This is a genomic window from Streptomyces sp. Ac-502, from assembly GCF_045222935.1.
Lineage (GTDB): Bacteria > Actinomycetota > Actinomycetes > Streptomycetales > Streptomycetaceae > Streptomyces > Streptomyces monomycini.
In genome coordinates this window covers 7,627,672-7,743,014 of record NZ_JBHFFO010000001.1, presented here as the reverse complement: position 1 = coordinate 7,743,014, position 115,343 = coordinate 7,627,672, and the positions used below count along the sequence as shown (strand labels likewise).

Sequence of the window (115,343 nt, the reverse complement as noted above, 5' to 3'; positions counted from 1 at the left end):
GGCCGAGCCGCTGTGGCGCGACCCGAGCGGCGGCGTCCAGCTCGCCGAGGTGCACACCTCGGCGGCCTGGGTGGGCCGCAAGATCAGTCAGCTCCAGGAGGAGACCGGCGTCCGCGTCGCCTTCCTCACCCGGCTGGGTGAGGCCATGCTGCCGACGTCGCAGACCGTGCTGCAGGAAGGCGACCTGGTGCACGTGATGATGCGCACCGACGAGGTCGAGAAGGTGGAAGCGGTGTTCGCCGAAGGACCCGAGGAGGCGCACGCATGAGGGTCGCTATCGCGGGCGCGGGCGCGGTGGGCCGGTCCATCGCGGGCGAGCTGCTGGAGAACGGGCACGAGATCCTGCTCATCGACAAGGCGCCGACGGCGATCTCGGTCGAGCGGGTGCCGCTGGCGGAGTGGCTGCTGGCCGACGCCTGCGAGATCACCTCGCTGGACGAGGCCGCGCTCCAGCGCTGCAACGTCGTCATCGCGGCGACCGGCGACGACAAGGTCAACCTCGTCGTCTCGCTGCTCGCCAAGACCGAGTACGGCGTGCCGCGGGTGGTGGCCCGCGTCAACAACCCCAAGAACGAGTGGCTGTTCAACGAGGCGTGGGGCGTGGACGTCGCCGTCTCCACCCCGCGTCTGATGTCGGCGCTGGTCGAGGAGGCGGTGAGCGTCGGCGATCTCGTACGGCTGCTGCGCTTCAGCCACGGCGACGCCAACCTCGTCGAGCTGACGCTGCCCCCGGAGGCGGCGCTGGCCGGCACCCGGGTCGGGGACGTCGAGTGGCCGGAGGACACCTCGCTGGTCACGATCATCCGTGGCAACCGGGTGCTCACCCCCAACAAGGAGGACGCGCTGGAGGCGGGTGACGAGCTGCTGTTCGTCGCGGCCCAGTCGCGCGAGGAACAGCTGGAGGACCTGCTGTCGGTACGCCGCGAGGCGTGACGGCGGGCGGTCCGCGGGACGCGACGGCGAAGGGCCGGGAACCTCAAGGTCCCCGGCCCTTCGCCGTGCGTACGGGCTGTCGCGCTCGGCCTGTCGCGCTCGGCCTGTCGCGTACGGCCTGTGCCGCCCACGGCCCCGCGTCAGCGGCGGCGCCTCGGGCGTCAGCCGCGGTGCTGCGGCGCCCGGCCCTGCTGCTCGGCGGCCAGCGCCTGCGGCGTGATGTCCGCGGCGAGGTCCGTGGCCACCCCGTCCAGGATGCCGCTCTCCCGCACCTCGCGCTCGCGCCGCGCCTTCGCCTCCTCCTCGGCCTTCTCCTTGGCCTCCGTCTCCGCGAAGACGTCGATGGGCGCCGGTGCCTTCGCCAGGAACAGCCAGGTCAGCCAGACCGCCAGCAGGAACGGCGGGATCTTCAGCCCGATCAGCACCCAGCCCAGGTGCGTGGTGTCCGCCCACCAGTACAGCGGGAAGAGGACCGCGCACTTGGCCAGCAGGATCGCGCCCCAGGCGTAGCTGGCCTTGGCGTACGCCTTCTTGCGGCCCGGGTTGCGGGTGCGCCAGGAGAGGTTCTCCTTGAAGACCGGCCCCAGGATCAGGCCGATCAGCGGCGCTCCGGCCAGCGTGGTGACGATGTAGGCGACGCCCAGGCCCAGCGTGTAGAGCATGCCGGGCAGGTAGAAGTCCTTGGCGTTGCCGGTCATCATCGCGAAGACCACGCCGAAGGCCACCCCGAAGACGCCGCTGAAGGCGTGCTTGACGGTGTCCTTGCGCACCAGGCGGGCGACGGCCAGCACCAGCGAGACCGCCAGTGCGGCGATCGCCGAGACGTGCAGGTCCTTGTTGACCGTGTAGATCGTGACGAACAGCAGGCCGGGCAGCACGGTCTCGACCATGCCGCGCACGCCGCCGAAAGCCTCGAACAGGGCGGCCTCGGTGACGGCTCTCCCGTCCGCGGCGGCGTCCTGCTCCTGGGCGGCTCGCCGGCCGGTCCGGTGGTTCGGTTCGGTCGGTCGTCAGACGTCACCGGCTACTCCTGTCCGAGTGGTCGGAGTTCGTATTTCGGATTGAACAGCACCCGGCGGCCGTGGCTCATGGAGATCCGGCCGGAGGCGATGAGCTTGCGGCCCGGCTCTATGCCGGTGATGGCACGCCGGCCGAGCCACACCACGTCCAGTGCGGCGGAGCCGTCGAACAGCTCCGCCTCCAGGGCGGGCACACCGGCGCGCGGCCGCAGCGTCACATGCCGCAGGGTGCCGGTGACCTTGACTATCTGCCGGTCGTCGCAGTCGCAGATGCGGGTACAGCCGGTGTTCTGCGCGTCCTGCTGCAGCTCGGCGGACTCCAGCTCCTCCTCGGAGGAGGACAGCCTGTCGAGCATCCGGCGGAAACGACCTGCCGGCTTCTCGGATCGGGTCCCAGCGCTCATGAGGCCAGCGTACCGGTGCGCGGGGCCCTGGATCACGGCCCCGGACGACGCCGCACCGCCCGGCCTCCCGGGCTCGCGGTCACTGCTCGAAGCGGTAGCCCATGCCGGGCTCGGTGACGAAGTGCCGGGGGTGCGAGGGATCGCTCTCCAGTTTGCGGCGCAGCTGTGCCATGTAGACCCGCAGGTAGTTGGTCTCGGTGCCGTACGAGGGCCCCCAGACCTCCTGGAGGAGCTGCTTCTGGCTGACGAGACGGCCCGTATTGCGGACCAGGACTTCCAGCAGATGCCACTCGGTCGGCGTAAGGCGCACGTCCCGGCCGTCCCGGTTGACCTTCTTCGCGGCCAGGTCGACGGTGAAGCCCTCGGTCTCCACGACCACCTCGTCCTCGGCGGGTCCGGTCGGCTCGGCCCGGCGCACCGCGGCCCGCAGTCTGGCCAGCAGCTCGTCCATCCCGAACGGCTTGGTGACGTAGTCGTCCGCCCCGGCGTCCAGCGCCTCGACCTTCTCGTCGGAGGTCTGCCGGGCGGAGAGCACCAGGATCGGCACCCGGGTCCAGCCGCGCAGCCCCTTGATCACCTCCACGCCGTCCATGTCGGGCAGCCCGAGGTCCAGGACGATCACGTCGGGGTGGCGGGCGGCGGCCAGCTTGAGGGCGGTGGCCCCGTCGGGGGCGGCGTCGACCTCGTACTTGCGCGCCTTCAGGTTGATCACGAGGGCCCGTACGATCTGCGGCTCGTCATCGACCACAAGCACCCGGTTCACTGTCGTTCTCCTCGTGGTGGGGAAACCCGCCGGGCCGTGCCCGCGGGGTGTCGGCTGGATGGCGGCTCCAGTGGGCCGGGGGACGGCACGCGCGGTGCCGCCCCGGTGGCGGCGGGACGCCCGTTCACGTCGTCGCCTGGGCCGGGAGGTCGGGCTGTACCGGCGGTCCGCCGGGGGCGGCACACAGCGTGAGGACCATGGTCATGCCGCCGCCGGGGGTGTCCTCGGCGGCGAGGGTGCCGCCCATCGCCTCGGCGAAGCCCCGGGCGACGGCGAGGCCCAGCCCCACGCCCGCGCCGCGCGGGGCGTCGCCGTACCGCTGGAAGGGCTCGAAGATACGGTTCTTGGCGCTGTCCGGCACGCCCGGGCCGCGGTCGGCGATCCGCAGCTCCACGCGGTCACCGAGGGCGCTCGCGGAGACCAGGACGCGCTCACCCTCCGGGCTGTACTTGACGCCGTTCTCGACCAGGTTGGCGACGGAACGCTCCAGCAGCCCCGGGTCCACGGCGACGATCGGCAGCTCCTCGGGAATGTCCAGGGTGACGCTGCCTTCGGGGACGCCCCCGAGCGCCATCGGCACCACCTCGTCCAGGTCGATCTCGCGGATCAGCGGGGTGACCGTACCGGTCTGCAGGCGGGACATGTCCAGCAGGTTGCCGACCAGGTGGTCCAGCCGGTCGGCGCCCGCCTCGATGCCCTCCAGCAGCTCCGCCTCGTCCTCCTCGGACCAGGCGACGTCGTCGGAGCGCAGCGAGGTGACCGACGCCTTGATGCTCGCCAGCGGCGTCCGCAGGTCGTGGCTGACTGCGGCCAGCAGCGCCGTACGGATGCGGTTGCCCTCGGCCAGCTCACGGGCCCGCTCCGCCTCGCCGACCAGGCGCTGGCGGTCCAGTACGACGGCGGCCTGCGCGGCGAAGGCGGCGAGCACCCGGCGGTCCTCGGCGGGCAGCACCCGGCCGGTCAGGGCCAGCGCCATGTGGTCGCCGACCGGCATGTCCACGTCCGCGTCCTCGGGCCGCATCAACGGCCTGGCCTGCGGGTCGCCCTCCGCGGCGCCGCCGACGCGGCCCGCGCAGGTCCACGGCTCGACGTCGCCGGCCCGTTCCAGCAGCGCGACCGATTCCATGCCGAACGTCTCCCGTACCCGTTCCAGCAGCGCGTCCAGCGTCGTCTCGCCGCGCAGCACGCTGCCCGCCAGGAAGGAGAGGATCTCCGACTCGGCACGCAGCCGCGCCGCCTGGTGGGTGCGGCGGGCGGCCAGGTCGACGACGGAGGCCACCGAGACACCGACCGCGAAGAAGATCAGGATGGCGACGATGTTCTTGGGGTCGGCGATGGTGATCGAGTGGGTGGGCGGCGTGAAGTAGAAGTTCAGCAGCACGGACCCGACCGCGGCCGCGGCGAGCGCCGGCATCAGCCCGCCGAGCAGCGCGGCGGCGACGGTCAGGAAGAGGAAGAGCAGGACGTCGTTGGCCAGGCCGGGGCCGTTGTCGATGGCGGTGAGCAGCAGCGACAGCAGTACGGGCGCGACGGCGCCGACCAGCCACCCGGCGATGATCCGGGTCCGCCCGAGCCGGGCGCCGCGCGCCACCGGCAGGCCGCGCCCCTTGGCGACCTCGTCGTGCGTGACGATATGGACGTCGAGGTCGGACCCGGAGTCCCGGGCGACCGTGGCGCCCACGCCCGGCCCGAAGATGTACTGCCAGGTCTTGCGGCGGCTGGAGCCCAGCACGATCTGGGTGGCGTTGACCCCGCGGGCGAACTCCAGCAGCGCGTTCGGTATGTCGTCGCCGATGACGTGGTGGAACGTGCCGCCGAGATCCTCGACCAGGGTCCGCTGCACGGCGAGTTCCTTGGGCGAGGCGGAGGTCAGCCCGTCGCTGCGCGCGATGTAGACGGCGAGGACCTCGCTGCCCGAGCCCTTGGCCGCCATCCGGGAGGCGCGACGGATGAGCGTACGCCCCTCGGGGCCGCCGGTGAGCCCGACGACGATGCGCTCACGCCCCGCCCAGATCTTCGAAACACTGTGCTCGGAGCGGTACTGCTGGAGGTATTCGTCCACCCGGTCGGCGACCCACAACAACGCGAGCTCCCGGAGAGCGGTCAGATTGCCCGGCCGGAAGTAGTTCGAGAGGGCGGCGTCCACCTTGTCCGGCTTGTAGATGTTGCCGTGCGCCATCCGGCGCCGGATCGCCTCGGGCGACATGTCGACCAGCTCGATCTGGTCGGCCCGGCGGACGATCTCGTCCGGCACGGTCTCGCGCTGCCGCACCCCCGTTATCGACTCGACGACGTCACCGAGCGATTCGAGGTGCTGGATGTTGACCGTCGAGATCACGTCGATCCCGGCCTCCAGCAGCTCCTCGACGTCCTGCCAGCGCTTGGTGTTGCGGGAGCCCGGCACGTTCGTGTGCGCCAGCTCGTCGACGAGGGCCACCGCGGGCGCGCGGCGCAGCACCGCGTCCACGTCCATCTCGGTGAAGGCCGAGCCCCGGTACTCCAGCTCCGCACGCCCGGTCTGCTCCAGACCGTGCAGCATGACCTCCGTGCGGGGCCGGCCGTGGTGCTCGACGAACGCCACCACGACGTCCGTACCGCGCTCCACCCTCCGGTGCGCCTCGGACAGCATCGAGTACGTCTTGCCGACGCCCGGTGCAGCGCCGAGATAGATCCGTAGCTTGCCGCGTGCCATGGCCCCATTGTCTTACGTGAAGGCCGCCCCCACCGGGCTGAACCTGAGCCGACCCTACCGACCCCACACCCACACAAAAGCCGCAGGTGACGGGTGGGGGGCAGGTCTTGACGCGACTCTGATACGAGGGCGGGGACATCCGCCGGGCCAACAGCGGACGACGACAGACCGGCAACGAACCCGCCCCCGACCTCATTGACTAACCCGCCCTCGGGAAACAAGTTCTGCTGGAGCACCTAGCGCACTCCACAGGAGGTACCCATACCCTCAGCGCCACCGCCTCCCGACCCCGAGAGCCCCCGTCCCTCGGCGGACGAAGCGGCCCGCGCCCTGAACGACATGGGCCGGCGCCGGGACCAGTCCCGCAGCTCGGCCGACCACGCCCGATGGGTGTACGTACTGTCCGGCATCGTCTTCGCCGCGCTCTTCGCGGCACCCGACTTCTTCGGCGAGGCAGCGGGCGGCCGGCCCTCGGTCGCCTTCGGCGCACTCGCCGTCGGCTACGTCGCGCTGCTCAACACCCGCCGCGGCTCGGCCCTGCTGGGCCGGCCCGTCCGCGCCCGCCGACAGGAAATCTCCGGCCCCTTCCGCCGCTACGCGCTGCTCACCCTGCTCGCCGTACTCCTGGTCGGCGTCGCTTTCCAGCTGCCGCAACCGGACTGGCACCTCGGCGTGCCGTACTGGCGGACCGCGGCGGGCGTGGCAGGCGGCGCCGCACTGGCCGTGTTCGGACCGCGCTGCCGCCAGGCACTGCTCTCGGCCGCCACCCGCGACGGCCGCCACCCGGGAAGAAGCACCGTCCATGGCACACGCTGACTTCGACCCCGTACTCCTCGACCCCACCCGGCTGACGATCGTCTCCCTGCTGGCGGGCGCACAGTGGGCCGAGTTCGGGTGGGTCAGGGAGTCGGCGGGACTCTCCCCTCCGCCCTGTCCAAGCAGATCTGCACGCTGGAGTCGCACGGGTACGTCGAAGTGCGCAAGGGGTACGTCGGCAAGCGCCCCCGCACGTGGGTGCAGCTCAGCGACGGCGGGCGGGCTGCGCTGGAGACGCACGCAGCGGCGTTGCAGCGGATCGTGGAGGCGTCACGGCGTACGAGCGGGGGCGGCGATTAGGCACTGCGGCGTGGGGCGCTTGGCCTCAGACGGCGAGGCGCTCAGCATCTCCGCCGTTCCGCGCGCCTGTCAGGCGCCGGGGCCGGCGGCCTTGGCGGCCGACGGGACGCCCTGCGACGGGATCCGGCACAGATTCAGTTCGACCTTCGGGCGGGCCGGAACCTTGCCGTCCAGTTGCCAGCCGAGCGACGCGGCGATCTCCAGAGCGGCACACGGTCCGATGCCCCGGTAGAGATGAGCCCGGAGCAGGGCAGCGGTGACCTTGGGCTTCCGCCCGTTCAGCACCTCCTCGATGCGGGTCCGGGCGAAGCCGGGCTCGCCCTCATGGCGTACTTCCCTCCACGTCGCCCACCACGTCGGCCGGACGGGGATGTAACTCAACGCGCGGTCCGCCAGCTTGAGCGCCGGCTTCTCCAGGAAGAAGAGCACCGCGAAGACGAACTCCCCCACCAGGCCGAGCGCGAGCAACAAGGCGAACACGGCGAGGAGCATCGCCACATGCACCGGAAAGTGGATCAGCATCCCGATGTGACACACCATCAGCGTGCGCCGCGAGCGCGTGCGCTTCGGTTCCCAGTCCGTACCCAGGTACGGCGGCGGGCCACTGGGCTGGACGTGCGGCCGACCGGGAGGGTACGGCGGGGCTGCGGGCGCGCTCACGGTGCCATCCCATCACGGTGACTCAGTACATGACAACGCACCCCGGCCCGCGCGGCCGTCGCCCTTCCGACCCTGGCTGGCTCTCCCCCGCCAGCTCCACGATCATGGCAGCCATGACCGACGCACGCACCCACCTCGCCCACACCGCGGAACTCGACGCCCGTACCCGCGCCGCGGCCAGGGCACTCCTCGACGACGCCTTCGAGGGCGACATGACCGAGGAGGACTGGGACCACGCGTTGGGCGGCGTACACGCCCTGGTGTGGGAGGGGACCGAGCTGATCGGCCACGCCTCCGTCGTACAACGCCAGATGCTGCACGCCGGCCGTCCCCTGCGCTGCGGCTACGTCGAGGGCGTAGGCGTCCGCGCGGACCGGCGCGGCCGGGGCCATGGCGCCGCCATGATGACAGCCCTGGAACGGGTCGTACGCACCGCCTACGATCTCGGCGCCCTCAGCGCCTCCGAGGGCGCCGCCGACTTCTACGCGGCCCGCGGCTGGCGCCTCTGGCAGGGCCCGTCCGCCGTCCTCTCCCCCTCCGGCCTGCGCCCCACGAAGGAGGAGGACGGCGCCATCCACGTCCTCCAGACCGGTGTCCCGCTGGATCTCACAGGGCAGCTGGCTTGCGACTGGCGGAGCGGGGATGTCTGGTAGGCGGTTCTCGGAAACGGGGGACGACTGGTAACGGGTCCGGCCGGTCCACCGTCCGTGTGCTGATCCGGGGTCTTGCCGACAGCCGACAAGAGAATCGCTCATCAAGCGCGGGCCACGTTCCTGGTGATGCCCGCGATCACTGTCGTGGCCAGGATCCACCCTGCCAGCACAGCCGCCCAGGCCACCCACTGTCCCGCCCCCTGAGGGGTGAACGCTCGTTGCTGCCCCAGGTCGAGCACCGGCAGGAACACATCCGCCGCGTAGGCCGGTGCCGAGAAGTGCGGAGCACCCTCTTGGGTGGTGCGCTTCGGTGGATTGAGCGTGAAGAAGACGGCCGTAGCCGCGATTCCGCTCCCGAGCCACCCGAGGGCGCGTAGCGGTCGGTATCCGTAACCGACAGTGGCGTCCTGCAGTCGCCCCCACAGTTTCGCCGGCAGGCGCAGCGTGTCCCGCCGGTGCCGCTGTTTCGCCAGCAGTACGGTGCGGGCGTCCTCGTCGTGCCCGATGCGCCGGTAGTAGGCCGCCAGTTGCTCGTAACACCATGGCTGGTAACCGGTTCGGCCGTGCCGGATCCACGCGATGCGTTCCCGGGCAGGCCGGTAGGGGGTGAGCGCGACGTACCGGGCACGGTCCAGGTCGAGTTGTTCCGGCCGGAAGCCGGCATCGTCGTGGATCACCTCGACCGTGGCCCCGGACAGGGAGACAGCTTCGGGTGCGGACCTGAGCCGGTCGAGGAAGGACTCGCGCACATCGGCGTTCGCGCAGCGGAGCGCCACGGGTTCGGCGCCGCCCAGGTCGGCTCCCCGGAAGGAGAGCCGGCCCTCGACACGACATCCCGACAGCTCCACGCCGCCGACCGCGCTGAATCCGTCGCCGCAGGTGACGTCTCCTGCCACCCTCAGGGGTGGCGCCCTGAGCGCGGCGCCACGTCGGTTGACGAGCCTCCCGCCCATCAGCTCGACACCCGCTCCGATCGTCGCGCCGTACAGGTTCACGCCGCCGTGCGCCGTGAATCCACCACCGCAGTACAGACCCCCCGACACCGCCATGTCCGGGGCGTCGAGGGCGTACCCGTCTGCGCAAGTGAGCCGGGCGCCGACCAACCACAGCCGCCCCTCCACACGTGCGCCGAAGAGGTCGAGTCTGCCCGCGGTGACGTGGCTGAGCACCAGGTCGCCCCCGGTCGTCAGACCGTAGGCGTCCACTCCGGGGACCCGTGAGCCTCGGAACGACAGGTGGGCCACCTCGGCATGGGCCACGTCCACGGGCTCGTCGAAGGAGCAGTTCTCAAGGAGTAGCGCGCATTCGGCCCGAAGGTGCCGTAAGCAGAGGGCTCCCGTGATCCGTGCCCCGTTCAGGCGCAAGGCGGTCGCTCCTCCGGGCGTCTCGCGCACGCCGCGAAGCAGTGCGGTGAGTGCCGCGGCCCGGATACGGCGTTCAGGCCCCCACCCGGTCGCCTGCTGAACGTCGGTGCGTACGTCTCGGCCTTCCGACAGGGTCGAGTCGGCTCCCCTCGTTGAAGGCTGCCCACAGCCGACGCTCGGACGGGCTCAGGTCTTCCGGTACGCGCATCCAGGCTCCTTCACCAACCGTTCCCGAACCCGTACAGCCGTACAGCCGTACAGGAAAAACCGGAGACCGGCCCCTGAGTGAGGGATTCAGGGGCCGGCCGGAGAGATCGGAGGCACTGGCGAGGTCAGGACGTGCCGAGAAGCTCCTTCACCCCCATGTTCAACCGCAGCACATTCACCCGAGGCTCCCCCATGAACCCCAGCACCCGCCCCTCCGTCGCGTCCTTCACCAGGCGTTCGACCTTCGCGCGGTCCAAGTGGTTCTCCTTCGCCACCCGGGTGACCTGGAGTTCCGCGTACGCCGGGGAGATGTCCGGGTCGAGGCCGGAGCCGGAGGAGGTGACGGCGTCGGCCGGGACCTCGGACTCGGGGACGCCGTACGTCTCGGCGACCCACTTCTTGCGTTCCTTGACCGCGGCGATCAGGTCGGTGTTGGTGGCGCCCTGGTTGGTGGCGCCGGAGACCTGGAGGTCGTACTGGGGGTTGACGCCGTTGGTCTTGTTGCTGCCCAGGCCGGCGGACGGGCGGGGCTGGAAGTAGCGCAGGTCGGGGATCGGGTTGCCCTTGGCGTCCGTGCCCTTGTCGTAGCGCTGGCCGAGGAGTTCGGAGCCGACGACCTTGCCGTCCTGCCGTACCTCGGAGCCGTTGGCCTTGTCGTGGAAGGCGGCCTGGGCGACGCCGGTGACCACCAGGGGGTAGAGCACGCCGCAGACCACGGTCAGGACGAGCAGGGCGCGCAGGCCGGCGCCGAGGAGGCGGGCGGTGTTGCGTACCGAGTTGTTCATGAGGAAGTCACCCGATCCCGGGGATCGCAGAGATGAGCAGGTCGATGAGTTTGATGCCGATGAAGGGGGCGATCAGGCCGCCGAGTCCGTAGATGCCGAGGTTGCGGCGGAGCATCCGGTCGGCGCTCACCGGGCGGTAGCGCACGCCCTTGAGGGCGAGCGGTACGAGCGCGACGATGATCAGCGCGTTGAAGATGATCGCGGACAGGATCGCGGTCTGCGAGCTGTGCAGCCGCATGATGTTGAGGGTGTCCAGGCCCGGGTAGGCCACCGCGAACATCGCCGGGATGATCGCGAAGTACTTCGCGACGTCGTTGGCGATCGAGAAGGTGGTCAGCGCGCCCCGGGTGATCAGCAGCTGCTTGCCGATCTCGACGATCTCGATGAGCTTGGTCGGGTTGGAGTCCAGGTCCACCATGTTCCCGGCCTCTTTGGCGGCCGAGGTGCCGGTGTTCATGGCCACGCCGACGTCCGCCTGGGCGAGGGCCGGCGCGTCGTTGGTGCCGTCACCGGTCATGGCGACGAGTTTGCCGCCCGCCTGTTCGCGCTTGATCAGCGCCATCTTGTCCTCGGGGGTGGCTTCCGCGAGGAAGTCGTCCACGCCCGCCTCGTCGGCGATGGCCTTGGCCGTCAGCGGGTTGTCGCCCGTGATCATGACGGTCTTGATGCCCATCTTGCGCAGCTCGACGAAGCGTTCGCGCATGCCGTCCTTGACGACGTCCTTGAGGTGGATGACGCCGAGCACCCGGGCGCCCCGCTCGTCCTCCAGGGCGACGAGCAGCGGCGTGCCGCCCGCCTCGGAGATGCCGTTGGCCAGCCGGTCGGCGTCGTCGGGGACGGTGCCGCCCTGCTCCCGTACCCACGCGATGACCGAACCGGTCGCGCCCTTGCGGACCTTGCGTACGGCGCCGTGCTCGGTCACGTCCACGCCCGACATGCGGGTCTGGGCGGTGAAGGGCACCCACTCGGCGTCGGCCAGTTCGCCCTGGTGGCGTTCGCGCAGGCCGTACTTCTCCTTGGCCAGGACGACGATGGAGCGGCCTTCGGGGGTCTCGTCGGCGAGCGAGGACAGCTGGGCGGCGTCCGCCACCTCGGCCTCGGTCACGCCCTTGACGGGGACGAACTCGGCGGCCTGGCGGTTGCCGAGGGTGATGGTGCCGGTCTTGTCGAGCAGCAGCGTGGAGACGTCGCCGGCGGCCTCGACGGCGCGCCCGGACATCGCCAGCACGTTGCGCTGGACCAGCCGGTCCATGCCCGCGATGCCGATGGCCGACAGCAGCGCGCCGATCGTCGTCGGGATCAGGCAGACCAGCAGCGCCAGCAGGACGATCATGGGCTGCTCGGCGCCCGCGTAGATCGCGAACGGCTGGAGGGTGACCACGGCCAGCAGGAAGACGACGGTGAGCGAGGCGAGCAGGATGTTCAGCGCGATCTCGTTCGGCGTCTTCTGTCGGGCGGCGCCCTCGACCAGGTTGATCATCCGGTCGATGAAGGTCTCACCGGGCTTCGTCGTGATCTTGATGACGATGCGGTCGGAGAGCACCTTCGTACCGCCGGTCACCGCGGACCGGTCGCCGCCGGACTCGCGGATGACCGGGGCCGACTCGCCCGTGATGGCGGACTCGTCGACCGACGCGACGCCCTCGACGACATCGCCGTCACCGGGGATGATGTCGCCGGCCTCGCAGACGACGAGGTCGCCGATGCGCAGCTCCGTGCCGGGCACCCGCTCCTCGTCCGAGCCGTTCAGCCGCCGGGCCACGGTGTCGGTCTTGGCCTTGCGCAGCGTGTCCGCCTGGGCCTTGCCGCGGCCTTCGGCGACCGCCTCCGCCAGGTTGGCGAAGATCACGGTGAGCCAGAGCCAGACGGCGATGGCCCAGCCGAACCAGTCCGAAGGGGACGCGAGGGCGAAGCAGGTGGTCAGGACCGATCCGACCTCGACCACGAACATCACGGGTGACTTGACCATCACCCGGGGGTCCAGCTTGCGCAGCGCGTCCGGCAGCGACTTGACCAGCTGCTTGGGGTCGAACAGGCCGCCGCCGACGCGGCCGCCGTCCGGCGGGTGCCCGCCGGGTACGTCCTGGTGGGGCGCGCGGGTCGGGGTCGTGGTGGACACGGAGCGGCGCTCCTCCTGCTGCACGTCGTTTACGTCGGTGGTCATGACAACCCCTCCGCGATCGGGCCGAGGGCCAGCGCCGGGAAGTACGTCAGGCCGGTGATGATGAGGATCGTGCCGACCAGCAGCCCCGCGAAGAGCGGCTTCTCGGTACGGAGCGTGCCCGCCGTCTCCGGGACCGGCTGCTGCTCGGCGAGCGAGCCGGCCAGGGCGAGGACGAACACCATCGGCAGGAAGCGGCCCAGCAGCATCGCCAGTCCGATCGTGGTGTTGTACCAGGGGGTGTTGGCGTTCAGGCCGCCGAAGGCCGAGCCGTTGTTGTTGGCGCCGGAGGTGAACGCGTACAGCACCTCGGAGAAGCCGTGCGGACCGGCGCCCAGCGCCTTGGTGTTGAGCATCGAGCCCAGCGCGTCGGGCAGCACCATCGAGGCGGCGGTGAAGCCGAGCACCAGGGTCGGGGTGACGAGGATGTAGCAGGCCGCGAGCTTGATCTCGCGGGTGCCGAGCTTCTTGCCGAGGTACTCGGGCGTCCGGCCCACCATCAGCCCCGCGAGGAACACCGCGATCACGGCCATCACGAGCATGCCGTACAGACCGGAGCCGACGCCGCCGGGCGCGATCTCGCCGAGCATCATGCCCAGCAGCTGGATGCCGCCGCCGAAGGCCGTGAAGGAGTCGTGGAAGCCGTCCACGGCGCCGGTCGAGGTGAGGGTGGTGGCGACCGAGAAGATCGACGAGCCGCCGATGCCGAAGCGGTTCTCCTTGCCCTCCATCGCCGCGCCGGCCGCCTGGAGCGCCGGGCCGCCGTGCGCGAACTCGGTCCACATCATCAGGGCGGTGAAGCCGAGCCAGATGACGCCCATCGTGGCCAGGATCGCGTAACCCTGCCGTACGTTGCCGACGAGCCGGCCGAAGGTACGGGTCAGCGCGAGCGGGATGACCAGGATGAGGAAGACCTCGAAGAGGTTGGTGAAGCCGTTCGGGTTCTCGAAGGGGTGGGCCGAGTTGGCGTTGAAGTAGCCGCCGCCGTTGGTGCCCAGCTCCTTGATGACCTCCTGGGAGGCGACCGCGCCGCCGTTGGTCTGCTGGGTGCCGCCCAGGAACTGCCCGACCCCGTGGATACCGGAGAAGTTCTGGATCGCGCCGCACGCGACGAGGACGAGCGCGCCGAGGACGGCGATCGGTATCAGGACGCGCACGGTGCCGCGCACCAGGTCGGCCCAGAAGTTGCCCAGGTCGCCGGTACGGGTGCGGGCGAAACCGCGGACGAGGGCGATCGCGACGGCCATGCCGGTCGCGGCCGAGACGAAGTTCTGCACCGCCAGGCCGGCCGTCTGCACGACGTGGCCCATCGCCTGCTCACCGCTGTACGACTGCCAGTTGGTGTTCGCGACGAACGACGCCGCCGTGTTGAACGCCTGGTCCGGGCTGATCGACGCGAAGCCGAGCGACAGCGGCAGACCGCCCTGCAGACGCTGCAGCAGGTAGAGGAAGAGCACACCGGCGAGCGAGAAGGCGAGGACCCCGCGCAGGTAAGCGGGCCAGCGCATCTGCGCGTCCGGGTCGGCACCGATGCAGCGGTAGATCACCTTCTCGACGCGCAGGTGCTTGCGCGAGCTGTACATGGCGGCCATGTGGTCGCCGAGGGGACGGTACGCCAGGGCGAGCGCCGCGACGAGCGCGGTGAGCTGGAGCACGCCGGCCAGGATGGGGCTCATCGGGACGCTCAGAACCTCTCCGGGAAGACGAGGGCGAGGACCAGGTAGCCGAGCAGGGCGATCGCGACGATCAGCCCGACGACGTTCTCGACGGTCACAGCCTCGTCACCCCTTGGCGACGAGGGCCACCAGCGCGAAGACCGCGAGCATGGTGACGACGAAGGCCACGTCGGCCATCGGGTGCTCCTAGTGGGTTCGGTTGAACGGACACCTAGAGCAAACCTCCAACATGACCTTTTCCGACCGCCGTTGACGCCTCCCTTACGGCCATTAGCGCACCGTTGACGATTCTCATACGCTTACCGACCTGACCTGCGAAAACGGTGATGGGCCGCACCCCCTCGCACGGGGATGCGGCCCATCGGGCGCGGTGTTCCGGCCGCTACGGCGCCCTCGGGGAGCGCCGCGCTTCAGCGGATCTCGGTGATTTCCGGGCCGCGTTCCAGGCGTTCGACGCCGCCGCCGAAGCGGGAGGTTTCCGCGGGCTCCTGCTGGACGCCGTCGGGGACCATCTGGGCATCGTCGGGGAGCTTGAGGACGATCGGGTCGCGGGGGGCCATGGGGGCCTCGCCGCGGACGACCACGGTGTCCTTGAAGATGTGCTCCAGGATGCCGGCCGCCTCGGGCTGGACCGCGCCCTGGCCGGAGATGACGCCGCGCAGGAACCAGCGCGGGCCGTCGACGCCGACGAAGCGCACGACCTGGACGCCGTTGGTGCCGTCCGGGAGCTGTACGGGGACCTGCGCGCGCAGTTCCCAGCCCAGCGGGCCCTCGACCTCGTCGATGACGCCGCCCTGCTGGGTGATCCCGACGCCGATCTCCTCGCGGACCTCGCCCCAGATGCCCTCCTTCTTGGGCGCGGCGAACGCCTGGAGCTGCACGGCGCTGTCCTGGAGGACCACGGTCGCCGCGACGATCGCGTCGCCCGCGACCTCCACCCGCAGCTCCATGCCCTCGACGCCGGGCACGAACATGCCGCCCAGGTCCACCCGGCCCTCGGCGGCGTCCGTGACCTCGGAGAGGTCCCAGGGGCCGTCGGGACGGGGGCCGGGGGCAGGTTCACCCGCCGCTCCTCGCCGGACCCGGCACCCTCGTCCGCAAAGGTCTCGTCCGAGGCCGTCTCGTCGGCGGCTTCCGCTGCTGGGGCCGACTCTGCGGGAGCCTCGTTCTTCTTGCGACGACCGAACACGTCACTGTCCTTCCCGGTCGGCACCGACCGATGCGTATCCATTCCCACCCGTGGAGCCGTCCACCGCCGCATGACCGCCGGTGGAACCGAATCCCCCTCGGCCCGCGCCGAGCCGGGAAGTTCCGCCACCTCGTGGAAGCGCACCTTCTCGACCTGCTGGACGACCAGTTGGGCGATCCGGTCGAACCTCTCGAACCGCACACTCTCGCGCGGGTCCAGATTGACCACGATCACCTTGATTTCCCCACGGTACCCGGCATCCACCGTCCCGGGGGCATTCACCAGCGCCACTCCGCACCGGGCGGCCAGGCCCGAGCGGGGGTGCACGAACGCCGCGTACCCGTCGGGCAGGGCGAGGGACACTCCGGTGGGGAGCACCGTCCGCTCCCCCGGCGCGAGTTCCGCCGCCTCGGTGGTCACCAGGTCGGCGCCCGCGTCACCGGGATGACCGTAGGCGGGAATCGGCACCTCCGGGTCCAGACGCCGGATCAGCACATCCACCGGATTGCGTACCTGACTCACGGGTTCACCTCAAAAGCACGAGCTCGTCTGACCTGATCCGGATCGGCCATCGCGGCCTGGATCTCGGCCGGCCTTCCGTTGTCGATGAAGTGGTCGACCTTGACCTCGACGAAGACGGCGTCGGCGCGCACCGCGACCGGGCCTGCGGGTCCGCCGATCCGGCCCACCGCCGTCGAGTAGATCTTCCGGCCGTGGACGGCGGTTATCTCCGCGTCCAGGTGCAGCACCGTGCCGACCGGTACGGGCCGCAGGAAGTCGGTCTCCAGCCGGCCGGTCACCGCGATCACCCGGAGCAGCCAGTTCAGCGAACCCAGCGTCTCGTCCAGGGCGGTGGCCAGCACCCCGCCGTGCGCGAGGCCGGGAGCGCCCTGGTGGGCCTCCTTGACCGTGAACTCGGCGGTCACCCGCACGCCGTCCTCGGCGCGGGCCTGCAGTTGCAGGCCGTGGGCCTGCGCCGCGCCGCAGCCGAAGCAGTGGTCGTAGTGCGCGCCGAGGAGTTCTCCGGGCGCGGGGGCGTCGGGGTGCCGTACCGGGGCGACGGCGTCGGCCGGTGGCGTCAGCCGCGTCGGGGCCTTGTCGGTTCCACTCACGAGTGCAGACCCTACCCGCGCGCGTAACCGGCCCGTGCCGCCGTGCCAAGCTGGAGCCATGCAGTCGTACGAAGAACGCCTCACCGCGCCCCGCTCCTGGTGGGTGATCGCCGGCCTGATCGGCGTGGCCTGCGCCCTGATGCTGCTCCCGCTGGGCACGCTGCCGATGCTCGGCGGGCTGATCGGCGGCGCGGCGCTGTCCGCGGTGGCGGTCAGCTCGTACGGCTCGGTACGGATCCGCGTCGTGGGTGACTCGCTGATCGCGGGCGACGCCCGGATCCCGGTGGCGGCGCTGGGCGAGGCCCGGGCGCTGGACCCCGAGGAGGCGGTGGCGTGGCGTACGCACAAGGCCGACACCCGCGCCTTCATGCTGCTGCGCAGCTATGTCCGCACCGCTGTGCGGGTGGAGATCACGGACCCGGCGGACCCGACTCCGTACGCGTACCTCTCGACCCGTGAGCCGGAGCGCCTGGTGGCCGCGCTGGCGGCCGTACGGACCTGAACCGACCCCGAAGGGCTCGCCGGGCCGGGCAGGGCGCCGTCGGGCGGCACAGGGGCCTTCCTGGGGGCGCGGGACGGCGTCCCGCGGTTTCCGGAGCGGCCCGTCCGGCCTCCGGCCGGGTTCTCAGCGGCCGTTTTCCGGCGGCATCGCCTCGGCGTGCGGCAGGGCGTCCCACGGCACCTGTCTGGCGCGCAGGTCCTTGCGGATCTTGTCCGCGAGCTTTGCGGTGTCCCGGCGGTTCATCACCGCGCCGACCGCGGCGCCGACCATGAACGGCGTCAGGTTCGGCAGGTTGCGCAGGGTGCGCTTCATGATCTGCTGGCGCAGCTCGCGCTTCATCTGGCCGCCCAGCGCCGCGTTGACGGTCGTGGGCTTGGTGACGTCGATGCCGCGTTCCCCGGTCCAGGACGTCAGGTAGGCGGTGGCGCGCTGCCGGAGCGTGCCCGGCGGGCGCAGGCCGTAGACCTCGTGGAGCTCGGCGATGAGTTTGATCTCCACGGAGGCCACCCCGACGATCTCGGCGGCCAGCTCGGCCGGCATGGCGGGCGGTACCGGCAGCATCGCCGCCGCGCCCACCCCCGCACCGACGGTGGCGGTGCCCCGCGTGGCACCGGCGACCAGCTTGTCGGCCAGTTCCTCGGGGTCAGACCGGGGAACTGCCGGCGCAGCGTCGCCAGGTCGCGGACCGGGATCCGCGGGACGTTGTCGATGATGCGCTCGGCGACCGTCGTCAGGCCCTTGCGGGCGCCCGCGCCGCCTTTCCTGGTGCCGCGGCCCACGGCCGCCACGAGCGAGGCCGCACGGCCTCGCTCCTCCGGTGCGTCGGTCGTCCGCTCCGCGGGCAGGGCGGTCGGGTCGGCGGGCACGGGCGCGTTTTCGTCGCGTGATCGTGCGCCGGCCGCCGGGCCTTTCTCGCCCTTGCGTCCCTTACGGAACGGGTTCACGCCTGCCACGGCGTCGACCGGTCCTCAGGCCGCGCAGTCGCGGCAGATCGGCTGGCCGTTCTTGTCCTCGGCGGCCAGCTGGCTGCGGTGGTGGACCAGGAAGCAGCTCATGCACGTGAACTCGTCCTGCTGCTTGGGCAGCACCCGGACGGCGAGTTCTTCGTTGGAAAGGTCGGCGCCGGGCAGTTCCAGGCCCTCGGCCTGCTCGAACTCGTCGACGTCGACGGCCGAGGCGGACTTGTCGTTCCGCCGCGACTTCAGTTCTTCGATGCTGTCCTCGTTGAGGTCGTCATCTGTCTTGCGTGGGGTGTCGTAATCCGTAGCCATGTCGCTCTCCCCTCTGGGTGTCTGCGGTGTCTCCAGCGCACGTAACGCGTGAGAGGCCGGACTTGTGCCCGACCTGAGGCGGAGATTTTGCCTCACATCAAGGTCTGTTACTCAATCGACACCCAACCGCACCCCTGAAGAGGTGATCGGTTTGGATGGCGATCAGGACCGTACACGGTCCGAATGTCGCACCTCGCGCACGCCATCACGTGTACTTCCCGTGATCAAGGCCCCTGGAAACCCGGATTTTCCCGGCCTTCCGCCAACCGTTCCGATCACGGAGAGTGGGTGGCGCGAATCTCGCGCCTGTGAGGGATCACACACGGACGAGCCGTCGGGCGGACCGTAGGAATTCAGCGCAAAGCGAACTCGGCGAAGGATCCATGGCCGCCCGCCGTCACGTCAAGCCGGGGCGACCGGCGTGCGGAGGGCGACCAAGAGTGCCAAGAGGTGGGGTCCCGGGTCAAAAGGACAGCAGGACGCGCCGGGAGCCGCGGGCGGGGACCGCACCCCTCACCCGCGGCTCGCCGCCCGTCTGCGGCTCTCACAGCGGCAGGACGACGCGCATCTCCAGTCCGCCGCCCTCGCGCGGCGTGGCCGTGATGCTGCCGTCGTGCGCGCGCACCACGGACCGCACGATGGACAGGCCGAGGCCGACGCCCTTGTCGCTGCCGGTGCGTTCCGTGCGCAGGCGGCGGAACGGCTCGAAGAGGTTCTCCACCTCGTAGGCCGGGACGGCGGGGCCGGTGTTGGAGACGACCAGCACCGCGCAGCCCTGCTGCGGCTCGGTCGTCACTTCCACCCAGCCCGCCCGTCGCCCGCCGCCACCCTCCACCGGAAGCGCTTCGCGCTGCCCCTCTTGGGGGACGTTGTAGCGCACCGCGTTCTGTACGAGGTTGAGCGCGATGCGCTCCAGCAGGACGCCGTTGCCCTGGACGAACGCCTGCTGGCGCACGCCGCGGATCTCCACGCCCTTGGCCTGTGCCTCGGCGCGGGTCTGGTCGAGGGCCTGCGAGGCCACCTCGGCCAGGTCCACCGGCTTCTTGTCCACGATCTTGTTCTCGCTGCGCGCCAGCAGCAGCAGGCCCTCGACCAGCTGCTCACTGCGCTCGTTGGTCGCCAGCAGCGTCTTGCCCAGCTGCGCCAGCTCCGGCGAGGCGTCGGGGTCGGCGAGCTGGACCTCCAGCAGCGTCCGGTTGATCGCCAGCGGCGTGCGCAGCTCGTGCGAGGCGTTGGCCACGAAACGGCGCTGCGACTCGAAGGCCCGGTCCAGCCGGTCCAGCATCTCGTCGAAGGTGTCGGCCAGCTCCTTGAGCTCGTCGTCCGGACCGCCCAGCTCGATGCGGCGGTGCAGGTCCGAGCCCGCCACCCGCTGCGCGGTCCGGGTGATCCGCCCCAGCGGCGACAGCACCCGCCCCGCCATCGCGTACCCGAAGGCGAACGCGACGACGGTCAGACCCAGCAACGCCAGCAGGGAACGGTTGAGCAGGGTGTTCAGGGCCTGCGCGCGCTGATGCTGGAGGCAGTTCTGGATCGCCTGGGTGAAGATCTCCCCGGAGGTCTGGCTGGGCAGGTCGCAGACGTTGCTGGTGGCGGCGAAGTTGCCCCGGAGGATCTTGACGGGCAGCTCGCTGCCTTCCTGGAGCGCGTTGGCGGCCAGCATGTAGATGATCGTGAGCAGCACGATGCCCGCCATCAGGAACATGCCGCCGTACAGCAGGGTGAGCCGTATCCGGATGGTCGGGCGCAGCCAGGGGAAGGGCCGGACGTTGACCGGCTTCGGGTCCCAGGTGGGCATGGGCGGTGTGGCGGGGGGCGGGGCGGACGCCTTGGAGGAAGCGGGCATCGTCGATCAGATCCGGTAGCCCGACCCGGGCACCGTGACGATCACCGCGGGCTCGCCCAGTTTGCGGCGCAGGGTCATGACCGTCACCCGTACGACGTTGGTGAAGGGGTCGGTGTTCTCGTCCCACGCCTTCTCCAGCAGCTGCTCGGCCGAGACGACCGTGCCCTCGCTGCGCATCAGGACCTCCAGCACCGCGAACTCCTTCGGCGCGAGCTGGACCTCCTTGCCGTCGCGGAAGACTTCGCGGCGGTTCGGGTCCAGCTTGATGCCGGCCCGCTCCAGGACGGGCGGCAGGGCGACCGTCGTACGGCGTCCCAGGGCCCGCACCCGGGCGGTCAGCTCGGTGAAGGCGAAGGGCTTGGGGAGGTAGTCGTCGGCGCCGATCTCCAGGCCCTCGACACGGTCGCTGACGTCGCCGGAGGCGGTGAGCATCAGGACACGGGTGGGCATCCCCAGCTCGACGATCTTGCGGCAGACGTCGTCGCCGTGCACCAGCGGGAGGTCCCGGTCCAGGACCACCACGTCGTAATCGTTGATCTCGATGCGTTCCAGGGCGGCCGCGCCGTCGTACACCACGTCGACGGCCATGGCCTCCCGGCGCAGTCCGGTGGCCACCGCATCGGCGAGCAGCTGCTCGTCCTCGACGACGAGAACACGCACGTCGCAAATCCTTCCTCACGGCCCTGGATGTTCCGGGGCACGGCAAACTCGGAGCCCCTCCATCCTGCCCCGAACAGCTGTAAACCGGCAGTAAGAGGGGTGGGTGAGGGCTCGCGGCCCGTTCTGCGCGGTGCCGGGCGGGCGGGCCGGGGCCACGGGCGAGCGGGCCGCAAGGGCTGGTCGGGCGGGCCGCAAGGGCCGGGCGGGCAGGCCGCAAGGGCCCGGGCCGAGGTGCCGCGAGTCCCGGACCCGCGCCTTCCGGGTCGTTTTCGAATTCCCGTGCCGCTTGAGGTTTCCGTGAGGTTGCCCATGGGGAGGACGTCTGCACACCCGCGATCACGCCCTGTACGGCGCCATGCCGCGCTCTGATCCATTCGCAGGGACCACGCCGTGATCGCCCCGCCCGTCGGCACACCCCCGTGCCACCGACCCACGACGAGGGGGCGCACCATGGACGCGTTCACCGCAGGCATTCTGCAGCGCATACGGACCACCGAGGCCGACCTGGACCGGGCCCGCGAGTCGGGCGACGACTTCCTCGTCGAGGTGGAGCAGGCCGAGCTGGAGGATCTGCAGCGCCTTGCCGCCGAGCACGGCGTGCAGGTCACGGCAGCCAGCGCCTGACCACCTCCCGGCCGCCAACGACGACAGCGCCCCGGGCCCGCGAAGGGTCCGGGGCGCTGTCACGTTCCCGGCGGGCGCCCGGCCCGGTCCGGTTCCGGCGCTCAGTCGTGCCAGGCGCCCAGCTCGTCCAGCAGGGGCTGGAGGATCCTGAACATCTCCGGCGAGGCGGCCACGGTCAGGTCGTTCGAGGCGGGCTCGCCGGGGCGGCCGCCGGTCAGCGCGCCGGACTCGCGGGCGATCAGGGCGCCGGCGGCCATGTCCCACGGGTTCAGCCCGCGCTCGTAGTAGCCGTCGAGCCGGCCGCAGGCCACGTCGCACAGGTCGATCGCGGCCGAACCGCCGCGCCGGATGTCGCGGACCTGCGGCAGCAGCGTGCGCAGCACCTCGGCCTGGGCGGCCCGGCGCTCGCCGATGTAGGCGAAGCCCGTACCGATCAGGGCCTGGGACAACGGCGGCGCGGGGCGGCAGTGCACCGGCTCCCCGTCGCGGAACGCGCCGCCGCCCAGGACGGCGTGGTACGTCTCGCCGCGCATCGGCGCCGCGACGACACCGACGACGGCCTCGCCGTCCCGCTCAGCGGCGATCGACACGGACCAGGAGGGCAGTCCGTACAGGTAGTTGACCGTGCCGTCGACCGGGTCGATGACCCAGCGCACCCCGCTGCTGCCCGCGACGCTGGCGTCCTCCTCCCCCAGGAAGCCGTCGTCGGGACGCCGCTCGGCGAGGAAGCCGGTGATCAGCTTTTCGCTGGCGATGTCCATCTCGGTGACGACGTCGATGGGGCTGGTCTTCGTGGCGGCCACGCCGAGGTCGGCGGGGCGGCCGTCGCGCAGCAGCTCACCGGCGCGGCGGGCGGCCTCCAGGGCGAGGTCGAGAAGTTCGTCCTGCAGCGGATCGGACACGGTGCTCCTTGCTCGTCCGGGCGGCCGCTCGTGACCGCCCCGCGGGGCGGCGCGGCGCCGCCGTCTGTCGTCTCGGTACGGCTCCGGGGCCGCCCCTTGGGCCTACCCCTGGACCTACCCCTGGGCCTCCACCACCGGGCCCGTCCAGTCCGCGCCCGCGGCGGCGAGGCGCGGGGTGCGGGCCGGGCAGCAGCCGACCGGGCACAGGTCGTGGCTCGGCCCCAGCTCGCCGAGGGCGCAGCGGGCCGGCGCGCGGCCCTGCTCGGCTGCGGCGCGCTCCAGGACGAGGTCGCGGACGGCCGCGGCGAAGCGCGGGTCCGCGCCGACGGTGGCGGAACGGGCGACGGGCAGGCCCAGCTCGGCGGCCTTGGCGGTGGCTTCGGTGTCGAGGTCGTACTTGACCTCCATGTGGTCCGAGACGAAGCCGATGGGCGCCATGACGACCGCGGGGACGCCCGCGCCGTGCACCTCTTCGAGGTGGTCGCAGATGTCCGGCTCCAGCCAGGGAATGTGCGGGGCGCCGCTGCGGGACTGGTAGACCAGCCGCCACGGGTGGTCGACGCCGGTCTCCTCGCGGACCGCGTCGGCGATCACCCGGGCCACGTCCAGGTGCTGGGCGACGTACGCGCCGCCCTCGCCGTTGCCGGTGTGGTCCTCCGGGCGGCCGGAGGTGTCGGCCGCCGCGGTCGGGATGGAGTGGGTGGTGAACGCGATGTGGGCGCCGTCGCGGACATCGGCGGGCAGCTCGGCGAGGGAGGCGAGCACGCCGTCGACCATCGGGCGGACGAAGCCGGGATGGTTGAAGTAGTGCCGGAGCTTGTCCACCCGCGGCACCTCCAGGCCGTCGGCCCGGAGGGTGGCCAGCGCGTCGGCCAGGTTCTCGCGGTACTGCCGGCAGCCGGAGTACGAGGCGTAGGCGCTGGTGGCCAGGACGGCGATACGGCGGTGGCCGTCGCGGACCATCTGGCGCAGGGTGTCGGTCAGGTACGGCGCCCAGTTGCGGTTGCCCCAGTAGACCGGCAGGTCCAGGCCGTGTCCGGCGAAGTCCTCGCGCAGGGCGTCCAGCAGCTCACGGTTCTGCGCGTTGATCAGGCTGACGCCGCCGAACAGGAAGTAGTGCTGCCCGACCTCCTTCAGGCGCTCGCGGGGGATGCCGCGGCCACGGGTGACGTTCTCCAGGAAGGGGACGACGTCGTCCGGGCCTTCGGGGCCACCGAAGGACAGCAGCAACAGGGCGTCGTAGGGAGCGGGGCTCCCCGCGGCGGAAGGAAGGGGCGGATCGCACTGTTCGGGCATGTCTTCGATCCTGCCACCAGCCACTGACAGGCGGAAAACCGGAGGCGGCCACCAGGACCGCGCGCGTAAGCTGTCTCGGCCTCAGTCATGCCTTACCGATTTCCGGCCCCCGGGCGTCGGCTCTTCACCGGCGGAGCTCCCCATGCCTAGCCCGTACCGCGCGCTCTTCGACACGCCCGGCACCAGATCGTTCACGGCCGCCGGCTTCCTGGGCCGGATGACGCTGTCGATGACCAGCATCGGCATCGTCACCATGGTCTCCCTGATCACCGGCAGGTACGGCCTCGCCGGCGCCCTGGCGGCGACCGTCGCGCTGGCCTCGGCGGTGCTCAGCCCGCAGATCTCCCGGCTGGTGGACCGGCACGGCCAGCGCCGGGTGCTGCGCCCGGTGACCCTGGTCTCGGCGGCGGCGATCGCGGGCCTGCTGCTGAGCGCGCAGCAGGGCTGGCCGGACTGGACGCTGTTCGTCTTCACGGCCTGCGCGGGCTGCGTGCCGAGCGTCGGCTCGATGGTCCGGGCCCGCTGGGCGGCCGTCCACCACAGCTCCCCGCGCCTGCTGCACGCCGCCTACTCCTGGGAGTCGATCGTCGACGAGGCGTGCTTCATCGTCGGACCGATCCTCTCCATCGGTCTGTGCACCTCCTGGTTCCCCGAGGCGGGCCCGCTGCTGGCGACGGTCTTCCTGGTGGCGGGGGTCTTCTGGCTGACGGCGCAGCGGGCGACCGAGCCCGCGCCGCATCCGCGTGCACACCACGCCCAGGGTTCGGCGTTGCGCTCGCGCGGCCTCCAGGTGCTGGTGGTCACGTTCGTGGCGACCGGCGCGATCTTCGGGGCGACCGACGTGGTGACGCTGGCGTTCGCCGAGGAGCAGGGCCACCAGGGCGCCGCCAGCCTGGTGCTGGCGTCCTACGCGCTCGGGTCGTGCGCCGCCGGCGTGGTCTTCGGGATGATCCATTTCAAGGGTCCGGCCGCCCGCCGGTGGCTGGTGGGCGTGTGTGCGATGGCCGTGAGTATGATCCCGCTCCAACTGGTCGGGAACCTTCCGTTGCTGGCCGTGGCGCTCTTCTTCGCGGGCCTGTCCATCGCGCCGACGATGGTGACCACCATGGCCCTCGTCGAGCAGCACGTACCGCGCGCGAACCTGACCGAGGGCATGACCTGGACCAGCACCGGGCTCGCGGTCGGAGTGGCGCTCGGCTCGTCGGCCGCCGGATGGGTGGTGGACGCGGCCGGAGCCGGCCGCGGCTACCTGGTGCCGGCCGTGGCGGGGGCGCTCGCGGCGGCGGTGGCGTTCCTCGGATACCGCCGGCTGCGGCCGGCGCCGCAGCGGGAGGGGACGGGCACAGATGGCCGAGGCACGGAGGACGACCGGCAGGAACAGGACAGCCGTACGGACGGGAGCGGCCCGCACGGTCCGGGCGATACGGGGGGCCAGGCCCCGGCCCGCCTGGCGTAACTGGGCGGGGACCGTCGCCGTGCGGCCGGCCCGGAGCGTCTCGCCGGCCTCCACCGGCGAACTGGCCGCGGCGGTCCGCGCGGCGGCCGCCGACGGGCTCACGGTCAAGGCGGCCGGCACCGGCCACTCCTTCACCGCGGTCGCCGCCACCGACGGGCTGCTCATACGTCCCGAGCGGCTGACCGGCATACGGGAGGTGGACCGCGCCGCCGGCACCGTGACCGTGGCGGCCGGCACCACCCTTCAGCAGCTCAACCGCGCCCTCGCCGCGCACGGCCTGTCGCTGGCCAACATGGGCGACATCATGGAGCAGACGGTCTCCGGCGCGGCGAGCACCGGCACCCACGGCACCGGCCGCGACTCGGCGTCCCTGGCCGCCCAGATCACCGCGCTCGAACTGGTCACCGCCGACGGCTCGGTGCTCACGTGCTCCGCCGCCGAGAATCCGGAGGTCTTCGCGGCGGCCCGGGTGGGCCTGGGCGCACTGGGCGTGATCAGCTCCGTCACCTTCGCCGTGGAACCGCAGTTCTGGCTGTCGGCCCGGGAGGAGCCGATGCCCTTCGACCGGGTGACGGCCGAGTTCGACCAGCTCGTGGCCGAGAACGAGCACTTCGAGTTCTACTGGTTCCCGCACACCGGCAACTGCAGCACCAAACGCAACAACCGCAGCCAGGGCCCCGCCGCACCGCTCGGCCGGGTCAGCGGCTGGATCGACGACGAACTGCTCTCCAACGGGGTCTTCCGCGCCGCGTGCGCCGTCGGCCGGGCGGTGCCCGCCACCGTCCCGGGGATCGCCCGGCTCTCCAGCCGCGCGCTGTCGGCCCGTACGTACACCGACATCCCGTACAAGGTCTTCACCAGCCCGCGCCGGGTGCGCTTCGTGGAGATGGAGTACGCGCTGCCGCGGGCGGCCGCCGTGGAGGCGCTGCGCGAGCTGCGGTCGCTGGTGGAGCGCTCGGACTTCCGGGTGAGCTTCCCGGTGGAGGTGCGGACCGCGCCGGCCGACGACATCCCGCTGTCCACCGCCTCCGGGCGGGACACCGCCTACCTCGCCGTGCACATGTACCGGGGGACGCCCTACCGGGAGTACTTCACCGAGGCCGAACGGATCATGACGGCGCACGGCGGCCGGCCGCACTGGGGAAGCTGCACAGCCGCGACGCCGCGTACCTCTCCGGTGTCTACCCGCAATTCGGCGAGTTCACCGCGCTGCGCGACCGGCTGGACCCGCGGCGCCTGTTCACCAACGCCTACCTGCGGCGCGTGCTGGGCGAGTGAGGCCAAGCCCGGGCCGGCCGGACCGCCCGGACGGCTGAAACGCTCATTCGGCCCAACGTCCCGCAAGGATGAACGCTTCGGCAGGCCCGGGAGCCCGGCAGCACACCGGCCCGGACCCGGCGTGCTGCCGGGTCCGGGCCGGTTCGGCCGCCAGCCGCGCGGGGCGGCCCCGTCCGTTCTCCCGCCGAAAGGCATTCGGTCCCCGTCGAGGACGGAAATTCCGCGCCGGTTAAGGGGATTCGGTCCCCGGGCGGGACGGCATTACGTCCCGCCCGGGTGCGGATTTCCGTCCCGCGTTCACGAGGATTTCGGGTCGGGTGCCTGCTGTCCGCCGGGCTCCTGCTTGTTCCGGTCGCCGGAATCGCCCTTGGAGTCGTCACCGCCCTTGCCGGTGTCGTTCCCGGTACCGCCGCCGGACTTCGACGGTTGCGGGCTCGGCGGCGCCGTCGGCTTGCCGCTCCGGCTCGCGTCCGGGCTCGGCGTCGGCGTGGACGGCTTGCCCGTACTGCCGGTGCCGTCACCGTTACCGGTGCCGGTGGAGCCGCTGCGGTCGGGCGACGGCGTGCCGCCGGTGCCGCCCGTCGTGCCGTCACCGCGCGAGGTCCCGGGGGACGGCGCGTCCGTGGCGGGCGGGGCCTTCGGCTCGGACTTGCGCGCGTTGCCGCCGAAGAAGTTGCTCACCGAGGTCCCCGGGTCGCCCGACGCGTCCTTGCCGGCGACCAGCTCGACGCAGGTGACGGCGCCCATCGACAGCACGAAGACCGCCAGCGCGGCCAGCGCCGGCCGCTTCCAGCCGCGCAGCCGGGTGCCGTACGTGGCGGTGCTGACCTCGTCGGCCCGCTGCGGCACCGCGGTGGCGCCGGCCGGCGGGTGACCGGGCCGCGCCTGCCCCAGCGCCATGGTCCGGTCGTCGAGGCGCGGCACCAGCTGCGTCTTGTCCGCGGCTCCGGTGTCCGCCCCGGAGGTCCGCGCCGGACCGGCCTGCGGCAGCAGCCGCGTAGGGTCGGCGTCCGGGTCCCCGGCCTGCGGCAACAGTTGCGTACGGTCGGTGTCAGCGGCCCGGCCCTCGTCCTTGGCCGCGACGGACGTGATCTCGTCCTCCGCGCCCTGCCGGTCGAAGGTGGGCAGCACCATGCCCGTGCCGGACCCGGCTCCCGGCGTTCTGCGCGAGACCGAGGACCGGCGCGGCTTCGGCCGGGTGCCGACGGTGGCGGCTTCCTTGAGCTGCTCGCCGGTCCGTCGGAAGAGGTGCTGGAAGACCGAGCTGCCGGTCGTGGCCACGACGCTCACCACGCCCGCGCCGATGATGGTCCCGTACACGCCGAGCTTCCCGGCGAGAAAGGCGGCGACGGCGGCCGCCAGGGCACTGCCGGCGACCTGAGGAACGCTCAGGTCGAGCCGTTTCTCCTTGTTTTTCGTGTCGGTATCGCTTTTGTTGTCCATCTCCAGCCTTTGATCGCCCCTTCGATCCATCTTGCACGGACAAGTGACCTATGGGCGAAGCCGGTAGTTCCGATTCTGCGGATTCTGTGAACCTCGCCACCCGTCACACCGTGTAGAGAGATCGACAAGGCGACCAACTCCCTTGGCGCAGGTGAACTTCGGCGGCGCGGCGGTCCACCTCAGTGGCCCGAATGGAGTACTGTGGCGAGCCCTGGCCCCGGAATCCCGTCCGGCTGCCCGGATACACGGGAGGGGGCCGGAAGGTGGCACTCACCCCCGGGTGCCGCCACCGGGCACGGGTGACTGGGAGCAGGAACTAGACATGGTCACTGAGCGTTGCGAACAGGTAACCGTGTCATAACGGCGTTTCTGGGCCAAGCCTCGACACGCCGGGTAACTCGGCAATGTTGTGGCAGGCTGCACCCGGGCAGGCCACACTCGACTAGCGGAAGCAGCGACGCACGTGACGTCGGCAGGCACCACCCGGGAGGTCCCCATGCCCGAACTGCGTGTCGTGGCCGTCTCCAACGACGGCACACGGCTGGTGCTCAAAGCTGCGGACAGCACCGAGTACACGCTTCCGATCGACGAGCGGCTGCGCGCCGCGGTCCGCAACGACCGCGCGCGGCTCGGCCAGATCGAGATCGAGGTCGAGAGCCACCTGCGCCCGCGGGACATCCAGGCGCGTATAAGAGCAGGTGCCTCCGCCGAAGAGGTCGCCCAGCTCGCCGGCATCCCGGTCGACCGGGTGCGCCGCTTCGAGGGCCCGGTGCTCGCCGAGCGCGCGTTCATGGCCGAGCGGGCCCGTAAGACACCCGTACGCCGCCCCGGGGAGAACACCGGCCCGCAGCTCGGCGAGGCCGTCGCGGAGCGGCTGCTGCTGCGCGGCGCCGACAAGGACTCCGTCCAGTGGGACTCCTGGCGGCGCGACGACGGCACCTGGGAAGTCCTGCTGGTCTACCGCGTCGCGGCCGAGCCGCACTCGGCGAGCTGGACCTACGACCCGCCGCGGCGGCTGGTCCAGGCCGTCGACGACGAGGCGCGGGCGCTGATCGGCGAGACCGACGACACCCCGGAGCCCAGCTTCCCCTTCGTGCCGCGGATCGCGCGGCTGCCGCGCGACCGGCCGCTGGACCGCGCCCTGGACCGCCAGACGTCCCAGGACCGGGATCGGGACCGCGACCGGGACCGGGACCGTGCGGGCGAGGACGACGAGCCGGCGCGGGCCGAGGACGGTTCCGGCGAGCGGGAGCGCGACTCCCTCACCAGCCTTCTGGAGGCGGTGCCGAGCTTCCGTGGCGACATGGTCGTCCCCGAGCCGGTGAAGGCACCGGCTCAGGAGGACTCCGTCGAGGACGAGGAGCTGGAGGAGCCGGCCGCTCCGGCGGCGAGCGCGGGCGCGGGCTCGGCCTACGCCGACGTGCTCATGCCACGGGCGGTGGCCGGTCACCGGGACCGCCTCACGGGCACGACCGACCGCCAGGCCGAGGCCGACGGGGTACGGCCCGGGCGGCGTGCCGCCGTACCGAGCTGGGACGAGATCGTCTTCGGGACGCGGCGCAAGAAACCGGAGTAGCGGAGTAGCGGGGAGGTACGGACGGCGGCCTGCCGATCAGGGCGCCGTCGTGCACCCCTCCGTACGCCCGCCCGTCGTCACGAACGGACGTACGAACAATCCCGGCCGGGTGTCAGCCCGCCTCCGTTGTCACAGCCTGCTTCCGAGGTCAGCCCGCCTCGGCGCCGATGGCCACCGGCCGCGTCGGGTCACCCGACCACTCGCTCCAGGAGCCCACGTACAGCGCCGCCGGGACGCCGGCGACCGCGAGGGCCAGCACCTCCTGAGCGGCGGAGACGCCCGAACCGCAGTAGACACCGACCTCGGCGTCCGCGGTGGCCCCGAGGGCCGTGAAGCGCGCGGCCAGCTCGGCGGGCGGCAGGAACGTGCCGTCGGCGGCGAGGTTTTCCGTCGTCGGCGCGGACAGCGCGCCCGGGATGTGCCCGGCGATGCGGTCGATGGGCTCCACCTCGCCGCGGTAGCGCTCCCCGGCCCGCGCGTCCAGCAGGACGCCCCGCCGGGCCAGTGCCGCCGCCTCGTCCGCCGTCAGCAGGGGCAGCGCGCCGGGCGCCGCGGTGAAGTCGCCGGGCTCCGGGGCCGGCACCTCGGTGCTCAGGGCTCCCCGGACGCGGTCCAGGCGGCCAGGCCGCCGTCCAGAACCCGCACCGAGGAGTGGCCGGTGTAGCGCAGCATCCACCACGTACGGGCCGCGGACCAGCCCTGCCCGCCGTCGTAGACCACGACCGGGCGGCCCGCCGAGACCCCGGCCCTGCGCATCGTTTCGGCGAAGGCGTCGAGGTCCGGGAGGGGATGGCGGCCGGCCGGTCCCGCGGGGCCCGCGAGTTCGCCGTCCATGTCCACGTAGACGGCACCGGGCACGTGCCCCGCCTCGTACTCGGGGCGGCCGGGCGGGCCGCCGAGCCGGTAGCGGACGTCGAGGAGGACCGGCGGGGCCCCGGAGGCCAGTGCGTCCGCCAGTTCGGCGGCGGTGATGAGGGCATTCATGGGGCTCATCCTCGCGCAGGAGAGGCCCGGCACTGAAGATGCCCCTGCTGCTGCGGATCTGCTCCGGGGCTTACGGAACTTCTCCGGGGGCTTACGGGGGTTTACAGGCTTCCCCCGGGGTTTACAGGGCTTCGCCGACGGCTCACCTCGCACGTCCCCGAACGGCAACGCCGCCGAAACGGGTGCGAAACATCAAATCGGGCATTCTCCCATGGGAACGCGCCGAAGACGGCGCGGCCGGGGCGCACAGCGGATGAGGGGTGCGAGCATCTGCACGGGACGGCGCACTCGCGCCCGGTCCCCGCACGGCCACCACCCCGATGGTCCGAGGAGAGAGTGACGATGACGACCGAGGCAACGACTCGGCGGACGCCCGGCGCGCCTTGCTGGGTGAGTCTCATGGTGCACGACCTGGCCACGACGGAGCAGTTCTACAGCGCGCTGTTCGGCTGGGAGTTCAAACCGGGACCGCAGCACTTCGGTCCGTACGTCCGGGCGTATCTCCACGGGCGGGAGGTGGCCGGTATCGGGGAACTGGCGCCCGACCGCCAGCTGCGGGTCGCCTGGACGACCTACCTGGCGAGTGACGACGCGGACGCGGCGGCCGAGCAGATCCGCGGCTGCGGCGGCACGGTCGCCGTCGGGCCGCTGGACGCGGACGACGAGGCGGGGCGGATGGCGATCGCCTCGGACCCGCAGGGTTCGGTCTTCGGGCTGTGGCAGGGCAAGGAGATGGTGGGCGCGGCGCTGGTCGGCGTGCCCGGGGCACCGGTGTGGAACGAGCTGGTGACCCGGGAGACGGGGGTGACCGCCTTCTACGAAGCGGTGTTCGGGCACGAGACCCGGCCCGAGGGCACGATCCCCGGCTACCTGACGCTGCATCTGAAGGGGCGGCCGGTGGCAGGCGTCCACGGCGTCGGTGACGCGCTGCCGAGGGAGCTGGGGCCGCACTGGGTGACGTACTTCGCCGTCTCGGACACCGACGCCGCGGTCCGGCGGGTGGCGGAACTGGGCGGCCAGGAGGTCCGGGCGGCCCGCGACACCGCGTACGGGCGCGTGGCGACGGTCGCCGACCCCGAGGGGGCCGTGTTCGCGGTGCTCCAGCAGCCGGGCTGAGCGGACGGCCGGAGGGGGCTCGTCCGGGGGCGCGGCCTAGGAGGCGGCGCGGACGAGGAGGGCGTGGCCGGGCCGGGGGTGCGCGGCCGGGGCGCGCGGGGCTGAGCGCGGCGCCGTACCGACGCCGCGCGCCCTCCGGTTCCGCCGGCCAGGACTACTCGACGCTGTACACCGGCAGGACGTCCGGGGACAGCGCCGCCGCGTGGGCGGCGGCCGAGGTCTGGCGGCGCCGGTGATGGCGGCGGCAGAGCACCTCGTAGCCGACCTCGGCCGGAGCGCTGTGGACGTCGCCGATGACGACCTGCGCGCCCTCGACGACCATCTGGCCGTCGAGGGTGCGGGCGTTGTGCGTGGCGCGGGCGCCGCACCAGCACAGCGCCTCGACCTGGAGGACCTCTATCCGGTCGGCCAGTTCGACCAGGCGCTGCGAGCCGGGGAAGAGCTTGCTGCGGAAGTCGGTGCTGATGCCGAAGGCGAAGACGTCCAGCTCCAGGTCGTCGACGACGCGCGCGAGCTGGTCGATCTGGTCCGGGGCGAGGAACTGCGCCTCGTCGGCGATGACGTAGTCCACCCGGCCGCCGGAGCTCAGGGCGGCGACGATGTGGGCGTAGAAGTCCATCTCGTCCGTCGCCTCGACGGCCTCGGTGACCAGCCCGAGGCGGGAGGAGAGCTTGCCGCGGCCCGCCCGGTCGTCGCGTGTGTAGATCATTCCTTGCAGGCCGCGGGCCGAGCGGTTGTGCTCGATCTGCAGAGCGAGGGTGCTCTTTCCGCAGTCCATCGTTCCGGAGAAGAACACCAGCTCGGGCATGGGAGAACGCGGGCCTTTCGGGCTCGTATCGAGTGGGGGACGGTCGGGAGCGCACGTGGGGGTGGGCTCACCGGGCGGCGGGCGGGCAGGGCAGGGCGTGCGGGGCGGCCGGGCTCAGGCGCTCGGCCCGGCTACGGGGCTCGGGTGCGGGGCTCAGGTGCGGACTTCGAGGAGCGGTACGAGCTGTTCGGCCGGCGTCATCGAACCGTGCATCCCGACCATCGCGGACTCGCGCGGCTCCGTCTCGCTCGCCACGATCACCATGTCGGCGTGCGCGGCGACGACGACGTCACCGATGCGGGCCCGGACCCGGTCGTCGACCCGGGGGCCGAACCACCCGGCGGCGACGGCCTCGTCACGGCTCGCCACCCACATATGTTCCCCGACCACCTCGCGCCATACCGCGAGCACGTCACCGGCCGCGCCGGGGTGCGCGTACAGATGCCGCGCGCGCCCCTCGCCGCCCAGCAGCCGCACTCCGGCGCGCAGCTCCCAGTCCTCGTCGAAGTCGATGCGGTGGTCCGGGCCGAACGGGATGTCGATCATGCCGTGGTCGGCGGTGACGTACAGGGCGCTGCGCGGCGGCAGTTGCTCGGCGAGGCGCTGGGCGAGGCGGTCGACGTACATCAGCTGGCCGCGCCAGGCGTCGGAGTCGACGCCGTAGCGGTGCCCGGCGCCGTCCACCTCGGCGTAGTAGGTGTAGACCAGCGAGCGGTCGCCGCCGGCGAGCTGCTCGGCCGCCAGGTCCATGCGCTCCTCGCCGGAGAGCCGGCCGTGGAACGTGCCGCCGCTGAGCGCGATCTCGGTGAGCGGGGTGCGTTCGAAGGTCGGCGCGGAGACCTGGCAGGTGTGGATGCCGGCGGCGTGCGCCTGCCGGAAGACGGTCGGGTACGGCTGCCAGGCGTACGGGTCGGTCCACGGGTACCAGCGCAGCTGGTTCATCAGTTCGCCGGTGTCCGGGTTCAGGCAGGTGTAGCCGGCCAGGCCGTGCTCGCCCGGCGGCAGCCCGGTGCCGACGGAGGCCAGCGAGGCGGCGGTGGTGGCCGGGAAGCCCGCGGTGATCGGACGGCCGGTGCGGTTGAACGAGCTGTCCAGGAGGGACGTCAGGAACGGCGCCTCGTCCGGGTGGGCGCGCAGCAGCTCCCAGCCGAGACCGTCGATGAGGAAGACACAGACACGGTCGGCGGGGTCCAGCGGCATGCCCGGAGCGCCCGCCTGCCCGGCGCCGGGCAGGGTCAGGCCCTGGCCCGCGGTGACGGTGGGCAGCAGGTCGGCGAGCGAGCCGGTGCCGTAAAGGGGCACCGGGGCACCGGCCAGGTCGAGGGGTTCCGGTTCCGGCCAGGCGGGGGCGGCGTACGCCATCAGCGGGTGGTCGCCGCGGTGGCTTCGGACAGCGCCTGGGCGAAGGCGAGGGTCTGCCGCACCGTGTCCGGGCCGTCGCCGGCCTCGCTGACCCGCAGCGACAGGTCGTCGGCCGTCGAGGAGCCGGTGTAGCCGTGATCGGCCTCGCAGTTCGGGTCGCCGCAGGTGGCGGGCTCCAGGTCCAGACGGGCGACGGCGCCCCAGCCGATGGTCAGGACGACCTCGCGGGGCAGTTGGCCCGGGGTGTAGGACTCGGGGTTGGCGACCACCCGGCTGAGGACGACGGACGAGATCCGGCCGAGCTTCACGGACTCGGTGGAGGTCGTCGCGTACGGCGACGGGGAGGTGTCGTCGGCGGACTGCTCGTCGGTGTGGCTGACGATGAAGCGGGTGCCCGTCAGGACCAGGACCGTGACATGGCGGCGGACCTCGTTGGCGTCGAAGGTCGTCTCCTGGTGGACCAAGTACGACACCACCGGCTCGCCGCCGACCGCGGCCTGCACCGCCTCGGCCACCAGGGCCGGGTAATAGCCGCTGCGCTCGATCGCCGCGCGCAGCCCTTGGGTCGTCGTACCGGTCTTAGCCATGCGGCCATCTTACGGGGCGTACCGGCCGGGGCGGGTCCGAGAGGCCACGTCCGGGCCCGGGTCCCCCGGCAGGGGTCCCGGTACCGGCTCTCAGTAGGCGGGCATCCGGCGGGGGCCCAGGTCGGTGGTGGCCGGCGGACGGGCCAGGCGGACCGTGGCGTCCAGCACGGCCACGCCGTGCGGCGCGACGACGACCGGCTCCAGGTCGACGCCGACGACCTCGGGGTGGTCGTCGACCAGCCGGGAGACCCGCAGCAGCAGGTCCTCCAGGGCGGCGGTGTCCACCGGCTGGCTGCCGCGCCACCCGAACAGCAGCGGAGCCGTGCGGATGGACCGTATCTGTTCGGCGACGTCGCGGTCGGTCGCGGGGACGAGGCGGTGCGCCGTGTCGCCCAGCAGCTGCGAGGGGGCGCCGGCCAGGCCGAAGGAGAGGACGGCGCCGGCGGCCGGGTCGATGGCGGCGCGGACGACCGTGTCGACGCCGCGCGGCACCATCGGCTGGACGACCGGCCGCAGCTCCTCCGGCTTGCCGAGGAAGTCGGTCAGCTCGGCGTAGGCGCGGCGCAGCTCCGCCTCGCCGGTCAGGTCGAGGCGGACGCCGCCGAGGTCGGGGCGGTGCCGCAGGTGCGGTGCGGTGGTCTTCAGGGCGACCGGGTAGCCCAGGCGGGCGGCGGCCCGTACGGCGGTGTCCGGGTCGGGGGCCGGGTGGGCGGGGCGTACGGGGATGCCGTACCGGGCCAGCAGGGCGTGGGCGTCCTCGGCCGGCAGCGGGACGGAGCGGGTGATGTCGGCGTGCCGGGCCAGCTCGTCGAGCAGCCGGTCGATGTCGGCGCCGGCGGCGGCCTCCTCGATGTCCTCGAACTCGGGCACCCGGCCCGGGTCGGCGGCGTCCCGGCGCCATTTCGCGTACCGCACCGCCTGGGCGAGCGACCGGACGGCGCGCTCGGCGGCGGGGAAGGCCGGTATGAGGGGGGCGGGCGGGGTGGCGGGGGCTGGGGAGGCGGTGGACGGGGAGGCGGTGGGCGCGCTGTCGGTGGCTGGGGCGGGTGGGGGTGTGGCGGGGCGCTGCGGGGCCGCGGTGGCGTCGCCGAAGGTTCCAGGGGCTCCTGGGTGGGCCGGGACGCCGTCGGGACGCGGCGAGGCGTTGTGGGAGGGCGACGGGACGTCCTGGGGCGGCGTCAGTGCCTCGCCGGACGGCGGTGGAGCCGCCAGCGCGTCGGCGAGGGCATCCATGGCCAGGTGGACGACGGTGACCGGCTTGGCGGGAGCGGCGGACGAGGCCGCCTCGCGCAGCGCCGCGGCGAGGTCGGCGCCCTCGCCCGGGGAGGCCACGCCCTCCTCCCCCACCCAGGGAATGGCCGTGACGACGACGGCGTCGCAGAGCCCGTTGGCCAGGGCCGCGGACAGCGCCGTACGGAAGTCCTCCGGGGTGGCCGCGGCGGCGAGGACGTGCGGACGCAGCGGACGCAGCCCTTCGGTGAGGCAGGCGTCGTACGTCAGCAGGGCGAGGGACTCGCTGTTGCCCAGGATGGCGACGCGCGGGCCGTCCGGCAGCGGCTGCGAGGCGAGCAGCAGTCCGGCGTCGATCAGCTCGGTGACCGTGTCGACCCGGATCACGCCGGCCTGGCGCATCAGGGCGGAGACCGTGCTGTCGGGGATGCGGACCGTGGGGACGGTGTGGCCGAGCGGCGCGGTGCCGGTGTGCCGGGCGCCCTTGGCGACGACGACGGGCTTGACGGCGGCCGTACGGCGGGCGAGGCGCATGAACTTGCGCGGGTCGCCGATGGACTCCAGGTAGAGGATCGCGACGTCGGTGGCGGGGTCGTCGTACCAGTACTGGAGCAGGTCGTTGCCGGAGAGGTCGGCGCGGTTGCCGGCCGACAGGAAGGTGGAGATGCCGGCGATCGAGCCGTCGCCGGGGCCACGCCGGTGCAGTCCGCTGAGCAGGGCGATGCCGATCGCCCCGGACTGCGTGAACAGGCCGATGCGCCCGGCGCCGGGCATCTGGGGGGCGAGCGAGGCGTTCAGCCGGACGTCCGGCGCGGTGTTGATCAGGCCGAAGGCGTTCGGCCCGATGAGCCGCATGCCGTACGAGCGGGCCTGGCGCAGCAGGGCGCGCTGCCGCTCGCGCCCCTCGGGGCCGGACTCGGCGTACCCGGAGGAGAGGATCACCAGGCCGCGTACGCCGTGCTCGCCGCAGTCGCGGACCACCTCGGGGACCTGGGCGGCGGGGACGGCGAGCACCGCGAGGTCCACGGGCTCGGGGATCTCCGGCACCGAGCGGTGACCGGGCACGCCCTCGGGGTCGAGGCGGGCGCCGCCCTCGGGGAAGGCGTGGTTGACCGCGTACACCCGGCCCGGGTAGCCGGAGTCGAGGAGGTTGCGCAGGACGGAGCGGCCGACGCCGCCGGGGGTCCGGCCGGTGCCGATGACGGCGACCGAGCCGGGCGCCAGCAGGCGCTGCACGGAGCGGGCCTCGGCACGCTGCTCGCGGCCGCGCATGACGGCCATGGACTGCTCGGTGGGCTCCAGGTCGAACTCCAGGCGCACCACGCCGTCTTCGAAGGTGCGCTGCTGGGTGTACCCGACGTCCGTGAAGACCTTGATCATCTTGGTGTTGGCGGGCAGCACCTCGGCCGCGAACCGGCGGATGCCGCGCTCCCGGGCGACCGCGGCGATGTGCTCCAGGAGGGCGGAGGCCACCCCGCGGCCCTGGTGGGCGTCCTGCACGAGGAAGGCGACCTCGGCCTGGTCGGCGCCCGGCTCCTTGGCGGGGCGGCCGCGGTCGTCGATGCGGTCGTAGCGGACCGTGGCGATGAACTCGCCGCCCACGGTGGCGGCCAGGCCCACCCGGTCGACGTAGTCGTGGTGGGTGAAGCGGTGCACGTCGCGGTCGGACAGGCGCGGGTAGGGCGCGAAGAAGCGGTAGTACTTCGACTCGTCCGACACCTGTTCGTAGAACGAGACCAGGCGCTGCGCGTCGTCGGGGGCGATGGGACGGATGCGCGCGGTGCCGCCGTCGCGCAGCACGACATCGGCCTCCCAGTGGGCCGGGTAGACGCTGTCCGACGGGCTCTGCATGAGGGACAGCGTACGGCCGGCCACTGACAACCGGCTCGGTGTGCGGGCCCGTGCGGGCCCGTGCAGGGTGGGGCGGGACGGTCGGTCCCGGGTGGCGGGTCGATGACGGGTCGGCGGCGGGTCCGGACGGTGGGTCCGGGGTCCCGGGCGGCCGGTCGGGGCGGAGATCCCGAGTGGCAGGCCCGGTGGTCCCGGACGGCCGGTCGGGACGGCGGTCCCGGGTGGCAGGCCCGGTGGTCCCGAGTGGCGGGTCCCGGATGGCGGACGGTCCGGGCGTACGCCGGAGAGCCGCCGGTAACGTGCCCCCGGCCTGCGGAAAGCGCTGCCCCGAGCGCCGTCGCGGACTGCCGGAGCACTCCCGGCGCCATGAGACACTGGTCTAGACAACCGTTACGACTTGAAGGGCAACACCATGGCTGAGCGCCGCGTCAATGTCGGTTGGGCCGAGGGTCTGCACGCCCGCCCCGCCTCGATCTTCGTCCGTGCGGCCACCGCCGCCGGGGTTCCCGTGACGATCGCGAAGGCCGACGGCAACCCGGTCAACGCGGCCTCCATGCTGGCCGTGCTGGGCTTGGGCGCCCAGGGTGGCGAGGAGATCGTGCTGGCCTCCGACGCCGAGGGCGCCGACGCCGCGCTCGACCGCCTCGCCAAGCTGGTCGCCGAGGGCCTCGAGGAGCTCCCGGAGACCGTCTGAACCGCTTCGCGGGTCACAGCGTTCGCGGCTCCGCCGCGGTAGCCGGGCCACCGGCGCCGGGGCGGAGCCGTTTTCCGTGCGCTTCCATACGCCACGGCCGATAAGCGGCACCCCGGAAAACCCGCACGCCACCACTCGGGGCACGTCGAGGAATTCCCCCTACGCCTCACTCGCAGTTCTCCTGCGCTCTCTGCGACCCCTTCGCTAGAATGAGCCCGCGCTTTCCCGCAGTCCGCCCCGCCGCCGCGGAACTCCCACCCGCCCCCCGGCAAAGCGAGAAATCACCTACCGCCTGTATACGGCCCGCTTGTTAATTCCGTTCGCGCGCCGTGTTCACGGCCTGTTTCGCATCCCTCACCGCCGGCCCGGGGACCACCGGGCGCAGCCGGTACGCCGGGCGCGAGCGCTCGACGTGCGCCGCCATCAGGGCGCGGGCCCGCTCGGCGTCCCCGCGGCTCACCGCGTCCAGCACCGCCCCGTGCTCCTCCCAGGAGCGCTCGTCGCGGGCCGGAAGCTCGACCACGTACATCCAGTCGATCTTGCGCCGCAGCTGGGTGAGCAGCGTCGCCAGGCCGGTACTGCCGGACGCCTGGGCGAGCGTCTCGTGGAACCAGCCGTCGAGTTGGCGCAGCTCGGCGTGGTGGCCGTGCAGGGCGCGCTCACGGCCCAGCCGTACGACGCCGCGCAGCACCTTGATGTGGGCCGCGGTGCGGCGGGCGGCGGCGCGCGCGGCGCCGAGCGGCTCCAGCAGCGCCCGGATGTCCAGGGCGTCGACCGCCTCGCGCTCGGTCGGCTCGGCCACGCAGGCACCCGCGTGGTGCCGGATGACGACGAAGCCCTCCGACTGCAACGTACGCAACGCCTCACGCACGGGAACGCGCGAGACCCCGTAGCGGCCGGCCAGCATTTCCTCGATCAGGCGGCTGCCCGGCGGAAGAACGCCGGACACGATGTCGTCGCGGATCGCCGTGCACACCACATGCGCGGAAAGAGGACCTCGCACCGTCTGCGCCTCCGCCGTAATTCACTGGAAACTCCCGGGAAATGCCACCGGTCGGCGGCTTTCGACGTGACTCTAGGCGACAGAAAGCAGATCTCCGACGGCCGCTGCGCATTCATGGATATTTTTTGGCCAGGTGCTGCCCAGGCGGAAACGCAGATGCCCCGGCCGCAGGGGCCGGGGCATCGTACGGGGGACGGGTGCGGCGGGAGTGAGCCAGCGTGACGGGTGTGCGTCAGACGTTGACGCCGTGCGAGCGCAGGTAGGCGACCGGGTCGATGTCCGAGCCGTACTCCGCGGAGGTGCGGGCCTCGAAGTGCAGGTGCGGCCCGGTGGTGTTGCCGGTGTTGCCGGACAGGGCGATCTGCTGGCCCGGGGTGACCGTCTGGCCGACCGAGACGCTGATGGACGACAGGTGGCCGTACTGGGTGTAGGTGCCGTCGTTCATCTTGATGACGACGTTGTTCCCGTACGCGCCGCCCCAGCCGGTCTCGACGACGGTGCCGGAGCCGACGGCGTGCACGGTGGTCCCGTAGGCGGCGTGGAAGTCGATGCCGGTGTGGCTGCCCGAGGACCACAGGCCGCTGGAGGCCTTGTAGCTGGTGGAGACGTAGGAGCCGTCGACCGGCGAGACGTACGTGAGCAGGCGCTTGCGCTCGGCCTCACGGGCGGCGCGCTCCTTGGCTTCCCGCTCCTTCTTCGCCTCGGCCTCGGCCTGGCGCTTGGCCTCCTCGGCCTGCTTGCGCGCCTCGGCCTCGGCCTTGGCCTGCGCGGCGGCGGCCTCGGCGGCCTCCTGCTGTGCGTCGGCCTGCGCCTCGATCTGCTCGGCGAGCTCGTCGCCGAGGACGACGGCGTGGTGGAGGCCGGTGTCGTGGCTGCTCGCGTCGTCCGGGTTGCCGGCCGCCAGGGCCGGGGAGGCGACGGAGGCGATGACGCCGGAGGCGGCGAGCGTGGCTATGCCGGCGAGGTTTCGGGTCGTCCGCGCGCTGCGGCTCGGACCACGGTGCTTCCCGGTGGCACGGGTGAACGCCATGGGCTGGCTGTGTCCTTTCCTTCCCTCTCGCCTACCGGGTTAGCTGACGGGTTCGGAGCAGGAAGGTCTCCTACGGGCGCCTCCGGGAAGGCGTCCGATTCACCCCAAGGGACATGGGTCCCCGGCTCCCCTGGCTCGCGCCGTACGGGGACTCGGCGATGCCTGTCCGTGCCGCGGTTGCGGCGGTGATCCTGCGGACAGCCGGATCGACGCTAAACGGGGCAACTTTCAATCGGCAAACAGAACCCCGGTTTTGTGCCGTACGCCACACGGGCACCGTGCAACCACCCCCAACAATTAGGGCATAAAGAAGATCCAGTGGCGCCTGCGCACCACTGGATCCCTTATGTGACCGCCCGTCACTCATCCGGGTCACGGCCGTCAGTCATCGCGGCAGCCGTCGGCCACCACCGGCAGCGATCGGCCACCACCGGTCACCGGCTGTCCGTCCCGTGCCGGCGCGTCGCGCCTCAGCCCTTGACGACCGTCACCTCCCCGATACCGAGCGCCTTGACGGGCTCCTCGATCGCGGCGGCGTCGCCCACCAGCACCGTCACCAGCCGGTCGACCGGGAAGGCGTTGACGGCCGCGGCGGTCGCCTCGACCGTGCCGGTCTTCGCGAGCCGCTCGTACAGCCGGGCCTGGTAGTCGTCCGGAAGCTGCTGCTCAACCTGGTCGGCGAGGGTGCCCGCGACGGCCGCCGCGGTCTCGTACTTCAGCGGCGCGACCCCGACGAGGTTCTGTACGGCCACGTCGCGCTCGGCGTCCGTCAGGCCCTCCGCCGCGAGGGTGCGCAGCACCTTCCAGAGGTCCTCCAGCGCCGGGCCGGTGGAGGCGGTGTCCACCGAACCGCTGATGGCGAGCATCGCGGCGCCGTCGCCGTCGGCCGAGGAGCGCAGCACCTGCCCGAAGGAGCGCACCCCGTAGGTGTAGCCCTTCTCCTCGCGCAGCACCCGGTCCAGGCGGGAGGTGAGGGTGCCGCCCAGGCAGTACGTGCCGAGCACCTGCGCGGGCCAGACGCGGTCGTGCCGGTCGGCGCCGATCCGGCCGATCAGCAGCTGGGTCTGGACGGCGCCGGGGCGGTCGACGATCACGACGCGGCCGGTGTCGTCGGCGGTGATCGGGCTGGCCTTCACCGGTTCGGCGGGCGAACCCGTCCAGGCGCCGAGGGTCTCCGCGAGAGCCGCGTCCAGATCGACGCCGGAGAAGTCGCCGACGACGACGGCGGTGGCCGTGGCGGGGCGCACATGGGCCTCGTAGAAGGCACGTACGGCCGCCGCGTCGATACGGGTGACGGTCTCCTCGGTGCCCTGGCGCGGCCGCGACATCCGGGAGTCGGCCGGGAACAGCTCCTTGGACAGGGCCATCGCGGCGCGCCGGGCAGGGTTGGCCAGCTCGTGCGGGATCTCGTCGAGGCGGTTGGCCACCAGGCGCTCGACCTCGCCGTCCGGGAACGCGGGGGCGCGCAGGGCGTCGGCGAGCAGACCGAGCGCCTGGTCCAGCCGGGAGGCCGGGACCTCCAGGGACACCCGGACGCCGGGGTGGTCGGCGTGCGCGTCCAGAGTGGCGCCGCAGCGCTCCAGCTCGGCGGCGAACTCCTCGGCGTCGTGCTTGTCGGTGCCCTCGGACAGGGCGCGCGCCATGATCGTGGCGACGCCGTCCAGGCCCGCCGGCTCGGCCTCCAGGGGCGCGACGATGTCGACCTCGACGGCGACGACCTGCTGGCCGGGGCGGTGGCTGCGCAGGACCGTGAGGCCGTTGGGGAGCTGGCCGCGCTCGGGGGCCGGGAAGGCCCACGGCTTGGGGTCGCCGCCGGCCGGCTGCGGGTGGAAGGTCATCGTGCTGCTGACGGCGTCACTCACTGGGCCGCCTCCTCGTCGTTGTCCTCGGCGGCGGTCGGCTCGGTCGGCTCGTACACGAGGACCGCGCGGTTGTCGGGGCGCAGCCGGGCCTTGGCGACCTCCTGCACCTCCTGCGGGGTGATGTCCAGGACGCGCCGCACGGCCGTCAGGGCGAGCTGCGGGTCGCCGAACAGGACCGTGAACCGGCACAGTTCGTCGGCGCGCCCGGCAGCCGTGGCGAGCCGGTCCAGCCACTCGCGCTCCAGCTGGGCCTGCGCGCGCTCCATCTCCTCGGGGTGGGCCCCTCCTCGGCGAAGCGGGCCAGCTCCTCGTCGACGGCGCGCTCGATGCCGGAGACCTCGACGCCGCCGGAGGTCTTCACGTCCAGCCAGCCCAGCGAGGGGGCACCGGCCAGCCGGAGCAGGCCGAAGCCCGCCGCCACGGCCGTACGGTCACGGCGCACCAGCCGGTTGTACAGCCGCGAGGACTCGCCGCCGCCGAGCACGGTCAGCGCCAGGTCGGCCGCGTCGGCCTCACGGGTGCCGTCGTGCGGGAGGCGGTAGGCGGCCATCAGGGCGCGGGAGGGGACGTCCTCCTCGACGACCTCGCGCAGCTCCTTGCCGATGACCTCCGGGAGGGAGCCGTCGCGCGGCGGCTGCTTGCCCTCGTGGCCGGGGATGGTGCCGAAGTACTTCTCCACCCAGGCGAGGGTCTGCTCGGTGTCGATGTCGCCGACGATCGACAGCACCGCATTGTTGGGCGCGTAGTACGTACGGAAGAAGGCCCGCGCGTCCTCCAGGGAGGCGGCGTCCAGGTCGGCCATCGAACCGATGGGCGTGTGGTGGTACGGGTGTCCCTCCGGATAGGCCATGGCCGTCAGCTTCTCGAAGGCCGTGCCGTAGGGGACGTTGTCGTAGCGCTGGCGGCGCTCGTTCTTGACGACGTCGCGCTGGTTGTCCAGGGACTCCTCGTCGAGCGCCGTGAGCAGGGAGCCCATGCGGTCGGCCTCCAGCCAGAGCGCGAGCTCCAGCTGGTGGGCGGGCATGGTCTCGAAGTAGTTGGTGCGCTCGAAGCTGGTGGTGCCGTTCAGGGAGCCGCCGGCGCCCTGGACCAGTTCGAAGTGGCCGTTGCCCGAGACCTGGGCGGAGCCCTGGAACATGAGGTGCTCGAAGAGGTGGGCCAGGCCCGTACGCCCCTTGACCTCGTGGCGCGAGCCGACGTCGTACCAGAGGCAGACCGCGGCGACCGGGGTCAGGTGATCTTCGGAGAGCACCACACGCAGGCCGTTGGCCAGCCGGTGCTCGGTCGCTGTCAGGCCGCCGGAGCCGGCTTGTTCTGTGGCCGTGTGACCCATGGGCATGTACGTCCCTTCGATCCGCTTGCGAGGAAGTTCTGTCACTGTATGCAAGCGTGCCGAGCTATGGCGAAGTTCCCGGCCGGGCTGCCTCGTACGAGCGGACTTCGCGGTGACCTCGTCCGGGGCCCTGGGGAGGGTCGCGGTCGGCGTTGTCAGTGGGGCGGGCCACAATGGTCCGCGAAAGACCCGAACGTTGATCCAGCATCGGCAAGCAGCAGGACGCAAGCGAAGGAGCCGCAGCCGCGATGGCCCGCCGTAGCACGAAGACCCCGCCGCCGGACGACTTCGAGGAGAGGATCCTCGACATCGACGTCGTCGACGAGATGCAGGGCTCCTTCCTTGAGTACGCGTACTCGGTCATCTACTCCCGCGCCCTCCCGGACGCCCGCGACGGCCTCAAGCCCGTACACCGCCGCATCCTCTACCAGATGAACGAGATGGGGCTGCGCCCCGAGCGCAGTTACGTCAAGTGCGCCCGTGTCGTCGGCGAGGTGATGGGTAAGCTCCACCCGCACGGCGACGCCTCCATCTACGACGCCCTGGTGCGAATGGCGCAGTCCTTCTCCATGCGGCTGCCCCTGGTGGACGGCCACGGCAACTTCGGCTCGCTCGGAAACGACGACCCGCCCGCCGCCATGCGGTACACCGAGTGCAAGATGGCCTCGGCGACCTCTCTGATGACGGAGTCCATCGACGAGGACACCGTCGACTTCGCACCGAACTACGACGGCCAGGAGCAGGAGCCGGTCGCCCTGCCGGCCGCCTACCCGAACCTCCTCGTCAACGGCGCGTCCGGCATCGCGGTCGGCATGGCGACGAACATGCCGCCGCACAACCTCGGCGAGGTCATCGCCGCCGCCCGCCACCTGATCAAGCACCCGAACGCGGACCTCGACACGCTGATGCGCTACGTGCCGGGCCCCGACCTGCCGACCGGCGGCCGGATCGTGGGTCTGGGCGGCATCCGCGACGCGTACGAGTCCGGGCGCGGCACCTTCAAGATCCGTGCCACCGTCGCGGTGGAGAACGTCACCGCCCGCCGCAAGGGCCTGGTCGTCACCGAACTGCCGTTCGCGGTCGGCCCCGAGAAGGTCATCTCCAAGATCAAGGACCTGGTGGGGGCGAAGAAGCTCCAGGGCATCGCGGACGTCAAGGACCTCACCGACCGCGAGCACGGCCTGCGCCTGGTCATCGAGATCAAGAACGGCTTCAACCCGGAAGCCGTCCTGGAGCAGCTGTACAAGCTCACGGCCATGGAGGAGTCCTTCGGCATCAACAACGTCGCGCTGGTGGACGGCCAGCCGCTGACGCTGGGCCTCAAGGAGCTGCTGGAGGTCTACGTCGACCACCGCTTCGACGTGGTGCGCCGGCGCAGCGAATTCCGCCGCACCAAGAAGCGCGACCGCCTCCACCTGGTCGAGGGCCTGCTGACGGCCCTGATCGACATCGACGAGGTGATCCGCCTCATCCGCTCCAGCGACAACAGCGCCCAGGCCAAGGAGCGGCTGATGGACCGCTTCGCGCTGAGCGACATCCAGACGCAGTACATCCTCGACACCCCGCTGCGCCGCCTGACCAAGTTCGACCGCATCGAGCTGGAGTCGGAGCGCGACAAGCTCAAGGCGGAGATCGAGGAGCTGACCAAGATCCTCGAATCGGACGCCGAGCTGCGCAAGCTGGTCTCCGGCGAGCTGGCCGCGGTGGCCAAGAAGTACGGCACGGACCGGCGCACGGTCCTGCTGGAGTCGGCGGGCGCCCCGGTGGCCGCGGTGCCGCTGGAGGTCGCCGACGACCCGTGCCGGGTGCTGCTGTCCTCCACCGGCCTGCTGGCCCGTACGGCCAACGGCGAGGTCAATTTCGACGCGGAGGCCAAGCGCGTCAAGCACGACGTGATCGTCTCGGCGGTGCCGGCCACCACGCGCGGCGAGGTGGGCGCGGTGACGTCCACCGGCCGGCTGCTGCGGCTCCAGGTGGTCGATCTGCCACAGCTCCCGGACACCGTCGCGGCGCCGACCCTGTCGGGCGGCGCGCCGGTCTCCGAGTTCCTCAGCCTCCAGGACGGCGAGACGCTGATCTGCCTGATGACGCTCGACGAATCCTCACCGGGGCTGGCCCTCGGCACGGAAGCGGGCATCGTCAAGCGCGTGGTGCCGGACTATCCCTCCCACAAGGAGGAGTTGGAGGTCATCACCCTCAAGGACGGCGACCGCATCGTGGGCGCCGCGGAGCTGCGTACGGGCGAGGAGGACCTGGTCTTCATCACCGACGAGGCACAGCTGCTGCGCTATCCGGCCGGCCAGGTTCGGCCGCAGGGCCGGCCCGCGGGCGGCATGACGGGCATCAAACTGGGTCCGGACGCGAAGGTCATCTTCTTCTCGGCCGTCGACCCGGCCGCCGACGCCATGGTCTTCACCGTCTCCGGCTCGCACGGCACGCTCGACGACTCGGTCTCCACGGCCAAGCTCACCCCCTTCGACCAGTATCCGCGCAAGGGCCGGGCGACCGGTGGCGTGCGCTGCCAGCGGTTCCTGAAGGGCGAGGACTGCCTCTCGCTGGCCTGGGCCGGCGCCGCGCCGGTGCGGGCGGCGAACGCCAAGGGCGTCCCGGTCGACCTGCCGGAGCCGGACCCGCGCCGGGACGGCTCCGGCGTCCCGCTGACGAAGCCGGTCAGCGCGCTGGCCGGACCGGTGTAGCGGGCGCGGGCGCGGTGCTGCGCCCGGGACGGTGATACGGGTGGCGACGCCTCCGGGACGGCTGGGGCCGGGTCGGGGGCGTCGCCGTACTCGGCGCACCCGTCGCACCCGCCGGGTCGTCGGGTCGTCGGGCCTGTCGTGCTGTTTACGGGGGCCCGGTTTCCGGACGGGGGCGTGGGCTGCGGCTACCGGTCGTCGGGCTCCCCGGCTGCTCCGGATCCTGCTGATCCGGCTCCTCCTGATCCCGCTCCTGCGGCTCCGACTCCTGCGGACCGGCGAAGTCGTCGGGCTCGCCGAATTCACCGGACGCACCGGGCTCTCCATTGGACGGTACGTACCGGAGTACGCCCCACATGCTGTTGACGTCGGCGCGCTCCGGGCCCGTCTCCCGGCAGCCGGTCAGCTCCTTGCGTACCGCCGCCGTATCGATCCCGCTGCCGATCAAAACGAGCTGGGTGCGGCGCTCCTCGTCCGGCTGCCACGGCGAAGGATAGAAGCGCAGAAAGTCGCCGACCGCGTGCACGGCGAACTTCTGGCGGTTCTCCGGCACGTCGAAGTGGACGAACCCCTTGATCCGGTAGAGACCGGCGGGCCTGCTGTCCAGGAAGGCCATGAGCCGGCGCGGGTTCATCGGCTCGTCCGACTCGAACGCGACGCTCTCGTAGGCGGCGTGGAGATGCTGCCGGTGACCGTGGCCGTGGCACCCCGGCCCGTGCTCGCCGCACGCAGGTTCCCCGGCTGCTCCTCCGCCCGCTCCGGGCTCCGCCTGCGCCTCCGCCTCGGCCTCCGCTTCCTCACGGAACAGGTCCTCGAAGGACAGCTGACGGACCGCCTCGTCGTCCGCGTCGCGCGGCTTGCGGTCGAAGAACAGCTCCGGGTCGATCCGCCCGTACGCGGCGGGCACGACCGGCGTCCCCGGGCTCAGCTCGGCGAGGGTCTCCAGCAGTGACCGCTGCTCCGCCTCACCGATCCGGTCGGCCTTGTTCAGCACCACCAGATCGGCGATGGCCACATGCCGGTCGATCTCCGGATGCCGGGCCCGGGTGGCCCCGAACTCCGCCGCGTCGACGACCTCGGCCAGCCCGCCGTAGACGATCCGGTCGTTCTCGCTGGCCAGGATCATGCGGATGAGTTCCTGCGGCTCGGCCAGACCGCTCGCCTCGATGACGATGACATCGATACGGGCCGACGGCCGGGCCAGGCGCTCCAGGTACTCGTCCAGCTCGCTGGTGTCGACGGCGCAGCACAGACAGCCGTTGCCCAGCGAAACCATCGAGTCGACCTGCCCGGCCACCGTCATGGCGTCGATCTCGATACTGCCGAAGTCGTTGACCACCGCTCCGACGCGGCTGCCGCCGCTGCGGCCCAGCAGATGGTTGAGCAGGGTCGTCTTGCCGGAACCGAGGAATCCGGCGAGCACGATGACCGGAATCTGTCGCGGGGCCTGCGGGGCCAAGGGGGCGCCTCCATCGTCGAACATCGGTGTCGGCGGCGCGCCGTCGGTCCGGCACGCCGTCAGTTCAGCGCGGCGGGTACCGGCTGCGGCGGGGGCGGGCCGACATAGCGGGCCGCCGGACGGATGATCTTCGAGTCGTCCGCCTGCTCCAGGATATTGGCGCTCCACCCGATCACCCGGGCCGCGCAGAAGGTGGGAGTGAACATCTCACGCGGCAGGCCGCACAGCTCCATCACCACACCCGCGTAGAACTCGACGTTGGTGTGCAGTTCCCGGCCGGGCTTGAGTTCGGCGAGCAGCGCCTCGACCCGCTCCTCCACCTGCACCGCGAAGTCCACGAGCGGCCCGCCGAACCCCCGGGCGACATCGCGCAGCATCCGCGAACGCGGGTCCTCGGTGCGGTAGACCGGGTGCCCGAAACCCATGATCCGCTCCCCGAACGGACCCGTTCGCGGATCCAGGCGTCGATACGGTCCGGGCTGCCGATGGCGTCGAGAGCATCCAGCGCCCGGCTGGGCGCGCCGCCGTGCAGCGGCCTGGAGAGCGCGCCGACCGCGCCCGCCAGGCAGGCCGCGAGGTCGGCGCCCGTGGAGGCGATGACGCGGGCGGTGAACGTCGACGCGTTGAAGCCGTGGTCGACGGTGGAGATCAGGTACCGCTCGATGGCACTGGTGCGCGCGGGGCCGGGCTCCTCGCCGGTGAGCATGTACAGGTAGTTGGCGGCGTACGGGAGGTCGTCCCGCGGCTCGACCGGCTCCAGGCCGCGTCCGATGCGGTGCAGCGCGGTGAGCACGGTGGGGACCGCGGCGCATGCGGCGAGCGCGTCAACGCCACGCTGACGGGCGTCGATGTCGTAGAGAGGCTGGAAGTCCGCTGCCGCCCCGAACAGGGAGAGCGCGGTACGCAGGCCGGCGAGCGGACCGCTGCGGGCACTCGCACGGGCGATACCGGGCAGTGCGTCCCGTACGGCGTCGGGCAGATGACGCAGCGCCACGGTCTCCGCCTCGAAGGCCGCGCGCTGCTCCGCGTCCGGCAGGTACCCACGGAACATCAGATGCCAGACGTCCTCGAAGGAACGACTCTGCGCAAGCTCCACGGCGGAGTACTGCCGGTAGTGGTAGAAGCCCTCCCCGCCCCGCACGTCCCCCAGCTCGGTCTCGGTGACGATCACTCCCGCAAGCCCACGGGGCGCGTCGAACGTCGCACCGGCCTCGGCAATCGACATGACAGTCCTCCCTGTCTTTCCTGGGCGTTCCCCGTTGATCTGACTGTCTATTCTGGACTGCATCGGTGTCAATATTGATTGAATCAATATAAGTACGGGTCAATCGATAGGGTGGACGGCATGGCGGATCACAAAGCGGATGTTGGCGGGGGCGCTGTGGGGGGCGGGGGCGGCGGGGCCGGCAGTGACAGGTGCGGGGATGACGGCCCCGGAGAGGCCGACGGCCGGAAGGTCGGCGGCCGGAAGGCCGGCGGTCGCGATCTCGGAGGCGCCGACGACGGCAAGGGCGGCGAGGACTGCGGAAGTCTCGGCGGAGGTACCGGCGTCGACGGCGGCGGCTCCGGCGAAGGCATCGGTGGCGCCGACAGCGGCACCGACAGCGGCACCGGTGGCACTGGCGGCACCGGAGGAGAACACGGCGATGCCGACGGACGTAATGTCAGCGGCGGTGGAGGCACCAGCAGCGAAGCGGGCGTCAGCAGTGAAGGAGACATCGGCACTGAAGCAGGCATCAGCAGCCCAGAGAGGGTCGGCGGCGAGCGGCGGCTGACCACCAGGGAAGCGGCCGACCGGCTCGGAGTGAAGCCGGAGACGATCTACGCCTACGTCAGCCGCGGCCAGCTGACCAGCCGGCGGCCCCCGGCGGCCGGGGCAGCACCTTCGACGCCGGGGAAGTGGACGCCCTCGCCCGACGCGGCGCCCGCCGCGAGCCGCCTGCGGGCAGCGGCGATCTGGCCCTCCGTACCGGCATCACCCTCATCGACGCGGACCGCTGCTACTTCCGCGGCGTGGACACGACCGAGTTGGCCGACCACTACGGCTACGAAGAGGTCGCCGAGTGGCTCTGGACCGGCGTACTGCGCCCCGGGACCCACTTCACCGCCCCGGAGGAAGCCCTCGCGGCCGCCCGACGGGCCGTCGACGCACTGCCCACGCACAGCGGCCCGATGGACCGGCTGCGCGTCGCCGTGGTGGCGGCGGCCTCCGCCGACCCGTTGCGTTTCGACCTGTCCGAGGACGCCGTCCTGGGCACGGCGCGCGCCCTCATCCCCGTACTCGTCGACGCCCTGCCCCGCCTGGAGAGCGGTACGGACCGCGCCTCCTCCCCGATCGTCCGCCGCCTGTGGTCACGCCTCACCGCACAACACCCTGACGAGGCGTCACTACGAGTGCTGGCCGCGGCACTCGTCCTCCTCATCGACCACGACCTGGCCGCCTCCACCCTGGCCGCCCGGGTGGCCGCCTCCGCGCGAGCCCACCCGTACACCGTCGTATCGGCCGGTTTCGGCGCCCTGGACGGCCCACTGCACGGCGCCGCGAGCAGCCTCACCCACCGCATGCTCCAAGAGGTACTGGAGCGGGGCAGCGCGGCGGCCGTGGTGGCGGACCACCTGCGCGCCGGACGCCGGGTACCCGGCCTCGGCCACCGCATCTACCAGGGCGAAGACCCGCGCGCCCGCACGCTGTTCCGTCTCCTGGAGGACGTACCCCAGGCCGGCCCGGCACTGCGAGCCGCACGCGAAGTGGCCGCCACGACCGCCCGCCACACCACGCTGCACGCCAACGTCGACCTCGCCCTGGGCGTACTGACCGTCTCGTCCGGCATGATCCCCGAGGCCGGCGAAACCGTCTTCGCGGTGGCCCGAACCGCCGGCTGGATCGCCCACGCGCTGGAGGAGTACGACGAACGCCCCATGCGCCTGCGCCCCACCGGCCACTACACAGGCCTACGCCCACCACAGCCCCTACCGTGACCCACCCAGAACCGTCACCCCCGGTAGCGGCACACCAACACGGCCCGGAGGCACAGTTCAGGGTGCCTTCGGGCTACAGGGGACAGAGCGGCAGTGTCCTCGTCATGGCTACTGGCTGGTGGCGGTTCTGCTGTTTGTGATCTTTCACGACTGCCCTTCAGGAGCTGCACACCCCGGCAAAACAGATACCCCGGACTGCACGGCGACGTAATGTGTGATCCCTTCTGCTGTCTATTACCTGGCCGTTGTGCGGCCACACCCTCGGGAGGGCTTGATGGTTGCGGACATAGTCAGGACTTGGGTGGCGGGCTGGGCCGTGTCCCGGCGGACGCCCCCGCCTGTCGAGAAGCCCTGGGGGTTCTATGTCGAGGTGGGCAACGCCGACGAAGTGGGACGCCATGTCCTGCCCGAGGCCGAGGAGTTGTTGATCCGCAGCGCCGCGGCTTCGGTGTCCGTGCCGCGGACTTGGATGAAGGTGCCCGCGGAGCCGGAGGAGATCGAGTCCTGGCTGCCCCAGGGGTGGGCCTGGGAGGAGAGCGGCCATCTGATGGCCGTTGACCTGATGGCCACGGCCCCGGTCGCGCCCGAGGGGTACACCGTGACCGTGGAGACCATTGGAGCCGTCACCTACGCTCGGGTGCTGAATGCGGCGGGCGAGCAGGCGGCCCAGGGGCAGATGGCATCCCTCGGGGAAGCTGTGGTCGTGGACCGGGTGGTGACCGAGGAGGCCCATCGGCGGCGTGGGCTGGGCAACTTCGTGATGCGTACGCTTGCCGACCGCGCTCTGGAGGAGGGCGCGGTCCTCGGCGTTCTCGGCGCGACCGACGCCGGGCGCGCGCTGTACGAGACGTTGGGCTGGAAGAAGCATGCGACGCTGGCGGAGTGCGTCTACCGGCCCTGAAGCAGGAGCATTGGTCGTACACGGGGGCGGCCGCATCCCCAGAGCGCCAACGGCCCGGACAGTCGCCGCTCCGGCCTTCACGCAACTGCGGTCAGGGCCGTCTGCCCCCACCCGGTGCTCATGACACGGGATGCCGAGCCCAGCCATGACATCTGGGCTCCGCCCCCGCGGGCGGGACAGACTGTGGCGTGCCAGTGATCCACTTCGGCCGATCGGTTCGCCCGCCATGCCCGTCCGCACTGCTTGTCCGCACTGCCTGTCCGATAGCCCTGAGCGCCGCCGAACGCGCGCAGTTGAAGAAGACGGCTTACGGCCACGAGACCGAGCACCGACTGCGGGTGCGAATGCGGGCACCCAGGTGGTGCTCCACGCCGCTCGCGGACGCTCCAACGCGCGCATCGCCCAGGAGACGGGTCTGCGCCTGGACACCGCGCGCCGCCGGCGAGGCCGGTTCGTCCAGGAGGGCTTCCCCGGGCTCAAAGACCGCAGGCGCTGAGGCCGTCCCGCCTCGTCCACACCGCTGCAAGCCGTCGAGGTCAAGGCGCTGGCCTGCCGGTTGCCCGCCGAAACCGGGGTGGCGACGCACGTCCCGGGAACGCCCTCCCCAAGCGACAACCGCAAACGCCCCATCGGCGGGGCAACCCGATGCTCAATTCGGTTCGGCGCCCACCCCGTTCGGCTCCCTGTACGTCTCCAGATCCGCGCGTCTTCGGTTCCCGATGCATGCGGTTTCGGTTCGGGATTCCCGTCGCTCCGCGGCAGGTTAGGGTTACCTATGTGAGCACGTGTGCAACCGCTTCCCGCGATGCCGCCGAGCCTGTCGCGGGCACTTCGGCCACCGCCCGGACCTGGCTGCTCGTCGAGCAGACCGGGCCCTGGGGGACCGAAGCGCTGACCGAGAGCCACCTCGACCCTCACATCGGCCGGGCCCTGGAAGCGGCGGCGGACAACACTGGCGTACGTGTGGCCCTCATCCGCCGGCCGGGCCGGCACGCGGACTGTCACGGCGCCCCCGTCCGCAGGGCTTTCCTCGCCCACACCGCACCCAGCCGCTCCTGGATCCGGACCACCTCCGTCGCCGACCCGGAAACCCTGCTGCTCCTCGACTTCGCCCGGTTGGGTGCGGGCGAGCACGGTGGGCTCTGGGATCCGTATGCCGGTGAGCCGCTGGTCTTCGTCTGCACCAACGGCAAGCGGGACCGCTGCTGCGCCGTCCTCGGACGTCCGCTGGCTTCCGAACTCGCCGACAGCGGCGCCGAGGCGTGGGAGGTCACCCACATCGGCGGCCACCGCTTCTCCCCCACCCTCTTCGTCCTCCCGTACGGCTACGCCTACGGGAGGGCTTCCGCTCCGCTGGTCAAGGAGGCCGTGGCGTCGGCTCGGGACGGTCGGGTCCTGCTGGACCACTGCCGTGGCCGCTCGACCTGGGAGCGCCCGGCGCAGGCCGCCGACCTCGCCGTTCGCGAGCTGACCGGCGAGGACCGGGCAGACGCGGTCGACGTCGTGCACAGCGAATCCGTACCGTCTCCTGACCGCGACGGTGATCACGCGGACGAGGCGACGGAAGGGCTTCGCCGCAAGGACACCGTTGAGGCGGCCCCGATGCCCCCGGCGGCCGCCCGCCACACGGAGCCCGCCCTCACCTGGGTCGTCACCGTCGCGCACAGCGACGGCCGGTCCTGGCTGGTCACCGTCCAGCAGCGTGCCGACGGCACCCCGGCACCGGTCAGCTGTGGTTCTCCGCTCGGTACGCCCGCCCGGATGACCGTACTCTCCGTACGCCCGCTCAGCTGATCCAAGCGTTTGGCCGCACTCTCTGCGACCTCCGCGGCCCCCATGTGCTCCGTACTCTCCGCCTTCGTCGCATCTCCTGCTCCCTCCGCGGCACCTTCCAGCCGCACCCGCCGCCTTCGCTCCCATGACGCCCCCTTGATCCGAACCTGTGGAACCCTCGCCGACCGCCCGGTCCCTTCATCGATAGCGGTCGGTAACTCTCTGTGACTCTGCGAGGTTAACCACGCCGGGGAAGCTTGCGAAAGCCCTGTGGACAACTCCCTCGCCACTTGTCCACAGGCGCCTCGGCCGCCCCGCCCACGATCTCCGCGACTACCGAGCCACACCTCACCCCGCTTACTGTTCGTTCGTATGAGCGAAAAGGCCGAGAGCAGCGCGCAGCCGCGTACGAACCGGCCCGCCGACAGCGGGCTGCGTGCCGTGCTGTCGGCGCTGCGTCTCCGCGTGGGCTGGCCGCGCCGCGTCTTCGCGCAGGTGCTGCTGATGCAGCTGGCCATCGCCGCCGGCGTCACGGCGCTCGCCACCGGCCTCTTCCTCGCCCCGCTCAGCGCCCAGCTCGACGACCAGGCGATGCGCCGCGCCTTGGCCATCGCCCAGACCACCGCCGCCGAGTCGCGTCTCGACGACGCACTGGAAAGCTCCCGCCCCGGCCGCGGCGGCCCCGTCCAGAACGAGGCGGAACGGATCCGCCGTGCCACCGGAGCGGAGTACGTCGTGATCATGGATACGCGCGGAGTGCGCTGGTCGCACACCGATCCGGACGAGATCGGGCGGCACGTCTCCACCGACCCCCGTGGCGTCCTGGCGGGCCACGAGGTCATGCAGATCGACGAGGGCACTCTGGGCCGCTCCGCGCGCGGGAAGGTGCCACTGCGGGACGAAGAGGGGAAGATCGTCGGCGCCGTCTCGGTCGGCATCGCGTACGAGAGCGTGCAGCAGCGGCTGCTCGGCACCGTGCCCCAGCTGCTCGCCTACGCGGGCGGGGCGCTCGCCGTCGGGGCGCTGGCCGCCTATCTGGTCGCCCGACGTCTCCAGCGCCGTACGCATGACCTGGCCTTTTCCGACATCTCCGCGCTGCTCACCGAGCGCGAGGCGATGCTGCACGGCATCCGGGAGGGCTTTGTCGCGCTCGACGCGCACGGCCGTATCCGTCTGTTGAACGACGAGGCGCAGCGCCTGCTGGACCTGCGTACCGAGGACACCGGCCGCCCCTTGGCGGAGGCGCTGCCGCCCGGCCGTACCGCGGAAGTGCTCTCCGGCCGGGTCAGCGGCGCCGACCTGCTCACCGTCAGCGGGCAGCGCGTCCTGGTGGCCAACCGGATGCCGACCGACGACGGAGGGGCCGTGGTGACGTTGCGCGACCGTACCGAGCTGGAGCGGCTGGGCCGTGAGCTGGACGGCACCCGTGGGCTCATCGACGCGCTGCGCGCCCAGGACCACGAGCACGCCAACCGCCTCCACACCCTGCTGGGCCTGCTGGAACTGGGGCTGCACGAGGAGGCCGTGGAGTTCGTGACCCAGGCGGTGGGCGTGCACCGGGCGACGGCCGAGCAGGTCACCGAGCGGGTGCACGATCCGTTGCTGGCGTCCTTGCTGGTCGGCAAGGCGACGGTCGCCACCGAGCGCGGCGTCTCGTTGAGCATCGCGCCCGGCAGCCGCCTGCCGGACCGGGTGGTGGATCCGCACAGCCTGGTCACCGTCCTGGGCAACCTGGTCGACAACGCGCTGGACGCCACGGCCGGCAGCCCCCAGGCGCGCGTGGAGGTCGAGATGCGCGCCGAGGGCCGCACCGCGGTCGTCCGGGTCCGTGACAACGGTCCCGGAGTGCCGGAGGCTCGGCGCGCGGAGATCTTCACCGAGGGCTGGACGACCAAGGAACCCCTGCTCACGGGCAGCGCGGGATCGGCCTCGCGCTCGTACGCCGCCTGGCCGAACGGTACGGGGGCACCGCCGAGGTGACCGAGAGCCCCGAAGGGGGCGCGGAGTTCACCGTCACGCTCCCTGATGCGCTGTCCGACGCGCTCTCGGAGGAGGTCCTGGACGGTGGCGCCGACGCGGGCGCACGCGCCCCGGGGGACGTAGGCGCGACGGCCGTGGTGACGGCTCAAGAGGCGCGCGATGATCGACGTACTGGTCGTGGACGACGACATACGGGTCGCCGAGATCAATGCCGCGTATGTCGCGAAGATCCCGGGTTTCCGCGTCAGCCGCCTCGCCCATTCCGCCGCCGAGGCCCTGGACGCCCTGGAGACCGCCTCCGTCGATCTCGTCCTGCTGGACCACTACCTGCCCGACGAGACCGGCCTCCAGCTCGTCGCGCGACTGCGGCAGCGCGGCCCGCAGACCGACGTGATCATGGTGACCGCGGCGCGTGACATCGCGACCGTCCAGGCGGCGATGCGTCACGGGGCGCTGCAGTACCTGGTCAAGCCGTTCACGTTCGCCGGGCTCCGTTCCAAGCTGGAGGGTTACGCGGCCCTGCATCGCACCTTCGAGGGCGGTGGCCAGGCCGAACAGTCCGAAGTCGACCGGCTCTTCGGGGCGCTGGGTGCCGTCAACGCAGGCCCCGCGGAGCTGCCCAAGGGGCATTCGACGGCCACCGCCGACCGGGTGCGGTCCGTTCTGCGCTCGGCGGACGCGCCGCTGTCCGCCCAGGAGGTCGCCCGGCAGGCGGGCTTGAGCCGGCAGACCGCGCAGCGCTACCTCAAACTTCTCGAACGGGCCGGACGGGTCCGCCTCAGTCTCCGGTACGGGGAGACCGGCCGCCCCGAACACCGTTACGTCTGGGTCTGACGGCCGGGCGCCGTTCTCGCGGGCTCTTCACCCCATCAGGTGATGGACGAGCCGGGCGGTTGTGCGAGACCGTGCCGGTAGGCGTAGTGGATCGCCTGGGCCCGGTCCCGCAGCCCGGCCTTGGCGAAGAGATTGTTGATGTGGGTCTTCACGGTCGCGTTCGAAACGTGCAGCGACCGGGCGATCTCCGGGTTGGACAGTCCCTCGGCGACCAGCCTCAGCACCTCCACCTCGCGCGCGGTCAGCCCGTCCGGGGGCTCGGCCGGCGCTGTGGGGGCGGCCGTCCGTACGGGCTCCGCGAACCGCTCCAGCAGCCGCCGCTGCACCTTCGGCGACAGCCCGGCCGCGCCCGACAGCACGTCCTCGACGGCCCGGACGATCTCGTCGCCGTCCGCGTCCTTCGTCAGGTAGCCCCGAGCACCGGCCTCCAGCGCGGGGAAGAGGTGGTCGTCGTCCGCGTAGGTCGTCAGGACGACGACCTCGGTGCCCGGGTGTTCCGTCCGGATCCTCCGGGTGGCCTCGACACCGTCGCAGCGGGGCATCCGGAGGTCCATCAGGACGACGTCCGGAGCCAGTTCGGCGGTGAGCCGTACCGCCTCCTCACCGTCCCCGGCCGAGCCCACGACCTCGATGCCCGGCAGCAGCCCCAGCAGCATCACGATGCCCTCACGCACCACCGTCTGATCGTCGGCGACCACGACGCGCGCCGTCATACCGGCACCCTCAACCGCACCACGAAACCCTCCTCGGCGGGACCGGAATCCAGCGTTCCACCGAGGAGTTCGGCGCGCTCCCGCATCCCCAGCAGACCGTACCCGGAACCGGACGAGCCGAGATCGTCGAGGATCCCCGGCCCGGCTCCGCGGGGCCTCCTGCGCGCGCCGGAATCGCGTACCTCCAGCTCCACTTCGGCTTCCGCATAGGCGAGCCGTACGGTCACCCGCGCACCCGGCGCGTGCTTCCGTACGTTCGTGAGCGCCTCCTGGGCCACCCTGCGCAGCGCGAGGCCGACTTCGGGCGACAGCTCGTGCCGCTCCCCCGTCACCTCCAGGCGGGCGTTCTCAGCGACTGTCAGATGACGCAGGAAGTCCTCCACCGGCGCCATCTCGCCGCGCAGCGCCGACAGTGCCTGACGCGTGCCGTCCAGCCCCTCTCTGGCCATGCCGCGCGCCGCCACGACCCGCTCCAGGATCTGCTGCCGGCCCGCCTCCAGGTCACCGCTGCGCTGGATCAGCTGCCGCGCAGCCTCCAAGTGCACAAGTTGCGCGCTCAGACTGTGCGCGAGCACGTCGTGGACTTCACGGGCGATGCGGCCGCGCTCGGCCAGCGCGGCCGTCTCGGCCTCGGCCTTACGGGCGGCCCGCTCCTGGGCCAGCAGCCGCTGCGCGTTGCCCCGTGCCTCGGAGTCCAGCCGTGCGACATATCCGGCCAGCCCGAGCCCGATGACGGTCGCCGTGATCGACAGCCAGCTGTCCGGGCTGCGCGTGGCGTACGCGGTCAGGGACACCACCATGCACGGCACGGCCGCTGCCAGCGGAAGCCGCGCCATCGAGAGGACGGCGCACGCGCCCCACACCACGGCGGCGGGCACTCTCGCGCCTTCCGTGTGGAACCAGAACGCGCCTGCCTCCAGAAGGGCCAGCAGGCCGAGCGCCGGCCACAGCCGGTGCTCAAGCGTCGTACGGAAGAACCCCCACAGGAGCAGGCCGCAGAGTGCGACCGCGGCCGGCCCCAGCACCGCTCCCGTGTCCCGGAACGCCTGATCCGCCAGCGCGCTCCACAGTAGACCGGCCATGATCACGGTGCGGATGGCCCTGCCGATCCACACCCGTGTCCTGCTCGAAGCATCGCGGGAGAGCGCTTCCCGCGAGGGCCAGCTCGTCCAGAAACTCAGCGGCACAAACGATCCTTCCGGCACGGTGCTCCCGGGGCCGGGCCGCCGGCCCGTACGGCCGGGACGCGGGACCGTGGTCTCAGCCACCGGCAGCAACACGGTACGTCGGCCGGAGCTGCTGGGCGCGCCAGGTCAGGGTGCCCGTACGGGCGAGCAGCGTGGCCGCCACGCTCAGCATCGTGGCCTGGGTGCCCAGGTGGACCCCCACCAGCACCGCGATCCCGTACAGGCCGAAACGCAGTCCCACTCCGAGGAGCCAGGCCACGGCGGTGACCGCGCGCCCGGCGGACCAGACCTGCCCGTCCGCGTCCGTCCAGATCCGCAGGGTCCAGGCCCAGGCGGCACCGGTGAGCAGGCCGAGGAGCACGCCGACGGCCAGCAGGGCGACCGATCCGTCGGGGTGCGCGTGGTCGATCAGGCCGGGTTCGCGGACCGCCAGGAAAGCGAGGACGGCGGGCAGCAGCCACCAGCGCCTGCCCTCCGACGTCAGCCGCTGCGGCTTGAACTGCCGTACGACGACGAACGCGATGACCGCGACGATGACGAGAACGTTGAGCAAGTCACTCATGGCCTGGGCCTCCGTGGCAGGGGAACAACAACCGTCCCGACGCTACGGAGCGGGCCCCGCCGGCCGGATCGGCGTGCGGGTGGGCTCCGGGTGGAAAACGCGGCGGGCGCCTGTCCACCCGTGGGTGGACAGACGCCCGTACCGGCGCGCGCAGACGCTTCACGCGCCCCCGCGGCGGCCCGTCACGTGTCGATGCGCGAGAGGTCCAGCGTGGAGGCGGAGCTGGTGATGAACTCCCGGCGCGGGGCGACCTCATTGCCCATGAGCAGGTCGAAGGCCTTCTCGGCGGCCTCCAGGTCGCTGATGTTGATCCGGCGCAGGGTGCGGTGGCGGGGGTCCATGGTGGTCTCCGCGAGCTGGTCGGCGTCCATCTCGCCCAGACCCTTGTAGCGCTGGATGCTGTCCTTGTAACGGATGTTCTTGCGCTGCAGTTCCAGCAGGGTCTGGCGCAGCTCGTTGTCCGAGTACGTGTAGATGTACTTGTCCTGGCCCTTCTTGGGCTGGGTCAGCTCGACCCGGTGCAGCGGCGGCACGGCCGAGAAGACCCGCCCCTGCTCGACCATCGGACGCATGTAGCGCTGGAAGAGCGTCAGTAGCAGGCACCGGATGTGCGCGCCGTCGACATCGGCGTCCGCGAGGAAGATGACCTTGCCGTAACGGGCCGCGTCGATGTCGAAGGTGCGGCCGGAACCCGCTCCTATGACCTGGATGATCGCGCCGCACTCGGCGTTCTTGAGCATGTCCGAGACCGACGACTTCTGGACATTGAGGATCTTGCCGCGGATCGGCAGCAGCGCCTGGAACTCGGAGTTGCGCGCCAGCTTGGCGGTGCCCAGCGCCGAGTCGCCCTCGACGATGAACAGCTCGCTGCGCTCGACGTCGTCGCTGCGGCAGTCGGCCAGCTTGGCGGGCAGCGAGGAGGACTCCAGAGCCGTCTTACGGCGCTGGGCCTCCTTGTGCTGCCGGGCCGCGATGCGGGTGCGGGCCGCCGCGACGATCTTGTCGAGGACGGCTCGGGCCTGCTGCTTGGCGTCCCGCTTCGTGGAGGTCAGGAACGCCTTGAGCTCCTTGGCGACGACCTGCGCGACGATCCGGGAGGCGGCCGAGGTGCCCAGCACCTCCTTGGTCTGCCCCTCGAACTGCGGCTCCGCGAGCCGTACGGTGACGACCGCGGTGAGCCCCTCCATGGCGTCGTCCTTGACGACGTCGTCCTCGGCGACGCGCAGGAGCTTGGCCGACCGCAGCACCTCGTTGACGGTCTTGGCTACGGACCGCTCGAATCCGGACACGTGCGTGCCGCCCTTGGGGGTGGCGATGATGTTGACGAAGGACCGGACGGTGGCGTCGTAGCCGGTGCCCCAGCGCAGCGCGATGTCGACGCCCAGCTCCCGGGTCACCTCGGTGGGGGTCATGTGGCCACGGTCGTCCAGGACCGGCACGGTCTCCTTGAAGGTGCCCTGCCCGGTCAGCCGCAACACGTCACAGACGGCCTTGTCCTGCGCCAGGTACTCGCAGAACTCGCTGATACCGCCGTCGTACCGGAAGGTTTCCTCCGTCGGGCCCTCGCTCTCGACGCCGCGCTCGTCCCGTACGACGAGGGTCAGGCCGGGCACCAGGAAGGCCGTCTGGCGCGCCCGCGCGTGCAGCGTCTCCAGGGAGAGCTTGGCGTCCTTGAGGAAGATCTGCCGGTCGGCCCAGTACCGCACCCGCGTGCCGGTCCGGGTCTTGGGGATGCGCTTGCCCTTGAGCAGTCCGTTGGCCGGATCGAAGGGTGCGTCGGGGCCGGACTCGGTGAAGATGCCGGGCACGCCGCGGCGGAAGCTGATCGAGTGGGTCTTGCTGTTGCGGTCCACCTCGATGTCCAGCCGGGCGGAGAGCGCGTTGACCACCGAGGCACCGACGCCGTGCAGACCGCCGGAGGCCGCGTACGAGCCGCCGCCGAACTTGCCGCCGGCGTGCAGCTTGGTCATCACGACCTCGACGCCGCTCAGGCCGGTCTTGGGCTCCACGTCGACCGGGATGCCGCGGCCGTTGTCCCGGACCTCCACCGAGCCGTCGTCGTGGAGGACGACGTCGATACGATCGCAGTAGCCGCCCAGCGCCTCGTCGACGGAGTTGTCGATGATCTCCCAGAGGCAGTGCATCAGGCCGCGGCTGTCCGTCGAGCCGATGTACATGCCAGGACGCTTGCGGACGGCCTCCAGTCCCTCCAGGACGAGCAGATGCCGCGCGGTGTAGTTGGACCCGTCCCGGTCAGCCCCGGTCAGCACGGCGGTGGACGGCACGGACATCTCGGCGGTCACGCGGTTCGCTCCTCGCTGAATTACTGGTGGCCCGCATTCCGCGGACCCGGTCGTGGCGGTGTCGCCGGTGAGAGCGTACCGAGGCCCGGTAGAGCCGATGTGACGCCACCCGTGACGGTGTCCATGGTAGTAGACTTTCGTTCAGGTGTTCGATCCCTCGTTGGAGTGAGAGCGCAGTGCCGCGCACATCACGTTCCCTTCGAGGCATGAACCATTTAGGCTCCGGGCACGTCCTCCTGAACAACCGGCAAGCCAGCCGGGAGGACAAAAGCCCAGCAACCAACGTGAATCAGACCACCACGCAATACGGCTCATTCGCCGCCACCCGGCAACACCCGGCCCCCTTGGAAAAAAATTTTCAGGGAATAGGCACGAGCGGGAACGTTTTCGGCCTGGTTGGATGTTGACCCTGGTACGACAGCTCGTCGAGCTAGAGAAGAGGCGACGTGACTACTGTTCTGACCCCCGCGAGCCCGCTGACGGCCGCTGACCGCTGCGACCGCTGCGGCGCCCAGGCATACCTGCGCGTCGTTCTGATGTCCGGCGGCGAACTGCTCTTCTGCGCCCACCACGGCCGCAAGTTCGAGCCAGAACTCAAGAAGATCGCCGCGGAAATACAGGACGAGACGGAGCGGCTGACCGCCCCTCCCGCGTCTGCTTCCGATGAGGAGCGCTGACACATCGCATCCGACGACGAGCGAGTAGCGGCCTAGGGCCGTGCGGCGGGCGGTCCCCCGGCACCACCGGGGGGCCGCCCGCACTCGTCCGCTCCCACACTTCCGCCACCGTCGACCGGCGCCTCTGGCACCGCCGTGACGGTTGCACCCTCACGCGCCCCTCGCGGCGCCCTCAGGCCCTGCCGTCCCACGCTCCGCCCCTCGGGTCGGAGCGCCCGCTCCGCGGCCCTCAGCCGGCCCCGTGTGCGGTCACATGCTTGATCATCGCCGAGATGCGCGTGTAGACGCCCGGCTTGCCCACCTTGCCGCAGCCCGTCCCCCAGGACACCAGCCCCACCAGACGCCCGCGGGCGACCAGCGGCCCGCCACTGTCGCCCTGACAGGCGTCCCGGCCGCCGTTCGGTACTCCCGCGCACAGCATGGAACCGGACAGATACCTACCGTCCGCATTGCCCGGATACGCCCTGCTGCATGCCGCGTTCGAAAACATCTGGACCTGCGCCGAGCGGAGCGTGGACGCGTACGAGCCGTTGCCGGTGGTGTCGCCCCAGCCGTACACGTTCGCCTTCGTACCCGCCTTGTACGCGGCGTCACCGGCCTTGGCCATCGGGAGCGCCCGGCCCTTCGGCATCTGCTTGCCGAGCGTGAGGACCGCGATGTCGCCGGCATTGCTGTAGCTGTCGTACGACGGATTCACCCAGACCCGCCGCGGCACCAGTTCCTGCCCGCCCCTGCCCCGCATGTCCTCGCGCCCCACGATGATCCGCAGGTCCTTGACCTGCTGCCACTCCACACCCAGCACCGCGCGGCTCAGGCAGTGCGCCGCCGTGACCACCGTCGCGCGGCCGACCAGCACACCGCCGCAGAACTGCCCCGAGCGGTCGGAGCCGAACCGCGAGCGGGAAGCGACGGCGACCATCCACGGGTTGTCGGAGACCTTCACCTGCCGGCCCCCCACCACCGCCGCGTCCGCCTGCGCGGTGACCGGTACGGCGAGAATCAGGACGAGGGCCCCGAGGGCGGCCCGGAGGTAGGCACGCATACACGCTCCTGACTGTGCGGAAGTGTTCGCACACCCAGGGTGAGACAGTTGGGCGCATCACGCACCCGGACACACCGCGGGCCCGGCCCCCACCGAGGGGGACCGGGCCCGCAATGCACTCGTACGGCCGTCCGGAACGGCCGCTTCCGGATCAGTCCAGGTAGTCGCGGAGAACCTGCGAGCGCGACGGGTGACGCAGCTTCGACATCGTCTTGGACTCGATCTGACGGATCCGCTCACGCGTGACGCCGTAGACCTTGCCGATCTCGTCCAGCGTCTTCGGCTGGCCGTCGGTGAGGCCGAAGCGCATGGAGACCACGCCCGCCTCACGCTCACTGAGCGTGTCCAGGACCGAGTGCAGCTGCTCCTGCAGCAGCGTGAAGCTGACCGCGTCGGCCGGCACGACCGCCTCGGAGTCCTCGATCAGGTCACCGAACTCGCTGTCGCCGTCCTCGCCCAGCGGGGTGTGCAGCGAGATCGGCTCACGGCCGTACTTCTGGACCTCGATGACCTTCTCGGGGGTCATGTCCAGTTCCTTGGCCAGCTCCTCCGGGGTGGGCTCGCGGCCCAGGTCCTGGAGCATCTGGCGCTGCACACGGGCCAGCTTGTTGATGACCTCGACCATGTGGACGGGGATACGGATCGTCCGGGCCTGGTCGGCCATCGCGCGGGTGATCGCCTGGCGGATCCACCACGTCGCGTACGTGGAGAACTTGTAGCCCTTCGTGTAGTCGAACTTCTCGACCGCACGGATCAGACCCAGGTTGCCCTCCTGGATCAGGTCCAGGAAGAGCATGCCGCGGCCGGTGTAGCGCTTGGCCAGCGAGACCACCAGACGGAGGTTGGCCTCCAGCAGGTGGTTCTTGGCGCGGCGGCCGTCCTCGGCGATGATCTCCAGCTCGCGCTTGAGCTTCGGCGCCAGCTTGTCGGAGTTGGCCAGCTTGTCCTCGGCGAACAGGCCCGCCTCGATGCGCTTGGCGAGCTCGACCTCCTGCTCGGCGTTGAGCAGCGGGACCTTGCCGATCTGCTTGAGGTAGTCCTTGACCGGGTCGGCGGTGGCGCCGGCCGCGGCGACCTGCTGCGCGGGGGCGTCGTCCTCGTCGTCGTCGGACAGGACGAACCCGGCGTTCTCGGCGCCCTCGGGCACCTCGGCCGCGGCCTCGCCGCCCTTGCCGGCGGGCGCCGCCTCCTCGATCGGCTCGTCTTCGAGGAGCTCGTCGACGTCCTTCTTGGCGGCGGTCTTCTTGGCGGCGGTCTTCTTCGCGACCGTCTTCTTGGCGGCGGCCTTCTTGGCCACCGCCTTCTTCTCGGGCCCGCCCTCGGCCCCGCCGTACGACACGTCACCCATCGGGGCGGCCGCGGTGGTGGCCTTCTTCGCCGTGGCCGTCTTGGCCGCGACGGTCTTGGTGGCGGTGCGCTTCGCCGGACTCTTCGCTGCGACGCTCTTGCGGGTGCGCTTGGGCGCCTCTGCGGCACTGACCATCAGCGTCACACCCTCCTCGTCGAGGATCTGGTTGAGGCTGCGCAGAACGTTCTTCCACTGGGTTGGCGGAATCTGGTCAGCCTCGAAGGCCCGACGCACGTCATCGCCGGCGATCTGCCCATCAGCCTTTCCCCGCTCGATGAGCGCCATCACTGACTCGGACTCGGCGATCTCCGGCGGGAGCGTACGGGATGTGCTGGCCGACACGAACAACCTCTCGGAACGATGGAAACGGCTTCCGACCCCGTCCACGGTGGATCGGAGCCGACGACCGTCGGCGGGGATGGACCGACGGCGCAGGGGAAGCCGGGGAGTTGAACAGCGCCGAAAACGCCGCTCGCATTCCCTCCTCGGCTATCACCTCTTAAGTCATCGCGCCTCCCCGGCGAGCGTTACGCCCAATCTGCGTGGCCCGAGTCACACCGCATAACGAGACATTCCCCCTCTACGGTGCGCAATCCTCCCAAGCAAACGCCGGGCCCGGATCACGCTCCCGGGCCCGGCGGCCTGACGTACATCGATCCGCGCTCGCCGCTCGCTCGCGGCGGCGCACCGTCGCGGGCTCCGTGCCCACGTCCGTGCGCTCCGCCGGCGGCCGCACGCCCTGTGCGCCCCCCTGCACTGTGCGCGCCTGGCGTCTGCGCCTCGCGCCCCGGGTGGCCCGCACATTCTCAGCCGGTCCGTGCCGTACGGACGGGCCTCCGTCCCGTATGGACGCGCCTCCCGTTCCCGTACGGGTACGCGCTCTCGGCCGGGCCTTCCCGGCCGGTACGGGCCTCCGGGTGGACGGGGATCTTCGGCGGCGCCGGCTCCTCAGTGCTCGCGGGGCGGCGGCACGGTGTGATCCCCGGCACCGCCGGCCTGGCCGCCGGCCTCGCCGTGGGCGGTCAGCAGGGCGCGCATCGCGGACTCGGCGCCCGCCGCGTCGCCGGCGCCGATCGCGTCGACGATCCGCATGTGCTGGCCCACGGTCTTCTCGGCGGGCCGCTCGCAGCCGCCGGACGGGCCGCCCGAGACGTGCAGGGCGGAGGAGACGATGCCGGAGAGGTGCTCCAGCATCCGGTTGCCGGCGAGCTGGAGCAGCAGGGTGTGGAACTCGGCGTCGGCGCGGCCGAAGGTCAGCGCGTCGCCCTGGGCGGCGGCGTGGCCCATGATCTCGACCATGTCGGCGAGACGCTGCTGGATGTCGTCGCGGCCGTGGCCGGCGGCGAGCCGGGCGGCGAGGGGTTCGATGGTCCAGCGCAGCTCGGACAGTTCACGACGCTGGTCGTCACGCTGCGGGCCGTACGCCCGCCACTCGATGATGTCGGGGTCGAGCAGATTCCAGTCGCTGACCGGACGCACCCGGGTGCCCACGTTCGGGCGGGCGCTGACCAGGCCCTTGGCCTCCAGGACGCGCAGCGACTCACGGACCACGGTGCGGGAGACCTCGAAGCGCTGGCCGATCTCCTCGGGGACGAGCGGACGGTCCGCCCCGAGATCGCCGGAGACGATCATCTGGCCGAGCTGCTGGACGAGTTGGCCGTGCAGCCCGCGTCCGCGGTTGCCCGCCGCACGGCGGCCGGCCCGGGCCATGTCCGCCTCGGGCCCGTCCCAGACGGGCGGCACGCGGTCGGCCCGCTCGGCGCCCGGAGCGTGGGCGACACCGCCGGCGCCGGGCGCGCCCGCGGCGGCGTAGGAGTAGCGGTCAAGCTCGCCCGGACCGGCGAGGCCGGTGTCGGCGGGGCGAGCCGCGGTCATCATGGTGTGCGCAAGGGTACTCACGCATCATTTGTCGGCGACGCCCCCGGACCCCTTGAGGTCTTTGGTGAAAAGCACACGAAAGGGTGATCGCCCATCATTCCCCAATTGACGCTTTATCGGAAAGAAAGGTGCTCCCCACGGGAGGGCTCGGCCATCGCCGCGCCGACGGGGCACGAAAGCGGCCCATGAGGGTCAGCGGGCCCTCCTCCGCAGGGCGGTCAGGGCATAGGCGAGGACCAGCGTGGTGAGCGACAACGCCATTGCGCCGCCCACCGGTTGGGCCGCCAGCCGCAGCGCCGCCTCGACAGCCTGATCGAACCCGGACGGCCACTGCACCAGAGCCGCCGAGCGCAACCGCGCGGGGAATCCCACCAGGGTTCGGGCTGCCGGAGCGGCCAACGCGTGCTGCACGAGCGGGAGAACGGTCACCGGCACGGCCAGGACCACGGCCAACCCCGTCGCGGTGGACCGGAAGACACCGGCCGCCAGCACACCCACCCACGCGCAACCGGCCAGGAGAGCCGCCCAACTGACGGCCAGCACCTTCAGGTCGCCCCCGGGCGGCAGGCCCGCGGAACCGAACAGGCCGTGTACCGCCACACCGTCGAGCAGCAGCGTACCGATCGCGAGCAGCACCGCCGCGCCGCCGCTGACCAGCAGCTTGGCCACGAGCAGACCGAGGCGGCGGGGTACCGTGCCCTGTTCGGGAGCGAGCGCCGGGTAGCGGAACTCCTGACCGAAGGAGAGCGCCCCGATCAGCCCGGCCGCGAGCGCCACCGGAGGGAACGGAAGTTGACGCGGCCAACCGGTGAGCACATGCACCCGGGAATTGTCCCCGGCACGGGCCAGCACCAGCGCGAAGACCAATGCCACCGCCAGCGCCAGCACGATCACGACCGGACCGGCGGGGTCGGTCGTGGCGCGGCGGAGTTCGTAACGCAGCGGCCATTCCGGGCCACGGCCGGACAGCCGCAGGCTGACGAGCTTCCTGGCCGCGTCTTCCGGTGATGCCGGGGCGGGACCGGAAGAGCCTGGGCGGAGGGAGGTGCGGAGGGGTTTGAGGGGCCTGTGGGGTTTGAAGGTGGAGGTGGGGCGGGGTGCTGGTGAGGCGGGGAGGGGCGAGGCGCTCGGATGAGGCAGGGCGGACGGGGCGGACACCAGGTCCGGGCCCGCCGGGACGGACACGGCGGGAGCGAGTCGCGGGTCGGCCGGGGTGGGGGCGGGCGACGGGAGTACGTACGCGGAGGACGTCGCGTCGTCCGGGCCGGGCGGAGGGGTGGGGGCGGAGGCCGAGGCGGGGGCAGGGGCAGGGGGAGCTACAGCGGCAGCGACGGTTGATGTGGCCGATGCCGCGTGCATCTCGGGGCGCCCGGGAGCTGCGGGGTCGGCGGGAGCCCTGAAAGCCGCGGTAGCCTCCGCAGACCCAGCGGCCTCGTGCGCCTCGGGGACGTCGAGAGCTGTGCCCTCCGGGGCCGCAGCAGCGGGAGGGGCAGGGGCAGGGGCGGCCTGAGACTGTGCGGCAGGATGCTGCGCGGCCGAGTCTTGCGCTACCGGGTTCCGCGCGACCGCATCCTCTGCGACGGGATGCGCGGCCGCCGGTACGGCGCGGTTCCGGGCGCGGCCGTCGGCACGATCCAGCGGGGCGACGGGGCCGATGTCCCCCACCTCGTCGGCGAGCCGGTGCACGAGGATGCCGTGCCGGAACGCCGTGTCACCCACGACGGCGCAACTGCTTCCGTAGACGGCGATACGACTCCCGCTCTCCCGTACGACTTCGACCGCGCGACGCGCCTGCGGGTCCGTCCCCGGGCGGGCGCGCTGCGCCTCGTCGACGAGCAGTGCCGCGAGCCGGTCGGCGTGCGGGGAGCGGACGACGACGCGCGGGCGCAGCCGGGTCCGGGCGAAGTCGGTGGCAGTCTGGTCCGCGACCAGCCTGCCGTCCTCGATGGTGACCACCCGGTGGCCGAGCCGGGCGGCCGCCCGTGCGTCGCTGGAGGTGACCAGTACGGCACCGCCCTGCGCCGCATAGCCCTGCAGCAGGCCGTGCAGCCACGCCGCCTCACGCGGGGACACGTCCCGGGAGGGCTCGTCGAGGAGGAGGGTGTGCGGGTCACCGAGGAGAGCGGCGGCCAGGCCGAGCCTGCGGTCCATGCCCCGCGAGAAGGCTCCGAGTTTCTCGTCGGCCAGGCCGCTGAGGCCGACGACATCCAGGACGTCGTCGGCCCGGGAAGCCGGGACCCCAGCGGCGGCGCTGAGCATCCGCAGGTGCCCTCGCGCCGTACGGCCGGGGTGACCGGGGACATCGCCGAAGACCACGCCGATCTCGCGAGCCGGGTTGGGCACACGGTGCAGCGGACGGCCGCGGAAGAGCGCGACGCCGCGGCCGCTCTCCAGCTGGAGCATCAGCCGCAGTGCGGTGGTCTTCCCGGCCCCCTCGTCGCCGAGCAGGACGGTGATCCGGCTGGCGGGGGCCTCGAAGCTGAGGTCGTCGACGGCGGGGCGCCGCCCCTCGCGGGAGCCGCCGGTCAGCCCGATGGCCTGGATCATCGCGCCCCCACGGGGTGCGGGACCTCACGGAAGCGGTGGGGAGGAGGAGGTGGGGACTCACCCGGTCACGGTAACCCCGCCTGTCCGTTTTGTCGGTAATGCACCCCAGTTGACGTCCACGCGTGTCACGCTCCGCCGACCAGACCGCCGCACGACAGGGCCGCCCGCTCTCCCCACCGCCGAACAGCCGTCCCCCGCCCCACTGCTACAGCGCCCCACCCGCTGCGGACCCTGCGCGACCACGCCCTCGCGGACACAGGCCCCACACCGGCGCGCCCCGGCACGGGTGCAGCCCGGCACGGGCACGGCCCGGCACGGGTGCAGCCCGGCACCGGTACGGCCCGGCACCGGTACGGCCCGGCACCGGTACGGCCCGCCGCTCAGACCTCCGGACGCAGCATCGGCGGATTGAGCAGAGTCGCACCGCCGGCTCTGAACAGCTGGGCGGGACGGCCTCCCTGACGAGTCGTCGTCCCACCGGTGGGCACGAGAAAGCCCGGTGTGCCGGTGACCTTGCGGTGGAAGTTCCGGGGGTCCAGGACTACGCCCCACACCGCCTCGTACACCCTGCGCAGCTCCCCGACGGTGAACTCCTGGGGGCAGAACGCGGTGGCGAGCGAGGAGTACTCGATCTTCGAGCGGGCCCGTTCCACCCCGTCCGCGAGGATCCGGGCATGATCGAAAGCCAGCGGCGCGGACTGCTCGCCCTCGCGGCCCAGGCCACCGTCCCGGTCGAGCAGCGTGTCCACCGGGGCCCAGCGCGCACTGTGGGCGTCACCGCCCGCCGTCGGAGCCGGCAGGTCGGGTGCGAGCACCAGGTGGGCGACGCTGACCACCCGCATACGGGGGTCGCGCTTGGGGTCGCCGTACGTGGCGAGCTGTTCCAGATGCGCGCCGTAGGGCGGCGGCGGGCCCGCCGGGCAGTGGGCGTGCAGCCCGGTCTCCTCGGCCAGCTCCCGGGCCGCGGCGGCCTCCAGGTCCTCGTCGCTCCGCACGAACCCGCCCGGCAGGGCCCAGCGCCCCTGGAACGGCGGCTCGCCACGCCGCACGGCCAGCGCGCACAGCGCGTGCCTGCGTACGGTGAGCACGACCAGGTCGACGGTAACGGCGAACGGGGGGAAGGCCGACGGGTCGTAGGGAGGCATGGCGCGATCATAGTCGTCCGCCTGACGATAATCAGGCCCTGCCGCATCTCACGCCCCCAGTTGCAAGCCATTCGCGGCCTCCTCGACCAGACCGAGGCCGAGTCTGCTGATCCGTACGGCGAACGGCTGCCCGGCGACGCTGAGCCCGGTGAACTGCATGGCTCCGAGCGGCGCGCTGCCGACCGGGCGGACCGCCACGGTCCCCGCCGGGACGTCGGGGCGCACCCCGGCCAGAGCGGTCAAGGCGTGCACCGCGCCCGCCGCGGCCACGGCGGCCGGCCGACAGGCCGCGGGGTGCGGCACGGGGGCGCCGTCACGGGTGCGCTGCTCGCCCGCGTACATCTCCGGCAGCCGGTAGGCGAAGCTCTGTGCCGCGTCGAGGAGCCCGCGGACCAGGGAGGCGGCCTCCTTCTCATGGCCCGTGGCGGCCAGGCCCGCGACGGCCACCGCCGTCTCGTGGACCCGGACGGCGCCGCTGCGGTGACCGAAGGGGTTGTAGCCGCTCTCCTCGGCCCCGAGTCCCCGCAGGCCCCAGCCGGAGTCCATGGCCGGGCTTCCCAGGAGACGGGCGAGGCGCTCCGTGCGTGCCGCGTCGAGCAGGCCGACGGCGGTGCGCCCGCCGCCGAGGAGTCCGGTGTCCAGGAGGTGGACGGCCGCGGAACCGAAGTGCGGCAGCAGCCGGCCGCCCGGCGTGCGCAGTACGGCCGGGCTGCCACCACTGCGGCTCTCCACCCAGAACTCCTCACGGAACCGGGTCCGCAGGCCGGCCGCCCACTCCCGCAGCGCGGGCGCTCCCGGTCTGCCGCAGCCGTCGAGGAGGTCGGCGCCGAGCAGCGCGGCGCGGTGCGCGTGTGCCTGGGTCGCGCAGCGGTACGGCCCTCCGGGCGCCGGATCGGGGACGTAGCCGCTGCCTCCGCTCAGGGCTCCGTCGCCGGGTACGTTCCCGTCGCTCACCGCCGTACGCAGCCATCTCAGGCAGCCCTCCGCCGCCGGGAGCAGCTGCTCCGTCTCGCGGTCGGGCAGGCCCCAGCGGCGGGCTTCGGCGAGGACGGCAGGGAAGAGCAGCGTCGCCTCGACGCCCGTACAGCTGGGTGGGGCGTACGGTCCCGCGTCCCGCAGCGCGCCCGGAATTCGGCCGGAATCCGCCCCTGTTCCGGTCAGTTGGACGTGCGCGAGGGTGCGCAGGGTGTTGGCCGCGAGCCGGGTGCCCAGGGGGAGCAACATGCGCGCCGCCCAGAGGGCCTCGGCCGGCGAGAGGCCGCAGCGCCAGGGGACCCCGCCCGCGATGTACGTGTCCGTCGGGGCGCCCGGACCACGCATCAACAGGCCGTGGAGATCGTCGAGCCCGGCCGCCAGCAGCGCGTCGGCCCGGGGGTCGTCGCACTGGAGCCGGGCCGCCGACCACGGGCGAGGCGGTTGCTCGCTGCCGCGTGTGGCCGGGAGCGGCGGGCCCGGCCGGCCGGCGAAGGCTCCCGACGTCGCGTGCTCCAGCCGGACCCGCACCTCGATGGTGTGGTGGCCGCCGGGTGGCAGGTCCAGCTCCCAGCACAGCAGTCCGGCCGAGGCCATGACGTCCGTGGGGGCCGGGGTCGCGGCGATCACGGCCTGGGCCCCGGCGGCGGACCAGCGCAACCCCGACCCGTGCACGCTGGCGGGCAGTTCGGGCCCGGCGACACCGACGGCGATCGCGCCGAGATCGGCGAGATCCGTGCCCAGCCGCAGCTCCACCGGCAGCCGCACCCGGCGCGGCGCGCTGCTGTGGAACGTGATGCGTTCGACCCCGTCGGCGGACCGCAGCCGTTCCACGCGCATCTCGGGGTCCGGGCCGCGGTCGACGGCCGTACGGACCGTCCCGACGAACCGCGCGCGGTCCGACGCGATCAGCCTGCCCTGCACGATGACGGGTTCGGCGCCGCCCGCGCTCAGCTGGCAGCGGGACAGGACGCGCCGCCCGGCACGGTAGAAGCCGTCCGTCCCCCGGCCGGTGAGCTGGCCCTGTTCGGAGGAGATGGCGAGCGCCGGCAGAGCCACGCAGATCAAGGTCCGGTGGACAGACTGCGGTTCCGGTGGCCGGGGCACCCCGGAACGGTGATCTCCGGGTGCCCGGCGGGCCGGCTGAGTGGTGGGGACCATGCCTGACACTCTCTGCGCTCCCTGCTGGGGTCTGGGCTCCAAACGGACTGCGCCACAGAGGTGAACGCCGGGGCCGGCGCCCAGGTCACGCCGGCGCTCCCGCACCGGCGGGCTCACGGCCGGCTCCGGTCACCGTTGCGGACGGAGCGGCGCCCACCCCGGCCGGTGCTCGTACGGGCGGCGGGGCGAGTGCTGCCGCGCGGGCCGCCAGGGCGGTCGGAACCGCCGCAACGTCCACTGCCACCGGGGCGCCCCGCCCTGCCGGGGCCGTCCGGCACGGCGGGCCGCTCCGCGCCGTCACCGCGGCCGGTCCCGCCCGGCCGGGCCGCTTCCGGGGCGAGGTCGGGCGCAGCCGCGGGGCCGTCCACGAGCACCGGTACGGAGTCACGCCCGGACGCCAGTACGACACCGCTCGCCGACGCGCCATCAGCTCGTTCGTCCCGCTCATCCCGCTCTTCCCGCAGGCAGCGGCGCAGTGTCTCCGGGTCCAGCCCTTGATTGATGCCGCGGTGCAGCAGCTGCGCGAAGAGGTACTCGGGATCCAGCGTGAGCGCACGTCCCAGTGCGACGCGGGCGGACGGCTGGTCCCCCGTCGCCCAGGCGACCCAGCCCGCCAGGGACAGCGGTGCCACGGCATACTCGGCGTAGCCGCCGACGCAGCGGCGGGAGAGCGCCTGCCACAGGCGCAGCGAGGGCTCGGCGTCGGGCCCCTCCATCCACTCGGCCGCACGGTCGCGGGCGACGCGGTCCTGGAGCCCGAGGATGACACGGGCGGCTTCGGTGTCCGTCAGGAGTGCGTCGTCGCAGGCATCCCTGGCTCGGCGGCTGCCCGTGGGCGGATCCTCGCGGAACCGGCGGACCAGGTCGCTCGCCCGCGCCAGGGTCTCCTCCCGTACGGGCGCCGCCGCGCCCTCTTCGATCATGCGCGGGACGAGCGCCTGGGCTTCGGCGTCCAGTGCGCTGGTCTGCCCCGCCGCGCGGGGCCCCGTCCAGGCGGCCAGTCGGGACTCCAACTCGCGCAGTGACCCGCGCACTTGGATGCCCGCATAGGCAGCGGCGGCGGCCATCACCGACGTACCCGGCGGGGTCAGGGGCGTACCTACGGCGGGACAGCAGCGGAAGTCGGGGCAGCAGTAGGACCAGAAACGGCCGTCGGAGATGCACAGCGCGTCGAGCACCGGGACGTCCAGCGCCCCGCAGGCGACGCGCAGCAGCTGCGCGAGCGGGCGGAGACGCTCCTTCACGTCCCAGCCGCTCTCTCCCCGCGCCGGTTCCTGACAGAGGTAGACGATGATTCCTTCGGGACGGGAGCGGCGCTCCTCGCCGAGCGACACGAGCGAGCCCGCGAGCTGCTCGGACACGTACCCCCACTGGGACCGGTCGGTCGGGATGCCGAGGCGGGCCCGGCTGCCGAACCGCCCCCGCTCGCCGTGCAGGCCGACGAGGACGATGCTGTCGTCCGGGAAGAAGCCTAGGAGGTACGGCAGCGCGTCGGCCAGCTCGGCCGGTCCGCGCAGGGTGACCCTGGCCTCCGCGGTCTCGTCGTCCTCGGTGCCCTTGGCCGTGCCGGCGGTCGTGGCAGCGGTCAGGGCCGGGTGGGAGGACGAGGCCGGCCGGGACGAGGCGGCCGAGGTGGGCGGGCGTGTCGGTACGGACGGGCGGGGCCGGCCGGAACGGCCGGGCCGCTCGGGCTTCGCAAGCTGACCGGGCCGATCGTGCTGACCGGGCTGCTCGGACTGACCGGGCCCCTCAAACTGCTCGGGCTGCTCGGACTGGCTGGATGATTCGCTGTGCTGGTTCATGGCTCGAAGATCCCGCGATCCGCCGCCCCGCCGCGACCCCTGTGGATAACTCGCGGGTGACGGAAGTTGTCCACAGCCTTGGGCGGCGGTTCGCGCGTTGTCAGTGGCATCGGGTTGCATGGAGTCATGAGCAACGAAGACCTGCGTGCCTCGGCCGATGCCGTCCTCTCCCGCCTCGTCGGGGACCCCGGCGGTACGGCCCGGCTGCGCGAGGACCAGTGGCGGGCGATCGAGGCGCTGGTCGCCGAGCACCGCCGCGCGCTCGTGGTGCAGCGGACGGGCTGGGGCAAGTCGGCGGTCTACTTCGTCGCGACCGCGCTGCTGCGCGAGCGCGGCAGCGGCCCGACGGTGATCGTCTCGCCGCTGCTCGCGCTGATGCGCAACCAGGTCGAGGCGGCGGCCCGGGCCGGGATCCGCGCGCGCACGATCAACTCGTCCAACACCGAGGACTGGGACACGATCCAGGCCGAGGTGGCGGCGGGCGAGGTCGATGTCCTGCTCGTGTCGCCGGAGCGTCTGAACAACCCCGACTTCCGTGACCAGGTGCTTCCCAAGCTGGCCGCCGCCACCGGCCTGCTGGTGGTCGACGAGGCGCACTGCATCTCCGACTGGGGCCATGATTTCCGGCCCGACTACCGGCGGCTGCGCACGATGCTCGCCGACCTCCCGCCCGGTGTGCCCGTGCTCGCCACCACGGCGACGGCCAACGCACGGGTCACCGCCGACGTGGCCGAGCAGCTGGGCACGGGCGAGGGGGCCGCCGAGGCGCTCGTCCTGCGGGGGCCGCTGGACCGGGAGAGCCTGAGCCTGGGCGTGCTTCCGATGCCGGACGCCGCGCACCGGCTGGCCTGGCTGGCCGATCACCTGCACGAGCTGCCGGGCTCGGGGATCATCTACACGCTCACGGTCGCCGCGGCCGAGGAGGTCACCGCCTTCCTGCGGCAGTGCGGCCACACGGTCGCCTCGTACACGGGCAAGACCGAGAACGCGGACCGCCAGCAGGCCGAGGACGACCTGCTCGGCAACCGCGTCAAGGCCCTGGTCGCCACCTCCGCGCTGGGCATGGGCTTCGACAAGCCCGACCTCGGCTTCGTGGTGCACCTCGGTTCGCCGTCCTCCCCCATCGCCTACTACCAGCAGGTCGGGCGTGCCGGGCGCGGTGTCGAGCACGCCGAGGTGCTGCTGCTGCCCGGCCGCGAGGACGAGGCGATCTGGAAGTATTTCGCCTCGCTGGCGTTCCCTCCCGAGGAGCAGGTGCGCCGGACACTGGACGTCCTGGCGGGGTCGGACCGCCCGCTGTCGCTGCCGGCCCTGGAGCCGCTGGTGGAACTGCGCCGCTCGCGCCTGGAGACCATGCTGAAGGTGCTCGACGTGGACGGGGCGGTCCACCGGGTCAAGGGCGGCTGGACCGCGACCGGCCGCCCGTGGACGTACGACGCCGAGCGGTACGCCTGGGTGGCGCGGCAGCGTGAAACCGAGCAGCAGGCCATGCGGGACTACGCCACGACCACCGGCTGCCGGATGGAGTTCCTGCGGCGGCAGCTGGACGACGAGGCCGCGGTGCCGTGCGGCCGCTGCGACAACTGCGCGGGAGCACGTTTCACCGCGGAGGTGTCCGCCGCCTCGCTGGACGCGGCACGCGGCGAGCTGGGGCGTCCGGGCGTGGAGGTCGAGCCGCGGCGGATGTGGCCGACCGGGCTGCCTGCCGTCGGTGTCGATCTCAAGGGACGTATTCCGGCAGGTGAGCAGGGTGCCACCGGGCGTGCGCTGGGCCGGCTCTCCGACATCGGGTGGGGCAACCGGCTGCGTCCGATGCTCACGGCGCAGGCTCCCGACGGGCCGATTCCGGACGATGTCGCGTCCGCGGTGGTGACGGTGCTCGCCGACTGGGCGAAGGGCCCCGGAGGCTGGGCCTCGGGTGCCCCGGACGCCCCGGCGCGTCCGGTGGGGGTCGTGACGCTCGACTCCCGTACCAGGCCGCAGCTGGTCCGTTCCCTGGGAGAGCGCATCGCCGCCGTCGGACGGATGCCGTTCCTGGGGACGGTGGCGTACGGGGAGCACGGACCGGACACCCGGATTCCGCGCAGCAACAGCGCGCAGCGGCTGCGCGCGCTGCACGGTTCGTTGAGTGTCCCGCCGGAGTTGGCGCAGGCCCTGGCGTCGGCGGGCGGTCCGGTGTTGTTGGTGGACGACTACGCGGACACCGGCTGGACCTTGGCCGTGGCCGCCCGGCTGCTGCGTCAGGCGGGAGCCGCCGGAGTGTTTCCGCTGGTCCTTGCCGTACAGGGGTGAGGTGAAGGGGGTGATCGGGCGTCAGAGGCCCGTGCGGCGGGCATGAAAGGAGCAGACGCGGCGCCCGATTCCGTCCCTGGGCGCGACGAGTTCATTGCCGCATGTCTGTACGAACGTAAGAATTGGACCTGCTTCCCCGTACCCGCCGTCCGCGGCCCGGTACGGCGGTCCGGAGCCGTGCCCGCACGGCCCGCCGCCGCCCGGTGTGCGGACGCGCAGACGAAGGGAGGACCGTGACCTTCGGCTTCGCCCAGCCCCCGGATGTTTCCCTGCCCACGTCCGCCGATTCCGCCGCCCGGCTGAGCCGCATGCTGGAGCCGTCCGAGTGGGCGTCGGCCGGTATCCCCCTGCTGCGCAATCCGCGTGAGGTCGTCACCGGACTGCACGACCGGCATCTGCCGGTCCTCTCGACGGCCGTCGTGGCGGTGCTCGGGCCCGAGGAACGTGTCGTCGCCAGCGCGTCGTTCGTTCAGCGCGCCACGGCCCCGGACGGCTGGGAGTTCCGCAACGCGCTCCTGACCCAGCTGCGCCGGGTGGTCCCGCACGACCTGCGCTTACGGGCACCGGTCCGGACGGCCGTCTTGCTCTACTGCCGGGAGGGCGACCCGCGTTGGACGGAGGCGGACGGTGCCTGGATGTGGGGACTGCGCGATGCGTGCACTTTGCACGGTCTTCGCTGCGGCGCGTACATCACACTGACCCGCGGTGGCTGGCAAGTACTGGGCGAAGGGCGCGGCGGCCGGCGGCCGCGCTCCGTCACTCACCCCGCCCACCTTCGCGGTACGGGGCAACAGCAGTACCCCGTACCCGAATCGCACGGTCCGGCCGAGCGGCGAACGGCATCGGGACAGGTCCCGCCGGATGATTCGGAGCACGCCGGGAGCGCCGCGCTGCCGGAAGCGCCCTGGCGCACCGGCGGAACACGGCGGACCGGACCACCATCGCCCGGTTCGCCGTCGCCCGGTTCACCGGAACTAGGCGCTCCGGTGGAGCGGTCCCGTTCCGCGGAACGGACGCACGTGACAGGCCCGCAGCCGTACGCCGCAGAACCGCGGCTCCCTTCGGAACCGCCACACAACGACGGACGGCGCACACCACGGCGCGGCACGGCCGGCGCACTGGAGGCGCGACGGCGCGCCGCGGCCCGCTGACGGTCCGCGCGCCCCGGCACGAGATGCCCGGCCGGCCCGTGGCCGCCGGGCTACCCCTGCTTGCGCCGGTCAGGCGTTCACGCCCAGGAGGGCGTTGATCCGCTCCGGATCGCCGCAGACGACCAGGAGCGCACCGGCCCGGGCCATGGCGGCGGGCAGAGCCTGGGCGACGGTCTGCTCGGCGCCACCGTTGACCGCGACGACCACGACGGGCCGCCCGGTCGCACGCTCGGCGGTGGCGTCCGCGTAGAACACGTCGTCCGCGGCATCCTGCTGCGCCCAGTAGGCCGCTTCGCCGAAGGACAGTTCGTGCGCGGCCCACGGGTGCATCTCACCGGTGGTGAGCACCAGGATGTCGCTCGGCGCGCGTCCGGAGTCCAGCAGCAGATCGACGGCCTCTTCGGCGGCGTCGAGCGCGCCGTTCTGCGGGGCCGGGATCAACTGGATCTGCGCTCCGGAAGCGGCGCCGGCGGCACCGGCGGTCGCAGTGGGCTGCTGGGGGCCCGGGCGCTGCGCCGGGGGAGCGCCGGCCGGCCCGCGGGACGGCGTGGCGGGTCCGGGCTTGCCGGGGCGGGCGCTGGCCGCGGGGGCACCGCGCGGAGGCGCGGGGCGGGGGCCGGGACCAGGAACAGGACGGGGGTCGACGCGGTGCGGCCGGCGGCCGGAGTTGCGCGGGGACCCGGGACACTCTCGTGAATCTGAGGCTCCTCGGGGATGAGAGGCATAAAAGGATGTCTATCAAACGTAGGTGCGGAACACGTCATCGGGTACCGAATTGATGCCCGCACCGCTCAGAAGTCGAAGCCGAGTTGGCCACCGGCCTCCAGAGCGGCTGCTTCGGGGGTGCTGCGCACCTTCTTCAGGTGACGCCAGCGGGGCAGGGCGTCCATGTAGGACCACGACACCCGGTGGTGGGCCGTGGGGCCGTACTCCTCCAGCGCCGTACGGTGCGCCGGCGACGGGTAGCCGGCGTTGTCCGCGAAGGCGAAGTCGGCGTGTACGCCCACCAGTTCACCCATCATCGTGTCGCGACGGACCTTGGCCAGCACGGAGGCCGCAGCCACCGCGATACAGGACTGGTCACCCTTGATGACCGTCCGGACCTTCCAGGGACCGCCGAGGTAGTCGTGCTTGCCGTCGAGGATGACCGCGTCCGGACGGACCGGCAGCGCCTCCAGGGCGCGTACGGCCGCGAGCCGGAGTGCCGCGGTCATGCCCAGCTCGTCGATCTCCTCCGGGGAGGCGTGCCCCAGGGCGTGCGCCGTGACCCAGCCGTCGAGCACTTCCGCGAGTTCATTGCGTCGCTTGGGTGTCAGCAGCTTGGAATCGGTGAGTCCGTCCGGTGGGCGGCGCAGTCCGGTGACGGCTGCGCAGACGCTGACCGGGCCGGCCCAGGCGCCGCGTCCGACTTCGTCCACCCCAGCGATGATCTTGGCGCCCGTGGTGGCGCGAAGCGATCGCTCGACGGTGTGGGTTGGGGGCTCGTACGGCATGGCGCCAGCAAGCGTACGCCTAATCGTGGCGGCCGTGCGCACCGGGTGCCGCCTGACCGTCCCGCTGCCATTGCCGATCATCCTTGGCACCCCTAGCGGAACGGGGACGCAGGGGCTGATCAGCGGCTTTGCGATCAGGCGCTTCCGGGAGGCGGCGCCTCAGGCGCACAGGCGCCCCCTCCCGGCGAGGGTAGATCAACTACGCGCCCGACGGGCATCCTTGATCTCCGGCCGCGGCTTGGCCCTGGTCCCCTGCGCCGGGCCCAGCCGGAGAGCCACGGCCCAGCCGACGCCCGGGCCTCCTCCCGCCACGGCACCGCCGGGCAGCCACGGATCAGCCCGAAAGCTTCGGGATCCAGCTCGGGAGCGGTTCCGTGCGGTCCGTCCAGTCCTGGGGCGGGGCGGCACCGCCGGCCGCGACGATCCCGCCCACAATGGCGCAGGTCGTGTCCACGTCTCCGCCCGCCTGCGCGGTGGCCCAGAGCGCCTGCTCGAAGTCACCGAGGTGACGCGCGGCGGCCCACAGCGTGAACGGAACAGTGTCGTGGGCGCTGGTCCGACGCCCACAGCCCAGCACCGCGGCGACCGTGCCGGCGTTGCCGTAGTCGAGCATGTCCCGGGCTCGCCGCAGACCGGCCTGTACGGCGCTGCGCGGGATCAGCGCCAGGACGTCGTCCAGGAGCGCCTCGGGGGCCGGGGTGCCGCCGGGGGCGGCGGCCAGCGCGGCCGCGGCGGCCACCGCCATCGCACCGACCACCGCCTCCCGGTGCTGGTGAGTGGTGTACGCGGAGATCTCGGCCTGGTGCGTCGCCTGCTCGGGGTCGTCCGCGTACCAGGCGCCGAGTGGGGCGATGCGCATGGCCGCGCCGTTGCCCCAGGAGCCCTGGCCGTTGAAGAGCGCCGAGGCCAGCTCGCGCCAGTCGCCGCCTTCCCGGACCAGCCGGAGCATGCGGTTCACGGCCGGGCCGTAGCCGCGGTCGAAGTCGTGGTGGTCGGCGAAGGACCGGGCGAGGGCGTCCTGGTCGATGCGGCCGTGGTCCGCGAGCACGGCGACGACCGAACAGGCCATCTCCGTGTCGTCGGTCCACTGCCACGGCGACGGCGGCAGCTCACGGCGTTTGAGGTTGGGGTAGTTGGCGGGAACGAAGAACTGGGAGCCGAGGGCATCGCCCAGGGAAAGTCCGCGCAGGCTGTCGAGGGCCCGCTCGAAGCGGTCTGCGTCACGGTGGTCGGCGCTCATCGGTGTGCACTCTAACCGGTGATGCCGTACGACTCCGGTTCACACCAGCGTTCGAACGGCCGGTCCAGCGTGTACCGGCCGTGCGGGCCGAGGAGCAGTGAGCGCCATTCCGCGTTGCCCGGGTTGGACAGGCACTCGAACTCCGCCACGGACCAGTGGAACCACCGCATGCAGAAGAGCCGCATGGTCAGCCCGTGGGTGACGATCAGGACGTTGGGCGGGTGGTCCGGTTGCTCGAAGCTGCGCCACAGGCTCTCCAGGAACGCGCCCACACGGTCGTACACATCGGCGCCGGACTCCCCTGTGCGAAGCGGTAGAAGAAGTGACCGTAGGCGTCGCGGTAGACCTTCTGCAGGCGTACGTCCTCGCGGTCCTGCCAGTTCCCCCAGTCCTGCTCGCGCAGCCGCGGCTCCTCCCGGACCCGGACCCGGTCCATGTCGAGACCGAGCGCCTGAAAGGTCTGGTGCGTACGGCGGTACGGCGACACGTACGCGGAGATCCCCTCGTCGCCGAACATCGCACGCAGCGAGCCGCCGGCCTCCTCGGCCTGCCGCAGCCCGTCCTTCGTCAGGCTCAGCGCGTGGTCGGGCTCCCGTTCGTAGACCGTGTCGTCGGTGTTCCCCTCCGATTCTCCGTGGCGGATGAGGACGATGCGTCGGGGCCGTGCCATGCCGCCACCCTAAAACGGTTGCTCTGTACATGCCTCATGCCCGGTACCCCGTTGCCGCCGGGGCAGGCACACCGTCACCGTCCGTTCCCCCTGGTCGCCCTTCGGTCACCGATCGGTGCACACCGCCCTCCCGGCCCGTATCTCACACCGGCGGCCGCCGAATCGGCGGCCGAGCAGCCGGTCGTGCGAGACGACGACCAGCGCACCTGGCCAGGCGGCGAGCGCCGCGTCCAGTTCCTCCACCAGGCCGAGTGCCAGATGGTTGGTCGGCTCGTCCAGGAGCAGGAGATCGGCGGGGCGGGCCAGCAGGCGCGCCAGGGCCAGCCGACGCCGCTGTCCTGCCGAGAGGGACCCCACCGGCACCTGCAGATCGCCCTCCCGGAACAGGCCGAACGACAGCAGAAGTTCGGCCAGCTCTTCCGGATCACCGGACAGGCCGCGGCCGAAGGCCGACAGCAACCGCTCCCGCGGCCGGGAGACCGGTATTTCCTGCGCCAGATAGCCGATACGCCCCCGTCGCACGACGGTGCCCGCATCCGGCTGCCGCACCCCCGCGAGCACCCGTAGCAGTGTGCTCTTCCCCGCGCCGTTGGCTCCGTGGACGAGCAGCCGCTCCCCTGCGGCGACGGTCAGCGCGTCCACCGTCAGCCTGTCCCCCACCCGTACGCCGTCCAGCTCCACCAGTGCGCCCTCCGTCTCCCCGGTCGCCGGGCCGGCACGGAAACGGAGGGGCTCGGGCGGCTTGGGCACCGGAGCCGCGTGCAGCCGGCGGAGCCGCTCCTGGGCGTTACGCACCCGTCCGGCCACCGATGCCTGGACCCGTCCGCCGGCTCGGTCGTACGCCATCTTGTTGTTGTCCTTGATCACCCGCCCCTGGGCGACGTCGCGCGCGGTGCCCGCCGCGAACTCCGTCAGCCGCGCCGTCTCGGCGCACCACTGCTCGTACTCCTGCTCCCAGCGGCGGCGGGCCGCGGCCTTGGCGGCGGTGAAGGTGCCGTACCCGCCGCCGTACCGGACGACGGTCCGGCGATCCGCGTCGACCTCGACGATCGTGCCCGCCACGCGTTGCAGGAAGAGACGGTCGTGCGAGACCGCGAGGACCGTGCCACGGTGGGCCGTCAGCGCGCCCTCCAGCCAGTCCAGCGCCTCCGCGTCGAGGTGGTTGGTCGGCTCGTCGAGCAGCATCACCTCGGGAGACGCGGCGATCAGACAGGCGATGCCCAGTCTGGCCTGCTCGCCGCCGGAGAGGCTGCCGAACGGCCGGTCCCGCCCCAGGTGCCCCACCCCGAGGCCGTGGAGCGCCTTGTCGACACGCGCGTCGGCCTCGTAACCACCGCGCAGTTCGAAGATTCCCAGCAGTCGGCCGTACTCCTCCATGTCCTCCGGTCTCCCGGCACCCAGGCACGCCTCCAGCGCGCGCAGTCGGCTTTCCATGTCACGGAACTCCGCCAAGGCCGCGTCCACCGCCTGACCGACCGTGCAGTCGGACGGCAGGTCGGGGACCTGACCGAGGTACCCCGTGCCGCCGTCGGCGGTCAGGACGACGCGACCGTCGTCCGGTCGTTCGAGACCCGCCACGATCCGCAGCAGGGTCGACTTGCCCGCGCCGTTCTCCCCCACGATGCCGACCCGGTCGCCGGGGCGCACCGAGAGGGAGACACCGTCCAGCAGAAGCCGGTCGCCGTAGGACTTGGTCACCTCGTGAAGCGAGATCTGCGTGGTCATGCGGGCCCCTGACTCGTCGGCGCGCACCGCACCGCGAACTCAAACGCTACGCTTGTAGCATTACGTCGATGATGACACAGCCGCCTCACTAACACAACAGGAGTTGCAGTTGCCCGAAGTTCCGGAGCCTCCCGCCCCCAGCCCCGGCACCCGTCGCCCGGGCGGGCGCACCGCCCGCACCCGCGCCGCCGTCCGCGACGCCGTGCTGGCCGGACTGGTCGAACACGGCTACCCCGGCCTCACCGTCGAGTACGTCGCGGAGCATTCGGGGGTGCACAAGACGACGCTCTACCGCCGCTGGGGCAGCCTCGAAGGGCTGCTGGCCGACGCGCTCGACCTGGCCGGTGAAGACAGTTGGACGCCACCAGACACCGGGTCGCTGGAAGGCGATCTGCGGGCGCTCGCCCGCGAGGTGGTGGAGTCGTTCACCGACCCGTCCACGTCGGTGTCCGGCTCCGCGATCATCGCGGCCGCTTTCCAGTCGCAGCGGGCCGCCGACGCGCTGAGCGCCTACTACGGGGAGCGCTTCAAGCGCTGCGAGCCCTTGGTGCGACGCGCGGTCGCACGCGGCGAACTGCCGGCCGCCCGAGAGGAAGACATCGACGCCGGAGCGCTTTCGCGCGCCGCGTGCGCACCGCTCTTCTTCCGCCTCTTCATCACCCGCGAACCGGTCGACGAGCACACGGCCGACCAGGCTGCCGCAGCGGCCGTGGCAGCCGCGCAAGCCGGAATTTTCACCCCGCCGAGGGACGCGGCGCGCGGCGCGTCAGACAGCGGCGCGAGCACATCGGAGGAGAGGGACGCGACCACACAGCCGTGAGCCGAGCGCCCGCGCAGCCCGGGAACCGGCCGCCGCGGCGAGGCGCGCGCCGGTGCTCGCCTCGCCGCGAGCAGAGGCACCCGTACCTCCGGAAGCAGGGACGCGCGCACCACCGGCCGGAGGGATGCGCGCACCACCGGAAACAGGGATACGGTGCGCGCACTCGGAAGCGGGGGGTGCATGCACCCCCGGAACCAGGGCGCGCACACCTCCGGCGGCAGCAGCGCCGCTCACACCGTCCACGCCGGTTCGAGATCGGCCACATCGCCCGTCACGGCACGCACATCGGCCTCCGTCTGCGCGCGGAGGCCGAGCCGCTCCACCCGCTCCGGCCGGTACTTCCCCCGCTCGGCCGCCGACTCCCACATCGACAGGATCAGGAACTCCTCCCCGGCGCGCGCCCCAGCAATCCGCGCAGCATCCCCGGGGAGCCCGCCATGGCCGGATTCCACACCTTCTCCTGCATCAGCATGAAGTGCTCGACCCGGTCGGCACGCACCTGGCAGTGCGCCATCCGCAGTACGTCGGCGTCGGCGAACACGGGCCGGAAGCCCACCTTCACGTCGAGTTCGTACTCGAACAGACGAACCCGGGCGTCCTTGAAGGTGCCCACCTGGGACGCCGCCAGCCGATCGTGCGAGCGCGCCATGAAGGAGTCGTAGAACGCCCTGCTCTCCCAGAAGGCGACCAGATGCGCGACCGACGGCCGGGTCCGGCTCCACCCGCCGCCCTGCCCACGGAAGCCCGGCTCACCGAGCAGCCCCGCCCATTTGCGCTGCCCTCTCTCGAACCCCCGGCGGTCCATGACCGTGCATCTAATCCACTTGACCAGCACCGCGCCATCGTACGGCCCAGCGGGGCCCGGCATCACCGCGCGTCACGCACCCCTCACCCCGAACTCCCCTACGGACGCGGGTCGATGGGAGTGATCACTCCGAGCCTCCGCTCAACGGCCTCGGCCGCCTCCAGGCACAGGTCCTCCCGGTAGGCGCGGCCGATGAGCTGCACGCCGTACGGGAGCCCCGCGACCACCCCGGTCGGCACGGCCACCGCCGGTACACCCACGAAGCTCGTGGCCGTGCACAGGCGCATCGCCCGTTGGACACGCGCGTGCCCCTCCTGGTCGCGCACCTCCAGCCCCGGCTCGAAGGGCGGCTCGGTGAAGACCGGCCCCAGCACCAGTGGATAGGTGTCCAGGAATTCGGCCCACGCCCGCTGGATGCCGAGCCGCACGCCGGTCAGGCGGAGGTATTCCGGCACGTCCGTCGGCACGGCGTCCCGTGCCTCCATCGACATCTCGATGTACCGATGCCCTTCCTTGCCCAGAAGGTTCCGCACCACGGGCCAGGTAGGGGCGAATTCGGCCAATGTCATACGGCCGTACACCTCCAGGGCTTCATCCAGACGCGGTACGTCCGGGACCTCGCACACCTCGTACCCGGCGTCGCGCAGCGCGTCAGCAGCGTTCTCGACCGCCTTGCGGACCGAGGGGTGCACCCCCGCGCCACCCGGGTCGGTGACCATCGCGATCTTCATCGGCCGCGGGAGCTCCGCACCGTACAGGGGCACCGCCACGGCCCTCGGGTCCCACGGATCGGTGCCGGCGAGCGCTTCGTAAGCCAGGCGCAGGTCGCCGACCGTACGGGCCAGCGGCCCGTCGACCACCAGCGTCTGTGTGGCGAACGCCGGATCCTCCGCGCCCATACGGTGGTCGGCGGGAAAACGCCCGTACGTGGGCTTCAGGCCCGCCACACCGCAGAAGGACGCCGGCATCCGCACCGATCCGCCGGAGTCGTTGCCCAGCCCGATCGCGGCCATGCCGCTGGCCACGGCGGCGGCGTCGCCTCCGCTGGTCCCACCCGGCGTGACACCGGACGCCCAGGGGTTGGCGGTGTCCCCGTACAGCTCACTGCGCGTGTGGACGCCCGCGAGAATGAGCGTGGGCATGTTGCTGTGCCCGATCGGTACGGCGCCCGCGGCGCGCAGCCGCGCCACCGGGGGCGCGTCGGAGTGCGCGACGTGGTGGCGGAAGCGCTCCGCGCCGTACGTGGTCGGCACCCCTTCGATGCCGGTGGTCTCCTTGACCGTGAAAGGCACCCCGGCGAGCGGCCCCGGATCCTCCCCGCGGCGCGCCGCCGGTCCACCGCGGCCGCGTCCGCGCGTGCCCGGTCGGCGAGGAGCTGCGTGACGGCGTTGACGGCCGGGTTGACCTCGGCGATCCGTTCCAGGTGGCGTTCGACCACCTCGACGGCGGTGACCTCGCCGCTTCGTACGGCGGCCGCCTGGGATCCGGCCGGCAGCTCCCACAGAGCCTGGTGCTTCCCCACTTCGCGCTCCCTCGTCCTTGGGTGTCCGCGACGGGCAGGCCGCCGCACACACGTTCCGATGCAAGTGCATCACATCGTACCCTTGTCATCGATACACACGCATCGGATTACGGGAGCGCCCCATGCCCAAGCAGGTGGACCACGAGAGCCGCCGCCGGCAGATCGCCGAGGCCGTCTGCCGCCTCGCCGATGAACACGGCCTGGAGGGCGTCACCCTCAGAGACGTGGCGGCGTGCGCCGACGTGTCCATGGGCGCGGTCCAGCGCTGCTTCCGCACCAAGGAGGAGATGCTGGTCTTCGCGCTCGGCCACATCGGAGGGCGGATCTCCGCCCGGGTGGCGGCACGGCTCGCCGAGTCCCCCGCACAGTCGGCCCGTACCGCGCTCGGACACGCGACCACCGAGATCTCCCTGCTGCGCCCCGAGCACCGGGCCGAGGCGCGAGTCTGGCTCGCCTTCGTCGCCCAGGCCGCGGTCAGCCCCGCGCTCGCCGAGATCCTGCGCGGCAACTACACCGGCCTGCACAGCCTGTTCACGCGCCTCATCGCCGAGGCCACCGCGACACCCGACGCGGAGCGCGAGGCGCGCACCCTGCTCGCCCTGACCGACGGCCTGACCACCCACGTCCTGGTCGGCCACCTCGCCCCGGAGGCGGCGCTCGACGCGCTGGACAGCCACTTGGTGCGACTTTGGGGCGACATGGCCGCCTGACCGACCCTTCGCGCTCACAGGACGCGGCCCGCGGCCCGCGTCCTACCGTTCCCCGCCCGGCGTCAACTCGCCGCCTACGACGGCCGTATCGCGGCGCGGCCACACAACGGCCCTGACCAGGGCTTCAACCGTCGCCCGCCCCGACGCGCGTACTCCGTACGGGTCACTGATGGAACTTCAGTCCTACCCAACACGTCGGAGTAGCAGTACGCGTACCAGTCCTGCCGACCGGACGGCGTCGCCCCGACCGCCGGGGCAGGGCTTGCGGAGCGTGACACCATTGGTGGAACGCCTTGCACAGCCCGGGAGTTGCAACACCGGAAGGGATCTCTGTGAGCAGCCTCAACAAAGGGATCGGCAAAGTCGAAGTGACCCTCAAGTGGGACCCCAGCCCCGCGGGCACTCCGGCCCACGACCTGGACCTCATCGCCGCGACCTACACCAAGGACGCCCCGCACGGGGCACCCGACTACCTCGTGCACTTCGACAGCCGCTCGCCCGACGGCACCATCGTCCTCAGCCGTGACAGCCGCACCGGCCTGGGCTTCGGCACCGACGAGGCTCTGGTGCTGGAGCTGAACCGGCTGGCGGGCACCTACGCGCGCGTGGTCGTCGGCGTGGCCATTCAGCAGCGTGGCGGACGCAAGACGTTCGGGGAAATAGCCAATACCGCCTTCCGCGTCAACGAGGGATACGACGAACTGGCGGCGGGCGACTTCTCGGTGGTCGCCGGAGCCACCGCGGCGGTGATAGCGGAATTCGAACGGAACGAGTCGGACCAGTGGCGGTTCCATTCTTCCGTACGGGGCTTCGACACCGACCCGGAAACGTTCGTCACGGTCATGGGTGCCTGAATGTCATGAGTGCCTGAAAAACCGCACCCGCCGAGGTGTCGGTGAAAACGCCGTCGGACGCCGGACGGCCACCGGCATTCCACGGAACCCTGCGAGCGGCCCCGCGCAGACCGGGCGACCCGCGCGGTCCGGGCACGAAGTCCGGGCACGAAGACGCAGGGTGGGGAACCGGAATTCCGGTTCCCCACCCTGCGTCAATCAGTCACCCGAGGGTGCCGGTGTCAGCTGCACCCGCTGGTCGAGCCGCAGCCCTCGCACAGGTAGCAGCTGCCCGCGCGCTGCATCTTCGTGCCGCAGGAGAAGCACAGCGGAGCGTCGGCGTTGATGCCGAGCTGCATTTCCACCAGTTCCGCGTTGGTGTGCGCCTGCTTGGGGGCCGGGGCAGCGGTCTCCTCGACGACCTCGGCCGTCGAGGACGCGGCCGACTCCGGACGGCGCGGCGCCGACTGGGCCAGGCTCTCGACGTCCAGCTCCTCCTCGTCGACCGGCTCGTACGAACCGGTCTCCAGGTGGCGCTGACGCTCCTCGACGGAGTGGATGCCGAGCGCGGAGCGGGTCTCGAAGGGCAGGAAGTCCAGCGCCAGGCGGCGGAAGATGTAGTCGACGATCGACTGCGCCATCCGCACGTCCGGGTCGTCCGTCATGCCGGCCGGCTCAAAGCGCATGTTGGTGAACTTCGAGACGTACGTCTCCAGCGGCACGCCGTACTGGAGGCCCACCGAGACGGCGATGGAGAAGGCGTCCATCATGCCCGCGAGGGTCGAGCCCTGCTTGGACATCTTCAGGAAGACCTCGCCCAGACCGTCGTCCGGGTAGGAGTTGGCGGTCATGTAGCCCTCGGCACCGCCGACCGTGAAGGAGGTGGTGATCCCGGGACGGCCCTTGGGCAGACGCTTGCGGACCGGACGGTACTCGACGACCTTCTCGGCCGGCTTCTCCTCGGCCTTCTTCTCCTCCTTCTTCTTGGCGGAGAGCGGCTGGCCGACCTTGCAGTTGTCGCGGTAGATCGCCAGGGCCTTCAGGCCGAGCTTCCAGCCCTCGAAGTAGACCTCCTCGACCTCTTCGACGGTGGCCGACTCGGGGAGGTTGACGGTCTTGGAGATCGCGCCGGACAGGAACGGCTGGGCCGCCGCCATCATCCGTACGTGACCCATGGCCGAGATGGAGCGCTCGCCCATGGCGCAGTCGAAGACCTCGTAGTGCGCGGGGTCCAGGCCGGGGGCGTCGATCACATTGCCGTTGTCGGCGATGTGGGCGACGATCGCCTCGACCTGCTCCGGCTGGTAGCCGAGCCGCTTGAGCGCCTTGGGGACCGTGTTGTTCACGATCTGCATGGAGCCGCCGCCGACCAGCTTCTTGAACTTGACCAGGGCCAGGTCCGGCTCGACGCCCGTGGTGTCGCAGTCCATCATCAGGCCGATGGTGCCGGTGGGGGCCAGCACGGAGGCCTGCGCGTTGCGGAAGCCGTTCTTGTCGCCGAGGCGGATGACGTCCTGCCAGGCCTCGGTGGCCGCGGCCCAGACCGGGGTGTCCAGGTCGTCCATGCGCTTGGCGGTGCCGTTGGCGTCCGAGTGCTGCTTCATGACGCGCTTGTGGGCGTCGGCGTTGCGGGCGTAACCGTCGTACGGGCCGACGACCGCGGCCAGCTCGGCGGAGCGCTTGTAGGAGGTGCCGGTCATCAGGGAGGTGATGGCACCGGCCAGGGCGCGGCCGCCGTCCGAGTCGTACGCGTGACCGGTGGCCATCAGCAAGGCGCCGAGGTTGGCGTAGCCGATGCCCAGCTGGCGGAAGGCGCGGGTGGTCTCACCGATCTTCTCGGTGGGGAAGTCCGCGAAGCAGATGGAGATGTCCATCGCGGTGATGACCAGCTCGACGACCTTCGCGAAGCGCTCGGCGTCGAACGACTGGTTGCCCTTGTCGTCGTCGCGCAGGAACTTCATCAGGTTCAGCGAGGCCAGGTTGCACGAGGAGTTGTCCAGGTGCATGTACTCGCTGCACGGGTTCGAGGCGGTGATCCGGCCCGACTCCGGCGAGGTGTGCCAGTGGTTGATCGTGTCGTCGTACTGGATGCCGGGGTCGGCGCACGCCCAGGCGGCCTCCGCCATCTTGCGGAACAGGCCCTTGGCGTCGATCTCCTCGATGACCTCGCCGTTCATCCGGCCGCGCAGGCCGAACTTCGAGCCGGTCTCGACGGCCTTCATGAACTCGTCGTTCACGCGGACCGAGTTGTTGGCGTTCTGGTACTGGACGGACGTGATGTCGTCGCCGCCCAGGTCCATGTCGAAGCCCGCGTCGCGCAGGGCGCGGACCTTCTCCTCCTCCTTCACCTTGGTGTCGATGAAGGCCTCGACGTCCGGGTGGTCCACGTCCAGGACGACCATCTTGGCCGCGCGGCGGGTGGCGCCGCCCGACTTGATCGTTCCGGCGGACGCGTCGGCGCCGCGCATGAAGGAGACCGGACCCGAGGCGTTGCCGCCGGAGGACAGCAGCTCCTTGGAGGAACGGATGCGGGAGAGGTTCAGGCCGGCACCGGAGCCGCCCTTGAAGATCATCCCCTCTTCCTTGTACCAGTCCAGGATCGAGTCCATGGAGTCGTCGACGGAGAGGATGAAACACGCGCTGACCTGCTGCGGCTGCTTCGTGCCGACGTTGAACCACACCGGGGAGTTGAAGCTGAAGACCTGGTGGAGCAGGGCGTACGCCAGCTCGTGCTCGAAGATCTCGGCGTCCGCCGGGGAGGCGAAGTATCCGTTCTCCTCGCCGGCCTTCGTGTACGTCTTGACGACCCGGTCGATGAGCTGCTTGAGGCTCGATTCCCGGGTGTCGGAGCCCACCGCGCCGCGGAAGTACTTGCTCGTGACGATGTTGACCGCGTTCACCGACCAGAACTCGGGGAACTCGACGCCACGCTGCTCGAAGTTGATCGAGCCGTCGCGCCAGTTGGTCATGACGACGTCACGGCGCTCCCACGCCACCTCGTCGTACGGATGCACGCCGGGAGTGGTGTGGATGCGCTCGATGCGCAGACCCTTGCTCGCCTTGCTGCCCTTGGCGCGGGAGCCTCGTGCCGGGCCGCTCGTCGTCTCTGTCATTCCGCCTCCCTGTACGGGCAAACGCCCATATGTGCGCACTTGTTCCGTGGCACGGTGTGTGTCTGTCTGGCACCAGGGCGCCTGCATTTGCCCTGGTCAGGTCTGTGATGTGCCGATCTCAGTCGGCGGCGGTGGCGGGCACCGGGACCGCCGGCTGTCCGGCGCCCCCTTCGCACCCGCACTCCCGCGCGGGCGGACCCTGCTCGCTCTGCTCCCGCAGCTCGGCGATGGCCGCCTCGAAGTCTTCCAACGAGTCGAAGGCCCGGTAGACGCTCGCGAAGCGCAGGAACGCGACGAGGTCGAGTTCCTGCAGCGGGCCCAGTATGGCCAGCCCGACGTCGTGGGTGGACAGCTCGGCGCTGCCGGTGGCGCGCACGGCCTCCTCGACCCGCTGCCCCAGCTTGGCGAGGGCGTCCTCGGTGACCGGCCGGCCCTGGCACGCCTTGCGCACGCCGGCGATCACCTTGTTGCGGCTGAAAGGCTCGGTGACCCCGCTCCGCTTGATCACCATCAGGGACGCCGTCTCGATGGTCGTGAAGCGGCGGGAGCAGTCCGGGCACTGGCGGCGCCGGCGGATCGAAGTGCCGTCGTCGGTGGTGCGGCTGTCGACCACCCGGCTGTCGGGGTGCCTGCAGAAGGGGCAATGCATGAATTCACCCTCCTCACCCTCGAAAATTACGGTCGTACGCCCATGGTCCCGGCGTACGGCTGATGACCTCCGGGCCGCCCTCACGGGCCCCTCGGAGCGACCCCAAGCATAGGCGATCCCCGGAGCCCCGGAAGACACCACCACCACAACTTCTAGGTGGCTGTAGTCATCAAAGCACTACATGTGGTGTCGGGAGGTCATCCGCGTCCCCAGCGTGTCGTGGCGGGGCGGGCCGTCGGGGGCCACTGGCAGGGCCGTCGACGAGGGTACGGGACAGGACCCTGGGGCGGGCCCGGCGGGGCGGGGATGACAGAATCGGCACGTCGTGGCGCCCGGAGCGCGCCCGGCGGGACGGCTCGCCCTCCCGGCCGTCAGCCCGGGGCGAAGAGTACCGCAATGACCCGAATTGCCTTTCGGCTATACACCTAAGCCCGTGATCAGGTCAGCTAATCCGGAAATTTTCACTCGAACGTGTGTTTGGCGCAACCTTTCGAAAGCAACTACCGTTGGCTAACTAGGGAGCACATTCCGAGAGGGGCCGACGTGACCACCACCGCAGACAGCGCCACCATCACCGCCCAGAGCCACTCCCAGAGCCGATTCGATCCGACCCGGAAACCGCCGATGGACGACGCCATGAATTCCGAGGGGCAGAAGCCAGCCCGCTCACTGCCCGGCCGCCCTCCAGGCATCCGCGCCGACAGTTCGGGACTCACCGACCGGCAGCGCAGGGTCATCGAGGTCATCCGGGATTCCGTCCAGCGCCGCGGCTACCCGCCGTCCATGCGCGAGATCGGCCAGGCGGTCGGGCTGTCCAGCACCTCGTCCGTCGCCCACCAGCTCATGGCTCTGGAGCGCAAGGGTTTCCTGCGCCGCGACCCGCACCGCCCCCGGGCGTACGAGGTCCGCGGCTCCGACCAGCCGAGCAGCGCGCCCACCGACACGGCCGGCAAGCCCGCCGCGTCCTACGTCCCGCTCGTCGGCCGGATCGCCGCGGGCGGTCCCATCCTCGCCGAGGAGTCGGTCGAGGACGTCTTCCCGCTGCCCCGGCAGCTGGTCGGCGACGGCGAGCTGTTCGTCCTGAAGGTCGTCGGTGACTCGATGATCGAGGCAGCGATCTGCGACGGCGACTGGGTCACGGTGCGTCGCCAGCCCGTGGCGGAGAACGGCGACATCGTCGCCGCCATGCTGGACGGCGAGGCCACGGTCAAACGCTTCAAGCGCGAGGACGGCCACGTCTGGCTGCTCCCGCACAACGCCGCGTACCAGCCCATCCCCGGCGACGAAGCCACGATCCTCGGCAAGGTGGTGGCGGTGCTGCGGCGGGTCTAACCCCTCCCTCGACCGAGCCCCGGGACCACTGCGCCGGTCCCGGGGCTTGCCTTTGCGCCTGAACCGGCGCCGCCTTCGCGGAAGGGGTGGGGCTTCGTGGGGGGTGCTCAATTGATGGTGGGGGTTACCGCGGGGTGGGGGAGGGTGTTGCGGGTGGGGGCGGGTAGCGGGTTTGTTGGTGTTTATCTACTGGCGGGTCACTCTCTCGGTTCAGCGGTAGGCGCTTGAGGTTGGCTGGGCTGTGGGGGCGGAGGGGGAGTCGGGTGGGCTGGGTGTGGCTGCGGGAGATCGATGCGGTGTGGGCGGCTGCCCGTACCGTCGAGGTGTGCTCGACGCGGCCGGTTCCCGAGCAGCGGGATGTGCTGGTGGGTGAGGCGGCCGACATCGCCGAGCTGGCCGGTTTGCTGGAAGTCGTCCCGACGAACTCCGCCTTTGTTTGCATGTGCACCGGCGACGTGCGCTTCACCGTCCGCGGGGAGATGGGCAAGATCCTCGGCGAGCTGACCCACCACCTCGGCGGAGGGCTGGAATGGCACCCCTGGGGCGGTGAACGCCCACTGCTCCGTCCGTACGAGCTGGCGCGGTGGCTGGCCGAACGCGGAGTGGCCGATACCTCCCCGGCACAGGTCCGGTGAGGAGCGGCTCCGGGGGGCGGAGACGGCTGCCGGAGGCGCCTGGGATGCTGCTGCGCCCCCGGGCGAGCCGGGTGGAGTGCGAGGTTCCGTTTGAGGGCCGTAAGGCCGCCTACGCCTCTTCCGCGGCCTTGGCTGCCTCGTCGATGGCGGCCAGGGAGCGGCGGACCTGGTTGCGGTCGGTGGTGTACCAGAACTCGGGCATGGACCGGCGCAGGAACGAGCCGTAGCGGGCGCGCTCGACGCGCGGGTCCAGTACGGCGACGACGCCGCGGTCGCCCGTGGCGCGTACGAGACGGCCTGCTCCCTGGGCCATGAGCAGGGCGGCGTGGGTCGCCGCGACCGCCATGAAGCCGTTGCCGCCGGCCTCCTCCACGGCCTTCTGCCGGGCGCTCATCAGGGGATCGTCGGGGCGCGGGAACGGCACCCGGTCCATGACGACCAGCTGGCAGTTCGGGCCCGGCACGTCGACGCCCTGCCACAGGGAGAGCGTGCCGAACAAACACGTACGGGCGTCCGCGGCGAAGTTGCGGATCAGTTCGCCCAAGGTCTCCTCGCCCTGGAGGAGGATCGGCATGTCGAGCCGTCCGCGAAGGTTCACGGCGGCGGCCTGGGCGGCGCGCATGGAGGAGAACAGGCCGAGCGTCCGGCCGCCGGCGGCCTCGATCAGTTCGGCCAGCTCGTCGAGCATGTCCGTACGGCTGCCCTCGCGGCCCGGCTGGGCCAGGTGCTTGGCGACGTACAGGATGCCCTGCTTGCCGTAGTCGAACGGCGAGCCGACGTCCAGGCCCTTCCACCGGGGGACGTCCTCACCCTCCGTGCCCTCCGGGGCCAGGCCCAGGGAGGCGCCGACGCCGTTGAAGTCCCCGCCGAGCTTGAGGGTGGCTGACGTGAGCACGACGGAGCGGTCGGCGAAGAGCTTCTCACGCAGCAGGCCGGAGACCGACAGGGGCGCGACGCGCAGCGAGGCGCCGAAGCGGTCGTGGCGCTCGCACCAGACGACGTCGTACTCGGAACCGTTGGCGATCCGCTCGGCGACCGCGTGGACGTTCTCGACGGAGGCGAGGGCCTGCTTGCGCACGGCGTCCTCGTCCTGGACGGACTTGTCGCGGGTCGAGCCCAGGGCCGAGATCACCGTACGGGCCGCGTCCCGCAGCGCCATCAGGCAGTACCCGAGATCCTCGGGGATCTCCTCCAGGCGGCCGGGCAGGGCCAGCTCCATCAGGCGCTCGAACGTCTCCGAGGCGGTCTGGAGCTGGTCGGCGGCCTTCTCGTTGACCAGCTTCGCCGCGCGCTTGACGGCCCGGTTGACCTGGCCGGGAGTGAGCTCCCCGGTGGCCACGCCGGTGACCCGGGAGACCAGTTCGTGTGCCTCGTCGACGATCAGTACGTCGTGCTGGGGCAGCACCGGGGCGCCTTCGATGGCGTCGATGGCCAGCAGGGCGTGGTTGGTGACGATCACGTCGGCGAGCTTGGCGCGCTCGCGGGCCGCCTCGGCGAAGCACTCCGCGCCGTACGCGCACTTCGAGGCGCCCAGGCACTCCCGGGAGGAGACCGACACCTGCCCCCAGGCGCGGTCGGAGACGCCGGGGGTGAGATCGTCGCGGTCGCCGGTCTCGGTCTCGTCCGCCCAGTCGCGCAGCCGCAGCAGGTCCTTGCCCAGCTTGCTGGTGGGCGTCGCGTGCTCGAAGGGGTCGAAAAGACCCTCTTCCTCCTCCTGCGGGACGCCCTCGTGCAGACGGTGCAGGCAGACATAGTTGGAGCGGCCCTTGAGCATGGCGAACTGCGGACGGCGGCGCAGCTGCGGGTGCAGGGCCTCGACCGTGCGCGGCAGGTCGCGCTCGACCAGCTGGCGCTGGAGCGCGAGGGTGGCTGTGGCCACCACCACACGGTCGCCGTGGGCCAGCGCCGGCACCAGGTAGCCGAGCGACTTCCCGGTGCCGGTGCCGGCCTGTACGAGCAGGTGGGAGCTGTCTTCGACCGCTTCGGCGACGGCTTCGGCCATGGCGACCTGGCCGGGGCGCTCGGTGCCGCCGACAGCGGTGACGGCGGCGTGCAGCAGATCGGGGAGGGAGGGCTTCGTCATAGCGTTGCCACCCTACGCGGGCCCACTGACAGTCTGCTCGGTCACGGGTGGTGGAGGGGTTCGGCACGGTGCCGTGGACGGCGGCGTGCGGGCGCTGGGCACGGTCGCGGTATCCGTCGAGGTGGAGCCGGTTGCGGTTCAGGCAGAGCCGGGCGATGCGGGGCGTGAGCAGGTCGAAGGTCTCGTGGCGTTTCTTCAGGTGCGGGAAGCGCCCCTGGTGGCGCAGGATCTCCGCCCGTACGAGGGACCAGAACTCGGCTTCCGGGACCGCGAGTTGCTCCTCGCAGAGCGGGGCGAGGTAGCGGAAGACCCCGACGAAGAGTCCGGAATGGATGAACTGGGTGAGGAAGTCCGGCGGTTCGGTGAGCAGCACCGCGCGGACGTCGGCGGGCATCGTGGCGTGCTCCGGCAGCGGCTCGGCGCTGGTGTTGACGTCGTCGACGAAGTCCTTGACCGCGAGGCGGGTGGGGACGTCCTGCTGGTCGAAGACGACGATGGCGTTCTCGCCGTGCGGGGAGAAGACCGTGCCGTACTGGTAGAGGAAGTGCAGCAGGGGCGGCAGCAGGGCGGCGAAGAGGTGGCGCAGCCAGACGCGGGGCGCCAGGCCGGAACGGTGCACCAGCTCGGCGGTTAAAGCCCGCCCGTGCGGGTCGGTCTGCAATAGCGCGGCCAGGGTCCGGGCCCGCTCCCCCGGGTCCAGACAGCGGCTGATCGGCTCCCGCCAGATGCAGCCCAGCAGTTCCTTGTACTGGTACGGGACGCCGGGCAGCCGGTCGTACAGGGGGTGTTCGACGGTGACGGACGCGGTCTCGCCGAGCAGGATCACCCGGGTCTCGTCGCGCAGGTACGGGTCGGCGTCGCGCAGGCCGTGGACCCAGGCGGTGACGGCGGGGGCGGCGATGGTGCGTTCGGTCGGCAGGCCGCGCCAGACCAGAGTGTTGAGGACGGAGAGCGGGAGCTTGACCGTACGGGCGCTGGGGCGGCTGGTGTTGAGGAAGGTGCGGATGGACTGCTGGGGCAGTCGCAGGTCGTTGTCAGTGGTGAGTGGGACGATGGATTTGTCGGCGAGTTGGGGGGCGAAGAGGGGCGCGACGGTCTCGTCCCACTGCCAGGGGTGGACGGGGAGGTAGAGGTAGTCGGCGGGGTCGAGGCCCTGCGAGGAGAGGGTGCGGGCGAAGGCGTCACGGACGGCGGGGGTGAGTTCATCGGCGTAAAGACGATCAGGGGTGGCCAGGGCCGGCACACCCCGGTAGACGGCCAGCCGGCGGTGTGCGGCGATCCAGGGCAGCCGCTGCGGGGTGCGGGCCTCGGGTGACCACACGGCGGCGTCGGTCGCCGAGAAGCCCAGCCGCCCCTTGTTGGCGACGAGCCAGGGGTGGCCGATCTGGTGGCCTTCCAGGGCGGCGTAGTCGAGGTCGGCGAGCTCCGCCGCGCTGAGGGCCGTGGCGTCCAGGCGCGTGTCGGCGGCGAGTGTGGCGGTCAGCTCGCGGATGAGGTGGCCGGTCGTGTCACCGGACAGGCCCAGGACGTTGTCGTGGGCGTGGAAGAGGAAGTGAAGGGGGTCGCCTGTGGGGGTGATGGAGTCGGGGTCGATACGCCAGTGCCCGTACGCGCCGCGCCGGGCCCGGAAGCGGTAGGTGACGTCAGCACTCAGCCGCAGCCGGTAGGGGCGGGAACCGTCGGTGGTGGGCTCGGGAGTGGCGCCGGCGTGCGGGGCGCGATGCGGGGTGCTGTCGGCGGTACGGCCGGGGGGACTGCCCGTGGTGCTGCCGGGGGTGCTGTTGGAGGTGCCGCCGGGGGCGCCGTGTCCGCCGCGCGGGCCGGGGGCGGAGGCGGCGCTCGGGTCGGGTTCCGGGGCGATGACCTCCTCGTAGGCGAACTCCGCCAGGATCTTGGCGAGCAGCCGGCGAGCGGCTCTCTGCCATGCACGGTGGCTGTCCGCCTCGTCGCCGGGCGGTTCGTCCCCTGGGGCTTCGGACGGGGTGGAAGCTCCGGGGGTGGGGAAGGCGTGGCCGGTGGCGGTGGGGACGACGGCCGTGGGGTCGGCGGCGTCCGCGGGGCCGGAGGCGGGTGCGGAGGCGGGTGCGGGGCCGGAGGCGGGTGCGGGGCCGGAGGCGGGTGCGGGGCCGGAGGCGGGTGCGGAAAGGGGATCGGAGGCGGAGACGGAGGCGAGGGCGGAATCGGGGTCGGGGGTGACCTCGGGATCGGGGGTGAAGTCGGGGTCCGGGAGGGAGTCAGAGTCGGGGTCGCCTACGCCGGGGCGGCTGTGGTGGCTGCTGCCGGGAGCGGTGACCTCGGGGCTGTCGGCGCCGCGGTGGCGGGGGCCCGGGCTGTCGCCGCCGGAGTCACCGGCACCGGAAGCGGGGCTATGGAGGGGTTCGGAAGAAGGACGCAAGGCGGGACTCCTGGGGACGAGACCTGAGCGACACGGACAGTGCGCGGAGAAATGGGGTCAGGTGTGGAGACGCGGGCAGTGCGAAGGGTGCGGGCGGAGGGGACGGGGAGGACGAGGGGCGGGGGTGGTGGGTTGGAGGGCAGACGGCTGGAGACCGTGAGACGGCACGTGGGCAGGCGGGAACCGCCGGCGGGGGAACGTCGGCGGCGGGCGCGCGGGGCGGGGACGGTCATAGGAGGTGGCGGTGGACACGGTCGCGGACCATGAGGGCCGCGCGTTTGTCGGGCAGGTCGATCTCGTCGCCGTAGCGGAATCCGGCGCCGAGGAAGGCGGCGACGGACGGGACGTTGCGCAGGTCGGGCTCGGCGATGACCCGGCCGCACCGCGGGCGGTGGTCCAGTACGAGATCGGCGGCGGCCCGCAGCAGCGTGGTCCCGATGCCGCGGCCCCGGTCGGCGACGCCCCCGATCAGCAGGTGCAGCCCCGTGTCGTGCGGACGGGCCGGGTAGTAGCGGGCGATCGGGTCCAGGTCGGCGCGGTAGACCTCCCAGTAGCTCATGGGGACACCGCTCAGTACGCCGAGGCAGGGCACGCTGCGTCCGTCACCGTCGAGCTGGGCGCGCAGGTGGGCGGCGGTGGTCGCCTGGGGCCCGGCCAGTTCCCAGAACGCCGCGACGGCCGGGTCGTTCATCCAGGCGGAGATCAGCGGCAGGTCGCGTTCGAGGCGTACCGGCACGAGTTGGAACGGCCCGGCGGCAGTGGCCGCCGGCCCCCAGTCGGCGACGTGGTCGAGCAGGACTCCGCGGCCCGGGCTGTCGGCCGGGCCGGTGGAGGCGAAGAGGGGCGCTTCGCTGAAGAGCGCCGTGATGTCGGGCGGCAGGTGCAGGTCGAGGGTGTCGTCGAGCGCGTCGTCCGGAGAGGTTTCGAGGGGGTGGTCGAAGGCCTTTTCGGATCCTGGATCGATGCCGGATTCGGTGGGGGGCACGGTGGCGCTCTCTCCTTTCCGGGCCTCCTCACGAGGTCACGGGGTGGGCGGTCGGGGAGTCGGGGAGTGGGCGGGACGGAGGGATGGGGAGGGTGGAGGGCCCGGTGCTGTCGTGCGCCGGGCCGGGGACGGGTGGAGCAGGGGCTGAAGGCGGGCCCGGGGTTCGGTCAGGACGGGAGCTGGGACAGGTGGTGGAAGCGGGACGGGGCCGGGGCCGGACGGGGGTCAGGGGCGCAGGGGGTTGGGGATGGTGACGTAGACGGACTGGGTGTCGACGGGGCCGACGAGTTCGTCGAGGCCGCGCAGCCGGGTCAGCAGGTTGGCCTTGCAGCGCAGGGTGCGGGCTTCCAGGAGCCGGCCGGGCAGCGGCGAACGGTGTTCCGCCGGCCCGGTGGCGGCGTCGGTGAGGAACCGCCGGAAGGCCGCGAGGAGCACCTTCTCGGCGGCCAGGCGCTGGGAGCCGAAAGCGCCGATGAGGCCGAGGACGTTGTTGATGCCGAGGTAGTAGGCGAAGCGTTCGTCGGTGACCTCGTCGGTGACGAAGGTGTCGCTGGTGGAGCCGATGCCGGGCAGCCGCCGTTCCAGCTCCGTACGGCGCGACTCGCGGAAGTAGTAGCCCTGGTTGTCCCGGTAGCGGCCGCCGGCGGGCCAGCCGTCCCGGTCCAGCAGGACCAGGGTGTTCTGCTGGTGTGCTTCGAGCGCGACGCCCGCGGTGCCGTCGAGCCAGAGGACGGGCCGTACCACCGCTTCGAGGTAGCGCAGGAACCACTCGGTGGCGACGGCGCCCGCGGGCCGCCCGGTGCGGGCGGTGAGCCCGCCGATGACGTCGGCCAGACGGGAACGCAGGCCGGTGCGGCCGGGCCAGGGGCGGGGGAGGTGAGGGCGGCGATGCAGACGGCGTCGTCGGTGGCGTCGAAGGGGTTGTGCCGGACGACCACGTCCAGACCGTGCACCGGCTCGCCGCCGGCTCCGGTGACGCCGAACCAGGCCGGGTCGCGGACGATGTCGAAGCCCGGGGAGCCGGGAAAGGCCGCCCGCCACTGTGCGGCCAGGCCGGTGCGCAGCAGCCGGTGCACCTCGACGCCGCGTTCCAGTTCCTTGCGGAGGTTGTCGCGGCGGGAGTTGGTGATGCGTACGCCCAGGGAGAGCTTGAGCATGGCGTCGCAGCCGGGCCGGAAGACGGTGCGTACGGAGGAGGTGGGGTGCCAGGCGGGGCCGCCGGGGCCCAGGTCGTGGAGGTGGCCTGCCTCGTACATTCCGGCGATGTCCGGGCGGTGGCCGAGTTGGTGGGCCTGCCACGGGTGCATCGGCAGCGGCAGGGTGCCTGCGGGCGCCTGGGGTGCTCCTTCGGCGAGCCGGGCGGCCAACTGTTCGGCGGGGACGGTCCGGCCGCGCTCGGTCCAGGCCGAGGCGGCGGCGAACACGTCCTGGTGGACTGCCGTCCAGTGCAGGCGGAACGCGCCGCGCAGTTCCGGGGAGTAGGCGCGAGTCTCCGCGTCGGTCAGGCCCTCCCGGCTCTTGGGGGTCGGGTGCATGGGGTGGCCGAGGAGCAGGGCCTGCTCGGCGGCGAGGAAGCGGGAGGTGTCGAGGTCGTCGGCCGGGGCGGCGCGCCGGTCGGCTAGGAACACCGCGGTGTGCCGTACGGAGTCGGCGACGCGGCCGACGAGGTCGGCGCTCTCGCTGTCCGGCGTTCCGCAGGGGTGACCGGGGGCGGTTCGGCGGGGGCTGGTTCGGTGGGGGAGGTCCGCTGCGGGGCGGGCAGCGGGGTGGGCAGCGAGGCCGTGCCGGTGTCGTCCGTACTGGTCAGGGGGCGGGTGACGGTGTCCGTACTGACGGGAGCGCTGCTGACGCTGTCCGTGCTGGCGGGAGCGCTGCTGACGCTGTCCGTGCTGGCGGGAGCGCTGCTGACGCTGTCCGTGCTGGCGGGAGCGCTGCTGACGCTGTCCGTGCTGCCGGGGGCGCTGTCGGTGCTGTCGCCCGCGCCGCCGCGTACGGCCTCGCGGCGCAGCAGGGCGGCGAGGGTCACGGCGTCCAGGGGTGCGGCGTCGGCGGGTGTGCCTTCCAAGGTGGGTGCGCCGAGACGGTGCCAGCCGGTCTCCGACCAGTACAGGACGGGTACGTGCAGAGTTGCCGCGCTGGCGTCGAGAGGAGGCGCAGCCGGTTGCCGGTCGGGCGGGGCGTACCGCTCTCACGGATCCAGCAGCGGAGCAGGCTCTCGGCCCCGGCGGCGTCGGCGGCGACGGCCGGGTCCTGATGTTCCAGCCGGTCCTCATGCTCCAGCCGGTCCTGCACGGGGGCACGCATCGGGTCGGTGCCCTCGGGCGCGGGGCTCTGACCGGCGGCGTTCTCATGGGCGCCCCCGGCCGGGGGCTCGGCGTCGATCTCGTCGTCGATCTCGGCGTCGGTCTCGTCGTCCCCGTACACCGTGACGACCCGGGTGGCGCCGAGTCCGTGGCAGTCCTCAAGGCCGTGCCGCTCGTGATGTCCGAGCCGTACGGCACAGCCGGTGTGGCCGCCGTGCTCGCCGTTCTCGCCGCTGTCGTGGGCGCCGGCGCGCCGGTTCTGCCGCGGCACGGCGGGTTCCCGCAGCCGGGCCAGGGGTTCACGGGGCAGACGTCGCTCGTCGGCCGGAGTCCCGTCGGGGCCGGGGCGTTCGTTCATCGGGGTGTGCCTCGCAGGGTCGGCGCGGTCGACGCGGTCTGGACGGTGGTGGAGCGATGAGAGGACGTTGAGCAGGGGGCGGGCGCGCGCCGGGGAGCGACCGTGCGCGCACGAGGAGCGGTGCGCCCGTAGGGGCTCCCGCGTCCGGGCTGGTCAGGGCCTTTGGGCCCGCCTGCCGCCGAAGCCCCACGCACCCGATCGCGAGCGCGCACGCCACCACGATCACGATCACGAGGACCGGTGCGAGTACGAAGAGGCGCGGCGCGTTGGAGGCGGACGGACCGGAGCGCCGGTCCGCGGCGGCGCGCCGGTGCGCAACCGGGCGCCGGCGCGCAACCGGGCGCCCGGCGCCGTGCTTCCGCGCGCCCGGAGCGAAGCGAACCCCCGCTCCCCTCACTCCCCCGCGCGCCCCACTCCCCCCGCTCACGCTGTCCCCCCGGAGGACGCTCCGGCTGTTGCGGACGCCGCCAGCGCGTCGGCGAGGCGGTCGAGGACCGCGTCCGCCTGCTCGTCGGTGATGGTGAGCGGGGGCAGCAGCCGGACCACCGACCCGTGGCGGCCGCCCAGTTCGATGATCAGGCCTCGGTCGAGGCACTCCCGCTGGACGGCCGCGGCCAGTGCGGGAGCGGCCGGGCGGGCCCCCGACGGGTCCGGGTCGGCGTCCGGGTCGACCAGTTCCAGGCCGAGCATCAGGCCCCGGCCGCGTACGTCACCGATGCAGCCGTGCTCGGCGGCCAGCGCTTCCAGCCGGGACGTCATCCGGGCGCCCAGTTCACCCGCGCGCCGCGCCAGGTCGTTCTCCCGGACGTACGCGAGAGTGGCCGCGCCGGCCGCCATCGCGAGTTGGTTGCCGCGGAAGGTGCCCGCGTGCGCGCCGGGCCGCCAGGTGTCCAGTTCCTCGCGGTAGACGATGACCGCGAGCGGCAGGCTGCCGCCGATCGCTTTGGAGAGGACGAGGACGTCGGGCACCACTCCGCTGTGTCCGACGGCCCAGAACGCGCCGGTGCGGCCGACGCCGGTCTGCACCTCGTCCACGATGAGGGGGATGCCGCGCGCGGCCGTGATCTCGCGCATCCGGCGCAGCCAGCTGTCGGGGGCGGGGATGACGCCGCCCTCGCCCTGGACCGGTTCGAGGATCATTCCGGCCGGTCTGGCGACGCCGCTCTTGTCGTCGTCGAGGACGTTCGCGGTCCAGCGCGCCGCCAGTTCGGCGCCCTGTTCGCCGCCGGTGCCGAAGGGGCAGCGGTAGGCGTACGGATACGGGAGACGGGTCACGGAGGTGTCGCGCGCGCCCCCTGACGCCGCGAGCGCCCCCGCCGTCATGCCGTGGTACGCGCCGGTGAAGGCCGCGAGTCCGTCCCGGCCGGTCGCGGTCCGTACGAGCTTGAAGGCGGCCTCGACGGCGTCCGTGCCGGCCGGCCCGCAGAACTGGATGCGGCCGTGGTCGGCCAACTCGGGCGGCAGGGTGGCGAAGAGTTCGGTGACGAAGGCGTCCTTGACCGGGGTGGCCAGGTCGAGGACGTGCAGCGGGGCGCCGGAGTCCAGGACGGAGCGGATCGCTTCCAGGACGACGGGGTGGTTGTGGCCGAGCGCCAGGGTGCCCGCCCCGGAGAGACAGTCCAGGTAGCGGCGGCCGTCGGCGCCCTCGATGGTCAGCCCGCGGGCACGCACCGGGACGATGGGGAGCGAGCGAGCGTACGTACGGGCGGCGGACTCGCGGAGCGACTGCCGCCGCAGGATGCCCTCGTGGGCGGGAGGGGGTGCCATCGGCAGAGGCTGGGTCAAGGCCACGGCGGTTCGGTCCTCCTGCTGCTGGACTCTTCTGTTGAACTGCGGATGCACCGGCGGATGCCGTGCGGGGCACTCCGGATGCGCTCGCGAATGCGCTCCGGATGTGCTCCGAACGCACTGCGGGTGCACTGCGGGCGGGCCCGCCGCGCGCCGGCCGCGTCCCCCCGGGTCGCTTCCGTCGCGCTCCGGGCCTGATCCGCTGCCGGCAGGTCGCCGGGCCTGGTCGGTGGACGGACCGCTTTTCCTGCCGCCGGACACGGCTCAGCCGTCCCCCGTACGTATCAACGACGGTGCCCGCGGGAGAACACGGCCTCCCGCAAGATCCTTGCCGTGTCCGGGCGCCGGGTCGACGGGGCGCCCACCGGCGCACCACCCGCGCGCCCCGCCCCGTATAGCGCCCCGCGCGCACTCCCGCACCACCCCGATACCGTCCCCGCGCTCCCCCGGAACCCTCCCCGCACCACCCCGACACCGCCCTCGCCCCACCCCCCCGTACCGCCTCCGCGGAATGATCCCCACCGGACCGGAACCGGGGACCCGCTCACCGCCGTCCCCAACGGCACCGGCATAGTGGGGACCTGCGCCCGGCTTTCCGGTGCATGACAAAACAGCAGATGCGGGCACGTCCGGGGCAAGACCGGCACGATCACCCACGGCGCGGCACGGCCGCCCGGGGCCGGACACGCGCCCACGGCAAGCCTGAACAAACCAGGGGGAGTTCACCCATGCGATCCATACGTCGGCCGGTCCTGGCCGCGGCCGCCCTCACCGCCGTGGTGGCGCTGACCGCCACCGGCTGCGGGCCCGAGGGCAACCAGGCGGACGGCAAGCCCAGCCAGTCCGCGGAACAGGGCGGTGCGGGCGGGGGTGGCTTCACGATCCCCGAGGACATCCAGGACAAGCTCAAGGAACACGGCGTCGACCTGGACAAGTGGAAGAACGGCGAGTGGAAGAACTGGGACAAGGACAAGTGGCTCCGCGAGGCCAGTGAGTTCATCAACCCGATCATCAAGGGGCTGTGGGACCCGGACCGGGCGAGCAAGGCCAAGCCGCCGAAGGAGCCCACGCCCAAGGACATCTCGGGCGACCAGGGGCGGACCGACCCGGACCCGCGGCCGGTCCAGGCCAAGGCCGTCAAGCCGCCGTTCGGCCAGAACGCGCCCGGCCTCGGCAAGATCTTCTTCGACACGCCCGAGGGCCACGCGGTCTGCTCCGGCGCGGTGGTCAAGGACCCGGCGCACCCGGGCAAGTCGAACCTGGTGTGGACCGCGGGCCACTGCGTGCACGCCGGCAAGACCGGTGGCTGGTACCGCAACATGATCTTCGCCCCGTCGTTCAACGACACCGGCAAGACCGCGGCCCAGCTGGAGACCGCCTCGCGTGAGCAGATGTTCCCCAAGGGCGTGTGGTGGGCCGACGGCGCGTCGACCTCCAGCCAGTGGATCGGCCAGGGCGGCCCGCAGGGCAACAGCGTGCCGATGGCGCCGTACGACTTCGCGATCATGCACGTCACGCCGGAGAAGGGCGCGGGCAGCAAGTCCCTCGAAGAGGTCGCCGGCGGCGCCTACTCGGTCGACTTCAACGCCTCGGCGGTCCCGGACATCAACAGCATCACCGCCCAGGGCTACCCGGCCGAGGCGCCGTTCGACGGTGCGACCCTTCAGCAGTGCACCGACAAGCCGGGCCGGCTGTCGCTGGACGCCAAGAAGCCGACCATGTACCGCATCGGCTGCCTGATGACCGCCGGTTCCTCCGGTGGCCCCTGGTTCGCCAAGGGCTCGGACGGCAAGCCGGCGCTGGTGTCCAACACCTCGATCGGCCCGCGTCCGGCCGGCTGGCTGGCGGGCCCGCACCTCGGCCCGGAGGCCAAGAGCCTGTACAACGCGATGAGCAAGAAGTTCGCGTCGAAGTAGACGGCCCGATCGGCGGGCACCCGGCACGCGCCGGGTGAGCGAGTGGGGTCACGCATCCGTACGACCGTGGTGACTGGTTTCAGCCGGTCACCACCGGTACGGGTACGTGGCCGCCGCGAGCCTCCCGCGAACCGCGCGACGGCCTTGTCCGCGAGCGCCCCTGCGGGCAGTCCCGCAGCAGAGTACGGCGAAGGCCCGCCCCCTGGATCGGGGGCGGGCCTTCGCCGTACTGCGTGCGGTGCGGTTCCTACGGCTGCCGCGTCACGCGGCGGGGACGTACGGCCGGAACTCGGCGGCCAGCTCCTCGTGCACCCGCGCCTTGAGGACGGTGCCCTCCGCGACATGCTCCTCGGAGATCACCTCGCCCTCGGCGTGCGCCCGGGAGACCAGGGCACCCTGCGTGTACGGCACCAGGGCCTCGATCTCGACCTGCGGCCGCGGCAGCTCCTCGTCGATCAGCGCGAGCAGCTCGTCGATGCCCTGGCCCGTGCGGGCCGACACCAGCAGCGCGTGCTTCTCGTTGCGCAGCAGCCGCTGGAGGACCAGCGGGTCCGCGGCGTCCGCCTTGTTGACGACGACGATCTCCGGTACGTGGGTGGCGCCCACGTCACGGATCACCTCGCGCACGGCGGCCAGCTGCTCCTCCGGGACCGGGTGCGAGCCGTCGACCACGTGCAGGATGAGGTCGGAGTCACCGACCTCCTCCATCGTGGAACGGAACGCCTCGACGAGGTGGTGCGGCAGGTGGCGGACGAAACCGACGGTGTCGGCGAGGGTGTAGAGCCGCCCGCTGGGCGTCTCGGCCCGGCGCACGGTCGGGTCCAGAGTGGCGAACAGCGCGTTCTCCACCAGGACGCCGGCCCCGGTCAGGCGGTTGAGCAGGGAGGACTTGCCCGCGTTGGTGTAACCGGCGATGGCCACCGAGGGGACCTTGTGACGACGGCGTTCCTGCCGCTTGATGTCGCGGCCGGTCTTCATCTCCGCGATCTCCCGGCGCATCTTCGCCATCTTCTCGCGGATCCGCCGGCGGTCCGTCTCGATCTTGGTCTCACCGGGACCACGCGTGGCCATACCGCCGCCCGCGGAGCCGGAGCCACCGCCACCCATCTGCCGGGACAGCGACTGGCCCCAGCCGCGCAGCCTGGGCAGCATGTACTGCATCTGGGCCAGCGAGACCTGCGCCTTGCCCTCACGGGACTTGGCGTGCTGGGCGAAGATGTCGAGGATCAGGGCCGTACGGTCGACGACCTTGACCTTGACGACGTCCTCCAGGTGGATCAGCTGGCCGGGGCTCAGCTCACCGTCGCAGACCACCGTGTCGGCGCCGGACTCCAGGACGATGTCGCGCAGCTCCAGGGCCTTGCCGGAGCCGATGTACGTGGCGGGGTCGGGCTTGTCGCGGCGCTGGACCACGCCGTCGAGCACCAGCGCGCCGGCGGTCTCTGCCAGCGCGGCCAGCTCGGCGAGCGAGTTGTCCGCGTCCTGCACCGTGCCCGTGGTCCAGACGCCGACCAGCACCACACGCTCCAGGCGCAGCTGGCGGTACTCGACCTCGGTGACGTCTTCGAGCTCGGTGGAAAGCCCGGCCACGCGGCGCAGGGCGGCCCGCTCGGTGCGGTCGTACTGTGCGCCGTCACGCTCCCCGTCGATCTCGTAACTCCAGGCGACGTCCTCTTCCATCAGGGCGTCGGCCCGGCGGCTCTCGGGGAGGCGCTGTCGGTCCTGTGGAAGGGAAGAAGAGGAGGTCATTTGATCCTTCGCGTCGTTGGGACGTCCCGTACGGGGCCCTGCGGCCCCGGGACTCTCGATCGTGACAACGTCCGGGCCGCCCGGGAGATTCCCGGTGCCGGCCCCGTCATCGGCCAGACGATGGTCGCACGACTGATGGTCACCGTCACACGGATTTTCCGTGCGGGAGGCGGGAGGGTTGTGAGGGGCGTGTGGGGACGGACCGGGCCGCCCCGGACCGGGCCGCCCCTGGCCGGGTCTCCCCTGGCCAGGCGACGGGCTCACCCGCGCGGCCTCGCGCCCGGCCCGCCCACCGGCTTCCCGGCGGGCTTCCCAGCGGGTTTCCCGGCCGACTGCCCCGCCGGCTTCGCCCCCGGCTTCCGTGCCGGGGGCTGCGGGGTGCGGTGGTGGCTCTTCCAGTCCGGGTGGCCCGGCATCGGCGGCGTCTTCGCGTCGTACAGCCAGCCGCGGAAGAAGCCGCCGAGGTCCTGGCCCGAGATGCGGGAGGCCAGCGCGACGAAGTCGGCGGTGCCCGCGACGCCGTCGCGGTGCCGGGTCACCCAGGCGCGCTCCAGCCGGTCGAAGGCGGCGTGTCCGATCTTGGCGCGCAGCGCGTACAGCACGAGGGCGCTGCCGTCGTACATGACCGGGCGGAAGATGCCGGTCTTGTTGCCGGGTGCCGGGGCCTTCGGTGCCCCGGGCGGGCCGCCTTCGGCGCGCATCCGGTCCGAGACGCTGTAGGCACGCCGGGTCCGCTCGTCCATGGACATCTTGGAGTGCTCGTGCGCGTACAGCTCCTCGTACCAGGTGGCGTGCGACTCGTTGAGCCAGGCGTCCGACCAGGTGCGCGGGGTGACGCTGTCGCCGAACCACTGGTGCGCCAGCTCGTGGACCATGATCGCTTCGACGTACCAGCGGGGGTACTGCCCCGTGGTGAACAGCCGCTCCTCGAAGAGGGACAGCGTCTGGGTCTCCAGCTCGAAACCGGTCTCGGCCTGGGCGAGCAGCACGCCGTACGTCTCGAAGGGGTAGTGGCCGACCTTGCTCTCCATCCAGGCGAGCTGGCCGGGCGTCTTGGCCAGCCAGGGTTCCAGACGCTTGCGGTCGGCGGCCGGTACGACGTCACGGAGCGGCAGGCCGCGTGGCCCGGTACGCCGGACGACGGCGGAGCGCCCGATGGACACCTGCGCCACTTCGGTGGCCATGGGGTGGGCGGAACGGTAGACCCAGGTGGTCATGGCGGGGGCCGCCCGCTCCTGCCGTACGTCCGGTCCCGTACGGGTCGCGCTCTTCCCCGGCCTCGGCGGAGCGCCCGGGTAGCGTGCCACGCGTGTTCCGTTGGCGACGACCGTCAGATTCTCGGGTGCGGTGACGCGGAAGGTGTAGAGGGCCTTGTCCGAGGGGTGGTCGTTGCCCGGGAAGACACGGTGCGCGGCGTCGACCTGGTTGGCCATCACCAGCCCGTCCTTCGTGCGCAGCCAGCCGACCTCCTTGTCCTTGCCGCCCTTGGGGGGACGCGGGTCGCTGGTGTGCCGGACGACGATCCGTACCGGGGTTCCGGCGCGCACGGTGCGGTGCGGCGTGACGATCAGGTCCTCGCCGCGGCTGACGTGGGGCGCGGGCCGGCCGTCGACCTCGACGGACCGGACGGTGCCGTGCGCGAAGTCGAGGTTGATGCGCTTGAGGCGGGCGGTGGCCCGTGCGGTGATCTTCGTGACGGCGTCCAGTGGCCGGTCGTTGCGGCCGGAGTACGTCAGGGCGATGTCGTACGACCGGACGTCGTAGCCCGGGTTGCCGAGGTGCGGATAGAGCCGGTCGCCGACACCGAGCGGTGTGGCGTCCGGCAGACCGGCGGCGACCAGTGCGGCGGCAGCGAGCAGGCCGAGGGCGCTGCGGCGGCGGACGGCGGCACCGGGGCGGCGGCGCGGACGCGGGCCGGGTGTGGCGCCTTCGGGGCCCCGCCCGGGGGCGGAACCGGGGCCGGGAGCGGGGCCGGGAGCGGGGTGGGACGAGGAAAGCGGCATGACAAACCGCTATCAGCGCGGTGCGCCCGCCCGTGGCCGACGCGACAGTACGGCACCCGAACGGGGGGCTCCGTGCGCCCGTCGAGGCTGGAGGGGCGGGTGTGGGCACCCGGTCTCGGGGAGGTCGCACCGCGCGGAGTACCGGCCCTCGCGCCCCCGGCTCCCGTGCGCCCGGACGCGCTCCGGCGCACGCCTCCGCCACGACCCCGCGCACGCGCCGGGGGCCGAGCACGGGCGCTGGGCGCAAGCGCCGGGCGCTCCTCAAGAGCGCGCCACCACCGACTGCGCCCGCCCCGCCCGCAGCACGTCGAAGACGCCCGGCACCTGCCGCATCGCCCGCATCAGGGACGGCAGTTTGGCCGCGTCCGGGAGGTGGAGGGTGTAGGTGTGCCGCACGCGCTGCTCACGGGGCGGTTCGACGGCCGCGGCGACCACGGCGGCGCCTTCGGCCGCGATCGCCTCAGTGAGGTCGGCGAGCAGGTGCGGCCTGGTGAACGCCTCCGCGAGGAGGGTGACCCGGCAGCCTTGTACGCGGTTTCCCGCGCCGCGCCAGCGTGCGCCGACCGGCTGCCGGCCGGACGCGGCCATCCGGGCCACCACGGGACACAGCGCACGGTGCACGGTGACGATGCCGCCGCGGACGGCGAAGCCGGTGACGTGGTCCGGCGGTACGGGGGTGCAGCAGCCCGCGAGCCGTACGGTCGCGCCGGGCAGATCGGTGGACAGGGCGGCGGTGTCACCGCCGTGACGCCCGGACGCCGCGGCGGCCCCGGCACCCCGCGTCTCGCCGGTTCCGCTCGGCGCGCCCGCCCCCACCGGGCCCTCCCCCGCCCCCGCCTCCGCGCCGGGGTGAGCGGCCAGCCAGCGCGAGATGGCGAGCCGGGCCGCCGGGGTACGGGTGTGGTCGAGCCAGTCCGGGGAGGGACCGGCGGCGGAGTCGGGGGCCATGAGCAGGTGCACGCTGTCGCCGTCGCACAGGATCGTGGAGAGCGTCGCCAGGCGTCCGTTGACGCGCGCGCCGATGCAGTGGTGGGCCCCCTCGCCATACAGCGCGTACGCGGCGTCCACACAGCTCGCGCCTGCGGGCAGGCCGACGGTGCCGGTGCACGCCGTGCCCGTACCGACGGGGTCCGTCGCGACCGTGCCGCTCCCGTCGTCGAAGCCGCCCTCCGCGCAGAAGACCGTGATCTCCCGGTCCTGGGCGAGGTCGTCGCGCAACGAGGTCCAGAACGTGTCCGGGTCGGGGGTGGCGCGCTGCCACTCCAGGAGGCGGCACAGCCAGCCGGGCTGGGTGGGGTCGACGCGCTCGCCGTCCTCGACCGCCGGCACCCCCACCGCGCCGCCCGCCACCGCCCCGGACGGGTCGGAGCCGTCCGCGGGGGCGTACGGGTTGCCCAGCGCGATCACCCCGGCCTCCGCGACCCGGTGCATCCGATGGGTCCGGATGAGCGTTTCCGCAATGGCGCCGTCCTCGTCCGATACGGCGGTGTGCAGCGACTGGTAGAGGTTGAACTTCGGCGCGGCGATGAAGTCCTTGAACTCCGATACCACCGGGGTGAAGCAGGTGTGCAGCTCGCCGAGGACCGCGTAGCAGTCGGCGTCCTCGGCCACGAGCACGAGCAGCCGGCCGAGGTCCGCGCCGGTGACCGCGCCGCGCGCCAGGCGCACCCGGTGCACGGAGACGAAGTGCCGCGGGCGGATGAGGACTTCGGCGTCGATGTCGGCCTCGTCCAGGACGGCGCGCACCCGCTCCGCGATGGAGTCGAGCGGGCCCGGTCGGCCGGCGTGGCCGAGGACGAGCGCGCGGGTGGTGGCGTACTCCTCCGGGTGCAGGATCGCGAAGACCAGGTCCTCCAGCTCGCTCTTGAGCGCCTGCACGCCCAGCCGTTCGGCGAGCGGGATCAGCACGTCCCGCGTCACCTTGGCGATCCTGGCCTGCTTCTCGGGGCGCATCACGCCGAGGGTGCGCATGTTGTGCAGCCGGTCGGCCAGCTTGATGGACATCACGCGGACGTCGTTGCCGGTGGCGACCAGCATCTTGCGGAACGTCTCGGGCTCGGCGGCGGCGCCGTAGTCGACCTTCTCCAGCTTGGTCACGCCGTCGACCAGGTAGCAGACCTCCTTGCCGAACTCCCGGCTCACCTGATCGAGCGTCACTTCCGTGTCCTCGACGGTGTCGTGGAGGAGGAGGCGGTCAAGGTCGTGGTCTCGGCGCCCAGTTCGGCCAGGATCAGGGTCACCGCGAGCGGATGGGTGATGTACGGCTCACCGCTCTTGCGCATCTGTCCGCGGTGCGAGGACTCAGCGAGCGCGTAGGCCCGGCTGAGGGTGTCCAGGTCGGCGTCCGGGTGGTGGGCACGGTGCACCTTCGCGACGTGCTCCAGGGCGTCCGGCAGGCCGTCGCGGGGGCCGGCCCGAGCAGTGCGGCCCGGCCGATGCGGCGCAGCCCGCGCAGTTCCAGACGGGGGCGGCCGCGTCTGCGCTGGGCGGCTTCCCCCAGGTCGGACGGACCGGCCTGGGCAGGCGCGACGGGGTTACCAGGGTTCGTGGCCTCTGCGCTCATGGGCACCTCCGGCGGCGTCGACCGGCGGTGGGGCTCCCGCAGTCAGTCGCCCGGGCCGGTGCTTGATGCTACCGAGCCCATCACGCAGCGCTGTCCCGCTCTCGCCCAGCGTGAAACGGATCACCCATTCGAGGTAAGAGCCTGTGTCATGGCCCCGGCTGGGCGCCCGGGGTCAGGACACTGGCTCCAAGCCTCAGCCCAGGGCCGTGACCAGCCAGGCGGGGTCCAGCGTGCCCTGGCCGACGATGACCGCGGGGCCGGTCATCTCGACCGTGCCGTCCGGCAGCTCGGTGATCGTCAGGCTGCCGCCCAGCACGTCGACCGTGTACGTGACGGGGCTGCCGGTGGCCGCCGGGTCGGTGCCGTCCCGGCGGGCGGTGGCGACGGCGACGGCGCAGGCGCCCGTACCGCAGGAGCGGGTCTCGCCGGAGCCGCGCTCGTGGACCCGCATCGCGACATGGCGCGGGCCGCGGTCGGCGACGAACTCGATGTTCACGCCGTCGGGGTAGACGGCGGCTGGGCCGAACGGCGGGACCTCGCGCAGCTCACCGGCGTGGCCGAGGTCCTCGACGAAGGCGACGGCGTGCGGATTGCCCATGTTCACGTTGCGGGCGGGCCAGCTGCGGTCACCCACGGTGACCGTCACGCCGTCCGGGAGCAGCTCGGCGCGGCCCATGGAGACCGTGACCTCGCCGGACGCGGCCAGGCGTGCCGTACGGACACCGGCGCGGGTGGCGATGGCCAGCTCGCCCTCGCCGGCCAGGCCGGCGTGCTGGAGGTAGCGGGCGAAGACGCGGACGCCGTTGCCGCACATCTCGGCGACGGAACCGTCGCCGTTGCGGTAGTCCATGAACCATTCGGCCTCGCCGGCCATGGCGCGGGCCGCGGGGTCGGCGGCGGAGCGCACCACACGCAGCAGGCCGTCGCCGCCGATACCGGCCCGGCGGTCGCATATCCGGGCGACGGCGGCGGCGGACAGCTCCAGGACGCCGTCCGGGTCGGGGACGATCACGAAGTCGTTCTCCGTGCCGTGCCCCTTGAGGAAGGCGATGCCCCGGCCGGGGCCGCCCGCGGCGGTCGTGGCGGCGCTCACGGCGGCCTCCGTGGCCTCTGCGGTCCCCTGTGCGTTGGTCATGTCTGCATCGTACGGCGCGGCAGTGACAGTGCGTGTCCCGCCCCGGTCAGCGCCTGTTTCGGCCCCGGCCCAGGCCCCGCCCCGGCCCCCGGCACGGACGGCGGTCAGTGCCGACCCCGGCCCCGCGCGGTCTGCGACCAGTGCCGACCCCGGCCCCGGCACGTCCGGCGGTCAGTGCCGACCCGGGCCCCGGCGCGTCCGGCGGTCAGTGCAACCGGGCGACGCGCCACACGGCGAGCAGCGCCAGCACGGCCACGACCGCGGCGTACGCCAGGACGACGCGCCAGTCCGGGCGGCGGCCGGAGCCGCGGGCGGGCAGGCCGGGCCAGGTGTGGCCGACCCGGCGGGCGGCCATCATGCCCCAGCCCGCGGCACAGCCGAAGAGCAGCAGGCCGAGCATGGAGATCACCGCGCCGCCGTCACCGCCGAACTCGAAGGCCAGCGGGAAGGCGAACATCAGCGAGCCGAGGATGGCCAGGCCCACGATCGGCGCGAGCTGCCAGATGCGCAGCCGGCGCGGCGGGCGCAGTTCCCGGAAGGACTCACCGCCCTCGGCCGCCTCCGCGGGGCCGTCCCCGGTGCCCAGGGGCGCCGGGCGAACCGGTTCTCCCAGAGCGTCCGGGCCGTCGGGCCCGACCGCCGCCGCGTGGTCCAGGGCAGCCCTGTCCGGACCCACGGCTCCGGGCCCGTCCTGGGTCAGCGACTCGGTCGCGTCCCGCTGTCCGTCTCTCGGCCCGTCCGGTTGCTGCGGTCTGTTGCGAGGGCCGGCCTCCATCGCCACGCGCCCTCCCCACTCCGACTGCACGCCTCGATCGAAGGTCGATGATGACACGCTCCCGGCGGCCCGGATGACGGGCGGAGCGTCCCGATGCCAGGACGTGATCAGGCTGTGACCGGTCGTTCGACCAACGCCAGCGCCCGCCCCGGGAGTTCCGTGCGGTCCGCGGCGGCGCCGCTGAGCCAGTGGACCCGGGGGTCCCGGCGGAACCAGGAGTCCTGGCGGCGTGCGAAGCGCTTGGTGGCGCGGACCGTCTCGGCCCGCGCCTGCTCCTCCGTGCACTCCCCCGCGAGCTGGGCGAGCACCTGCTGGTAGCCCAGGGCGCGGGAGGCGGTACGGCCCTCGCGCAGCCCTTCGCCCTCCAGCCGCCGCACCTCGTCGACGAGACCTTCCTCCCACATCCGGTCCACCCTGCGGGCGATGCGGTCGTCCAGTTCGGGGCGTGCCACGTCGACGCCGATCTGCACGGTGTCGTAGACCGCCTCGTGCCCGGGGAGGTTGGCGGTGAAGGGGCGGCCGGTGATCTCGATGACCTCCAGGGCGCGTACGATGCGGCGCCCGTTGCTCGCCAGGATGGCGCGGGCGGCCTCCGGGTCGGCGGCGGCGAGCCGGGCGTGCAGAGCTCCGCTGCCCTGCTCGGCGAGCTCGGCCTCCAGCCGGGCCCGTACGTCCGGGTCCGTACCGGGGAAGTCGAGGGCGTCGATGGCGCCGCGTACGTAGAGGCCGGAGCCGCCGACGAGGACGGGGGTGCGGCCCTCGGCGAGCAGCCGGTCGATCTCGGCGCGGGCCAGCCGCTGGTACTCGGCGACGTTCGCGGCCCGGGTGACGTCCCAGAGGTCCAGGAGGTGGTGCGGGACGCCCTGGCGTTCGGGAACCGTCAGCTTGGCGGTGCCGATGTCCATTCCCCGGTAGAGCTGCATGGAGTCGGCGTTGACGACTTCGCCACCGAGATGGCGGGCGAGCGCAACGCCCAGATCGGACTTTCCGGCCGCGGTGGGACCGACGACGGCGATGACCCGGGGTGCGGGAACTGCGGTGTTCACCGGCCCAGTCTCGCAAACCTGCGGGCCGCATCTCGAACGAGCGACGTGACGGCTCGCCTCCGTGTTCGTTGCCTGTTGCGAGGTTCCGGCCGCCGGTTCACGGACCGGGGCCCGCGGGCGGCGCAATGGGACGCTCCGGGCGCCCCGGGATTTCGCCCACACGAGTAGGCTATGGAGAGTAGTTATGGGCGTGTTTTCACGGTTTCGTCGCAAGGCAGCAGAGGCATCGACGGAGGAAGCCGCCGCCGCCACGCTGACGGCGGAGCCGTCGGCTCCGGAGGGCGGGGAGCCCGCCACCGAGCGGTCCGCCGATGCCGCCGCGACAGCGGAACAGGGCGGGGTGGCAGCGGCGGACGGGACGCCGTCCGCGGAGGAGGCCGGCGAGGGGGTCGAGATTCCCAAGCAGCAGTCGGCCGGGGAGGCTGCGGACCGCGAAGCCGGGGAAGGCGCCCGCACGTAGGACGCACACCGTACGAAGGAAAGTGAAGGAAGGTGCCATGGGCCTGCTGGACGACCTCAAGGCCAAGATCGGTCCTCTGAAGAGCAAGGCCGGTGACCTCGCGCAGCAGCACGGGGACAAGATCGAGCAGGGGCTCGACAAGGCCGCGCGGGCGGTCGACGAGAGGACCAAGGGCAAGTACAGCAGCCAGATCGGCACCGGCGCCGGCAAGGCGAAGGAGGCCCTCGGCCGGCTGTCCGAGGAGTCCCGCCGCTCCGGGGGCCAGGGTTCCGTCGGCTCCGGCCCGGAGGGGCCGGCCTCCTGACCTTCCCGCAGGGCCCGCGGCGGGGCGGCCCGGACGGACGGCACCACGGCCGCGGAGCGACCCGCTCCGCGGCCGTCGCGCGCGGTCCCGGAGGGCCCCGGCGAGCGCGGCTTCCGTACAGCTCAGGCCCCCGGCGAACGCCGCTCCCGTACTAGCTCGGAACCCGGCGCTCGCCGCCTCCCGTACGCCTCAGACCGTTTCCGCACGTCTCAGGCCGCTCCCACAGGCCCCATGCCCTCACGACCAAGCCGCCACGAAATACCCCACCCCGTACGGCGCCTCCTCGCGCAGCAGCTCGCCGTGCAGGCCCGCGTCCTGTGCGGCGCCCGCCAGGACCTGCCAGCAGGACCGGCCCGAGGCCTTCAGCTCCTCCGCCGGCTCCGCGTCCAGCCCGGTCAGCGCCTCGATGTCGGCGGCTCCCAGGGCGCGCGCCACGGCGGCGTCGAAGTCCTCGGCCCGTTCGTCGTAGTAGCCCGGCGCCTTCACCGTGCGGCACGCGCTGCCGTCGCCCATGACCAGCAGAGCGACCCGCTCCGCCGATGCCGCGACGTCCCGGCCGGCCTGGACGCAGCGGTCGGTGGCCAGCGGTTCGCCGACGCCCAGCCCTGCCACCGGCGCGTCGGCCCAGTCCGTACGGGCCAGCAGCCAGGCGCCGACCGACAGCGATGGCGGAAGCGGCCGTTCCGGGGTGGTCGCGGCGGCGCCCAGGCGCACGTCCAGATCCACGCCGAAACCGCGGAACGATCCCGTCGCACCCTGGTCGTGCCACCCCCGGCCGGCCTCTTCGGCGGGGCCGACGACGACCAGCCGGTCCGGCCGGGCCGCCGCGAGCACGCCGATCGCGTCGAGGGCGGCGGCCCGCAGGCCGTCCAGCTCGGGTGCGGCTCCGGAGGCGACCTCCGGGACGAGCACCGGCGGACACGGGCAGACGGCGGCGGCGACAAGCATGGCTGGAACCCTAGCAAGGCCGCGGCGCCGGGCCCGCGGTCCCGGGCGCGGGTCCGCGACGCTTCCGGCGCCGGTCGTACGGGGCGGCCGCGCCGCCCTCAGGCCGTCAGTCGCACCCGCAGCCCGCGGCCGGGGCCG

At 72.3% G+C, this 115,343-nt stretch carries 79 protein-coding genes, 17 pseudogenes and 1 riboswitch (2 of these 97 only partly in view); of the genes and pseudogenes, 30 read left to right on the top strand and 66 right to left on the bottom strand.

What is annotated here, in order from left to right:
* Positions 1-268, top strand: the 3' portion of a protein-coding gene (locus ACEXOX_RS35265; RefSeq protein ID WP_406524924.1) for a potassium channel family protein. The gene continues 401 nt to the left of window position 1, outside the view; only the last 268 of its 669 coding nucleotides appear in the window; its start codon lies off the left edge, out of view; it ends in the stop codon at positions 266-268.
* Complete coding sequence (locus ACEXOX_RS35260; protein WP_030021240.1) at positions 265-933, top strand: TrkA family potassium uptake protein; 669 nt, start codon at positions 265-267, stop codon at positions 931-933. Before ACEXOX_RS35265 ends, ACEXOX_RS35260 begins: the two co-directional genes overlap by 4 nt.
* A 161-nt stretch (positions 934-1,094) precedes the next feature.
* Here the strand turns inward: ACEXOX_RS35260 and ACEXOX_RS35255 are convergent, their stop codons facing one another.
* The 4 genes from ACEXOX_RS35255 to ACEXOX_RS35240 form a co-directional block, all read right to left on the bottom strand.
* The gene (locus tag ACEXOX_RS35255; protein ID WP_406524923.1) at positions 1,095-1,823 is read right to left on the bottom strand and encodes a DUF3159 domain-containing protein; all 729 of its coding nucleotides are present in this window, start codon (positions 1,821-1,823) and stop codon (positions 1,095-1,097) included.
* 134 nt (positions 1,824-1,957) lie between these two features.
* Positions 1,958-2,356, bottom strand: coding sequence for an OB-fold nucleic acid binding domain-containing protein (locus ACEXOX_RS35250; protein ID WP_073760467.1), 399 nt, complete (start codon positions 2,354-2,356; stop codon positions 1,958-1,960).
* 79 nt (positions 2,357-2,435) lie between these two features.
* The gene (locus ACEXOX_RS35245; RefSeq protein WP_030021237.1) at positions 2,436-3,119 is read right to left on the bottom strand and encodes a response regulator; all 684 of its coding nucleotides are present in this window, start codon (positions 3,117-3,119) and stop codon (positions 2,436-2,438) included.
* 124 nt (positions 3,120-3,243) lie between these two features.
* Positions 3,244-5,811, bottom strand: coding sequence for an ATP-binding protein (locus ACEXOX_RS35240; protein ID WP_406524922.1), 2,568 nt, complete (start codon positions 5,809-5,811; stop codon positions 3,244-3,246).
* Between the two features lie 339 nt (positions 5,812-6,150).
* Between ACEXOX_RS35240 and ACEXOX_RS35235 the strand changes: the two genes are divergently transcribed.
* Together ACEXOX_RS35235 and ACEXOX_RS35230 are read left to right on the top strand one after the other, a co-directional pair.
* Positions 6,151-6,627 (top strand): hypothetical protein, encoded by a 477-nt coding sequence (locus ACEXOX_RS35235; RefSeq protein WP_406524921.1) that lies wholly within the window; start codon positions 6,151-6,153, stop codon positions 6,625-6,627.
* 78 nt (positions 6,628-6,705) lie between these two features.
* Positions 6,706-6,927 carry a transcriptional regulator gene (locus ACEXOX_RS35230; RefSeq protein ID WP_406524920.1) on the top strand — a complete coding sequence of 74 codons (222 nt, stop codon included), beginning with the start codon at positions 6,706-6,708 and terminating at the stop codon, positions 6,925-6,927.
* Between the two features lie 69 nt (positions 6,928-6,996).
* On the opposite strand, the gene ACEXOX_RS35225 is transcribed toward ACEXOX_RS35230, so the two are convergent.
* Positions 6,997-7,449 carry a hypothetical protein gene (locus ACEXOX_RS35225; protein ID WP_406524919.1) on the bottom strand — a complete coding sequence of 151 codons (453 nt, stop codon included), beginning with the start codon at positions 7,447-7,449 and terminating at the stop codon, positions 6,997-6,999.
* Between the two features lie 251 nt (positions 7,450-7,700).
* Between ACEXOX_RS35225 and ACEXOX_RS35220 the strand changes: the two genes are divergently transcribed.
* The gene (locus tag ACEXOX_RS35220; protein ID WP_406524918.1) at positions 7,701-8,240 is read left to right on the top strand and encodes a GNAT family N-acetyltransferase; all 540 of its coding nucleotides are present in this window, start codon (positions 7,701-7,703) and stop codon (positions 8,238-8,240) included.
* 101 nt (positions 8,241-8,341) lie between these two features.
* On the opposite strand, the gene ACEXOX_RS35215 is transcribed toward ACEXOX_RS35220, so the two are convergent.
* The 8 genes and pseudogenes from ACEXOX_RS35215 to ACEXOX_RS35180 form a co-directional block, all read right to left on the bottom strand.
* Positions 8,342-9,505 (bottom strand): hypothetical protein, encoded by a 1,164-nt coding sequence (locus ACEXOX_RS35215; RefSeq protein WP_406524917.1) that lies wholly within the window; start codon positions 9,503-9,505, stop codon positions 8,342-8,344.
* 431 nt (positions 9,506-9,936) lie between these two features.
* Complete coding sequence (gene kdpC, locus ACEXOX_RS35210; protein ID WP_406524916.1) at positions 9,937-10,596, bottom strand: potassium-transporting ATPase subunit KdpC; 660 nt, start codon at positions 10,594-10,596, stop codon at positions 9,937-9,939.
* A gap of 7 nt (positions 10,597-10,603) precedes the next feature.
* On the bottom strand, positions 10,604-12,760 hold the full coding sequence (gene kdpB / locus ACEXOX_RS35205) for a potassium-transporting ATPase subunit KdpB (protein ID WP_406524915.1): 2,157 nt from the start codon (positions 12,758-12,760) through the stop codon (positions 10,604-10,606).
* Positions 12,757-14,433 (bottom strand): potassium-transporting ATPase subunit KdpA, encoded by a 1,677-nt coding sequence (gene kdpA / locus ACEXOX_RS35200; protein WP_406524914.1) that lies wholly within the window; start codon positions 14,431-14,433, stop codon positions 12,757-12,759. Before kdpA ends, kdpB begins: the two co-directional genes overlap by 4 nt.
* 8 nt (positions 14,434-14,441) lie before the next feature.
* Positions 14,442-14,531, bottom strand: a complete 90-nt coding sequence (gene kdpF / locus ACEXOX_RS35195) for a K(+)-transporting ATPase subunit F (protein ID WP_406524913.1) — start codon at positions 14,529-14,531, stop codon at positions 14,442-14,444.
* 312 nt (positions 14,532-14,843) lie between these two features.
* Positions 14,844-15,622 (bottom strand): annotated as a pseudogene (locus tag ACEXOX_RS35190) (DUF3710 domain-containing protein).
* A gap of 1 nt (position 15,623) precedes the next feature.
* A pseudogene (dut, locus tag ACEXOX_RS35185) lies at positions 15,624-16,144 on the bottom strand (dUTP diphosphatase).
* Positions 16,141-16,734, bottom strand: a complete 594-nt coding sequence (locus ACEXOX_RS35180) for a PaaI family thioesterase (RefSeq protein WP_406524912.1) — start codon at positions 16,732-16,734, stop codon at positions 16,141-16,143. Before ACEXOX_RS35180 ends, dut begins: the two are co-directional and overlap by 4 nt.
* Positions 16,735-16,792: 58 nt before the next feature.
* Here ACEXOX_RS35180 and ACEXOX_RS35175 point away from each other — a divergent pair, with 58 nt between their 5' ends.
* Entirely contained in the window at positions 16,793-17,236 is a 444-nt protein-coding gene (locus ACEXOX_RS35175; RefSeq protein WP_406524911.1) for a DUF3093 domain-containing protein, read from the top strand.
* Between the two features lie 123 nt (positions 17,237-17,359).
* On the opposite strand, the pseudogene ACEXOX_RS35170 reads toward ACEXOX_RS35175, so the two are convergent.
* The 4 genes and pseudogenes from ACEXOX_RS35170 to ACEXOX_RS35155 all read right to left on the bottom strand — a co-directional run bounded on the left by ACEXOX_RS35170 (position 17,360) and on the right by ACEXOX_RS35155 (position 21,013).
* Positions 17,360-18,189: pseudogene (locus tag ACEXOX_RS35170) on the bottom strand (hypothetical protein).
* 15 nt (positions 18,190-18,204) lie between these two features.
* Entirely contained in the window at positions 18,205-18,507 is a 303-nt protein-coding gene (locus ACEXOX_RS35165; RefSeq protein WP_003982531.1) for a DUF4193 domain-containing protein, read from the bottom strand.
* Between the two features lie 544 nt (positions 18,508-19,051).
* Complete coding sequence (locus tag ACEXOX_RS35160) at positions 19,052-20,305, bottom strand: sensor histidine kinase (RefSeq protein ID WP_406524910.1); 1,254 nt, start codon at positions 20,303-20,305, stop codon at positions 19,052-19,054.
* Positions 20,306-20,359: 54 nt separating this feature from the next.
* Positions 20,360-21,013 (bottom strand): response regulator transcription factor, encoded by a 654-nt coding sequence (locus ACEXOX_RS35155; protein WP_030021221.1) that lies wholly within the window; start codon positions 21,011-21,013, stop codon positions 20,360-20,362.
* A gap of 450 nt (positions 21,014-21,463) precedes the next feature.
* Between ACEXOX_RS35155 and ACEXOX_RS35150 the strand changes: the two genes are divergently transcribed.
* Entirely contained in the window at positions 21,464-21,637 is a 174-nt protein-coding gene (locus tag ACEXOX_RS35150) for a hypothetical protein (protein ID WP_167745437.1), read from the top strand.
* A 101-nt stretch (positions 21,638-21,738) separates the two neighbouring features.
* On the opposite strand, the gene ACEXOX_RS35145 is transcribed toward ACEXOX_RS35150, so the two are convergent.
* Both ACEXOX_RS35145 and ACEXOX_RS35140 read right to left on the bottom strand, forming a co-directional pair.
* Positions 21,739-22,539, bottom strand: a complete 801-nt coding sequence (locus ACEXOX_RS35145) for an inositol monophosphatase family protein (protein ID WP_406524909.1) — start codon at positions 22,537-22,539, stop codon at positions 21,739-21,741.
* A 114-nt stretch (positions 22,540-22,653) separates the two neighbouring features.
* Complete coding sequence (locus tag ACEXOX_RS35140; protein WP_406524908.1) at positions 22,654-23,835, bottom strand: ferrochelatase; 1,182 nt, start codon at positions 23,833-23,835, stop codon at positions 22,654-22,656.
* Positions 23,836-23,977: 142 nt separating this feature from the next.
* Between ACEXOX_RS35140 and ACEXOX_RS35135 the strand changes: the two genes are divergently transcribed.
* Both ACEXOX_RS35135 and ACEXOX_RS35130 read left to right on the top strand, forming a co-directional pair.
* On the top strand, positions 23,978-25,291 hold the full coding sequence (locus ACEXOX_RS35135; protein ID WP_406524907.1) for an MFS transporter: 1,314 nt from the start codon (positions 23,978-23,980) through the stop codon (positions 25,289-25,291).
* Positions 25,182-26,569: pseudogene (locus ACEXOX_RS35130) on the top strand (D-arabinono-1,4-lactone oxidase). Before ACEXOX_RS35135 ends, ACEXOX_RS35130 begins: the two are co-directional and overlap by 110 nt.
* A 297-nt stretch (positions 26,570-26,866) precedes the next feature.
* On the opposite strand, the gene ACEXOX_RS35125 reads toward ACEXOX_RS35130, so the two are convergent.
* On the bottom strand, positions 26,867-28,012 hold the full coding sequence (locus ACEXOX_RS35125) for a hypothetical protein (protein WP_406524906.1): 1,146 nt from the start codon (positions 28,010-28,012) through the stop codon (positions 26,867-26,869).
* Between the two features lie 496 nt (positions 28,013-28,508).
* Here ACEXOX_RS35125 and sepH point away from each other — a divergent pair, with 496 nt between their 5' ends.
* A complete protein-coding gene (sepH, locus tag ACEXOX_RS35120; RefSeq protein ID WP_406524905.1) occupies positions 28,509-29,588 on the top strand; it encodes a septation protein SepH in 1,080 nt (359 codons plus the stop codon).
* 148 nt (positions 29,589-29,736) lie between these two features.
* Here the strand turns inward: sepH and ACEXOX_RS35115 are convergent.
* Positions 29,737-30,572: pseudogene (locus tag ACEXOX_RS35115) on the bottom strand (sulfurtransferase).
* Positions 30,573-30,914: 342 nt separating this feature from the next.
* Between ACEXOX_RS35115 and ACEXOX_RS35110 the strand changes: the two are divergent.
* A complete protein-coding gene (locus ACEXOX_RS35110) occupies positions 30,915-31,688 on the top strand; it encodes a VOC family protein (protein WP_406524904.1) in 774 nt (257 codons plus the stop codon).
* Between the two features lie 154 nt (positions 31,689-31,842).
* Here the strand turns inward: ACEXOX_RS35110 and ACEXOX_RS35105 are convergent, their stop codons facing one another.
* From ACEXOX_RS35105 to ACEXOX_RS35090, 4 genes are all read right to left on the bottom strand, one after another.
* Positions 31,843-32,496, bottom strand: a complete 654-nt coding sequence (locus ACEXOX_RS35105; RefSeq protein WP_406524903.1) for a thymidine kinase — start codon at positions 32,494-32,496, stop codon at positions 31,843-31,845.
* Positions 32,497-32,649: 153 nt separating this feature from the next.
* Positions 32,650-33,858, bottom strand: a complete 1,209-nt coding sequence (locus ACEXOX_RS35100; protein ID WP_406524902.1) for an alkaline phosphatase family protein — start codon at positions 33,856-33,858, stop codon at positions 32,650-32,652.
* Positions 33,858-34,445, bottom strand: a complete 588-nt coding sequence (locus tag ACEXOX_RS35095) for a DUF5998 family protein (RefSeq protein ID WP_406524901.1) — start codon at positions 34,443-34,445, stop codon at positions 33,858-33,860. The genes ACEXOX_RS35100 and ACEXOX_RS35095 overlap by 1 nt, the downstream gene beginning before the upstream one ends.
* 90 nt (positions 34,446-34,535) lie before the next feature.
* Complete coding sequence (locus tag ACEXOX_RS35090) at positions 34,536-37,526, bottom strand: GNAT family N-acetyltransferase (protein WP_406524900.1); 2,991 nt, start codon at positions 37,524-37,526, stop codon at positions 34,536-34,538.
* Positions 37,527-37,938: 412 nt separating this feature from the next.
* On the opposite strand from ACEXOX_RS35090, the gene ACEXOX_RS35085 reads away from it, so the two are divergent.
* The gene (locus ACEXOX_RS35085; RefSeq protein WP_030021209.1) at positions 37,939-38,220 is read left to right on the top strand and encodes an HPr family phosphocarrier protein; all 282 of its coding nucleotides are present in this window, start codon (positions 37,939-37,941) and stop codon (positions 38,218-38,220) included.
* Positions 38,221-38,530: 310 nt separating this feature from the next.
* Here the strand turns inward: ACEXOX_RS35085 and ACEXOX_RS35080 are convergent, their stop codons facing one another.
* From ACEXOX_RS35080 to ACEXOX_RS35065, 4 genes and pseudogenes are all read right to left on the bottom strand, one after another.
* Positions 38,531-39,196 (bottom strand): GntR family transcriptional regulator, encoded by a 666-nt coding sequence (locus ACEXOX_RS35080; protein WP_406526566.1) that lies wholly within the window; start codon positions 39,194-39,196, stop codon positions 38,531-38,533.
* Between the two features lie 259 nt (positions 39,197-39,455).
* On the bottom strand, positions 39,456-40,253 hold the full coding sequence (locus tag ACEXOX_RS35075; protein WP_406524899.1) for a M23 family metallopeptidase: 798 nt from the start codon (positions 40,251-40,253) through the stop codon (positions 39,456-39,458).
* Positions 40,254-40,266: 13 nt separating this feature from the next.
* A riboswitch (cyclic di-AMP (ydaO/yuaA leader) is annotated at positions 40,267-40,421 on the bottom strand.
* Positions 40,422-40,723: 302 nt separating this feature from the next.
* Positions 40,724-42,091, bottom strand: a complete 1,368-nt coding sequence (locus ACEXOX_RS35070; protein ID WP_406526565.1) for a M16 family metallopeptidase — start codon at positions 42,089-42,091, stop codon at positions 40,724-40,726.
* A 20-nt stretch (positions 42,092-42,111) separates the two neighbouring features.
* Positions 42,112-43,448: pseudogene (locus ACEXOX_RS35065) on the bottom strand (M16 family metallopeptidase).
* 248 nt (positions 43,449-43,696) lie between these two features.
* Here ACEXOX_RS35065 and ACEXOX_RS35060 point away from each other — a divergent pair.
* The gene (locus tag ACEXOX_RS35060; protein WP_406524898.1) at positions 43,697-46,144 is read left to right on the top strand and encodes a DNA topoisomerase (ATP-hydrolyzing) subunit A; all 2,448 of its coding nucleotides are present in this window, start codon (positions 43,697-43,699) and stop codon (positions 46,142-46,144) included.
* Positions 46,145-46,289: 145 nt separating this feature from the next.
* On the opposite strand, the gene ACEXOX_RS35055 is transcribed toward ACEXOX_RS35060, so the two are convergent.
* From ACEXOX_RS35055 to ACEXOX_RS35045, 3 genes and pseudogenes are all read right to left on the bottom strand, one after another.
* Entirely contained in the window at positions 46,290-47,624 is a 1,335-nt protein-coding gene (locus ACEXOX_RS35055; protein ID WP_406524897.1) for a CobW family GTP-binding protein, read from the bottom strand.
* 35 nt (positions 47,625-47,659) lie between these two features.
* A pseudogene (locus tag ACEXOX_RS35050) lies at positions 47,660-48,825 on the bottom strand (citrate synthase/methylcitrate synthase).
* A gap of 99 nt (positions 48,826-48,924) precedes the next feature.
* Positions 48,925-49,242 (bottom strand): hypothetical protein, encoded by a 318-nt coding sequence (locus tag ACEXOX_RS35045; RefSeq protein WP_406526701.1) that lies wholly within the window; start codon positions 49,240-49,242, stop codon positions 48,925-48,927.
* Between the two features lie 93 nt (positions 49,243-49,335).
* Between ACEXOX_RS35045 and ACEXOX_RS35040 the strand changes: the two are divergent.
* The 6 genes and pseudogenes from ACEXOX_RS35040 (at position 49,336) to ACEXOX_RS35015 (ending at position 56,067) form a co-directional block, all read left to right on the top strand.
* A pseudogene (locus ACEXOX_RS35040) lies at positions 49,336-50,579 on the top strand (citrate/2-methylcitrate synthase).
* Between the two features lie 274 nt (positions 50,580-50,853).
* Entirely contained in the window at positions 50,854-51,480 is a 627-nt protein-coding gene (locus tag ACEXOX_RS35035; protein WP_406524896.1) for a GNAT family N-acetyltransferase, read from the top strand.
* 130 nt (positions 51,481-51,610) lie between these two features.
* Positions 51,611-51,976 (top strand): helix-turn-helix domain-containing protein, encoded by a 366-nt coding sequence (locus ACEXOX_RS35030; RefSeq protein ID WP_406524895.1) that lies wholly within the window; start codon positions 51,611-51,613, stop codon positions 51,974-51,976.
* Positions 51,977-52,257: 281 nt separating this feature from the next.
* The gene (locus tag ACEXOX_RS35025) at positions 52,258-53,274 is read left to right on the top strand and encodes a sucrase ferredoxin (protein WP_406524894.1); all 1,017 of its coding nucleotides are present in this window, start codon (positions 52,258-52,260) and stop codon (positions 53,272-53,274) included.
* 483 nt (positions 53,275-53,757) lie between these two features.
* A pseudogene (locus tag ACEXOX_RS35020) lies at positions 53,758-55,367 on the top strand (ATP-binding protein); the annotation flags it as partial.
* Between the two features lie 25 nt (positions 55,368-55,392).
* Entirely contained in the window at positions 55,393-56,067 is a 675-nt protein-coding gene (locus ACEXOX_RS35015; RefSeq protein ID WP_406524893.1) for a response regulator, read from the top strand.
* Between the two features lie 35 nt (positions 56,068-56,102).
* Here ACEXOX_RS35015 and ACEXOX_RS35010 read toward each other — a convergent pair whose 3' ends face one another.
* From ACEXOX_RS35010 to ACEXOX_RS34995, 4 genes are all read right to left on the bottom strand, one after another.
* Positions 56,103-56,780 (bottom strand): response regulator, encoded by a 678-nt coding sequence (locus ACEXOX_RS35010; RefSeq protein WP_406524892.1) that lies wholly within the window; start codon positions 56,778-56,780, stop codon positions 56,103-56,105.
* Positions 56,777-57,967, bottom strand: a complete 1,191-nt coding sequence (locus ACEXOX_RS35005; RefSeq protein WP_406526564.1) for a sensor histidine kinase — start codon at positions 57,965-57,967, stop codon at positions 56,777-56,779. Before ACEXOX_RS35005 ends, ACEXOX_RS35010 begins: the two co-directional genes overlap by 4 nt.
* Before the next feature lie 73 nt (positions 57,968-58,040).
* Positions 58,041-58,529: a DUF1453 domain-containing protein gene (locus tag ACEXOX_RS35000; RefSeq protein ID WP_406524891.1), complete on the bottom strand. Its 489-nt coding sequence runs from the start codon at positions 58,527-58,529 to the stop codon at positions 58,041-58,043.
* A 182-nt stretch (positions 58,530-58,711) separates the two neighbouring features.
* Positions 58,712-60,832 (bottom strand): type IIA DNA topoisomerase subunit B, encoded by a 2,121-nt coding sequence (locus tag ACEXOX_RS34995; RefSeq protein ID WP_030021193.1) that lies wholly within the window; start codon positions 60,830-60,832, stop codon positions 58,712-58,714.
* 446 nt (positions 60,833-61,278) lie between these two features.
* Between ACEXOX_RS34995 and ACEXOX_RS34990 the strand changes: the two genes are divergently transcribed.
* Positions 61,279-61,509: a hypothetical protein gene (locus ACEXOX_RS34990; protein WP_033267354.1), complete on the top strand. Its 231-nt coding sequence runs from the start codon at positions 61,279-61,281 to the stop codon at positions 61,507-61,509.
* A 229-nt stretch (positions 61,510-61,738) separates the two neighbouring features.
* Here ACEXOX_RS34990 and ACEXOX_RS34985 read toward each other — a convergent pair whose 3' ends face one another.
* The 7 genes from ACEXOX_RS34985 to ACEXOX_RS34955 form a co-directional block, all read right to left on the bottom strand.
* Positions 61,739-62,551, bottom strand: coding sequence for a S1 family peptidase (locus tag ACEXOX_RS34985; protein ID WP_406524890.1), 813 nt, complete (start codon positions 62,549-62,551; stop codon positions 61,739-61,741).
* A 151-nt stretch (positions 62,552-62,702) separates the two neighbouring features.
* The gene (locus tag ACEXOX_RS34980) at positions 62,703-64,247 is read right to left on the bottom strand and encodes an RNA polymerase sigma factor (RefSeq protein WP_406524889.1); all 1,545 of its coding nucleotides are present in this window, start codon (positions 64,245-64,247) and stop codon (positions 62,703-62,705) included.
* Positions 64,248-64,847: 600 nt separating this feature from the next.
* On the bottom strand, positions 64,848-65,777 hold the full coding sequence (locus ACEXOX_RS34975; protein ID WP_406524888.1) for a FadR/GntR family transcriptional regulator: 930 nt from the start codon (positions 65,775-65,777) through the stop codon (positions 64,848-64,850).
* A 192-nt stretch (positions 65,778-65,969) separates the two neighbouring features.
* A complete protein-coding gene (locus ACEXOX_RS34970) occupies positions 65,970-68,324 on the bottom strand; it encodes an ATP-binding cassette domain-containing protein (protein WP_406524887.1) in 2,355 nt (784 codons plus the stop codon).
* 380 nt (positions 68,325-68,704) lie between these two features.
* Positions 68,705-69,469, bottom strand: a complete 765-nt coding sequence (locus tag ACEXOX_RS34965) for an NUDIX domain-containing protein (protein ID WP_030020380.1) — start codon at positions 69,467-69,469, stop codon at positions 68,705-68,707.
* 48 nt (positions 69,470-69,517) lie between these two features.
* On the bottom strand, positions 69,518-71,500 hold the full coding sequence (locus ACEXOX_RS34960; protein ID WP_406524886.1) for a glycogen debranching N-terminal domain-containing protein: 1,983 nt from the start codon (positions 71,498-71,500) through the stop codon (positions 69,518-69,520).
* Between the two features lie 215 nt (positions 71,501-71,715).
* Positions 71,716-73,404 (bottom strand): DUF4192 domain-containing protein, encoded by a 1,689-nt coding sequence (locus ACEXOX_RS34955; RefSeq protein WP_406524885.1) that lies wholly within the window; start codon positions 73,402-73,404, stop codon positions 71,716-71,718.
* Between the two features lie 126 nt (positions 73,405-73,530).
* Here ACEXOX_RS34955 and ACEXOX_RS34950 point away from each other — a divergent pair, with 126 nt between their 5' ends.
* Together ACEXOX_RS34950 and ACEXOX_RS34945 are read left to right on the top strand one after the other, a co-directional pair.
* Positions 73,531-75,696, top strand: a complete 2,166-nt coding sequence (locus tag ACEXOX_RS34950; protein WP_406524884.1) for a RecQ family ATP-dependent DNA helicase — start codon at positions 73,531-73,533, stop codon at positions 75,694-75,696.
* 233 nt (positions 75,697-75,929) lie between these two features.
* Positions 75,930-76,455, top strand: a pseudogene (locus ACEXOX_RS34945) (hypothetical protein); the annotation flags it as partial.
* Between the two features lie 461 nt (positions 76,456-76,916).
* On the opposite strand, the pseudogene ACEXOX_RS34940 reads toward ACEXOX_RS34945, so the two are convergent.
* The 5 genes and pseudogenes from ACEXOX_RS34940 to ACEXOX_RS34920 all read right to left on the bottom strand — a co-directional run bounded on the left by ACEXOX_RS34940 (position 76,917) and on the right by ACEXOX_RS34920 (position 81,975).
* Positions 76,917-77,572 (bottom strand): annotated as a pseudogene (locus ACEXOX_RS34940) (hypothetical protein).
* Positions 77,573-77,638: 66 nt separating this feature from the next.
* Positions 77,639-78,340, bottom strand: a complete 702-nt coding sequence (locus ACEXOX_RS34935; protein ID WP_030020374.1) for a ribonuclease HII — start codon at positions 78,338-78,340, stop codon at positions 77,639-77,641.
* Positions 78,341-78,674: 334 nt separating this feature from the next.
* Positions 78,675-79,580: an ADP-ribosylglycohydrolase family protein gene (locus ACEXOX_RS34930; protein WP_406524883.1), complete on the bottom strand. Its 906-nt coding sequence runs from the start codon at positions 79,578-79,580 to the stop codon at positions 78,675-78,677.
* 11 nt (positions 79,581-79,591) lie between these two features.
* A pseudogene (locus tag ACEXOX_RS34925) lies at positions 79,592-80,250 on the bottom strand (histidine phosphatase family protein).
* 105 nt (positions 80,251-80,355) lie between these two features.
* Positions 80,356-81,975 carry an ABC-F family ATP-binding cassette domain-containing protein gene (locus tag ACEXOX_RS34920; protein WP_406524882.1) on the bottom strand — a complete coding sequence of 540 codons (1,620 nt, stop codon included), beginning with the start codon at positions 81,973-81,975 and terminating at the stop codon, positions 80,356-80,358.
* 109 nt (positions 81,976-82,084) lie between these two features.
* On the opposite strand from ACEXOX_RS34920, the gene ACEXOX_RS34915 reads away from it, so the two are divergent.
* Entirely contained in the window at positions 82,085-82,795 is a 711-nt protein-coding gene (locus ACEXOX_RS34915; RefSeq protein WP_406524881.1) for a TetR/AcrR family transcriptional regulator, read from the top strand.
* Positions 82,796-83,025: 230 nt separating this feature from the next.
* Here ACEXOX_RS34915 and ACEXOX_RS34910 read toward each other — a convergent pair.
* Positions 83,026-83,630: pseudogene (locus ACEXOX_RS34910) on the bottom strand (YdbC family protein).
* A 68-nt stretch (positions 83,631-83,698) separates the two neighbouring features.
* Positions 83,699-85,122: pseudogene (locus ACEXOX_RS34905) on the bottom strand (amidase).
* Between the two features lie 122 nt (positions 85,123-85,244).
* Between ACEXOX_RS34905 and ACEXOX_RS34900 the strand changes: the two are divergent.
* Together ACEXOX_RS34900 and ACEXOX_RS34895 are read left to right on the top strand one after the other, a co-directional pair.
* On the top strand, positions 85,245-85,832 hold the full coding sequence (locus ACEXOX_RS34900; RefSeq protein WP_406524880.1) for a TetR/AcrR family transcriptional regulator: 588 nt from the start codon (positions 85,245-85,247) through the stop codon (positions 85,830-85,832).
* Positions 85,833-86,164: 332 nt separating this feature from the next.
* Positions 86,165-86,686, top strand: a complete 522-nt coding sequence (locus tag ACEXOX_RS34895; protein WP_406524879.1) for a TerD family protein — start codon at positions 86,165-86,167, stop codon at positions 86,684-86,686.
* Between the two features lie 221 nt (positions 86,687-86,907).
* Here the strand turns inward: ACEXOX_RS34895 and ACEXOX_RS34890 are convergent, their stop codons facing one another.
* Together ACEXOX_RS34890 and nrdR are read right to left on the bottom strand one after the other, a co-directional pair.
* A complete protein-coding gene (locus ACEXOX_RS34890) occupies positions 86,908-89,778 on the bottom strand; it encodes a vitamin B12-dependent ribonucleotide reductase (protein ID WP_406524878.1) in 2,871 nt (956 codons plus the stop codon).
* 118 nt (positions 89,779-89,896) lie between these two features.
* A complete protein-coding gene (gene nrdR / locus ACEXOX_RS34885; RefSeq protein WP_030020364.1) occupies positions 89,897-90,427 on the bottom strand; it encodes a transcriptional regulator NrdR in 531 nt (176 codons plus the stop codon).
* Positions 90,428-90,970: 543 nt separating this feature from the next.
* On the opposite strand from nrdR, the gene lexA reads away from it, so the two are divergent.
* Both lexA and ACEXOX_RS34875 read left to right on the top strand, forming a co-directional pair.
* Positions 90,971-91,759, top strand: coding sequence for a transcriptional repressor LexA (gene lexA / locus ACEXOX_RS34880; protein ID WP_406524877.1), 789 nt, complete (start codon positions 90,971-90,973; stop codon positions 91,757-91,759).
* Between the two features lie 263 nt (positions 91,760-92,022).
* Positions 92,023-92,394, top strand: coding sequence for a hypothetical protein (locus tag ACEXOX_RS34875; protein WP_406524876.1), 372 nt, complete (start codon positions 92,023-92,025; stop codon positions 92,392-92,394).
* Positions 92,395-92,503: 109 nt separating this feature from the next.
* On the opposite strand, the gene ACEXOX_RS34870 is transcribed toward ACEXOX_RS34875, so the two are convergent.
* The 6 genes and pseudogenes from ACEXOX_RS34870 to ACEXOX_RS34845 all read right to left on the bottom strand — a co-directional run bounded on the left by ACEXOX_RS34870 (position 92,504) and on the right by ACEXOX_RS34845 (position 102,309).
* Positions 92,504-94,477, bottom strand: coding sequence for an ATP-dependent DNA helicase (locus ACEXOX_RS34870; protein WP_406524875.1), 1,974 nt, complete (start codon positions 94,475-94,477; stop codon positions 92,504-92,506).
* A 55-nt stretch (positions 94,478-94,532) separates the two neighbouring features.
* A pseudogene (locus ACEXOX_RS34865) lies at positions 94,533-96,380 on the bottom strand (IucA/IucC family protein); the annotation flags it as partial.
* A gap of 721 nt (positions 96,381-97,101) precedes the next feature.
* Positions 97,102-97,857 (bottom strand): GNAT family N-acetyltransferase, encoded by a 756-nt coding sequence (locus tag ACEXOX_RS34860; protein WP_406524874.1) that lies wholly within the window; start codon positions 97,855-97,857, stop codon positions 97,102-97,104.
* A gap of 225 nt (positions 97,858-98,082) precedes the next feature.
* Positions 98,083-99,982 (bottom strand): annotated as a pseudogene (locus ACEXOX_RS34855) (IucA/IucC family protein).
* Positions 99,880-100,518, bottom strand: a complete 639-nt coding sequence (locus ACEXOX_RS34850) for a hypothetical protein (RefSeq protein WP_406524873.1) — start codon at positions 100,516-100,518, stop codon at positions 99,880-99,882. The pseudogene ACEXOX_RS34855 and the gene ACEXOX_RS34850 overlap by 103 nt, the downstream one beginning before the upstream one ends.
* 423 nt (positions 100,519-100,941) lie before the next feature.
* Positions 100,942-102,309, bottom strand: a complete 1,368-nt coding sequence (locus tag ACEXOX_RS34845) for a diaminobutyrate--2-oxoglutarate transaminase family protein (RefSeq protein ID WP_406524872.1) — start codon at positions 102,307-102,309, stop codon at positions 100,942-100,944.
* A 725-nt stretch (positions 102,310-103,034) separates the two neighbouring features.
* Between ACEXOX_RS34845 and ACEXOX_RS34840 the strand changes: the two genes are divergently transcribed.
* Entirely contained in the window at positions 103,035-104,222 is a 1,188-nt protein-coding gene (locus ACEXOX_RS34840) for a trypsin-like serine peptidase (protein ID WP_406524871.1), read from the top strand.
* Positions 104,223-104,483: 261 nt separating this feature from the next.
* Here ACEXOX_RS34840 and hflX read toward each other — a convergent pair whose 3' ends face one another.
* From hflX to miaA, 6 genes and pseudogenes are all read right to left on the bottom strand, one after another.
* A complete protein-coding gene (gene hflX / locus ACEXOX_RS34835) occupies positions 104,484-105,971 on the bottom strand; it encodes a GTPase HflX (protein ID WP_030020355.1) in 1,488 nt (495 codons plus the stop codon).
* Between the two features lie 260 nt (positions 105,972-106,231).
* Positions 106,232-107,974 (bottom strand): M1 family metallopeptidase, encoded by a 1,743-nt coding sequence (locus ACEXOX_RS34830; RefSeq protein ID WP_406524870.1) that lies wholly within the window; start codon positions 107,972-107,974, stop codon positions 106,232-106,234.
* Positions 107,975-108,235: 261 nt separating this feature from the next.
* Positions 108,236-110,537, bottom strand: a pseudogene (locus ACEXOX_RS34825) (RelA/SpoT family protein).
* 193 nt (positions 110,538-110,730) lie between these two features.
* The gene (gene dapF / locus ACEXOX_RS34820) at positions 110,731-111,672 is read right to left on the bottom strand and encodes a diaminopimelate epimerase (RefSeq protein WP_406524869.1); all 942 of its coding nucleotides are present in this window, start codon (positions 111,670-111,672) and stop codon (positions 110,731-110,733) included.
* Between the two features lie 205 nt (positions 111,673-111,877).
* Entirely contained in the window at positions 111,878-112,447 is a 570-nt protein-coding gene (locus tag ACEXOX_RS34815; RefSeq protein WP_406524868.1) for a hypothetical protein, read from the bottom strand.
* Positions 112,448-112,554: 107 nt separating this feature from the next.
* Positions 112,555-113,493: a tRNA (adenosine(37)-N6)-dimethylallyltransferase MiaA gene (gene miaA / locus ACEXOX_RS34810; protein ID WP_406524867.1), complete on the bottom strand. Its 939-nt coding sequence runs from the start codon at positions 113,491-113,493 to the stop codon at positions 112,555-112,557.
* A gap of 184 nt (positions 113,494-113,677) precedes the next feature.
* Between miaA and ACEXOX_RS34805 the strand changes: the two genes are divergently transcribed.
* Both ACEXOX_RS34805 and ACEXOX_RS34800 read left to right on the top strand, forming a co-directional pair.
* The gene (locus ACEXOX_RS34805; protein ID WP_406524866.1) at positions 113,678-113,953 is read left to right on the top strand and encodes a hypothetical protein; all 276 of its coding nucleotides are present in this window, start codon (positions 113,678-113,680) and stop codon (positions 113,951-113,953) included.
* A 37-nt stretch (positions 113,954-113,990) separates the two neighbouring features.
* Positions 113,991-114,257 (top strand): antitoxin, encoded by a 267-nt coding sequence (locus ACEXOX_RS34800; RefSeq protein WP_406524865.1) that lies wholly within the window; start codon positions 113,991-113,993, stop codon positions 114,255-114,257.
* Between the two features lie 237 nt (positions 114,258-114,494).
* On the opposite strand, the gene ACEXOX_RS34795 is transcribed toward ACEXOX_RS34800, so the two are convergent.
* Positions 114,495-115,205, bottom strand: coding sequence for a class III extradiol dioxygenase subunit B-like domain-containing protein (locus tag ACEXOX_RS34795; RefSeq protein WP_406524864.1), 711 nt, complete (start codon positions 115,203-115,205; stop codon positions 114,495-114,497).
* A gap of 106 nt (positions 115,206-115,311) precedes the next feature.
* Positions 115,312-115,343, bottom strand: partial view of a tRNA (N6-isopentenyl adenosine(37)-C2)-methylthiotransferase MiaB gene (gene miaB / locus ACEXOX_RS34790; protein WP_406524863.1) — the 3' portion only. The gene runs 1,453 nt beyond the window's last position; the window shows 32 of its 1,485 coding nt (coding positions 1,454-1,485); the start codon falls outside the window, past its right edge — the gene reads right to left on this strand; it ends in the stop codon at positions 115,312-115,314.

Excerpts from the sequence above, each read along its gene's own strand:
- ACEXOX_RS35260 (WP_030021240.1), top strand. The coding sequence starts at position 265 with ATGAGGGTCGCTATCGCGGGCGCGGGCGCGGTGGGCCGGTCCATCGCG.
- ACEXOX_RS35255 (WP_406524923.1), bottom strand. The coding sequence starts at position 1,823 with ATGGTCGAGACCGTGCTGCCCGGCCTGCTGTTCGTCACGATCTACACG.
- ACEXOX_RS35250 (WP_073760467.1), bottom strand. The coding sequence starts at position 2,356 with ATGAGCGCTGGGACCCGATCCGAGAAGCCGGCAGGTCGTTTCCGCCGG.
- ACEXOX_RS35240 (WP_406524922.1), bottom strand. The coding sequence starts at position 5,811 with ATGGCACGCGGCAAGCTACGGATCTATCTCGGCGCTGCACCGGGCGTC.
- ACEXOX_RS35235 (WP_406524921.1), top strand. The coding sequence starts at position 6,151 with ATGGGCCGGCGCCGGGACCAGTCCCGCAGCTCGGCCGACCACGCCCGA.
- ACEXOX_RS35225 (WP_406524919.1), bottom strand. The coding sequence starts at position 7,449 with ATGCTGATCCACTTTCCGGTGCATGTGGCGATGCTCCTCGCCGTGTTC.
- ACEXOX_RS35220 (WP_406524918.1), top strand. The coding sequence starts at position 7,701 with ATGACCGACGCACGCACCCACCTCGCCCACACCGCGGAACTCGACGCC.
- kdpC (WP_406524916.1), bottom strand. The coding sequence starts at position 10,596 with ATGAACAACTCGGTACGCAACACCGCCCGCCTCCTCGGCGCCGGCCTG.
- kdpB (WP_406524915.1), bottom strand. The coding sequence starts at position 12,760 with ATGACCACCGACGTAAACGACGTGCAGCAGGAGGAGCGCCGCTCCGTG.
- kdpA (WP_406524914.1), bottom strand. The coding sequence starts at position 14,433 with ATGAGCCCCATCCTGGCCGGCGTGCTCCAGCTCACCGCGCTCGTCGCG.
- ACEXOX_RS35175 (WP_406524911.1), top strand. The coding sequence starts at position 16,793 with ATGCAGTCGTACGAAGAACGCCTCACCGCGCCCCGCTCCTGGTGGGTG.
- ACEXOX_RS35165 (WP_003982531.1), bottom strand. The coding sequence starts at position 18,507 with ATGGCTACGGATTACGACACCCCACGCAAGACAGATGACGACCTCAAC.
- ACEXOX_RS35160 (WP_406524910.1), bottom strand. The coding sequence starts at position 20,305 with ATGCCCACCTGGGACCCGAAGCCGGTCAACGTCCGGCCCTTCCCCTGG.
- ACEXOX_RS35150 (WP_167745437.1), top strand. The coding sequence starts at position 21,464 with ATGGACGCGTTCACCGCAGGCATTCTGCAGCGCATACGGACCACCGAG.
- ACEXOX_RS35140 (WP_406524908.1), bottom strand. The coding sequence starts at position 23,835 with ATGCCCGAACAGTGCGATCCGCCCCTTCCTTCCGCCGCGGGGAGCCCC.
- ACEXOX_RS35135 (WP_406524907.1), top strand. The coding sequence starts at position 23,978 with ATGCCTAGCCCGTACCGCGCGCTCTTCGACACGCCCGGCACCAGATCG.
- ACEXOX_RS35125 (WP_406524906.1), bottom strand. The coding sequence starts at position 28,012 with ATGGACAACAAAAGCGATACCGACACGAAAAACAAGGAGAAACGGCTC.
- sepH (WP_406524905.1), top strand. The coding sequence starts at position 28,509 with ATGCCCGAACTGCGTGTCGTGGCCGTCTCCAACGACGGCACACGGCTG.
- ACEXOX_RS35110 (WP_406524904.1), top strand. The coding sequence starts at position 30,915 with ATGACGACCGAGGCAACGACTCGGCGGACGCCCGGCGCGCCTTGCTGG.
- ACEXOX_RS35105 (WP_406524903.1), bottom strand. The coding sequence starts at position 32,496 with ATGCCCGAGCTGGTGTTCTTCTCCGGAACGATGGACTGCGGAAAGAGC.
- ACEXOX_RS35100 (WP_406524902.1), bottom strand. The coding sequence starts at position 33,858 with ATGGCGTACGCCGCCCCCGCCTGGCCGGAACCGGAACCCCTCGACCTG.
- ACEXOX_RS35095 (WP_406524901.1), bottom strand. The coding sequence starts at position 34,445 with ATGGCTAAGACCGGTACGACGACCCAAGGGCTGCGCGCGGCGATCGAG.
- ACEXOX_RS35090 (WP_406524900.1), bottom strand. The coding sequence starts at position 37,526 with ATGCAGAGCCCGTCGGACAGCGTCTACCCGGCCCACTGGGAGGCCGAT.
- ACEXOX_RS35085 (WP_030021209.1), top strand. The coding sequence starts at position 37,939 with ATGGCTGAGCGCCGCGTCAATGTCGGTTGGGCCGAGGGTCTGCACGCC.
- ACEXOX_RS35075 (WP_406524899.1), bottom strand. The coding sequence starts at position 40,253 with ATGGCGTTCACCCGTGCCACCGGGAAGCACCGTGGTCCGAGCCGCAGC.
- ACEXOX_RS35070 (WP_406526565.1), bottom strand. The coding sequence starts at position 42,091 with ATGACCTTCCACCCGCAGCCGGCCGGCGGCGACCCCAAGCCGTGGGCC.
- ACEXOX_RS35060 (WP_406524898.1), top strand. The coding sequence starts at position 43,697 with ATGGCCCGCCGTAGCACGAAGACCCCGCCGCCGGACGACTTCGAGGAG.
- ACEXOX_RS35055 (WP_406524897.1), bottom strand. The coding sequence starts at position 47,624 with ATGTTCGACGATGGAGGCGCCCCCTTGGCCCCGCAGGCCCCGCGACAG.
- ACEXOX_RS35035 (WP_406524896.1), top strand. The coding sequence starts at position 50,854 with ATGGTTGCGGACATAGTCAGGACTTGGGTGGCGGGCTGGGCCGTGTCC.
- ACEXOX_RS35030 (WP_406524895.1), top strand. The coding sequence starts at position 51,611 with ATGCCGAGCCCAGCCATGACATCTGGGCTCCGCCCCCGCGGGCGGGAC.
- ACEXOX_RS35015 (WP_406524893.1), top strand. The coding sequence starts at position 55,393 with ATGATCGACGTACTGGTCGTGGACGACGACATACGGGTCGCCGAGATC.
- ACEXOX_RS35010 (WP_406524892.1), bottom strand. The coding sequence starts at position 56,780 with ATGACGGCGCGCGTCGTGGTCGCCGACGATCAGACGGTGGTGCGTGAG.
- ACEXOX_RS35000 (WP_406524891.1), bottom strand. The coding sequence starts at position 58,529 with ATGAGTGACTTGCTCAACGTTCTCGTCATCGTCGCGGTCATCGCGTTC.
- ACEXOX_RS34985 (WP_406524890.1), bottom strand. The coding sequence starts at position 62,551 with ATGCGTGCCTACCTCCGGGCCGCCCTCGGGGCCCTCGTCCTGATTCTC.
- ACEXOX_RS34975 (WP_406524888.1), bottom strand. The coding sequence starts at position 65,777 with ATGATGACCGCGGCTCGCCCCGCCGACACCGGCCTCGCCGGTCCGGGC.
- ACEXOX_RS34970 (WP_406524887.1), bottom strand. The coding sequence starts at position 68,324 with ATGATCCAGGCCATCGGGCTGACCGGCGGCTCCCGCGAGGGGCGGCGC.
- ACEXOX_RS34965 (WP_030020380.1), bottom strand. The coding sequence starts at position 69,469 with ATGCCTCCCTACGACCCGTCGGCCTTCCCCCCGTTCGCCGTTACCGTC.
- ACEXOX_RS34955 (WP_406524885.1), bottom strand. The coding sequence starts at position 73,404 with ATGAACCAGCACAGCGAATCATCCAGCCAGTCCGAGCAGCCCGAGCAG.
- ACEXOX_RS34950 (WP_406524884.1), top strand. The coding sequence starts at position 73,531 with ATGAGCAACGAAGACCTGCGTGCCTCGGCCGATGCCGTCCTCTCCCGC.
- ACEXOX_RS34935 (WP_030020374.1), bottom strand. The coding sequence starts at position 78,340 with ATGCCGTACGAGCCCCCAACCCACACCGTCGAGCGATCGCTTCGCGCC.
- ACEXOX_RS34930 (WP_406524883.1), bottom strand. The coding sequence starts at position 79,580 with ATGAGCGCCGACCACCGTGACGCAGACCGCTTCGAGCGGGCCCTCGAC.
- ACEXOX_RS34920 (WP_406524882.1), bottom strand. The coding sequence starts at position 81,975 with ATGACCACGCAGATCTCGCTTCACGAGGTGACCAAGTCCTACGGCGAC.
- ACEXOX_RS34900 (WP_406524880.1), top strand. The coding sequence starts at position 85,245 with ATGCCCAAGCAGGTGGACCACGAGAGCCGCCGCCGGCAGATCGCCGAG.
- ACEXOX_RS34890 (WP_406524878.1), bottom strand. The coding sequence starts at position 89,778 with ATGACAGAGACGACGAGCGGCCCGGCACGAGGCTCCCGCGCCAAGGGC.
- nrdR (WP_030020364.1), bottom strand. The coding sequence starts at position 90,427 with ATGCATTGCCCCTTCTGCAGGCACCCCGACAGCCGGGTGGTCGACAGC.
- ACEXOX_RS34870 (WP_406524875.1), bottom strand. The coding sequence starts at position 94,477 with ATGACGAAGCCCTCCCTCCCCGATCTGCTGCACGCCGCCGTCACCGCT.
- ACEXOX_RS34850 (WP_406524873.1), bottom strand. The coding sequence starts at position 100,518 with ATGAACGAACGCCCCGGCCCCGACGGGACTCCGGCCGACGAGCGACGT.
- ACEXOX_RS34840 (WP_406524871.1), top strand. The coding sequence starts at position 103,035 with ATGCGATCCATACGTCGGCCGGTCCTGGCCGCGGCCGCCCTCACCGCC.
- hflX (WP_030020355.1), bottom strand. The coding sequence starts at position 105,971 with ATGACCTCCTCTTCTTCCCTTCCACAGGACCGACAGCGCCTCCCCGAG.
- ACEXOX_RS34830 (WP_406524870.1), bottom strand. The coding sequence starts at position 107,974 with ATGCCGCTTTCCTCGTCCCACCCCGCTCCCGGCCCCGCTCCCGGCCCC.
- dapF (WP_406524869.1), bottom strand. The coding sequence starts at position 111,672 with ATGACCAACGCACAGGGGACCGCAGAGGCCACGGAGGCCGCCGTGAGC.
- ACEXOX_RS34815 (WP_406524868.1), bottom strand. The coding sequence starts at position 112,447 with ATGGAGGCCGGCCCTCGCAACAGACCGCAGCAACCGGACGGGCCGAGA.
- ACEXOX_RS34805 (WP_406524866.1), top strand. The coding sequence starts at position 113,678 with ATGGGCGTGTTTTCACGGTTTCGTCGCAAGGCAGCAGAGGCATCGACG.
- ACEXOX_RS34800 (WP_406524865.1), top strand. The coding sequence starts at position 113,991 with ATGGGCCTGCTGGACGACCTCAAGGCCAAGATCGGTCCTCTGAAGAGC.
- ACEXOX_RS34795 (WP_406524864.1), bottom strand. The coding sequence starts at position 115,205 with ATGCTTGTCGCCGCCGCCGTCTGCCCGTGTCCGCCGGTGCTCGTCCCG.